We start from the raw sequence: 87201 nt of genomic DNA on the forward strand, positions 1-87201 counted from the left end.
CCGGAGTGCCCGAACGGCGCCATTTATATGGGGCCGCAGATCTATGAGATCGATCCGCACAAATGTACTGAATGCGTCGGTCATTTCGATGAACCGCAATGTCAGCAGGTATGTCCGGTCAGTTGCATTCCGTTTGATCCCGCCTGGCGCGAGACCAAGGAACAGTTGATGAGCAAATACGAACAATTGCAGGCAGAGGCCAAAAGCGCTCCTTGAAACGGGGCGTTTCAGGCGGCTTGCTGATCAAACCGGCTTTTCACCGCCGCGCCAAATGATTGCACCGGCAGTGTCAGGTTGCCCATGGCGGCGGCATGCACCAGCCACAAGCGGATGGCCGGGCGGAAATCGCCGACTTTGAGGACATCGATGGCTGCTTCATGGCGGCTGCCCTGAATCAAGGCCGCCGGCACTATCCCGATTCCCATGCCATTGGCTACCAGTTCCAGTTGCAGATCGGTGCCGAATGCATCGCAGGCGATATTGAATGGCAGTCCCTGATCGTGTAATGCCCGGTGCAACGCCGCGCGCAAACCGCAACCGTCGGGATTCAAGATCCAGCCTTGCTGATACAGATCGCGCAGTTTGTAACTGCTGCGCGTCAAACTTCCTTTTTTCGCAATCAAGACGATCTCTGCCGGTGCCAGGTCTTCGGCGTTGATCGTCGTCGGAAACTGTTTTCCCGAGGGAAACAGCACTGCGGCGGCATCGGTCTGGCCTTCGGCAATCCGTTTCACCAGATCGGCGCTCCAGCCCGTGCAGGTTTGCAATTTCATCTCAGGGAACCGTTGCGCTACCGATGCCAGTATGCCGGCCATGCCGTGGTCTCCCAGCGAGTGCGTGACGCCCAGACGCAATTCGCCTTGCGGCTTGGCGGTCGCCACCACATCTCGCAACGCTGCCGTTTCGCGCAGCACTGACACGCATTGCGCATACACCCGCATGCCGATGGCGGTCGGGCGCGACGGTTTGCTGTTGCGATCCAGCAGCATGGCGCCAAGCGTTTCTTCCAGACTCTGAATCCGGCGCGATACCAATGGCTGCGCCAGCCCCAAGGTATGGGCTGCTTGCGTCAATGAAGTGTGCTGAACCACCGCCACGAAGGCTTCTATATCTTCTAGTTTCATATAAAAAAAGAATGTTTATATATATGAATTATTTATTTTTGGAATAATCATTCGAAGCATATCATACGCCGGAGTTGTCAGCGAGAGGGTGCAGAAGTTTTGCTTATCCTCATTTCATTCCTCCTTTCGGTAATGTCCAATGTCATTCAAAAAAATTGCAGCAGGCTTTCTGATCGCCTTCGGCGTGCAGGCAGCCCAGGCCAAAGATCCGGTGACCCTGGTGGTCGGTGAACAGAACTACTACAACATTCAGGCGTCGATGGAAGCCTCCGGGGTGCTCAAGGATTTGCCCTACAAGATTGAGTGGAAACGCTTTCAGGCTGCGGCACCGATTGCCGAGAGCCTGACTAGCGGCGCGCTCGACATCGGCTTTCTCGGCGATTCAGGATTACTGACGCTGGCCGCACGCGGTGCGCCGGTGAAGGTGGTCGCGACATCGCGTCAAAATCTGGATGGCGTTGCCGTTCAGGTCGGCAAGAATTCCAACATCCGCAACGTGCAGGATTTGAAAGGCAAAACCGTGGCCGTATGGCGCGGCGCCTGGAGCCAGCAATTGATTTTGCGGGCGCTGGAACATGCCAATTTGCCAGCCGACTACGTCAAATATTCTTACCTGATGCCGATTGACGCCACCACTGCGCTGGCCAATGGTTCGGTCGATGCGGTGTCGTTGTGGGAGCCGTTCGTCAGCACGCTGGAATTGCGGCAGGGGGCACGCACCATCATTACTGCCAAAGGCTTGATGCCGGCACTCAGTTTTGTGGCTGCCTACGAAAAGTCGGCACAGGAAAAACATCCCGAAATTGAAGACTTTCTCAAGCGGCTGATTGTTGCCCGTCACTGGGTCGATACCCACACTGATGAGTATGCTGACCTGTGGGCCAAGCGCGCCAGCATTGATCGCGACGTCGCTTACCGCTGGCTCAGCACCGCGCGCCAGGCAGTCGGTCCGATTGACGACAAGGCTGCCAAGGATGCGCAGGATACCGCTGACTTCCTGTTCAAGGCCGGTGTCTTCACCCAGCGCTTCGACACACAGAAAATTCTGGACCGCTCATACGCACCGGCCTTTGCCAAATAACCCTGCCATGAAAGGAGAGCGGCCATGCCGGTCAGTATCGTAGGAATGATTACCGCCACCCCCAGCGCCGAAGTGGATGTGCCGCAGGGGAGCGATCTGGTGCAGCCGGATTATGTGCGCCGCTTCTCGCAAGTCCATGAAGCCGCCGGCTTTGACCATGTGCTGGTCGGCTATTTCACCAATGCCGCCGATGGTTTTATCGTCAGTTCGTTTGCCGCGGCTGCCACCGAACGCATCGGCATCTTGCTGGCGCACCGGCCGGGGGTGATCGCGCCGGCAGTGGCAGCGCGTCAGATCGCCACGCTGGATCAATTCAGCAACGGCCGGCTGGCGATCAATATCGTATCCGGCGGCGAAGACAGCGACTTGCAGCGTGACGGCGATTTTCTCGATCACGATAGTCGCTATCGCCGTGCCGATGAATACCTCGATATCCTCAAGCGCATCTGGACTGCGGATGGTCCGGTGGATTTCGATGGCGAATTTTACCGGTTGCGCGGCGCATCGCCGGTAGTCCGTACACGTCAGCAACCGCATGTGCCCATCTATTTCGGCGGCTCTTCATCCGCGGCACTGGAAGTCGCCGGACGGCATGCCGATGTCTACATGACCTGGGGCGAACCATTGGCGCAAGTCGATCAGCAAATCCGCCAGGTGCAGGCGGTATCGGCGCGACATGGCCGGGCGCCGGGTGTCAGCGTGTCGTTCCGTCCCATCGTCGCAGATACCGAAGCCGCAGCGTGGCAACGCGCCGAAGAGATTCGCGAGCGGGTGCGCGAGATGCGCCTCAGGAATGGTTTGGCGCTCAAGGATCACGCGCCGCAGAACGCTGGTTCGCAACGCCTGATGCAGGCCGCGCAGGGTGGTGATGTGCTGGACCAGCGCTTGTGGATGGGCGTCGCCAGTCTGACCGGTGCGCGCTGGAATTCGACTGCACTGGTCGGCACACCGGAGCAGGTCGCCGACGCGCTGGCCGAATATTATCGATTGGGCGTCAACACTTTCCTCATTCGCGGTTTCGATCCGATCAATGATGCCGTCGCGTATGGCAAAGATCTGATTCCTGCCATTCATCAAAAAATCGCCGCGCTGGATGATCAGCAAGGTCAGCAAGAGCAGAGTGCGGCCGCCTGAAACAGGCGGCTTTTCATTTCAACATTTCACGGTTCAACATATGACTCACAATACCCGGCAAGCCGCCCGCCGAAATTTCATGCGCACTCTGGCGGCGGGCGCGGTCGCCGCCAGCCTGCCACTGGCAGCGTGGGCGCAAAAGCAAGTGGTGCTGAAAGTCGGCGATCAGACGCGCACCATCCAGTCGTTGCTGGAATCGGCGGGTCTGCTCAACGATCTGCCCTACAAACTTGAGTTTGTCCAGTTCCCGGTTGCGGCACCGGTGATGGAAGCACTCAATGCCGGGGCACTGGATATCGGTTACGGCGGTGACGCGGCCACCACTTTCTCGCTGGCGGCGGGCAATCCGTCGCGCATTGTCGCCGCTTATCGTTCGGATCCATCCTGTATTGCCACCATCGTGCCGCAGAATTCACCGCTGAAGACCGTTGCCGATCTGGCCGGCAAGCGCGTGGCCGTGACCCGTGGCAGTGTCGGTCACTTGTTGTTGGTGGCGGCGCTCACCAGGCATGGCGTAGCGCTCGATAAAGTCGATTTTCATTTTCTGCAACCGGCCGATGCATACTCGGCCTTTACCTCGGGCGCGGTGGATGCCTGGTCGATCTGGACCATTTATGTCGCCCGTGCGGTGCTCAACAATGGCGCGCGCATTCTGGTCGATGGCAAAGGGCTGGTTAACAACACGGCATATCAGACTGCGCGCACCGAATCGCTGAGCAGCAAGCGCGCGGAAATTGCCGACTATGTACGACGGGTGGCGCAGGCGCGATTGTGGGCGCTGGCCAATCTGGATCAATACGCCAAAGTATGGGCGCCGATGATTGGCGCCACGCCGGAACTGGCGCGCTATGCCTACAACATGGAAAAAATGACGCCGGTGCATATCGACAAGAATATCGTCGCCGACCAGCAAAAGCTGGTGGAGTACTACGCCAGCCTGAAGGTCATTCCCAAGCCGTTCGACATCGCGCCCTATTTCGATCTGTCGTTCAATCAGTCGATTCCGGTAAAGCTGTCATGAGTTCCATGCACCTGGCTTTGTATGTCACCGAGACCGGCAGTCACCTGGGTGGATGGCGCCATCCGGATGCGCGCTATGTGCGTCCGCTGGACTGGAATTTTTACAAGGATCTGGCGCGCAAGGCCGAACGCGCCAAGATCGACATGCTGTTCATTGCCGACAAGCTGGCCATCGATGATATTTTCGAATCCAGTTTCAAGCCCACCATCAGTTGGCGTCCGGTACCGCAACACGCCGAGCCGCTGACCTTGCTGGCGGCGCTGTCCGGCGCGACTGAAAAAATCGGGCTGGCAGGTACGGTCTCGGCGACGTATACCGAGCCGTATACCGCCGCGCGCATGCTGGCCAATATCGATCATCTGAGTCAGGGCCGGGCCGGCTGGAATCTGGTGACCTCCGTCAGCGATGGCGAGGCGCGCAATTTCGGCAAGGCGCAACATTTGGCACATGACCCGCGTTATGAAAAAGCTGCCGAATTCATCGTGTTGGCCAAGGCGCTGTGGGACAGTTGGGAAAGCGACTGGGAAATTCTGGATAAGCAAAGCGGGATATACGGCAATCGCGACAAGGTGCATTACGTCGATCACGCCGGCAAGTGGTTCAATGTCAAAGGCCCGCTGAATGTGCCGCGACCGCCGCAGGGCCACCCGGTGCTGGTGCAGGCCGGCGTCTCCGGCAACTTTCAAAAGATTGCCGCCGAAAATGCCGAACTGATCTTCGGCGTGCAGCCGTCACTGGAAAAGGCCAAAGAGTTTTATCGCACTTTCAAGGCGCAGGTACTGGCGGTTGGCCGCGATCCGGCACATCTGAAAGTATTGCCCGGCGTGGTGCCGGTGATCGGCGCTACTACCAAAGAAGCGCAGGACCGGGCCCGCGAATTGAAGGATCTGGTGTTGCCGCTGGCGGGACTGACCTTCATGTCGGCCAGCATGAATCATGATCTGTCGCAATACGAACTCGATCAGCCGATGCCGGATATTTATGATCGCATCACCGGCAGCAAGGGACGTTTCGAATTTGTGATCCGCAAGGCAGTGAGCGAAGGCATGACGGTAGCGCAGGTCGGCAAATGGTATGCCGAAAGCCATTCCTTCTTTGCGCCGGTGGGTACCGCGACAGAAGTGGCAACGCAACTGGCGCAGTGGTATAAAGAACAGGCATGTGACGGCTTTGTCGTGTTGCCGCCCTACATGCCAGGCGGTGCCGATGATTTTCTGAGCGGTGTGGTTCCTGAATTACAGAATATGGGTGTGTTTCGCCGCGAATATCCGGGCACGACCTTGCGCGATACGCTTGGTTTGCCGGTGCCGCGCAATCGGCACGCCTCTCAAGTGTGAAAGGATTGATGATGTCCAATTTGCAGCGTTTGCGTCATTTTGTCACGTCCTTTGCCGAAGTGCTGGAACGGCACACCGACGAAGCCGCCGTTCTGCGCGACGGTTCTGCTTTGCTGCAGAATCTGGTGGCGGTTGATGATTGGTTGCCGGCGGCGTATGCACAACCCGATCCGGAGCGCTATCGGCAATATCTGTTGCATGCCGATTCGCGGCAGCGTTTTTCAGTGGTCAGTTTTGTCTGGGGGCCGGGCCAGCAGACGCCGGTGCATGACCATACCGTGTGGGGTTTGATCGGCATGTTGCGCGGTGCTGAATACGCGCAGCCGTATCGTTGGCAAGACGGCGCATTGCAAGCCCACGGTACGGCAATCCGGCTGGAGCCCGGTACGGTGGAAGCGGTGTCGCCCAACCTCGCCGGCCTCGATGATATCCATCGCGTGCATAATGCTTACGACGACCAGGTGTCCATCAGCATTCACGTCTATGGCGCCAATATCGGTGCCGTAAAACGTTCGGTGTATCAGTCTGACGGTACGCCCAAATTATTCATTTCCGGTTATTCCAATCAAACCTTGCCCAACATCTGGGATTTGTCTTCGGAGTCTGCAGCAGTATGAGTTCACCATCCAAGTTTGCCAGCCGTACTTTCCAACAGATCAAAGAAGATTTGCTTGCGCGTCGTGAGATTGCCTTGCTGGACGTGCGTGAAGAAGCACCGCATGCGGAAGCCCATCCGTTGTTTGCCGCCAATCTGCCATTTGCTCGTCTGGAGCTGGATGCCTGGACCCGCATTCCGCGTCGCACCACCCGCATCGTGGTGCTCGATGACGGCGAAGGCCTGGCCGAACAGGCAGCGCAGCGTCTGCAAACGTTGGGCTACACCGATGTCAGCGTATTGCAGGGTGGTGTCAGCGGCTGGCAGCGTGACGGCGGTGAATTGTTCCGCGATGTCAATGTGCCGAGCAAATCGTTTGGTGAACTGGTGGAAAGCAAACGTCATACGCCGTCGCTGTCGGCACAGGAAGTACAAGCCTTGCTGGATCAGAAGGCGGATGTGGTGGTGCTTGATGCGCGTCGCTTCGATGAATATCAAAACATGAATATTCCGGGTTCGGTCAGCGTGCCCGGTGCCGAACTGGTATTGCGGGTGCGGGCGCTGGCGCCGCGACCGGAGACACAGGTGATCGTCAACTGTGCCGGGCGTACCCGCAGCATTATCGGTACGCAGTCGTTGCTCAATGCCGGCATTCCGAACACGGTGCATGCCTTGCGCAACGGCACCATTGGCTGGACGCTGGCAGGACAGACTTTGGATAAAGGGCAGGCGCGTCGCTTCCCGCAGGAGATTGATGCCGCCACGCAAACTCAGGCCGCCGCAGATGCGCGCGCCGTGGCTGAACGCAGCGGCGTCAAGCGGCTTGACTGGCAAGGGTTGCAGGCCTTGCGCGCCGATACGGATCGCACCACGTATCAATTCGATGTGCGTACCCCGGAAGAATTTCTGACGGCACACGTACCAGGATTTTTGTCATCACCCGGCGGCCAGTTGGTTCAGGAAACGGAATCGAATGCGCCGGTACGCGGTGCGCGCATCGTGCTGTTCGATACCGACGGCGTACGCGCCAACATGACGGCATCGTGGCTGGCACAAATGGGTTGGGAAGTGTATGTGCTGGATGCGGTGGTAGCGTTGAGCGAATCGGGGTCGGTAAAACCGCCTTTGCCGCCTGCGCCGCCGGCAGAAAAAATCACACCGCAGGTACTCGCTGGCTGGCTCGCTGATACGGCGATACGCACGCTGGTTCTGGATTTCACGACCAGCGCCAATTACGTGGCCCGGCATATTCCCGGCGCCCGCTTTGCATTACGTTCGCAACTGGCGACCGTGTTGCAGCAATTGCCGCCGGCGGATCGCTACGTATTGACCTGCGGCAGCAGCTTGCTGGCCGCGTATGTGATTGGTGATGTGCGCAGCTTGTCGTCAACGCCGGTATTTTTGCTGGACGGGGGCAATGCGGCATGGGTCAATGCCGGCTTGCCCCTGGAGAGTGGCGAGACAGCGCTGGCATCGCCGCGCATCGACCGCTATCGTCGTCCCTACGAGGGCACCGACAACCCGGTGGCTGCCATGCAGGGTTACCTTGACTGGGAATTCGGTCTGGTTGAGCAATTGGGCAAGGACGGTACGCATGGATTTTTTGTTATATAGAGTATTGGTTGAGTGAAAACTTAAAAGAGGCGACCCGATTACAATGACGGTCGCTTTCTTTTTTTGAGTCTTGTTCATGCAACGTATTTCGCTGCCGGCAGTAGGTGCTTTGGTTGTCAACAGCACGCTGTGGGGTTTGTCATGGATTGCCTTCCGCTCGCTGCAAGCGCACGGCATTCACCCGTTATGGGCGACGTCCATCATTTTTGCCTGCTGCAGCGCGGTAATGATCGGGGTCAAGCGCGGTGCATTGCGCGAATTGCGTCAGCATCCGGAGTTGCTGTATGTGGCAATTGCCGCCGGCGCCACCAACAGTGCATTCAATGGCGCAGTCGCTTTCGGCGATGTGGTGCGGGTAGTGTTGCTGTTTTATCTGATGCCGATCTGGGCAGTGATTCTGGCGCGGCTGGTCTTGCACGAACCGATTACGCGGCCGGCCATGGCGCGTATCGTGGTCGGCTTGTCGGGGGCGATGATCGTGTTGTATCAGCCCGAAGTGGGCATGCCGCTGCCACACGGGCTGGCGGATTGGGTGGCGATATTCGGCGGCTTCAGTTTTGCAGTCAATAACGTGTTGCTGCGCCGTCTGCATGGCGTTTCGGACGGCACCCGCGCGATTGCCATGTTGAGCGGCGGGGCGCTGATGGCTGGCGGCATGGGCTTGCTGCTGACGCTGATCGGCAGCATTGCCTGGCCCAGCGCGCCCGCGCATGCCGTGGTGCCGACTCTGGCGCTGTGGTCAGTGCTGTTCCTGATTTCCAATTTGTGTCTGCAGTATGGCGTGGCGCGCTTGCCGGCCAACATCACGGCAGTAGTGATGCTGTTCGAAATCATTGTGGCGGCTTTGTCGTCGTGGTTGATCGGTACTGCCGAATTGCGTCCGCAGGACTTGATCGGTGGCGTCCTGATCATTTCCGCGCCATGGCTGATTCGCGACAAGCGTGCCGTGGTACCGGCGCATTGAGCGCCGGCAGATGCGTCAGGCGCTGACCAGCGGTTCGGCCAGCATCACCCGGTTACGGCCGCTTTCCTTGGCCCGGTAGAGCGCATCGTCGGCTTGTTTGAGCAAGGCTTGCTTGGCGGCGGTGGCATTGATGTTGCGCTCGGGCGGCATCAGGGAGGCGACGCCGATGGAAACGGTAATCTGCAACACCTCGTCGTTGCCGCTCAGGCGGATTTGCTGTTGTGCAACGCTGGCGCGTATCCGTTCGCCGATGCGGGCGGCATCCTGCAAGGTGGCTTGCGTCAGCAAGACCACGAATTCTTCACCGCCAAAACGTCCGAGCGAATCGCTCAGGCGCAATTCCTGTTTGATTCTGCTGGCCACCTCGCGCAATACATCGTCGCCGCATTGATGGCCGAAGCTGTCGTTGACGCGCTTGAAATGGTCGATATCGATGAACAGGCAAGACAAGGCCGAGCGGTCCCGCTGCGCGCGGCTGATTTCTTCCTGCATGCGCTGTTCCAGATAGCGGCGGTTGTTGACGCCGGTCAACTGGTCGGTCAGGCCGATATGTTTGAGACGTTCATTGTTGATGACGTTTTCGAGGCAGATGGCGACGATGGAAGCCAGTCGTTCGATAAAGTCAGTCGCCAGTTGCTGGCTGAAGCGTTCCTGATGCGCACTGCCCAAGGCAAGATAGCCAATCAGCGTGTGCTGGCGGCTCAGCGGCAGCAAGGCAACGCTGGACGGGCGATAAGTCGGGAACATGAACTGATGCTGCTGCGCCTGATATACGCCCAGCGCCGGCCGGACTGGCAGCGCCGCATTATCCGGCAGTGCATCCAGAAACAGCAGATTGGGAAACTCATCAAGACCGATTTGCAATTCATGCAAAATGCGGCGAATCGCATGATCGCTGTCGATCAGTGTCAGGGTGACAATTTCCAGATTGAAGGTATCGGCCATCGTCAGCGACACGGTTTCGATCAGTTCACGAAAACCGCTGGAGGCAATCAGGCGCAAGTCGAATGCCTGATGGCGCTGCATGATTTGCTGGTTGATGTGGGCCTGATCCAGCAGCTCATGCAACTCTGATCGCAATTGCTGGTTTTCTGCGCGTAGCGCGGCGACGCCTGTGTTCATCTTGTTCCCGGTCTTGCAGCCGATTTTGATTGACGCGGGATGGGCCGCGCCGTACCTGTAACTGAACTACCCCCGTCGTGCCGAGTTGCCACCGACCCCGCAGCTTATACCAATGTCGTTACGGGCTGTTTACAACGTTGCAAAAAAACGCGATTGCATGTCTTCCAGGCCCAGCGTCTGCAATACTTCCTGCAAACGTTCGGTCGGCCGTTTGCGCGGCAAGTCCTTGAAGCGGGCGATGATCAGCTCGTTTTTCATCGAATGTTCCCAACCCACCAGTTCCGTCACGCTGACCTGATAGCCATGCGCTTCCAGTTGCAGACAGCGCAGCACATTGGTGACCTGACTGCCGAACTCGCGGGTATGCAGCGGATGACGCCAGATTTCAGTCAGCGACGATTTGGCCAGCGATTTGCCCTTGTTGCGGTTCAGTACCGAGGCGACTTCCGCCTGACAGCAAGGCACCAGCACAATGAACTGCGCCTGCTTCCTGAGCGCGAACTGAATCGCGTCATCGGTGGCCGTGTCGCAGGCGTGCAGTGCGGTCACGACATCGATGGCGGCCGGCAGTTCGGTCGACTCGATCGATTGCACTACCGACAGATTGAGGAACGACATCCCGGGAAAATCGAGTCTGGCCGCCAGTTCACGTGACTTTTGCACCAGCTCGTCGCGGGTTTCGATGCCGTAGATTCTGGGCGCGCCATCCAGCGACTTGAAGAACAGGTCGTACAAAATGAAGCCGAGATAGGATTTGCCGGCGCCGTGATCCACCAGTTGCACGTCCGGGTGCTGTTGCCGCACCTCTTGCAGCAACGGCTCGATGAACTGATACAGGTGATAGACCTGCTTCAGCTTGCGGCGGCTATCCTGATTCAGCTTGCCGTCACGCGTCAGAATGTGCAGCTCCTTGAGCAGCTCGATCGACTGCCCGGGGCGGATCTCGGGTATCGCGGCGGGTCCGGAAGCACCGGCCGGCGGTGTTTCCTGTACAGCTTTTTTCTTGCTCATGCGCTGACTTAAACGTTGAACAGGAAATTCATCACATCGCCGTCCTTGACGATGTATTCCTTGCCTTCGGCGCGCATCTTGCCGGCATCCTTGGCACCCTGTTCACCCTTGTACTTGATGAAATCATCATAGGCGATGGTCTGGGCGCGAATGAAGCCGCGTTCAAAGTCGGTGTGAATCACGCCTGCTGCCTGTGGTGCAGTGGCGCCGACCGCGACGGTCCAGGCGCGGACTTCCTTGACGCCGGCGGTGAAGTAGGTTTGCAGGCCGAGCAGTGTGAAGCCGGCGCGGATCAGGCGATCCAGACCCGGCTCTTCCATGCCCATGTCGGCCAGGAAAGCGCCCTTGTCAGCGTCGTCGAGGTCAGCAATTTCAGCTTCCAGCGCGGCACAGATGGCGACCACCGGTGCATTTTGCGATTTCGCGTAATTGGTCAGCTGATCCAGCAGCGGATTGTCCTTGAAGCCGTCGTCAGCGACGTTGCCGACAAACATGGCCGGCTTGGCGGTAATCAGGCACATCGGCTTGATCAGGGCCAGTTCTTCTTCGTCCAGGCCACAGGCGCGCACCGGCTTGGCTTCATTCAGGAAGGGCATGATGCGTTCCAGGATGGCCAGCAACTTGATGGCATCCTTGTCGCCGGCACGGGCCTTCTTGTTTTCGCGGTGAATGGCTTTTTCTACTGCCGACAGGTCGGCCAGCGCCAGTTCGGTCTGAATCACTTCAATATCGTCCAGCGGGCTGATGCGGCCGGCAACGTGGATCACGTTCGGATCTTCAAAGCAGCGCACGACGTTGACGATGGCGTCGGTTTCGCGGATATGCGCCAGAAACTGATTGCCCAGGCCTTCGCCCTTGGAGGCGCCGGCGACCAGGCCGGCGATGTCGACGAATTCCACTGTTGCCGGAACGACACGTTCCGGATTGATGATCTCGGCCAGCGCCTGCAGGCGCGGATCCGGCACTTCAACCATGCCGACGTTGGGTTCGATCGTGCAGAATGGGTAGTTTTCGGCGGCGATACCCGCTTTGGTCAGGGCGTTGAACAGGGTCGATTTACCGACGTTCGGCAAGCCGACGATGCCGCATTTGAGGCTCATGACAGAATCTTTCTGAATCAAAAGCGCCATTGTAGCAAGTCGCTTGCGGCAGAGCTTCTATTTTGAAGGGGCGCAGCGGGGCGGCATAGACGGTTTTTTTCGGCTTGTGAATCGAAAATGGCGTCAGCTCCTCTTAAAATCGCATTTTGCTGTCTTATTGCTACACTCTATCGGTACTGCGGGGCAATTATCGTTTTTGTTCTACAATGTCGCCTTTGACAACGAACGGTACACGCTTTGCCTAACATCGTAGAAATCCGCGATTTGCATTTTGGTTATGGAGATCGTCCGATCTTGTCGGGCCTGCGCATGGATTTTCCACAGGGCAAGGTAATTGCAGTCATGGGCGGCTCCGGCTCCGGCAAGACCACCATCCTGCGCCTCATCGGCGGCCAGTTGCGGCCTCAGAGCGGCAGCGTCAGCGTCGAAGGTCAGGAAGTGCCCACGCTCGATACGGCCGGCTTGTATGCGCTGCGCCGCAAGATGGGGATGCTGTTTCAGAATGGCGCCTTGTTTACCGATATGACGGTATTCGACAATGTCGCCTTCCCGCTGCGCGAACATACAGACTTGTCCGAAGACCTGATTCGTGATCTGGTTCTGCTCAAGCTCAATGCCGTTGGTTTGCGCAATGCGGCGCAACTGAAGCCGGCCGAGATTTCCGGCGGCATGGCGCGGCGCGTAGCATTGGCGCGCGCGATTGCGCTCGATCCGGCGCTGATCATGTATGACGAGCCGTTTGCCGGACTCGACCCGATTTCCATGGGCGTGACGGCCAATCTGATTCGTCGCCTCAATGATGCGCTCGGCTCGACTTCGATTCTGGTGTCGCATGACGTCAACGAATCGTTCGGCATTGCCGACTACGTCTATTTCCTGTCGAACGGAAAAATCGTCGCTCAGGGTACGCCTGAAGAAATGCGTGCTTCTGCTGATCCGTATGTAAAACAGTTTGTGCATGCCGAGGCAGACGGCCCGGTGCCGTTCCATTATCCCGGCAAGTCGCTGGCGGATGATCTGGGACTGGGAGGTCGCTCATGATCGTCAATTTTCTGAGCAACTTCGGCCGCAGCCTGCGTGAGTTCGTCGCCGGTGTCGGTTTTGCCACCCGCATGTTCTGGACCATCATTCGTTCTTCGGGCGGCTTGCTGCGCCGGCCGCGACTGATTACCGATCAGATTCACTTCATCGGCAATTATTCGCTGGTCATCATTGCGGTATCGGGCTTGTTCGTCGGTTTCGTGCTGGGGCTGCAAGGTTATTACACGCTCAACAAATACGGTTCGGAGCAGGCGCTGGGCTTGCTGGTGGCGCTGTCGCTGACGCGTGAACTGGGCCCGGTGGTGACCGCGTTGCTGTTCGCCGGCCGTGCCGGCACCTCGCTGACGGCAGAAATCGGCCTGATGAAAGCCGGTGAGCAACTGGCGGCAATGGAGATGATGGCGGTGGATCCGCTGCAACGCGTCATCGCGCCACGGTTTTGGGCCGGTGTGGTGGCAATGCCGGTGCTGGCAGCGATTTTCAGTGCGGTCGGGGTTTTTGGTGGGTATATTGTTGGCGTGAAGCTGATCGGTGTCGATGAAGGTGCTTTCTGGTCGCAAATGCAGGGCGGGGTGGATGTCTGGAATGATATTGCCAATGGCGTCCTCAAGAGTGTCGTATTCGGGATTGCAGTGACTTTTGTTGCACTGTTTCAGGGCTATGAAGCCAAACCGACGCCGGAAGGCGTGGCACGGGCTACTACCCGGACTGTCGTTATTGCATCGTTGCTGGTGCTGGCGCTGGATTTCCTGCTGACGGCGCTGATGTTCAGCTAAGCAACTGGCGGTGGCAGTGGTAACGCGAATTTAGAATTGATTGTTAGGGTGACAGGGTATGCAACGTAAAACATTGGACGCATGGGTCGGGTTGTTTGTCTTGCTGGGAGCTGCGGCGCTGGTTTTTCTGGCGTTGAAGGCCGGCAATATGAGTTCGTTTTCACTCAGCCAGACCACATATGCAGTGCAAACCAAATTTGACAATATTGGCGGTCTCAAGCCGCGCGCCGCAGTCAAGAGCGCCGGTGTGGTGGTGGGCCGGGTCGGCACCATCACGTTTGATGACAAAACCTTTCAGGCCCGCGTCACGCTGGATCTGAACAGCCAGTATCAGTTTCCGAAAGACAGCTCGGCAAAAATTCTGACCTCCGGTTTACTGGGGGAGCAATACATCGGTCTTGAACCGGGTGGGGATACCAAAAATCTGGCGGCAGGTGACACGATCACAATGACACAATCAGCGATTGTGTTGGAAAATCTGATCAGCCAGTTTCTTTATAGCAAAGCGGCAGAGGGAAAGGATAATTCACAATGAAATACGCAGCTCGCATCGGTACGCTGGCGCTGGTCGCCACGCTTAGTGGTTGCGCAACAACAAATAATCCGAATGATCCGTTGGAAGGTTTCAACCGCGCGATGTTCAGTTTCAACGACACCGTTGATCAGGTGGCATTGAAGCCAGCCGCGCAGGCTTACGAATTCGTCTTGCCGAATTTTGTACAGACCGGTATCGGCAATTTCTTCGGCAACATCGGCGACCTGTGGTCGGCCGTCAATCAAATCATGCAGGGCCGCATTGAAACAGGTGTTTCCACGTTCATGCGGGTTGCCATCAATACCACGTTCGGTCTCGGTGGTGTGCTCGATATCGGTACCGAAGCACGGCTGCCGAAGGAGCGTTCGGATTTCGGCCAGACACTGGGCAAATGGGGCGTAGGCTCGGGTCCTTACGTTGTGCTGCCGTTACTGGGACCGTCGACCGTGCGCGATACCGCCGCTTTGCCGGCCGACTTCTACGGCGATCTGTGGAGCTACAAGCGGCCTGTGGGCTGGCGTAACGTCGGTTCCGGCATCCGCATCATCGACAAGCGTGCGCAATTGCTGGATGCCTCGAACCTGCTGGAAGACGTAGCGCTGGACAAGTATGACTTCGTGCGCGATACCTACTTGCAAAGCCGTCAGGCCAAGATCAACGCCGGTCGTCACAAGGACGATGAGGATGATGGTTCTGCTGCACCGATGAAGGAAAGTGTCGTCAAGCCATGAACATGTTTGCCGGGCGCTGCGGCGTCCGGCTCTTGAATTGTGCCGGGACGGCCCCACTTAGGTGACGGGTATCCGTCCGAAACTTGCCATATAATCCATTAATGCCGCATTCTGTGGCGTGCCGGTGCGGTTGGTCGTGGCAGCAGCTATTAATGAATGGATCAGTAGAATATGAAAATGCTTACTAAATTACTCGCCGTGGTTCTGTCGGTCTCCGCCTTGAGCTTTGCCAGTGCCGCATCGGCGCAGGAAGCACCGGATGCACTGGTCAAGCGCATCAGCCAGGAAGTACTGGATGCGGCCAAGAACGACAAGGACATTCAGAGCGGCAACATCAGCCAGATCATTGCGCTGGTGGAACAGAAAATCATTCCTTACGTTGACTTCGAACGCATGACTTCGCTGGCGGCTGGCCGTTACTGGCGTCAGGCGACTCCGGATCAGCAAAAGCAACTGATCACCCAATTCCGCAGTCTGCTGATTTACACCTATTCGGGTGCCTTGTCGCAAGTGCGCGATCAGAAGATCGAATTCAAGCCATTGCGTGCAGATCCTGCCGATACCGAAGTGGAAGTGCGCTCGCAAGTGATTCAATCGCGCGGCGAGCCGATCCAGCTCAACTATCGTCTGGAAAAATTGCCAACCGGCTGGAAAATGTTTGACGTCAATGTCATGGGTGCCTGGCTGGTCGAAGCCTACAAGGGTACTTTCGCCAGCGAAATCAGCAAGGGTGGCATCGATGGGCTGATCAAGACGCTGACAGACAAGAACAAGCAACTGGCATCACGTTCTTCGGCCAAGAAATAATTTCAGGATCGCGACCTCTTCATGTTCAAGCCCAGCGTATCGCTTACCGTGGACAATGCCAGTGCCATACTGGAAGCCGGTTTGCGTGCAATCGCAGCCGGTCAGGCAACGATTGATCTGAGCGAGGTCGCGACCGTCGATTCATCTGCGGTAGCAACCTTGCTGGCGTGGCAGCGGGCAGCCAAGGCCGCCGGCCGTACGCTCGATTTCGGTACGCTGCCGGCCAATCTGCAAAGTCTGGCCGAGCTGTACGGCGTAACGCCATTGCTCAATGCGCAAATTCTCGCCACCAGCCGACATCACTGATCCTCGCGCCGACTGATCGCAGTCAACTCGTCTTCCCCTTTCCGACCCTGAGCGCGGAAATCCCATATAATCAAACGTTTCGCCGCACGTACAGGCTGCTCCAGAGGCCCAGCGGTGCAATGAACCATTTCCCGGCTTGCGTCCAGACAACGCACCAACGAATCCATGGCTGCATTACAGATTAACAACGTCGAAAAACGCTATCAGTCCTTGCAGGCACTGGGCGGTGTCTCGCTTTCCATTGAGGAAGGCGAGTTTTTCGGCTTGCTCGGCCCTAACGGTGCCGGCAAAACCACATTGATTTCCATCATTGCCGGCCTGAACCGCGCTGACTCGGGTTCGGTCTCGATTCATGGGCATGATGTCGTCAACGATTATCGCGCTGCCCGCACCAAGCTCGGTGTGGTGCCGCAAGAACTGGTGTTCGATCCGTTCTTTACCGTCCGTGAAACCTTGCGCATGCAATCAGGCTACTTCGGCCTGAAGAACAATGACAAGTGGATCGATGAGGTGATGGACAACCTGGATCTGACCAACAAGGCCGATACCAATATGCGCGCGCTGTCGGGCGGCATGAAGCGCCGCGTGCTGGTGGCGCAGGCGCTGGTGCACAAGCCGCCGGTGATTGTCCTTGATGAGCCGACCGCCGGTGTCGATGTCGAGTTGCGGCAAACCTTGTGGAAATTCGTCGGTCGTCTCAATCGCGAAGGGCATACGATTGTCCTGACCACACACTATCTGGAAGAGGCGCAAGCCTTGTGCAACCGGATCGCCATGCTGAAGTTCGGCAAGGTGGTGGCGCTCGATTCGACGGAAGCGCTGATCCGCCGCATCTCCGGTTCGCAACTGGTACTGCGGCTGAAGCAGGGCAGTCTGCCGGACAGTCTGCGGCCGCTGGTGACGCATCCGGAAGAATTGTTGTCCGGTCTGAAATATACCTTGCGTGTCACTGACTATAACGACGTCGAACCGATCCTGTCGCAATTGCGGCAAGCGGGCGCGGTGATTGAAGACATGCAGTTGCAGCAAGCCGATCTGGAAGATGTTTTCATCCAGATCATGGAAGGTGCCAAATGACCGGTTTTCAGACTTTGTTTTATAAGGAAGTGTTGCGTTTCTGGAAGGTCGCAACACAGACCGTGACAGCGCCGATCATGACGGCCATGTTGTATTTGCTGATCTTCGGCCATGTGCTGGAAAACCACGTACAGGTTTATCCGGGCGTGCAATACACCGGCTTTCTGGTGCCTGGGCTGGTGATGATGAGCGTGTTGCAAAATGCATTCGCCAACAGCTCATCGTCGCTGATTCAATCCAAAATTACCGGCAATCTGGTGTTCGTGTTGCTGACGCCGCTGTCGCACTGGGAACTGTTCGGCGGCTATGTGCTGGCGGCCGTGGTGCGTGGTTTGCTGGTCGGCGCCGGGGTGTTTGTCGTGACGGCATGGTTCGGCCACCTGAGTTTTGTCGCGCCATGGTGGATTGTGATCTTCGCGCTGCTGGGCGCAGCGATTCTCGGCACGATGGGCCTGATCGCCGGTATCTGGGCAGAAAAATTCGACCAGCTGGCCGCGTTCCAGAATTTCCTGATCGTGCCGCTGACCTTCCTGGCCGGTGTCTTTTATTCGATCCACTCGCTGCCGCCGTTCTGGCAGGCGGTGTCGCATTTCAACCCGTTTTTTTATATGATCGATGGTTTCCGCTACGGCTTTTTCGGCCAGTCCGATATTGATCCGTTGCTGAGTTTCTCGATTGTTGCCATCTTCTTCATCGTGTTGTCGACCCTTGCGGTGCGCATGCTGAAGAGTGGCTATAAGTTGCGCTCCGGCGCGCATTGATTCACCCTTGTGAAGAGCCGCATGATGCTACCCACACCCGAACTCGTAAAAAATTATATTGCTGCCGGTCTTGAATGTTCGCATGTCGAAGTTGAAGGCGATGGCCAGCATTTCACTGCCGTGATCGTCTCTTCCGCGTTTGCGGGCAAGCGTCCGATCCAGCGTCATCAACTGGTGTATGCCGCGCTTGGCGACCGCATGCGTGAAGAAATTCATGCGCTGTCGATGAAGACGCTGACCCCAGAAGAATTTCAGAAATAAGGCAGATACTTTCAATGGACAAGCTTTTAATTCGCGGCGGCAAGCGCCTCTCCGGTGAAATCACCATTTCCGGCGCCAAGAATGCGGCATTGCCGATTCTGTGCGCAGGTCTGCTGACGGCCGATGATCTGCAACTGTCGAACATTCCGCATTTGCAGGATGTGTCGACCATCCTGAAGCTGATGCGGCAGATGGGTTTGCGCGTCACTGAAGACGGCGACCGCGTCACCCTCAACGGCGGCGACATCACCAAACTGGAAGCACCGTACGAGCTGGTCAAGACCATGCGCGCATCGATTCTGGTACTCGGTCCATTGCTGGCGCGTTTCGGTGAAGCCAAGGTATCGCTGCCGGGCGGCTGCGCCATCGGTTCGCGGCCGGTTGATCAGCACATCAAGGGTTTGCAGGCGATGGGCGCCGAGATCACGATCGAAGCCGGTTACATTCATGCCAAGGCCAAGCGCCTCAAGGGTGCCCGCATCGTGACTGACATGATCACCGTCACCGGTACCGAAAACCTGCTGATGGCAGCAGTATTGGCCGATGGCGAAACGGTGCTGGAAAATGCGGCGCGCGAACCGGAAGTGGCCGACCTGGCCAATCTGCTGGTCGCCATGGGCGCCAGGATCGAAGGCATCGGCAGTGATCATCTGGTGGTGCAAGGCGTGGACAAACTGCACGGCGCCAGCCATGCCGTAGTTGCCGACCGTATTGAAACCGGTACGTTCCTGTGCGCCGTGGCAGCGGTCGGCGGCGATGTGACACTGAAGAATACGCGCAGCAACTTCCTTGATGCGGCGCTCGACAAGTTGCGCGAAGCCGGCGTGATCCTGACTTCCGGCGATGACTGGATCCGCGTGCAGATGGCGGCGCGGCCGAAAGCGGTCAATTTCCGTACTACCGAATATCCGGGTTTCCCGACCGACATGCAGGCGCAATTCATGGCGCTCAACTGTATCGCTGACGGCACCAGCCGCGTGACCGAAACGATTTTTGAAAATCGCTTCATGCACGTGCAGGAATTGAATCGTCTCGGCGCTGCCATCGATATCGAAGGCAATACCGCGATCATTACCGGCGTCGACAAGTTCATCGGCGCGCCGGTGATGGCAACCGACTTGCGCGCGTCGGCTTCACTGGTGATTGCCGGTCTGGCCGCCCAAGGCGAAACGCTGATCGAGCGTATCTACCATCTGGACCGCGGTTACGACCGGATGGAAGTCAAGTTGTCGTCGGTCGGTGCTGATATTGAACGCGTTAAATAATCTGTTGTACTGAAAACCATGACCCAGCAACTCACCCTCGCGCTCTCCAAGGGCCGCATTTTTGAAGAAACGCTGCCGCTGCTCAAAGCTGCCGGCATCGTCGTGACCGAAGATCCGGAAACCTCGCGCAAACTGATTTTGCAAACCAACGATCCGGCCGTGCGCGTGATCATCGTGCGGGCGTCGGACGTGCCGACCTACGTGCAATATGGCGCGGCCGATTTCGGTGTGGCGGGCAAGGACGTGTTGCTGGAACATGGCGGCGAAGGACTGTATCAGCCGATCGATCTGCATATCGCCAAGTGCCGTTTGTCGGTGGCGGTGCAGGATGGTTTCGACTACGCCAGCGCGGTGCGCCAGGGTGCGCGCCTGCGGGTGGTGACCAAGTATGTCAACACCGCGCGTGAGCATTTCGCGGCCAAGGGTGTGCACGTCGACTTGATCAAGCTGTATGGCTCGATGGAACTGGGCCCGCTGGTTGGCCTGTCCGACGCCATTGTCGATCTGGTCAGCACCGGCGGCACCTTGCGCGCCAACAAGCTGGTGGAAGTCGAGCACATCATGGAAATTTCATCGCGTCTGGTGGTCAATCAGGCCGCGCTGAAACTCAAGCGCGAACGTCTGCAACCGATATTGGAAGCCTTCGAAAGAGCCTCGCAGGCGGCATAGGTGACAACATGAGCATAAGCATCAGAAAACTTGATTCCTCGACCGCCGGTTTTGACCGGCAGTTGTCGGCCGTGCTGGCTTTTGAAGCCAGTGAAGACGAAGCCATCGATCGCGCTGCGGCGGCGATTCTGGCCGCTGTCAAAACCCGTGGCGACGATGCCGTGCTGGAGTACACCAAGCGCTTTGACCGGCTCGATGTTGCTGCGGTGACGGCGCTGGAAATCGGACGCGATGCCTTGCTGGCCGCACTGGCGCAATTGTCGCCGGTACGTCGTCAGGCATTGCAGACGGCAGCCGACCGGGTGCGCGCTTATCACGAGCGGCAAAAGAAGGAATGCGGCTCTGATGGTTTTCTCTACACCGAAGCCGATGGCACGGTGCTGGGTCAAAAAGTCACACCGCTGGATCGCGTCGGCATTTATGTGCCGGGCGGCAAAGCCGCCTATCCGTCGTCGGTATTGATGAATGCGATTCCCGCCAAAGTGGCCGGGGTGCAGGAAGTCATCATGGTGGTGCCGACGCCGGACGGCGTGCAAAACGAATTGGTGTTGGCGGCGGCAGCGATTGCCGGCGTTGACCGGGTATTTACCATTGGCGGTGCGCAAGCGGTTGGTGCGCTGGCCTATGGCACTGCCAGCATTCCTCAGGTAGACAAGATCGTCGGTCCCGGGAACGCATACGTGGCGGCCGCCAAGCGCCGCGTCTTCGGCACGGTTGGCATCGACATGATTGCCGGACCGTCCGAGATTCTGGTGATCTGCGACGGCACCACCGATCCTGACTGGATCGCGATGGATCTGTTTTCGCAAGCCGAACACGATGAGCTGGCACAATCGATATTGCTGTGCCCGGATGCTGGTTACATTGCCCGGGTTGAAGCCAGCATCAATCAGTTGCTGGATGGCATGCCGCGCAAGGATGTGATTCGCACGTCGCTGACGAATCGCGGTGCACTGATCAAGGTGCGCGATATGGAAGAGGCGTGCGACATCGCCAATTCAATCGCGGCCGAGCATCTGGAAATTTCCACCGAAAATCCGCAACAGTGGGCCGACCGCATTCGTCATGCCGGCGCCATGTTCCTGGGCCGCTTTTCATCCGAAGCGTTGGGCGATTATTGTGCCGGACCGAATCACGTGTTGCCGACTTCGCGCACTGCGCGCTTTTCGTCGCCACTCGGTGTCTACGATTTCCAAAAGCGTTCCAGCATGATTCAGGTCAGTGAAGCCGGCGCCCAGACACTCGGCAAGATCGCCGCCGAGCTGGCCTACGGCGAGGGCTTGCAAGCGCACGCGCGCTCGGCAGAGTTGCGGCTGAAATGAACGACATCGCGTTACCGTCGCGGCCATGAGCTGGCGCAATCAAGTCTATTGCGAAGATGCGCTGCAGGGACTGGCGCGTATTCCCGATGGCGCGATTGACTTGCTGATCGCCGATCCGCCATACGGATTGGGCAAGGATTACGGTAACGACTCCGACAAGCTCGACATGCAGGATTATCTGCGCTGGACCGAGCAATGGATTGACGCCGCGCTGCCCAAGCTGAAACCGAACGGCAGTCTGTACATTTTCCTGACCTGGCGTTACTCGCCCGAGATTTTCGTGATGCTCAAGCAGCGCATGACCATGCTCAACGAAATCATCTGGGATCGCCGGGTGCCGTCAATGGGTGGCACCACGCGCAAATACTCATCGGTCCACGATACGGTGGGTTTTTTTGCCAAGGCCAAGGATTACTATTTCGATCTCGATGCAATTCGCATTCCCTATGACGCCGTGACCAAGAAGGCCCGCTCGCGCTCGATTTTCGTCGGTGCCAAATGGCTGGAGATGGGATACAACCCGAAAGATGTATGGAGCGTCTCGCGTTTGCATCGCGAACACAAAGAGCGCGCTGATCACCCGACCCAGAAGCCGCTGGAGATTGTTGAGCGCATGATCAAGGCATCCTGTCCGCCGGGCGGGGTGGTGCTGGATCCGTTCATGGGCAGCGGCACTACCGCAGTAGCAGCGCGCCGCTGCGACCGGCAGTTCGTCGGTTTTGAACTGAATTCGGCGTATTGCGCGCTGATTGAACAACGACTAGCAGAGCTGGAAGCCACGCCAAATGAATCAGTCACTGGTTGAACGTATTATCCGTGCCGATATCCGGGCACTGTCCGCTTATCCGGTGCCGGATGCACGCGGCATGGTCAAGCTGGATGCAATGGAAAACCCGTATCTCTTGCCACCGGCCTTGCGCCAGGCGCTGGGGCAGCATCTGGCAGCGGCTGAGCTGAATCGCTATCCGGTGCCGTCCTATACGCTGCTGAAAAACAAGCTGTGCGTGCAATTTGGCGTGCCGCCGGGTTTTGATGTGCTGCTGGGCAATGGTTCGGATGAATTGATTTCCATCATCTCGACCGCCTGTGCACAGCCGGGCGCCAAGGTGCTGGCGCCGTTGCCGGGATTCGTGATGTATGCGGTATCGGCCGGGTTTGCCGGACTGGAGTTCGTCGGCGTGCCATTGCGCCCCGATTTCAGTCTGGATCGTGACGCCATGCTGGCCGCCATTGCCGAGCATCAACCCGCCGTCACCTATCTGGCTTATCCGAATAATCCGACCGGCACGCTGTTCGATGCTGCCGCCATGGAAGACATCATCCGCGCCGTTGGCAACAGCGGTATCGTGGTGGTGGATGAGGCGTATCAGCCATTCGCCTCCGACAGTTTCATGGGCCGTCTGCCGGAATTCGATAATCTGGTAGTCATGCGCACGGTATCCAAACTCGGACTGGCCGGCATCAGGCTTGGTTACATGGCGGCCAATGCGGCCTTGTTGCAGGAATTCGACAAAGTCCGCCCGCCTTACAATATCAATGTATTGACACAGGCCGCGGCAGAATTCCTGCTCGACCACCGCGCCGAACTGGATGTGCAGGCCAGTGCCTTGTGCCGCGCCAGAGAACAGCTGAGGCAGGCTGTGAGCGGGGTAGCAGGTGTCGAGGTTTTCCCCTCCGAGGCAAATTTCCTGCTGTTGCGCATGCCAAATGTCGATAAAGTGTTCGCCGGCCTGCTACAACGTAAGGTATTGGTCAAAAATGTCGGTAAAATGCATCCATTGCTGCAAAACTGCTTGCGGGTTACAGTCAGTACACCGCAAGAAAACGCCTTGTTTCTGGCGGCTTTGAAAGAAGCCGTTCCGGAATCATTTTTGTAATGTCTGTTTCACCCTGAACATGTCTACTCCACGAACTGCAGAAGTCGTCCGCAATACCAACGAGACGCAAATTCGCGTTGCGATCAATCTGGACGGTACCGGCCAGCAAAAGCTGGACACCGGCGTCCCTTTTCTCGATCACATGCTGGATCAGATCGCCCGTCACGGCCTGATCGATCTGGACATCGAGGCCAAGGGCGATTTGCATATCGACGCTCACCACACGGTGGAAGATGTCGGCATTACGCTGGGCCAGGCATTCGCCAAGGCCATCGGCGACAAAAAGGGTATCCGTCGCTACGGTCACGCCTACGTGCCGCTGGACGAAGCCCTGTCGCGCGTGGTCATCGATTTCTCCGGCCGCCCGGGTCTGGAATACCATATTCCGTTTACCCGCTCGATGATCGGCAGCTTCGACGTTGACCTCACCAGCGAATTCTTCCACGGTTTTGTCAATCATGCGCTGGTCACCCTGCATGTCGACAATCTGCGCGGCATCAACGCGCATCATCAATGCGAAACCGTATTCAAAGCATTCGGTCGTGCCTTGCGCATGGCGACAGAACTTGACCCCCGTGCAGCAGGAACGATTCCTTCCACCAAAGGCAGCCTGTAATCACGTGGATGGTGTAGATTGATACTCCGCTTTGCGTTTTCAATATGAATAAAATAGTTGTAGTGGATTACGGAATGGGCAATCTGCGTTCGGTCGCACAGGCATTACGCCATGTTGCACCGGAAGCGGATGTGCGCATTTCCGGTGAAGTGGCCGAGATTCGCGCCGCTGATCGCATTGTGCTGCCGGGACAAGGCGCGATGCCTGATTGCATGCGCAGCCTGCGGGAATCGGGCGTGCAGGAAGCGGTACTGGAAGCTGCACGCAGCAAGCCGCTGTTCGGTGTCTGCGTAGGTGAACAGATGCTGTTCGACAGCAGCGAGGAAGGCAATACGCCCGGCCTCGGGCTGTTGCCCGGCAAGGTGGTGAAGTTTCAGCTGGACGGGATGCTGCAAGAGGATGGTTCGCGTTTCAAAGTGCCGCAAATGGGCTGGAACCGCGTCCGTCAATGCATTGCGCACCCGCTGTGGAACGGTATCGCCGACCAGGCTTACTTTTATTTCGTACACAGCTATTACGCGCAACCGGCCGAGGCCGGTCTGACTGTCGGCGCTACCATGTATGGCCAGGATTTCACCTGTGCAGTGGCCCGCGATAACATTTTTGCAACGCAATTCCATCCTGAGAAGAGTGCATCAGCGGGTTTGCAGTTGTATCGAAATTTCGTACACTGGAAGCCTTGATTGTTGTCTAACTGGTAAGTTGTCGCCGACTTGCTTTTTTCTTTTTACTGATAAGTCACTAACGTAGCCATGCTGCTCATACCTGCCATCGACCTGAAAGACGGTCATTGCGTTCGCCTCAAACAAGGCGATATGGAACAAGCCACCGTATTTTCCCAAGACCCGGCCGAGATGGCGCGGCATTGGCTGTTGCAAGGCGCGCGTCGCCTGCATCTGGTCGATCTCAATGGCGCATTTGCCGGCAAGCCCAAGAATGAGTCTGCCGTCAAGGCCATCCTCAAGGCAGTCCGTGAGTTCGCTCTGGAAAACGATGTCGAGGAAATTCCGGTGCAACTGGGTGGCGGCATTCGCGACCTCGATACCATCGAGCGTTATCTCGACGACGGCTTGTCCTACATCATCATCGGTACTGCGGCGGTCAAGAATCCCGGCTTCCTGCATGACGCATGCAGCGCCTTTCCCGGTCAGATCATCGTCGGCCTCGATGCCAGGGACGGCAAGGTAGCCACCGATGGCTGGAGCAAGTTGTCCGGTCACGAAGTGATCGATCTGGCGCGCAAGTTTGAAGGCTACGGCTGCGAATCGATTGTCTATACTGACATCGGCCGCGACGGCATGATGGGTGGCGTCAATATCGAAGCGACAGTACGTCTGGCGCAAGCGGTATCGATTCCGGTGATCGCCTCCGGCGGCGTGCACAGCATCAAGGATGTGGAAGAACTCTGCGCCGTGCAGGATGAAGGCATCGAAGCCGTCATTTGCGGCCGTTCGATCTACGAAGGAACGCTTGATCTCAGCTCCGCGCAGGAACGCGCCGACGAGCTGAGCGAACTCCCTGAAGAAGCGGAAGGCGCTGGCAGCGAACAACCATGACCCTGGCAAAACGCATCATTCCCTGTCTTGACGTGACTGCCGGACGGGTGGTCAAAGGCGTCAATTTCGTCGAGCTGCGCGACGCCGGTGATCCGGTTGAAATCGCGCGTCGTTACGACGAGCAGGGAGCCGATGAAATCACGTTTCTCGACATCACCGCCTCTTCCGACGGTCGCGGCTTGCTGCTCGACATCATTGAAGCCGTGGCATCGCAGGTATTCATTCCGCTGACGGTCGGCGGTGGCGTGCGTGAAGTGGAAGACGTGCGTCGTCTGCTCAATGCCGGAGCGGACAAGGTCGGCATCAACACCTCGGCCGTGACCAATCCGCAACTGGTGGCGGATGCCGCCGGCAAATACGGATCGCAATGCATCGTGGTGGCGATTGATGCCAAGCGTACCGGTGAAGGCAAGTGGGAAGTGTTTACCCACGGCGGCCGCAAGGCAACCGGGCTGGACGCGGTGGAGTGGGCGCGCCATATGGCACATCTGGGCGCCGGCGAAATCTTGCTGACCAGCATGGATCGCGACGGCACCCGCAGCGGCTTTGATCTGGCGCTGACACGCGCGGTTTCGGAAGCCGTATCGATTCCGGTAATTGCGTCAGGCGGGGTTGGCGGTTTGCAGGATCTGGCAGATGGCATCAAGCAGGGCAAGGCTGATGCGGTGTTGGCGGCCAGTATTTTTCATTACGGGCAACATACCGTGCAGGAAGCAAAGCGTTTTATGGCCGAACAAAACATACCGATGAGGCTGGCATGAGTATCAGTGCAAAATGGCTGAACAAAGTGAAGTGGGACGAAGTTGGTCTGGTGCCTGTGATCGCACAGGAAGTCGGCTCGAACGACGTGCTGATGTTTGCCTGGATGAATCGCGACGCGCTCGCCAGGACAGTGCAGTCGGGTGAAGCGGTTTACTGGAGTCGCTCGCGCAAGAAATTGTGGCACAAGGGTGAAGAGTCCGGACACTTCCAGAAGGTGCATGAAATTCGTCTCGACTGCGACGAAGACGTGGTCTTGCTCAAGGTCGAGCAGGTCGCCGGCATTGCTTGCCATACCGGTCGGCATTCCTGTTTTTTCCAGAAATTCGAAGGCAGTGCGGAAAACGGCGAGTGGACTACCGTAGAGCCGGTGCTCAAAGATCTGGAAGAGGCGGCCAAGGAAGAAAAGCCGAAGAAAACCCGTAAAACGGCTGCCAAGGTATCGCCATGAGTGATACTCTGCGCCGTCTGGCCGAGGTGATTGAATCGCGCAAGCTGGTCAACGGCGGTGATCCGGAAAAATCGTATGTGGCGCGCCTGTTTTCCAAGGGCGACGATGCGATCTTGAAGAAAATCGGCGAAGAAGCGACGGAAACCGTCATGGCGGCCAAGGATGCTCGCATTGATGGCGACAAGTCCAAAGTGCTCTACGAATGCGCGGACCTGTGGTTTCATTCCATGGTGTTGTTGGCGCAGTTCGATTTGAAGCCACAGGATGTGCTGGATGAGCTGGCCAGACGGGAAGGGCTTTCCGGCCTGGATGAAAAAGCAAACCGGACGCAATAACAAGACCGCGCCGGCAGAAAAAAGAGAGGAGACAGGGTTTTGGATAACTGTATTTTTTGCAAGATCGCAGCAAAGCAGATACCGTCGAAAGCGCTCTACGAAGACGACGACGTCATCGCATTTCACGATATCAATCCGGCCGCGCCGGTGCACTTCCTGATCGTGCCGAAAGAGCACGTCGCCACCTTGTCCGATTGCACGGAAAAGCACGCCGCTTTATTGGGTAAAATGTCGCTGCTCGCGGCGCGTCTGGCCAAAGAACAAGGGTGTGATTTCCAACAGGATGCCGAGGGCAACAAGAGCGGCGGTTTCAAGACCCTGTTCAATACCGGCCCGGATGGCGGTCAAGAGGTGTACCATCTGCATATGCACGTGATCGGCGGCCCGCATCCATGGCGGGTAAGGTTCGTGCAACAGTAATCGCTCGCGTTGAGCAACATGAATTCGGGACATGCGTGTCCGCTTAGGAGAGAAAAATGGGTTCGTTCAGTGTTTGGCATTGGTTGATCGTATTGGTAATTGTGGCGCTGGTTTTCGGTACCAAAAAAATCGGTAACATGGGTTCTGATCTGGGCAAGGCCGTCAAGGGCTTCAAGGATGGCGTCAAGGGCGAAGAAGAAAAAAAGGATGCCGTTGCCAAAGAATCCTCCACCATCGACGTGCAGTCCAAAGAAAAGTCCGGCAACTGATGGTGCTGATCGGGGCGATGCCTGTGCATCGCCGTTCTTTGTCACGTTCTTTGGCAATAAGCCAGTCTTGTCATGATTGATATCGGTCTTACCAAGCTTGCATTGATCGGCGTCGTGGCGCTGGTCGTGATCGGTCCTGAGCGTCTGCCGAAAGTGGCGCGCATGGCCGGGTCATTGTTTGGCCGCGCACAGCGCTACATCAATGACGTCAAAACGGAAGTCAGTCGCGAGATGGAACTGGACGAATTGCGCAAGATGCAAAAAGACGTCCAGGATGCCGCCAGTGATGTCGAGCACAGTATTTCCAAAGGCATGGCCGATACCGAGCAAGCCTTCAACGATACGTGGAGCGATAACAATACGCCCACCACCAGTTGGAGTACGACGCCGAGTACCGCTTCGCTGAGCATCAAGGCCAAGAATTTCCGGCGCAAGAAGCTGGCACGCACTTCGGCGCTGCCTTCCTGGTACAAGAATCAGAACGGCCGCAAAACGCGGGTCATGTCGGCCGCTGCGCGCGTCGCCAAATACCGTCCTGCCGGTACCGGCAAGCCGGCTGGCTTTTTTCAATCATGATGGGCATGCTTGCCGTCATTCTCTCGCAGTAACTCCATGGCTGAAGAACAGAAAACGGGCAGTGGCGAAGATACCTTCATTTCGCATCTGGTCGAGTTACGCAGTCGCGTGGTCAAGTCGGCCGCCGCGATCATCATCATCTTCCTGTGCCTGATGCCATGGGCCGCGCACCTGTTCGACGTGCTGGCCAGTCCGATGATGCATGCACTGCCTGCCGGCAGCAAAATGATTGCCACTGGTGTGATCACGCCATTCCTGATTCCGGTCAAGGTCACCATGCTGGTGGCGTTCATCATTTCCTTGCCGTGGGTGTTGTATCAGCTGTGGGCGTTTGTCGCTCCCGGTCTGTACATGCATGAAAAGAAGCTGGTTGCGCCGCTGGTGATTTCCTCGTCGCTGCTGTTCATTGCCGGCGTCGCGTTCTGTTATTTCTTCGTGTTCGGCGTGGTGTTCCCGTTCATCAACAACTTTGCGCCGAAGTCGGTGTCGGTCGCGCCGGATATCGACAGCTACGTGGATTTTGTGCTGACCATGTTCCTCGCGTTCGGCATGACGTTCGAAGTGCCGATCATCGTGATCGTGCTGGTGCGCATGGGCCTGGTGCCGCTTGAAAAGCTCAAGCAGATCCGTCCGTATGTCGTGGTCGGTGCGTTTGTGGTTGCGGCGGTAGTGACGCCGCCGGACATCATGAGCCAACTGCTGCTGGCTGTGCCTTTGTGTCTGCTGTATGAAGTCGGCCTGTTTGTGGCACCGATCTTTGCGCGTGCCACCAAGGCGCCGGAAGATGTGAAAAGCACGGTGGAATAAGGCCGCCGGCCTTATTCCTGTTATTCCTGCCGTACTGCTGCTGCCTGTTCTTATTCGTCCAGATTGAGTGGTACTTGTCGCAGCCACTTGATCAGCGGATAACTGTCCTTGAAACCTGCCAGCAAGTCTTTTGACAGGTCAGTCGGAATCTTCTTTTTCAGACTGCTTTCTTTCCAGACGATAAAGCTCTTGAGCTTGATGTATTCCAGATGCGGACTATCGGCGTCGAAGCCTTTCGGCGGCCGCGACAGTTTGCCTTCTTCCTGCAAACCGCCGTAGCCATCTTTGATGGTCTTGTTCTTCAGCACCTTGCTGAAGCCGGCAGCATCGGCAATGATCTGGCGCCGTACCGCGCGCAGGCGATCCGGTGGCGGCAAATACTCGCCGCCGGCAACCAGCAGCGTGCCTGTCGCATCAATATGAAAATAGTAAGCGGGACCGCCACCCTGACTCGGTTTTTTCAAACCGCTGGCAGTGATGGCCGCCGAGAAGTGCGTCTTGTAAGGGCTCTTGTCGTGCGAGAAGCGCATATCCCGGTTGATGCGGAACAGTGCCTTCTTCGGATTGCAGCCGGCTACGGCCGGATCGAATTTGCTGATGTCGGCGATCAGCTTGATCACCAGCTCCAGAAATTCCGCACGCAAGATATCGTAACGCGGCTTGTTCATGACAAACCAGGCGCGATTATTGTTTTCCGACAGCTCTGCCAGATATTGGGTCAGATCACGAATGTGCATGTTTACTCCCGGTCATCGCGTTTGAGTGGCGGGCGTTTGCCGACAGTAATTTCCAGTACGGTTTCCTGTGATTTGCGCAATACCGTCATCTTGGCTTTTTGGCCCGGTGTCAGTTGCGCAATCAGGTTCAGCATTTCGGTGGTATCGGTCACCGGCTTGCCTTCAACGCTGATCAGGATGTCGCCGGGTTTCAGGCCAGCCTTGTCAGCCGGGCCGCCCTTCAATACGCCGGCGATGATGGCGCCGGTTTTCTTGGTCAAGCCAAAGCTTTCGGCCAGTTCAGGCGTGATGTCCTGTGGTTCGACACCGATCCAGCCGCGCACTACCTGGCCATGATTGATGATGGCTTCCATCACGTTCTTGGCGGTCGATACCGGAATCGCAAAACCGATACCGATATTGCCGCCGGTGCGCGAGTAGATGGCCGTGTTGACGCCGAGCAGATTGCCGTTGGTGTCCACCAGTGCGCCACCGGAATTGCCCGGATTGATGGCGGCATCGGTCTGGATGAAGTTCTCGAAGGTGTTGATGCCGAGATGATTGCGGCCCAGCGCCGAGATGATGCCCATGGTCACGGTCTGGCCGACGCCGAACGGATTGCCGATTGCCAGCACCACATCACCGACCGTTGCCTGATCAACTTGCGCCAGCGTGATGGCCGGCAGATTCGGCAGGTTGATCTTGATCACGGCGAGATCGGTTTCCGGATCGGTGCCCACCACTTTGGCCGAGGCCTTGCGACCATCAGCCAACGCCACTTCGATTTCATCGGCGGCTTCCACCACGTGGTTGTTGGTCAGAATGTAGCCTTGCGGACTGACGATCACACCGGAGCCGAGGCTCGATTGCTTGTCATCCTGCTGGTCTTCAAACTGATCACCGAAGAATTTCTTGAAGAACGGATCATCCATGAATGGATTTTTTTGCGGGCGTGCTTCGGTGGTCGTGAAAATATTGACCACCGACGGCATTGCCTGTTTGGCCGCGCCGCGATAAGAGCCGGGGGCCTGCGTGCCGGGCGCCGCTTCTTGCATCTGGACCGAAGAGGTGGCCGGGCGCACACGGGAGCTCAGTGCGCCAGATGTCCAATCGGGCTTCAAGGTGGCTACAATGAACCAGACTGCCAGGCCGACAGTTACGGTTTGTGCAAATAACAGCCAAAAACGTCGCATAGTGAAATAAGAATGAGGAAGAAAGATGACCCTGAAAATTGCCAAGAGGGATGAGGTTGTTGCATATCTCGCGCAAGTGCTCAATATCGCACAGTATCGCGATTATTGCCCAAATGGGCTGCAGGTGGAAGGGCGGCCCGCAATCGGTCTGGTGGTCAGCGGCGTTACCGCCAGTCTGGCGCTGATCGAAGCGGCACTGGATTTAAAGGCCGATGCGATTCTGGTGCATCACGGTTATTTCTGGCGTGGTGAAGATCCGCGCGTGGTCGGGATCAAGCATAAACGCCTCAAATTGCTGCTGGCTGGCGATGTCAATCTGCTGGCGTATCACTTGCCGCTGGATGGTCACCCGGAAATGGGCAACAACGCCCAACTCGCCGGTCAGCTGGGATTCGAAGCCAGCGGGCGCTTCGGGGATGATCAACTGGGCTGGCTCGGTACGGCGGCGGTTGCCAGTAATATCAAGACCGCTGGTGAGCTGGCGCGTCTGATTGAGCGTCGGTTGGGCCGGGAGCCATTACTGATCGGGAACCCTGAGCAACCGGTTGATCTGATCGGCTGGTGTACCGGCGCCGCCCAGGGCATGCTCGGTGAGGCAATTGCGGCCGGGGCGACTGCTTATATCAGTGGCGAAATATCCGAACCGACCGTACATTTGGCGCGCGAAACCGGCGTGGCCTATATCGCGGCCGGCCATCACGCGACCGAACGCTACGGTGTACAGGCGCTGGGACGGCATCTTGCGGATCATTTCGGTATCCGCCATCAATTCATTGATGTCGACAATCCGGTCTGACTCTGTCGCCGCGATCTCATCGCCCTGAAATGTGCCGGCGGCCTTGCGGGCCGCCGGTGCGCTGTTACTTCCTGAGGGAGTCGCGGATTTCGCGCAGCAGTTGAATGTCTTCCGGATCAGCGGCCGGCGCTGCCGGCGCCGGCGGCGGGGTCGCCAGATCGCGGGCCTTGTTGATCAGTCGCACCATCTGAAAAATGATGAAGGCGAGGATCAGAAAGTTGATCAAAATAGTCAGGAAATTGCCATAGGCCAGAACCGCGCCGGCCTTCTTCGCTTCGACCAATGTCAGTTGCGTGCTCTGCCCATTGAGCGGCCAATAATAATTGGCAAAATCGAGCCCGCCGAAAATCTTGCCCACTACCGGCATGATGATGTCTTGCACCAGCGACTCGACGATTTTGCCGAACGCGGCACCGATGATGACACCGACGGCGAGGTCGACGACGTTGCCCTTGACGGCGAAAGCTTTGAATTCCTGCATCATGCCCATGTGCTTCTCCTTGATCTGTGTACTGTGTTGCAAAACTGACGTATCGATTTATATCTTGGTTTGATAAAAAAGTAAATTACTGGCAATTTAGCGAGAAATGCGGCACTGTCCGTGCGAGTGGGGGTTGAATAATCGAAAAAGTTCCATAAATTGCGTTCCTCCAAGACTTATTCGCTTTAAATCACTCCTGAGGTTCGATATAATCTAAGGTTGCTAGAAGTTTCGTGCAATTTCCGTATTTTGACTGATTGGGGTTGGTATGAGTAACGAAAAACAGGTCGATTCCGGTCGACGTGGTTTGCTCGTCGCTACTTGCGCGGCGGGCGGTGTGGCTGGATTAGCCACTGCGGGGGCCTTTGTCTCTACGTTCCAGCCGTCCGAGCGCGCGAAAGCCGCAGGCGCGCCTGTCGAAGTGGATATTTCCACTTTGGCGCCAGGCGAAATGAAAACCGTGGAGTGGCGCGGTAAACCGGTCTGGATCTTGAAGCGTACGCCAGAGATGCTGGAATCCCTCAAAAAGGTAGACGCCGAGTGCGCCGACCCGGATTCCAAACGGACCGAATTTTCGACCACGCCGGAATATGCAATGAACGAATGGCGTTCGATCAAGAAGGACTTGCTGGTCGTCGTCGGTATCTGTCCGCATCTGGGCTGCTCGCCAACGTCCAAATTTCAGACCGGTGCGCAACCATCGTTGCCGGACGACTGGCATGGCGGTTTCCTGTGCCCGTGCCACGGATCGACATTCGACCTTGCTGGTCGTGTCTTCAAGAACAAACCGTCCCCAGACAACCTCCAGGTTCCTCGGTACATGTTCGAAGGCGACACCAAGCTGGTCATCGGTAAAGACGAGAAAGGTGAGGCGTAATCATGGCCGCATTTCAAGAAAAAAAATTGCCCAAGGACGCTCCCGTCTCGGCCAAGGCGCTGAACTGGGTTGATGCCCGTTTCCCGCTGACCTCCACCTGGAAAGCACATCTTTCCGAGTACTACGCTCCAAAAAATTTCAATTTCTGGTACGCATTCGGTTCGCTGGCCCTGTTGGTGCTGGTGATTCAGATCGTCACAGGGATTTTCCTGGTCATGCACTACAAGCCGGATGCCACGCTGGCGTTCGCTTCGGTTGAATACATCATGCGTGATGTACCTTGGGGCTGGCTGGTGCGCTACATGCACTCCACCGGGGCATCGGCATTCTTCATCGTGGTCTACCTGCACATGGTGCGTGGTCTGCTCTACGGTTCCTACCGCAAGCCGCGCGAACTGGTGTGGCTGTTCGGTGTTGCAATCTTCCTGTGCCTGATGGGCGAAGCCTTCATGGGCTATCTGCTGCCATGGGGCCAGATGTCTTACTGGGGCGCACAGGTTATCGTTAACCTGTTCGGCGCGATTCCTTTCATCGGTCCTGATCTGTCGCTGTGGATCCGCGGCGATTACGTGGTTTCCGATGCAACGCTGAACCGCTTCTTCTCGTTCCACGTGATCGCCATTCCGCTGGTGCTGATTGGTCTGGTTGTCGCGCACATCATCGCGTTGCACGAAGTCGGTTCGAACAATCCGGACGGCGTGGAAATCAAGGAAAAGCTGGATGCCAACGGCGTTCCGCTGGACGGCGTGCCATTCCACCCATACTACTCGGTGCATGACATCATGGCCGTTGCAGTATTCCTGATCGTGTTCACTGCAGTCGTGTTCTTTGCGCCTGAAATGGGTGGCTACTTCCTGGAGTACAACAACTTCGTGCCGGCCGATTCGCTCAAGACGCCGCCGCACATTGCTCCTGTCTGGTATTTCACACCGTTCTACTCGATTCTGCGTGCCACCACTTCCGACTTCATGGTCTGGCTGATGGCAGGCGTGGCAGCGTATGTGGCGCTGATCCTGATCAAGTCCCAGCGCAGCGGCAAGTTCAAGCTGGCGGCAATCGTCGTCGGCGTGGCAGTGATCGCCGGCATGTTGCTGTTCGATGCGAAGTTCTGGGGTGTGGTGCTGATGGGCGTGTCGGTCATGATTCTTGGTGGCCTGCCATGGCTGGATCAGTCGCAAGTCAAGTCGATCCGCTATCGTCCGAGCTGGCACAAGTATGTCTACATCGTGTTCGCGATTGCATTCGTCGTACTCGGCTACCTTGGTGTGCAACCACCGACCGCGATCGGTACTGCCATTGCGCAGGTCGGCACGTTCATCTACTTCGGCTTCTTCCTGTTGATGCCTTGGTGGAGCGGCATGGGCAAGTTCAAGCCTGTACCGGACCGCGTTACTTATCAGCCGCACTAAGCCGCAAAGAGGAAAAACATGAAATTGCTGAAAAGACTGATCGCGACTCTCGTGCTGCTGCCGGCGCTGGCTTATGCCAGTGAAGGCGGGTTCCCGCTGGATCATGCGCCGGATCGCACCAAAGATGTTTCTGCATTGCAAAATGGCGCCAAGCTGTTTGTCAATTACTGTCTGAACTGTCACTCCGCTTCCGCCATGCGTTACAACCGCCTGCGCGACATCGGCCTGACCGAAGACCAGATCAAGAGCAACCTGCTGTTCACCGGCGAAAAAGTCGGTGACCTGATGAAAACCACCATGCTGCCGCAAGATGCCAAGGCGTGGTTCGGTGCGGTTCCGCCTGATCTGTCCGTGATTGCCCGCGCCAAGGCGTCCGGCGATGGCTCCGGTCCTGACTGGCTCTATACTTACCTGCGTACTTACTACAAGGACGATACCCGTCCTACCGGCTGGAACAACCTGGTTTTCCCGAACGTCGGCATGCCGCACGTGTTGTGGGAATTGCAAGGTATCCGTGCTGCCAGGTTCGTGGATGAGAAGGATCCGCATGACGAAGGCAAGACCGTCCACAAGTTTGCAGGCTTCGAGCAATTGAAACCTGGCAAGCTCAATGCTGTCGAATACGATGTTGCAGTTGCGGACCTCGTCGGCTACTTGCAATGGATGGGCGAACCTGCACAAAATACGCGTAAGCGTCTGGGAGTCTGGGTGTTGCTGTTCCTGGGTGTATTCCTGCTTCTGGCTTGGCGTCTGAACGCTTCCTACTGGAAAGACGTTAAGTAATTTTCGTGTCCGCGCGGTTCGCGGACGTGCGTATCGGGGTGAGCCGTAAAGCGTCTCGCCCCCTTTGTTTCTAAGGCACTACAAAATGATGGTTCTCTACTCGGGCACAACCTGCCCATTTTCGCAACGTTGCCGCCTCGTTCTGTTCGAGAAGGGCATGGATTTCGAAATTCGTGACGTCGACCTGTTCAACAAGCCTGAAGATATTTCGGTGATGAACCCGTACGGTCAAGTACCTATCCTGGTAGAACGCGATCTGGTCCTGTACGAGTCCAACATCATCAATGAATATATCGACGAACGCTTCCCGCATCCGCAACTGATGCCGGCTGATCCGCTGATGCGTGCCCGTGCACGACTGATGCTGTTCAATTTCGAAAAGGAATTGTTCATCCACGTTCATACTCTCGAAAACGAGAAGAGCAAGACGGCTGACAAGACGCACGAAAAGGCGCGTTCCGAAATCCGTGATCGTCTGACGACGCTGGCGCCTTTGTTCCTCAAGAACAAGTACATGCTCGGCGACGAGTTCTCGATGCTCGACGTGGCACTGGCGCCATTGCTGTGGCGTCTGGATCACTACGGTATCGAATTGTCGAAGACTGCAGCGCCGCTGATGAAGTATGCAGAACGCATTTTCTCGCGTCCGGCCTACATCGAAGCGCTGACGCCTTCCGAAAAAGTCATGCGTCGTTAATTGCAGTTCCTGGTCTTGCCGCGTGCGTGTTGAATCTCCGACCCGCACCAGCGCAAGACCACAGCCGGATGCGCAAGCATCCGGTCATTATCAGAACGGTTTTTCATGCCTGAAGTCTCAACCAAACCTTATCTTTTGCGCGCCATTTATGAATGGTGCACGGACAATGGCTATACCCCGCACATTGCGGTAGTGGTCGATGCCAGCACGCGGGTGCCGATGCAGTTCGTGAAGAATGGCGAGATCGTACTCAACATCAGTTTCGAAGCGACCAGCGGTTTGAAGATGGACAACGAACTGATCCGTTTCAGCGCCCGCTTCGGTGGCGTGTCGCGCGATATTTCCGTGCCGGTTGAAAATGTCATCGCCATTTACGCGCGCGAAAACGGGCAGGGCATGGCATTCGAAGCGCCGGCCGAATACGCCGTTGAAGATGCTGCCGATGTTGTTGAGCCGGAAACCACCGCGCCGACGCTGACTTCGGTACCGGTATCTGTGGAAAAAACCGAACAAACAGAAGAGCCGCCAACGGATGATCAACCAGATCCACCAAAAAAAGGCGGAAGACCTGTACTAACCAGAATTAAATAGGTTATAATTTCGGTCTCAGTTTTGCTGGCTTAGCTCATCTGGTAGAGCACCTGACTTGTAATCAGGGGGTGGCGGGTTCAAGTCCTGCAGCCAGCACCAAGTATTTGAAAGGCCCACCGTTTGGTGGGCCTTTTCTACTCAAGAGTCCCTCGCAGCGCGGAAAGTGGCACAACTCCTTTTGAACAAAAGGGAGTTTATGTGACTACTACATTTGCCATAGTAAGCACCAAGGGTGGCGTCGGTAAAACGACCGAAGCTGCCAATCTCGGCGGTATATGTGCCGAGTTCGGAATGCGCACCTTGTTGCTCGATGGTGACGTCCAACCCTCCCTCTCCAAGTATTACCCTCTTTTTTATCGTGCGGCGTTCGGCCTTACTGCGGTCATCACCCGTGGCGGTTCTATTTCGGCCGACTGCGTCAGTAAAACTTCCATTCCCAACCTCGATATTATTGTTTCCGATGCACCGGATGGTGCTTTGCAAACATGGCTGAAGGATCGCGAGGACCGCCTTGTGATACTGAAACGGGCGATTCGGTCAGCATTTGTTCGCGACAACTATGATGTCGTCATCATCGATACACAGGGCGCAGTGGGGGAGTTGCAGAAGACTGCAGCCATGGCCGCAGATTTGATGATTTCTCCGGTGAATCCATCGATTCTTACAGCACGTGAGTTCGCTTCAGGCACCCTCGCAATGCTGGAAAGTCTGAACCGGATGGCGGACATGTCGTCGGAGTTCAAATCCGGCGACTTGATGGCGCTGATCTATGGCCAAGACCACACGAGCGACGCCCGCAATATTGCTACGCTTATTCGCAATGAATTCAGCACTTCGGGCAGTGTCCGCGTTCTCGACACCGTCGTTCCGTCTTCTACGGCTTACAAGGCAGCTGCTACCGCACAGATGCCGGTACACCGATTCGATCGCAAGAGCAGAAATCTCACCAGCGGCTGGCAGGTGATGCACGAACTTGTCTGGGAATTGTTCCCGGAGTTGAAGGGCAGGCATGCGCAAGATGTGCGTGTCGGTGCAACGCCAACGCATGTCGGAGGCTGATGCATGAATGTCAAGAAGCTAAGACTGTCGACGGACCAGTTCCGGGCCAGCCTGCATATTCCGAACCCTGTATCACACAGTCACCTGACCACAGACACCAGCGCACCTGTGGCAGCGGTGACACAACTCGCAAGCAATGAAAGTCTGATTCGGTTGCACATTGATATGGTGACCACTTACCGGCGGAATCCTCGGACGGTGATCAACGAACGCTTTCTTGAGATCAAGGAATCAATTCGTGCCTGTGGTCTCGACAACCTGATCAAGGTCACCAAGCGCACCGGTGATGCAATGTACTTTCCTGTGGCAGGCGGAAACACGCGGATTCTGGCATTGAAAGCCTTGTTTCAGGAAACGAAAGATGACCGCTACGGCTATCACGACTTCCTTTTCACCCCCTACATCAGTGAATCGGATGTGTTGGCGCGCCACTTTATCGAGAACGATACCCGCTCGGATCTGGTGTTCTGGGACAAGGCCAACGCCATAGCTGAACTCAAACGGGAAATTCAATCTGAATTGGGACAACAGGTATCGGGGCGCCAGTTGGTCGGCCTGTTGGGAGAGAAAGGTATCCAGGTCGGGCGTGAAATGGTCCGCGTGTTCAGTTTTGCATCAGACAAGTTGTGCGAATTGGGACCTGCCGCCGTCACGTTGTCAGGCAAGACCGTGCGCGGAGACCTGATGCCTGCGTACTTCGACATTGCACGACTGGCCGCGAAGTTTGATCTCACCGAAGAAGTGCTCGACGAGCGCGTCGTCAATCCGGTCCTTAGAAGGTGCCGGGAGTGGTATGAGGAGCGTAATGAGTTTGAACCCCTGAATCTTTGTTCCGCATGGGAAGGCGCCATCGCACATGAAATCCGGCATGAGCCTGCCGAGATCAGCCACATGCTGGCCGTACTCGAAAAAAATCCCGCCGCATCCAGAGCACAGCTGTTGCCGCCTCTGGTAACGCATGTTGCGGAGTCAAATGGCCGGAGATTGGCTGACGGTAGTAACGATGCCGGTTGCGAAAGCTTGAGACCCGCACCAGATCCTGTCATCCAGGTTCAGCCACAGCTGCACTCGCCGCGGATGTCCGGAGGCGGCACAGCGGCATCCGACATGCTGTACGCCACAGATCTGACGCCGGGAGATCATACGCAGCGTCGGCAGGCGTCCTCGTCCGTAATCATGTCCGGTACCGCATCGCCTCAGACAGAGGTAAGGGCGGCGATCCTTGCCTTTGCGCAGGTGACCGATCTGCAGGAATACCTGCGTTTTGATGATGGAATGCCACTCGGATTCTATGTGGAATTGCCACGCCCCATGACCGCCGGCGTACCGCTCGATATCGAATCTGCGACGGCAGGGTGCAATGCATACCGCTATATGGCGTGGTGGTACCTGACCCATCTCAGTGGGGTGCAGACCGAGGGCACATACCAGAAATTGCAGGCAGATTCGCCGCTGGCATGTGCGCTGGCCAGTGATGAAATCTGGGAGCAGCAGATTCGCTGTGTGATTGGTGAGCCGCAGTACCCGGAGACGTTCGGTGCATTGTTGGACTGGGTGCTTGATGCCGCCAATCCGGCCGGGCAGGCGTTGTTGGCATTGCTCGCGGCGTTGCGCGACATGGACGGGAAACGGAGAGATCAGGATGAAGATCAGGGATGAACGTTTCAGATGTCTCGCTGCACTGCAGGTACTGGAGTGGCTGGCAAGGGGCGATATGCGGCAACTGCAGGACGCGGGCTTGAGTCGCGACACGATTGCCCGACTGCGTGAATCAGCAATTGGGGAAATCCAGTGTCTGCTGGCGGCGATGCAGTTGTCGATCCAGTTTGATTTTCAGCAGGCCGATGCCGATCTCGCATGTCGCCTGGAGGACAGCGCCTGTCTTGAGTACTACGTCAAACATCAAGCCACCTCGGCCATGCTGCGCAAGTATTTTCACCTGCGCAGCAGGCGGGCTATCGATGCCATTTATGCGCACCGCAATTGCCGGCGACGCATTGGTCGAACACCGGTCGTGGACGACAAGACGGTCATTCATGTGTTTGAGGAGTGGTCCCGGTTATGTCGCCAGGTGCCGGATGAACGCCGGCGCTACATATTGCTGCACAAGGCGTTTCCGCAGTGGCCGATCAGTTCGCTGTACAGCGCAATCAATGATGAGGCGTGGGAGGCTCGGCCGGTCATCCAAAAATCAAAGTGAGCAATACAGTCGGGCTGGCTGCTGCCGACGGATTGCATCTGTGGATTTGAATGCCGCCGTGTGGCGGCGAATCGTCAGGAGGGAAATGCATGTATCAACAACAAGCGCATCCGCTGGTGGAGAGTATTTGTTCCAACGTCCATCTGTTACTGGATCTGTTGGACCGGCCGATAGCGTTTCACAGAATTTATCGGCAGCTGACCGGCTCGATACCGGCAGCCTTGATGTTGAGTTATGTGGTGGCGTTATCGGATGAATTGGCGCCGTCTTCCAATGGCTGGTTTGCTGTGGATGAATCGGCCACTTGCACCATCGAGGATGAAACCGGGTTGACTGCGGGCGAGCAACGCAAAGCCCGCAGTTGCTTGCGACAACAGGGAATTCTGGCGCAACGTCATGCGGGCAAGATGACCGAGTGCCGGGTGAATTTTGATGTGTTGGCGAGCGCGTTGCAGGCGGTCGCGCAGCAACATCAGGAAGCGCTGGTTGTGCCGCTGGGGCGGTTGGCATGAGGTATCGCCGTGACGCTGTTTTGCTACCGTGTGATGGTGAGGACTGATCATGGTCAGCGCGGCCATGTTCAGTCGTCTCTGGCTGTTGCTGCAGCGCGAATCGCCGGTCAGCTACAGTAGCAATCTGGCGCATATCGTGAAATCGGCCAAGGCAGCAATACTGCTGTCGCAGATGCTTTATTGGACCCGGCGCGGGGTGGAGGTCAAAGCCAATCATGGCTGGTTTTACAAACGTGTCGATCAGTGGACACGTGAAACCGGCTTGACGCGTCATGAACAGGCGACTGCGCGTGAGTTGCTGGTGGCGTTGAAGTTTTTGGAGGTGCGGCGTCCGGACGGGGTGAGCGGGCATGGACGGGGGAATACGTTCTTTCGGCTCCGGCTGGATGTGATCGGTGTTGCCCTGGCCAAGCTGGTTGGTGAGCAAGTCACTGCGATGAGTGCATTGCGGCTGGACGACATTCAGTTGGACTCTGCCATGGTCCGTCAATTACTTGGCAAACATGTCTGTTACCACCGGTCACTGGTCGGAATCGCCGGGAGCGCGACGGCCGCGTTGCTGTTGTCGCACATGGTCTATTTGCAGCGCAAGGCGATGGCAGCGAGCAACAAAGACTGGTTCAGTGTCACCGCAGAGTTTTACCACCGGGAACTCGGGATGAACCGGCGTCAGCTGGAGTCGGCCAGAAAGAGTCTGTTGGCGCGGCGTCTGATTGAAGAGGCGTTGGTCACGGATGGTATCCGGCGTACCAGACGCTTGTATCAGCGCATCGACGTCGCAGCGTTGACGGTCGCCTTGGAGAGTGCCATGGCGGCCTCGGGAGCTGTGCCGCATCCGGCCTTGGGGCTGCGCGCTTTCAGCGGTACCGCACCGGCCCCCTCAAGCAAACCTGGTGTGGAGCAGGGGCGCGGCAGTGCTGATGGTGGTGTCGGTGCACCTCAATACGCCAATGACGCCGGTGCAGAGTTGGATATTCCGGCTGGATTGTCAGGACAGGAATTGCAGGATTTCCGGCGCTGGGTTCTCGATGCCGCCGAACACCGCCGGCAGTTGCTGATCGACGAATTCGCCTACCAGCGCAAACGACGTGTCATTGCCAATCCGGTGGGCTATATCCGGGTACTGGTGCAGCGCGATATCGCTGCCAATCATGCGTTGCGGCTGGAGGGGGCGTACGCAGTTGCCAGAAGCCGTGCGGCGTCGCAGGTTCAGGCGCAGATGCTGAAGCAGGAAATTGGCAGGACGGAACAAGGTAAAGCGCTGTCGCGGCAGGCAGTCGGGCAGGCGCGTGCCATGTTGCAGGGGGTGAAGCGCTCATGACTCAAGTTCGATCATGTGTGAGTGGGGATCGACGGCTGTCAAAGGCGATGTTCTTGAGTGACCACCCGGTGGTCATTCTTACCGGGACCCATGTACAAAATCGGCAACCAGCAGTGGGTGACCAAGGGCGGATGATGGAAATATCCATGGCGCGTGTTGGAAACGTACATGGCTTGTGCCGAAAACATCCGTGGGTTTCTGCCGAAAATGGACATGTAAACAAAAGCTGTTTACTACAAGTTGTTTACTACAACCACCACAACCAACAGCGGTATCGGAAAAAGTGGTGGTGTCGATCAATGTGAAGTGACCACCGGGTGGTCAGTCGTGATCGACGCAGATGTCGCATTGAAAGGGTACTTGTGTGACCACCCGGTGGTCAGCAAAGAAATGGCTGTGGTGGACGCGGCTGCGAGTTTGGAGCAGGTGTGTTCAATGCGGCGGAGATCCACCAGTTTGGACGGAGCAGGCATATGGCAGGGACGACGTTACTGACGGCATTTCACCGGCACCGTGATTCGCCGTTTGCGGATGGCTACGATATTGATGCGGAGGCAGAGGCGCTCCGACATTTGATTGATGCCGCAGAACTGGATCCGAATGATCCGTTGTATGCCAGGTTTGTACTGTTCGAAGAGCGCAGCCAGGTGCTGCGGCAGTGGCAGGCGGAGCATGCGTTGCGCCAGCGGGCCAATCGAGAGGTGTCGGTGGTCGAGGCATCCCGTATGGAAGAGATCGGCAGATTGGAAGAGGATGGAGAGGATGAAATGGTGATTCATACGCATGACGCGATGCGCTTATTTCTGGGACGCGATGCTGATCCCGCCACTACGGAGCGGGGCATGGCCGGCGGCAAGCGGGTTGCCGCTGCATTGCGCCAGCTATGGCATTGGACGGCGCAGGACAATCCGTACGTTGACTGGGCGCTGGTGCAAACGGTGGAGCGGGTCGAGGCAGTGCGCCAGCAACTGGCGCAAGAAGCTGCTGGCATTGTTGCTGCGATGGAGGGTCTGAAGCAGCGGGGTTTGTCGTATTCGATTGTGAGGTCTGCTGCGCCAGTGCGTGCCCGGCTGGGATTTCGCAGTCCTTACGGTTACGGCATTGCGGCGTTGATGGTGGATTTTGATTACTGCGTCAGATGCCTGAAGAGCGCGCAGCGCCGGGATTTGCTCAGCAGCGCTGAATGCCACAAGCGGTTGTTCACGCTGAAGCACCACATCCGGTCAATCTTCGAGCAGGTACTGTATCTCCAGAAGAATCTGGGTCAAGAGGATTTGCGCGGACTGTGCCGTGCGGATTTTTCTCCGGCGGCGGATGTGCATGGGATGCAGCGGGCACAGCGTGCGGGGACATTGTTTCAGGCTTGTCCCAGCGATGTTTTTAATGGCGACCGGAAGCCACGACATTCGTTACGTCGCATCCCGTCAGGTACAAGTGAGTATCAGTCGGTGGACGTGGCGGCAGGGGGCGAATCTGAACCAGCGAATGATTTGATCTGAAGGAGGGATGATGAAGAACGATGCATGTCACTGTTTCAGTGACGCTAAAGCCTTTAAAGGTAAGGGTGAGTTTCGGCAAGCGCTGTCAGTGGCAGAAGCATTTCTGTTTCAAATCCATGAGGAAATGGCATTGCTATCTGCGCAAAGCCGGCAGATCCGAAATCGGCCTTTTTATCTGGAGTTGCATAAACCGGTTACCACCACCGCCTATCGTGTATGGAAGCTGCGCTGGCGCCTGGGTGGTGCGCGCAATGGCCACACCAACTGGGAGCATCTGGCACCGCAACTCGACCGTATGGCGATCGGCGAGCGCGATTGGTACGTGCAGTTCAACGTACGGATGTTGGAGTTGAATGTGATTGAACTCGTGACGCGGACCCGCTGTCGATGGTTCAGAAGTCATCTGTTGCAACTCGGTGAGATGGTCAGCGATAGCACGCCTGCGTCGCGGGAATTGAACAAAGTGCAGCGCAGATAAGTCGGGATCGGACTGTATTTGTGGATACTGCGGCAGGGCTGGTGTCGCAGATGAATTCTGTTCCAGCCGGATGTCTGTTTTTACGAGGAGACTGAAATGCCTGCTTATGTCGAAGTGATTGGAAATTTATTGCAAAATCCGGAGCAACGTCCCGTGTCGGTCAAGGGAGAAGATCGGTTGATTACCGAGCTGCGCGTGTATTCTGATGTGTACAAACGAGATCCCGACGACGAGTCCAAGATGATCCAGGATGATGCCAAGTGCGACCCGTACAACGTCACCATATGGAACGAACGTCTGGGTACGGAAATCATGAAGTTGTTGCGCAAGGGCGCACGCGTTCGTATTGCCGGTGAGCAGACCCTCCAGAAGTGGGAGGACAAGGAAACAGACATGCCGCGCGTTGCACTGCATATTGATGCCGATACCTGTGAGCTACGGCTGAACCGGATCGAGGAAATCCGGTTTCGCGCCAAGCGTGTGGAATCGTAGCCTGCGACCATGTATGTCTTAGTTGGCATATGCCGGCTGCATAATTTCTGCGGCAGATTGTATTGACAGTGGATTTTATTGGATTTAAATTTGACACGTTGTTGACTGACAGCCGCGCTGTTCGTTTGATCGCCGTAAGCGATTGCCTTTTGTCGTTAGGCTCCGCCATGTCACATGGGACGACTCCACATCAGTGGATCGGAGTATTTTGCATTTGCGCCCAACGGGGATATTCCATCCCCGGCAGGGCATGGTGTATCCCCTTTTTTGATTCTTGTCAGAAGGAGAAACATCATGTCCGACACTCAGACTCAGCAACCCGGCAATTTCATCAATCTGCTTACTCAGGGGATTGGTTATTTGTCGCGTATCCGAACCGTCACGCCGAAACGTTCGAAAGACGCGTTTCTGGCTTGTACGATCAATGCCATGCATGGCAACAAGGATGTAAAGAACGGCATTCAGTACGTCAAATTCGACGTGCGTGTGTGCGGACTCGAAGCGATTGAGGCGATCAATACGCTGGCCGACGTCGTGAATGATCCGGCCCAGCCAATGGGACCGATCCTGGTCGGTTTCCGGATCGGCGATTGCTACATCGATACCTTCGAGTATACCAAGGGTGAGAGGGCCGGGCAGACCGGGGCGGTGCTAAAAGGCCGCCTGCTTAAACTGCACTGGGCCATCGCTGGTGGTGAAAAGATCTTTGGCGGCACTGCGCCAGCCGACGCTGACGCTGATGCTGATGCTGATGCTGATGCTGATGCTGATGCTGATGCTGATGCTGATGCTGATGCTGATGCTGATGCTGTGGACATGGCCCATTGATCAAGGTTTCGGTTCCGTCACGCACAGAGTGATTCGCAGTGGGCCTGTTCCAGCATTGGAACGTGACTTCTGAATCAGCAATTCATCTCTGCGTGTGGACAGCGGCCCGGTTTGATTGTTCTTGAGGATGCGGGTTCGGCGGTTTTGGTGTTAACGAATCTGACGTTCTTTCACTGCAGCCCGCGAGAGCGGGCTGTCCCAAGTCATCAGGATTTGGGACAGCCTCGCTCGGGCTACGACAGGGTGTGCGGCCACCTCAATGCCGTGCCGTTGTAAGTACTGACAGCGAGTCGTGATGCGCGCATATGCATGTTGCTTCATGGCCGGGACAACGCTGGCCATGATCGTATGGTCGCTTGGATCGGCCGTTACTTTGTTATTGTTGCTGCCGATGCTATGGGCCGCGATGGCAGATCGCTCATCGGTGTGGTTCGGCATGTTTGGCTACTATCTGGCCGGGGCACACGATGTCCCGGTTGTCGTCGTCGCGTTCTTTCCCGATGTCGGCATGATTGTGGGACTGTTGATCTGGCTCCTGCACGCGGCGCTACTGGCGCTGTGTTGGTCTTGTCTCTGGATCGGGAGGGAACGCAGTCCGCGAGCAGTTCTGGTGCGGTTCGGCTTGATCTGTGGGCTGATGCTGTTACCTCCTCCCGGATCGGTACATTGGCTGTCGCCCCTGCTGGTGGCAGGTGAACTGTATCCAGGTTGTGGCTGTGTGGGGCTGGCGGCGACATTTCTGCTGATGGCGTTGCTGATTCTGTATGTCAGGAATTGCAGTGTAATCCATCTGAAGGTGGTAACCGTATTGCTTCTCGCATCAATCATTCTCAATGCACGCTATGTTCAACCCCCTCCGCCGGAGGACTGGGTAGCGGTCAATACGGAACATGGTGGATTTCCTGCTGACTTGGCTGGCCGGTATCAACGACATCAGCAATTGATTGCTGCTGCAAGGGTGCGGATTGATGCCGGCGACAAAGTGATTGTGTTTCCTGAAGAGGTCGCCGGATTGTGGACTGCTGCCGGGCAATACTGGTGGCGCGACCTTGATGAATATGCGCGGCGACGTGGGGCGAGCATCTTGCTGGGCGTTGACGTGTTAATAGAAAATAAGAAATTTCGAGACGCTTTGCTGCTTCTTGGCGCGCAAAAGGGGCAGATATTCAGTCGGCAACCGATTCCTCTGGGTCTCTGGCGTCCGTGGTCGGAAGAGGGAGCTGTGGCTGATCTATGGCAGTGGGGGACATCCGAGGTACATGGGAAGAAGGTTGCGTTCTCGTTTTGTTATGAAGATCTGTTGCTGTGGCCGCTGGCGATTTCGATGTCGGATAAACCAGATGTCGTTGTCAGTGTCGCTAATCATTGGTTCGCCTCGGAACAAATGGTGCACCCAGACATACAACGCCGATCGGTCACCCTGATGGCCAGACTGTTTGGTTTGCCATTGATCCGTGCGACAAATCGATAATCGCGCAGATGGTTTTTGCAAAAACTGGAAATAATTTCCAAATTGAAATATTATGTTTTTGGCAATATCAATCTGTGAAGAGAATTTATTTGTCGTATTTTTTCGAGGATATGGATATGAAAAACACGAATCAGACTGGCAAGAAAGCAGCGCGTCTTGCAGGCAAGACTTTGCGCAACAATTCAGCCACGGCAAAACAGAGGAGCCTGGCGGGAAGTGCGTTGGCGCAGACAAGAACCAATAAGACGACCAGCAAACGAATGGAAACGAAAGCATCGGATGCATTGCGAAACTCAACTGATGAAACTACGCGTAGCCTCGCCGGATCTCTGGTTTCTCAATCGAATAAAAAGCCATGATGTTTGCGGTACCTGAGTAATGGCAATAAAAGAACGAGTTATCCGTACTTGAATGGCCACTATGCGGTAGCACGCGAAACGGCTCCAAATTTATACACGTCCACTTCTGGCGGATTGCGGACGTCCGCTATCCACGACCAGTCCCGCCAAAATCCTATCCCGCGTTTTTCAACTCACTGCCGTTAGAAGAAACCTTGTGTCGGTAGCGGCACGCCATTGATACTCAGGTTGCCCAACGCATAGGCTTTGTGGCTGGCGTGATTATGAGTTGAGATGGTGCGGATGTTGCGCCAGTGGCGGTCCAGGTTGAGGTTTGACAGCGTAGCAGAGGCGCCGGCGATGTCGAACAACGCAGTGGCGGCGTGGTGAGCGATACGGTCCACGGTGAGTTTGGCTTTGGCCGCTGCCGCTGCGGCGGCCTGCAGATAGGTGTTCACGTCAGGGTCTTGGCGCTGCAATGCGGCGTAGGTCTCGTCCGCCACGCGGGCGGCGGCCTGAACGATAGCGCGTGAGGCGAATGCGTCGGCTTCGCGCTCGCCCAAGGCGGCTAGCAACAAGGGGTCTTGCGCGCCCACCTGTGTCGGGGCGTAGTAGTAATTGCGCTTGCGTTTACCTAGCAGCTCGGCGCCATCGCGGGCGACTGCAGCGACCACACCAGCGATCACTGCGGTGAGAAAAAGTTGAGCGATAGTGGAGCCAAATACGGCCTGCTTGGCTGGAATGTCAGTGGGCAGCAAGACTTCATGGGAGGCCACTTTGACATTGTCGAGCACCGTAGTGCCGCTGCCCGTCAGACGCTGCCCCATACCGTACCAGTCGTCCACGGTGTCCAGGCCGGGGCGGCTCTTGGGAGCGACAACGATGATGCGGGTATCATCTTCCATAGAGGCGGGGATGTAGATCCAATCCGAAAACAGCGAGCCGGTCGAGTAAAACTTCTTGCCGTTGAGGACGTAACCGTCGCCGTCGCGAATCAGGCGGCTGAAAAACGGATCGGCTCCACCTATACGCGGATGGTTGAGTTCAGTATTGGCCGCCCCGATCAGGTCGCCCGCCACCACGCGCTCCCGTAGCGCGGCAATCAGTGGATGCCCTGACGAGACATTCAGGATGCGCTCAATGGCGACGTGGTGATTGCGCCAGATGTGCGCGATGTTGGGGTCGGCTTCACCCAGAGTGATGGCGGCATCGAAGGTGTCGACCAACGTGGCGCCGCCGCCGCCGTGTTCCTGCGCCAGGCGGCGCGCGCCGAAACCGGTGGCTTTAATCTCTTCGATCAGTGCGTGAGGCAACTCGCGCGTGGCATCGCGCTGGGCAGCACCGTCGGCGATGCGTTGCAGCAGTTCTGCAGAAAACGGTGGCGTGTTGATGGTATGAGTCATGCTGTTCCTGTCGTCAATGAGTTATGCCGCACGCAGTCGATACCCGGCTTCGTCCGCGTCGCCTACCAGCGCGGGCAGGTCGGCTTCCCACTGCAGATAGGCGGCACTGGCTTGCAGGTTGCCGGCATGTCGGTCGTGCAGCCAGAACAGGTAATCGATGCGCAGAGCGTCCGCCAGCGGTGCGGACTCGCTTACCAATGGCAGATCGGCGGCTTGCCAGGCATCAAGCCCGCCCGGCAGGACGCATATTTCCACATGCTGATGTTGCGGCGCCAGGCGTTGCTCCAGATCGTAGGCCAGCAAGCACGCCACGCCGTCATCGTCGCCCAGCACTATGGCCTTGCCGGCGGTGATGATGCGAGTGAGCAGGAGATCATCGATGGCGGAGCGGTTGACCCAGAGCGAGCCTTGCGGGTGCATGCGGTCATGGCGCTCGCTGCTGCCGGTGTCGAGCACGATGGCACCGGTTGCGACCAGAGCGCGGGCTGCTGCTGCGTCCAGGGGCGGAATGTCTTCCCACGGTCTGGAGTGCGGCGGTGTGGCGACTCCGGCGTCCAGGCTGTCTTCTGCCTGCGGTGCATACAGTGCGACTTGTACGCCCAGCCGTTGCAACCAGTTGGCCACGATAATGGCGCGGCTGCCGTCGGTATCGATCAGGACCACGTGAGCGTTGCGTACCGCTACCCATTCATCGAGGCACTGGATCAGTTGCACGCCCTGCACCCAGGTCGCGCCCGGCAGGTGGCCTGCATCGAATTCGGCACGGGTCCGGATATCGAAAATGAAGGTGGTCCGGTTCGAGGTGCCCAGCCATTGGCGCAGTGTGTCTGCGGCGATGCGCGGCAGGGCTTCGCGTTGTTCCAGTCCGGCCGCTCGCGTGCGTGCCAATGCTTGTGCGGTGGCGGAAGCGGAGCTGCTTTCCTGGCCGGGTTGGCGTTGCAGGTCGAAGCCGGCCAGGCGCCAGCCCTGGGTGCCACCGGACAGCGCCACCACGGGGTTGGGAACGCCAGCGTCGATCAGGCTCTGGGCGCCGATGATGCCGCGCGTGCGGCCGGCGCAGGTGACTACCACCAGCGTTTCTGGCGAAGGAACCAGATCGGAAAACCGGGTGACGATTTCGCTGCCAGGGCAACTGATTGCGCCCGGCACATGGAAGCGCCGATGCTCCTCCAGCGTGCGCGAATCGAGCAATACCAGATCATCGCCGGCAGCCTGGCGTCGCGCCAGCTCCACCGGTTCGATATCACCGGTGTGATAGACATGCTCGACGAACTCAGAAAACGCCTTGCTGGGCACATTGACCCCCTGGAAGGTTTTGTAGCCGGCTGCTTGCCACGCCAGCGTGCCACCTTGCAGCGCGTGCACGTCGGTGTAGCCCAGCGCCCGTGCAGCATTGGCGGCGACCTGTGCCTGCGCACCGTCAACCGACACCAGCACCAGCCGGGTAGTCATGCGCGGCACACGACGCACCAGGTCCAGCTCGAAACGGCTCAGGGGAAGGTTGATCGCCAGTAGCAGATGGCCGGCGCCGAACTGGCCGGCTTCGCCGACGTCGATCAGGGCGATTTCGTGGCCGTCATGCAGCCAGTTGGAGAGAGTCGTGGGCGACAGAGTATGGGTAGTCTGCGTCATGATTTCAGGCTGTGAAGGTGTTGCTGGAAGATGATAGTGGCGCAACTGGATGGCGCAGGCCTGCTTGTTCCAGCAGCGGGATCACACGCTCACCGAAATAGGCCAGCTCCGATACGTAGTCAAAGAAGCAGAGCTGAATACCATCACAACCAGCGGCCTTGAGCTGCAACAGTTGGTCGACGATTTGTTCGGGCGTGCCGATCAACTGGATGTTGCCACCGACGATCCTTTCGTCGCGCTCGTGGCCGCGCCAAGACTGGCTGTCGCCGGTAGCATGGGTATGGAAGAAACCCTCGATGGCGCCGTGGTCGGCCTTGTCCAGGATGGCTTGGTAGACTTGGCGCGCTTCGCGTTCGGTGTCGCGGCAGATGATCATCGGATTGATCAGTGTGCGCACGTCGCGGCCCACGGCGGCGGCCTGTTGCTTGACTCGGGCGTTGAGTTCCGGCAACGCCGTGATGGCTTTGTCGAAGCGTGCACCTACCGGGCTGGTGATGAAAATCAGATCCGAATGGCGCACTGCGCTGGCAATGCCGGCCGCCGAACTGGTGGCACTGACCAGGATGGGACGACCGTGAAGTGGTTTTGGGGTGACGAAGGCTTGCTTGAGCTGCCAATGTTTGCCGTCGTAGTCGAGGTTGTCTGGACTGGACCAGAGCGCGTTGAGCACCTCGATGAATTCATTGGCAACCAGGTAGCGTTCGTCGTGGCCGATCTGTTGTTGGCCGAACATGGCCCATTCGTCCTTGCGGAAACCCGTCACGATATTCAAGCCCCAACGGCCCTTGGCGATATGGTCCAGCGTGGCGCCGAACTTGGCAAGGTGCAGCGGATGCCAGGGGCCGTAGAGGATGTGAATGGTCGATATCAGCAGGATGCGGCTGGTGACGGCGGCCAGCGCGCTGGTGGCAATGAAGGCATCCAGAGATTGTTCGCGATAGCGGGTCTCGCCACCGAAGCCGCCCTTGCTAAGCCAATGCGCCGGGCCGAACGCCAGGTCAAAGCCCAGTTGTTCGGCTTGACGCGTCAGGGCTGCGTTGTAATCGAAGCTCCAGTCGGTGTCGCGCGGCAGGGTGGACATGGTCCAGCCACCGTTGTGGATGGGCAGGAACAGACCCAGCAGCAGGGGCTGCGTCAGGGCCTGGCCGAGTGGACTATCGGCGGGCAGGGACGAAAGCGGACGGGTGGTGTCGGTCATGGTAAGCAATCAGATTTTGGTCGTGATGGGCGGCAGCGCGCCGTTGAGGTAGTAATCCCCGACGGCTTTGGCTTTGTAGGCCACCGGGTCGTGCGTGGTGTGAGTGCGGGCATTGCGCCAGTGGCGGTCTAAATTCCAGCCGCGCACGGTGGCGCCGGCGCCACCGACGCGATAGAGCATTTCACTCACACGTAGCGCAGCTTCGTTGGCCGCCATTTTGGCTTCGGCCACGGCAATCGATGCGTGGCCGAGTTCGGCGTCGCTGGCCTGGCCATCCAAGGCGCGCGGCAGGACCTTGTCGAGCGCGCGGGCGGCGCGGTCCAGCAGCGCCTCAGCGCCGTGCGCCAACATTGCCATTTCACCTACGGCGTGCAACACATAAGGATCGTCTCCGGCACGCGCGACCTTGGCCTCGGGTACCGGCCGCGCCCGTTCACGGCCATAGCGCGCGGCGTCTTCGAGAGCAGCCAATGCAATGCCGGTATCGATCGCTGCGTGCAGGATCTGGGCGAACGCGCCTTCATGCGTGCGCAGCGTGCCGGCTGGTGGTAACGGCAGATGCTCGTCATCGGCGACGTCGGCCTGTGTGAAGCGCACCGTGCCGCTGGCCGTGGTGCGCTGACCCATGCCATCCCAGTCGTCGATGATGGCGACACCAACACGCTCACGCGGCAGCAAAGCGATACTGCGTCCGCCGTCGTCACGTAGCACCAGTGCATAGAAATGGCTGGCGAACAAGCTGCCGGTGCAATAGTGTTTGTCGCCGTTGAGTTGCCAGCCCTTGCCATCAGCAGTGCGCGAGAGCGTCACGCGGATCTCACCCACTGTACCGCCACCTTTTTCTGCGGAAGCATTGGTGATCATCGCGCCTTCCCGCAGCAACGCGAAATAGCGGCGTTGCTGTGCGGGGGTACCGTACAGACGGATCTTTTCGACGCCGCACGCGTGCGGCTGGATGGCCTGAGCGATGTTGGGATCTGCCTTGGCCAGGGCGACATAGATCGCTACCAGATCGACGATGTTCAGATCCATTCCGCCGAATTCACGCGGCACGCGCGCGGCCAGCACGCCGTTTTTTGCAAGGGCCCGGATCTGCGCATGCGGCAGTTCGCGCGCGACATCGCGGTGCGCGGCGCCTTGGGCGAACTCGTGGGCGAGTTGCAGGGTAGTTGCCAACAGCGTCTGCGCGCCGGTGAGAGTGGAGTCGAGGGCGCTCATGAAGTGTAGTCCGGTTCACGCTTGTCGAGCAGTCGGCGCAGGGCGTCGAAATGCAGCTGAAAAGCAGGTTTGTTGGGGTGATTGCGGCCGTCGTGCATGGCCGTGTTACGGATCTGGTCTTGCACCTTGGCGACCTGTTGCGGGCTCAGAGACCTGGTGGGGCGACCTGTCCACAGCGCGTGCAGGTGCACGCGCGCGTAGCGTTCCAGCGAATACAGGCGGTCATAGGCTTCGGCCACCGTGCGCCCGGTGACCAGCACGCCGTGGTTGGCCATGAACAGGATGGTCTTGTCGCCCAGCACCTGGACCAGGCGCTCGCCTTCGGCCGGGTCGCGCGCCAGGCCGTCGTAGTGCTCGTCGTAGGCGATCTGGTCGATGAGCAAGGCTTCGGTTTGCCCCAGCGGTTGCAGACGCTGGTCTTCCAGGCGCACCAGCGCGCTGGCGTAAGCCATGTGGGTGTGCAAGGCCACTGCATGTTTGGGGTTGGCGGCATGGATCGGAGCGTGGATGCAGTAGGCCGAACGCTGCAGGATGCCCTCCCCGGCGATGATGCGGCCGCCAAAATCAACCGTCAGCAATTCGCTGGCGCGCACTTCGCTCCAGTGCAGGCCAAACGGCGGCACGTAGAACTGGTCGATTGTTCCTGGCACCATGGCGGTAAGGTGATTGTAGATGCCTTCGGTGAGGTCGTGCCAGACCGCCAGCCGGTGGGCGGCGGCCAAGTCTTCGCGCACGCTGCGGCGGCGCTCGGCGAGGTCCGTTGGTTCAGTTGTCATGGTGTTGCTCATCGTGCCGATTGCTTTTTCAGACGCGGATTGAAGTAATCGTTCAGGCCATTCCCGAGCAGCATGAAACTGATGACGGTGATGAAGATCGCTGCGCCCGGCAACGCCGTCATGTACCAGCTTGTACGCAGAGTCGAGCGGCCCATACCGATCATGCTGCCCCATGAAATCACGGTGGGGTCACCCAGCCCGAGGAAAGATAACGAGGCCTCGGTCAGGATGGCTTGCGCCATCAACACCGAGGTCGCCACCACCACCGGCGAGAGGCTGTTGGGCAGCACGTGCGACCAGATGACGCTGCGGCTGGGCAGACCGATGGTGCGCGCCGCCGTGACGTATTCTGCATTGCGTACTCGAAGTGCCTCCGCGCGCACCAGGCGGGCGATCTGCGGCCAGGTGGTGATGCCGATGGCGAAGGTGATGCTGGCGATGGAAGGCGTCAGGATAACCACCAGCACAATGGCGAACAAGAAGCTGGGCAAGGTCTGAAACATTTCAGTCACGCGCATCAGTACCTCATCAAGCCAGCCACGGAAATAACCTGCCGTCACACCGATGGCGATGCCTATGGTCACCGACAGCAGCGCCGCGAAAAATCCCACCGACAACGACACTCCGGCTGAGTGCATGAGGCCGGCGGCGATGTCGCGGCCCATCATGTCAGTGCCCAGAAAGTGTCCCGGAGCGCCCGGCCAGAGATTGGCCGCAGCCACGATATCGAGCGGATCGCCGGGATAGAAATGGCCGGCCAACGCGGCGCAGGCCAGGATGAACGCCAGGATGATGGAGCCCAGCAACAGAGGACGCGCACCGCCGAGGATGCGCAACCAGCGTTGGGTCACGGTTTGTATCATGAGCGGCCTCCGACGACGCGTGGATCGAGGAAGGCGTAGAGGATGTCTACCAGTAGATTCATCACCACCACCAGCAAGGAGCTGAACAGGAATACGCCCAGTAGCAGGTTGATGTCGCGGTAAAACACCGCGTCGAAGGTCAGGCGGCCGAGGCCGGGCCACGCGAAAATGGTTTCAATCACGATCGAGCCACCCATGAGCGAGGCCAGTTGCAGTCCCGTGAGTGTGACCACTGGTAGCAAAGCGTTGCGCAGCACATGCTTGAGCGACACGCGCAATTCGGAGAGACCCTTGGCGCGCGCGGTGCGCACGAAGTCCATGCCGTATACTTCCAGCATCGCCGAGCGCGTGATGCGCACGTAAATAGCGAGGTAAAAGAACGATAATGTCAGCGCCGGCAGCAGGAGGTAGCGGATGTGCTCCAGCAACCCTGCCATGGTCGTTACGGGTGGGCCGCCAATACTGCTCATGCCAGCGGAGGGCAGCCACTTCAGGTGAACAGAAAACACCACGATCAACACCAGTCCAGCCCAGAACACCGGGGTGGCGAATCCGATGGTAGAAAGCGCGGAGATCACTTCGTCCAGCCACGTGCCGCGATAGCGTGCCGAAACGACGCCCAGCGCCACACCCAAGGTGGCGGCAATACCAAGACTGGTGAGCATCAGAACCAGCGTTGGTCCGACGCGTTGCAGGATCAGGTCGGCCACTGGCATGCTGTTGTGGAACGAGAAGCCGAGGTCGAAGTGCAGCAGGTTGCGCAGGTAGTTCAGGAACACGGTGCCGGCGGGTAAATCCAGGCTGAACTGGCTGCGCAGTTGTGCCATGTATTCCGGCGTGGCGGCGCCGGATTCACCAGCGATGACATCGGCCATGTCGCCAGGTGCCAGGCGCATCAGGATGTAGGTGGTCAACACGATCAGCAGTGCAATCGGCAGCAATTGCAATAGCCGCCGGCCGATGTATCCAGGTAGGGAGGACGACATGATCAGATCACCGGGCCGGCGCCGCCATGCACGGGAATCAATGCACCCACCACATAGCTGGCGCGCGGGCTGGCCAGGAACAGGGCTACTTCGGCGACTTCTTCGGGGCGTCCGTAACGGCGCAGCGGAATGGCAGCCTGGCCTTCTGCCAGCGCCTGTTCGCGGCTGATACCACGGCGTTCGGATTCCAGTCGGAGCGCCTGCTCAATGCGTCCAGTCAGCGTGGCTCCGGGGTTGACGCCGTTGATGCGGATGCCCAGTGGAGCGTAGTGCGCGGCCAGCCCCACGGTGGCCAGCATCAGCGCGGCATTGGCGGCACCACCGGCGAGATGGGTGCTGGTGGGGTGCTTGCCACCGGTGCCAATGATGTTGACGATGGCCCCGATCTGCTCCTCGGAAGATTGACGTTGCCCGGCCCGTGCGGCCAGTCGTTCCAGCACGACGTGTTGCATATGGATGCTGGGATAGAACTTGGCGTCGAAGGTTTGCTGCCACAGGGCCGGCGTCAGTTTTTCGGGCTCGTGGCGTTTGGCGGCGCCGGCGCTGTTGACCAGCAGGTCGATCGGCCCCAACTCAGCTTCCACGGTGTCCACCGCTACTTCGCTTTGGGCGGCGTCGAGCAGGTCGGCGGCCACGCCGAACACCTCCAGTCCCTCATCGGCCAGTTCGCGCACGGCGGCGTCGATGTTTTCTTGCGAGCGCGAGACGATGGCCACGCGCGCACCTTCCTGCGCGAACCGACGCGCCACTGCTAGGCCGATGCCTTTGCTACCGCCGGTGATCAGGGCCACGCGGCCTTTGAGTTCCTGTGTCATTGTCGAGCTCCTTTCAGTGAGTGCTTATTGGTCCAGCCAGACGTTCCTGAGCGACGACAGCGCCGCATCGGGAGCCTTGCCTAGTCCGTGCACGGCCTTGTTGTAGACGGTGAAGTTGGCTTGCTCGATCAGTGGTATCACCGGCAGGTCGGTTTCGGCCAGCCGCTGGAACTGATGGAAAAGTTCAGTGCGCCTTTTTGCATTGGGCTCAACCTGAATCGCCTCGATCAATTTGTCGAATTTGGCGTTGGAGTAACCGGAGGCATTAGTCCATGGCACACCGGTGGCGATCGCCTTGGACCAGTAGTGGCGGAAACTGCCGACCTCGGGATCCAGCGTCGGTACCCAGCGCCCGGTGTTGATGTCGAAGTCATGGTCGGAATAGACCGCTTTCAGATGGCCGGCGATATCGCGGTTGCGGATCACCACTTCGATACCGACGCGTTTTAGGGACTGGCGAATGAACTCAGCATTGTTCTTGAAGGTTTCGTGGAAGTTCTGGTATTCCTGGTTGAGCGTGAAGCGCACGCCGCCGGCCTTGCGCGGATAACCTGCCTCGTCGAGAAGCTTCTCCGCCTTGGCCGGATCGAAGTTGTATTGCGGCACGCCGTCGGCAGTGTAGAAAGTCTTGAGGGCGGAAGGGATCGGTCCGGTGGCAGGCTTGCCAAGGCCGTACCAGACGGTGTTGATCAAGGCCTGTTTGTCGATGGCATGGGCGATCGCCTGGCGTACCTTGAGCTGTTGCAGGATAGGGTTGCGCAGGTTGAATTCCAAGAAAACATAAGCGGATTGCCATGTGTAGCCATCCAGACTGATGGCGAGATTGGGCAGGGCGGCGATACGTTTGACGTCCGACAGCGGCACCTGATCGAACGGTGCGTACTGGACGTCGCCGCTTTCCAGCGCTGCGGCGCGCGAGCTGGCGTCAGGGATCACGCGAAAGATCAGACGGTCGAGGTAGGGCTTGTTCGGCTCCCAGTAGTTGGGGTTGCGCTCGAGGATGATGTACTGGCCTCGTTGCCACTCCTTGAAACGGAAGGGACCGGTGCCGATAGGTTTGATGTTGTAGGGATTCTTCAGGATATCCGTGCCTTCATAGAGATGGCGCGGCAGGATCTGACCTTCATTTGCATTGAGCGAGCTGAAAATGACCAGCGAAGGATGCGACAGCCGAAACACAGCGGTGTATTTATCGGGCGTGTCGACCGCGGTGATGGCGGCAAAGGTGTTGCGTCCGCGCGGGTGGATCTTCTTCCAGATCTCCATGGCGCTGAATTGCACGTCGGCGGAAGTGAAGTCCTTGCCGTCATGCCATTTCACGCCCTGGCGCAGCTTGAAGGTGACGGTCTTGCCGTCTTCGGACACGATCCAGCTGGTTGCAAGGCTGGGTTGCGGACGTTGTTGGTCGTCAAAGGCAATCAGGCCGTCGAATACATTGGTTGCGACCACGCCGATCGGAAAGCTGGTGTTGAAGGCATTGGTCAACACCGTCGGCTCCGGCTGCACGATGGCTTGCAGCGTACCACCGCGCTTGGGTTGGATCTGCGCCTGCACCTGCATGCTCAGCGACAGGCCTGCCGCGAGTGCCAGACTGCCAATGCCGAGCAGGAACGGGCGGCGTGTGATGCGAATCGTCATTTCTTTTGCTCCGTGATAGGTCACCAGGGCGAAGGTGATTTCGCTGCATGATAACGATTCATCAAGAAGCCAAAAACTAATGTTTACGTATTTGCTTATGCGGACGATCGACTTACAAAGAAAGGTTGTTGTGCATTCAAGATGTTGCCGCATGCTCCATGCCAGTGGCGCACCAGCCGCGCAAAGGGAATGAATAATAAAGTAATTAGGAAATGAGAAATGCTTCGTGTGCCGTGTTTCGAGCACGTGGCAAGATATGAAACGATTCATACATTGAGTCACGGACAAAGCGTTTCGCGCATTGCTTATTCACACAATAAAACTCCGGGACATGCTTATCTCTGACAACCAGGTCGCCGCCGCGACGTCTTCTTCGACGCGAACGCCAAGGGAGCGCCCCACCGTGCGCGATGTGGCCTTGTTGGCGGGCGTTTCCGTTGGCACCGTGTCACGGGTGGTTAACGAGGTGCCTAACGTGAGCCCTGCGGTACGGGCCAAGGTCCGGCACGCTATCGACAAGCTGGGCTGGAAGCCAAGCATGGTGGCGCAGAACATGCGGGGCCAGGCTTCGCGCATGATTGGCTTCATTTTTTCGGATCTGGAAAACCCGTTGTATGCCTCCATGATCAAGGGCGCTGAAGATGTGCTCACCCAAGCTGGTTATCTGTTGATCGTCGGCAGCAGCAATCATCGCCCCGAGCAGGAATGCAGCCTGATTGATTTGTTCGACCAGCGCCAGGCAGATGGCCTGATCTTCACGATCACCGATGAGGACAATCCAGCCGTGCTGGAAAGCCTTGCCGGCGCGCGCTTTCCGGTGGTGATGCTGGAACGTGATGTGAGCGTGGAAACCGCCGGTGCTGTGATTGCCGACCACTATGAAGGTACCTTGCACGCCACCCGTCACTTGTTGAATCTGGGTCATCGGCGCATTGCCCTGCTGGCGGGTGGCCGCAACAATCGTGTCGGTCGCGATCGCTTGCGCGGCTTCACGGAGGCGCACCGGGAACAAGGCGTGGAGATTGATCCTTGCTTGCTGCGGGTGAACGAGGGTATCGCCGAAGATGCTTTTGGATTTCGTCACACCCAATTACTGCTCTCGATGTCGGAACCGGCGACTGCCATTTTGGCGCTGGGTCGCCATTTACTGCGGGGGGTGCTATCGGCCTGCCGCGCCAAAGGTGTACGCATTCCGCAAGACCTTTCACTGATCACCACCAACGACAGCGAATTGGCGGAGTTGGCGCAACCGGCAGTGACGGTGATTCGTTACTCTGCCTACGAACTCGGGCGTGAGGCCGCGCATTTGTTGTTGCAACGTCTGGCCGACCGCGACAACTGGAATTTCAGCCGTATCCACGTGCCCACCGAACTGGTGTTGCGTGACTCCTGCACCCGGATCTGATCGGCGTCGGGCTCCTCATCACACACAACTTGTTTGAAAGTTTCCCATGTCCGAACCGTTACTGACGATCAACGCTCTCGATATTCACTTTGGCCCTAGGCAGGTGGTGCACGGTGTTTCCTTCGACGTCAAGTCGGGCGAGAAGGTCGCTTTGGTCGGCGAATCTGGTTCAGGAAAAAGTGTGATCGCACTCAGCATCCTGAAGCTGGTGCCGGGCGCCGACGTGGCGGGACAGGTCCAGTTCGATGGTGTCGACCTGACGCTGTTGCCTCAACGCGACTTGCTGGCAGTGCGCGGGCGCGATATTGCAGTCATCTTTCAGGAACCGATGACTGCGTTGAATCCACTCTATACGGTGGGGGAGCAAATCGCCGAGGTTTACCGCGTCAAACATGGACTCAATGCACGTAGCGCTTGGGCTAAGGCCGTGGAGCGCCTTGCCGAGACTGAAATTCCCGAGCCGCAACGCCGTGCTCGCGCTTACCCCCATCAACTCTCTGGCGGCCAACGTCAACGCGCCATGATTGCGATGGCCTTGGCTAGCGAGCCGCGCCTACTGCTGGCCGATGAACCGACCACCGCGCTGGACGTGACCTTGCGCCTGCAGATTCTGGAACTGCTCGATCGCCTGCAGCGTTCACGCAACATGGCTGTGCTGATCATCACCCACGACTTGAGCCTGGTGCGACGTTTTGCCGATCGCGTCGTCGTGCTCCAGCATGGCCGCGTGGTGGAGCAGGGCGCCGTCAGCACTGTCATGCAGCATCCTCATCACCCTTATACCCGCAAGCTGCTCGAAAGCAAGCCGGTGCGGGATGTAATCGAAGCGAATGGGCAGCCAGGTGAAAGCGTGATACGGGCGCGCGAGGTCTGCGTCGACTACCGTATGCCCGCCAACTCGCTGCGTGAATTGTTTGGAAGGCAGCATTTCAGTGCCGTGCGGGATGTATCGTTCGACTTGGGGGCTGGCCGTACGTTGGGCATCATTGGTGAGTCCGGCTCCGGTAAATCCACCTTGGCGCAAGCAGTGCTGGGATTGTTGGACGCCAGAGGAGACATCGTGATCGGTGGCGCCTCCTGGGGTGAAACCAAGGCCGCAGGCTTCGCTGCACAAAAGGCATTGCGCCGGCGCATCCAGGTGGTATTCCAGGATCCCTACGCATCGTTGAGTCCGCGCATGAACGTAGGCCGCATCGTGGGCGAAGCACTGGCGTTTCATGAGCCGCAGCTCGACGCTGAGGCACGCCGTGATCGTGTGCTGTCGATGTTAGCGGCGGTCGGCCTGGGTGAAGCACAATTCCCGGGATTGTTGACGCGTCATCCGCATGAATTTTCGGGTGGCCAGCGCCAGCGCATCGCCATCGCACGGGCCTTGATCACCCATCCCGATGTACTGGTGCTGGACGAGCCCACCAGCGCCTTGGATGTGACCATCCAGAAACAGGTCTTGTCGTTGCTGCAGTCGTTGCAAAAACGATATGGCCTGAGTTATTTTCTGATTACGCATGACATGGACGTCATCCATGCCATGGCACATGACGTCATCGTTATGAAGGACGGCGCGATCATTGAGGCCGGCAGCGTGGGCGAAGTGCTGGGTGCGCCACAGCATTCTTATACGCGCTCACTTATCGAGGCAAGCAATATTCCGTCTGAAATATTGACGCAAGCGTATGCCGCTTAGGTGGCGACCAGAAAAACGGTAAAAATACTTGTCTCATCATTCATATATGCGTCGTTTCGTTCTCCGCGTGGCTGAGTACATGTGAGCTAGTTGGTATAGATGTCATCTGGAGGTCTTCGGCGAAAATTTTAGCCGCAGCTAATTTGTGGCTTATCCTTTTTTTCCGGTGATTGTATATTCGCACTTTGTCACCGGCCTTTTCCCGGTGTCCATCAATACGGTATCGAAGTTATCCGGATTGTCTGAGTACTTTATTGAAGCAATGAATTGCCATTGAGAGTACTGACTGCAATTCGCCAGACGAAATGGAATCGTGCCGAAACCGGGTACCGGGCGCACGCCGTCCATCACCTTTTGTCCTTGCTTGGTCCAGCCAATCAGAACTACTCCTTTGTGCTCCTCACCGGTCTGGTTGACAAACTTCACCACCAGATCTTCAGCTTGGACGCCAGCCGAGAATACAACTGCACACGTGGCAATGCACTGGATTATTTTTCGCATAGGGGACTTCCATTCCTGAGAAAAAATTCATTCGTGGTCCGTTGTTCTTCTTTTTGGAGATCAACGTAACGATAGTTTTCTCTCAAATGTGAACTTTGTCCTCATTCAAACGCATGATATCGACGAATTTTTGCCGCGAATCTGCTTAACGGGCCGCAGCCCATGCCTTCATGCGAGCCGCAGGAAATGGCAATAGCATGGACCGGGCGAGCTCAGGATTATTGCAAGATAGCCAATCCGCATATTCACTACGCGGCACGATGACAAGGCTGCGCTTTTCATCGCCGGGTTTGTGAAACCGCCGCATCAATGGATGCTCGTCAGCGTTGATGGTGATCTGTGTAAATGCAAACGAAACGCCACGTTCAGGTTCCTCCCAAGAGCGCCATAGTCCGGCTACGCAAAATGGTTGGCCATCGTCCATGCCTATCGCCCAGCGCTCCGCTTTTCCCGACTCGTAATTCTGCTCGTAGAAGTGATGCGCCGGCAGCAGGCAGGTTTGCCCCAGGCGCCATGCTTTGGCAAAGGCAGGTTTTTGGCCGATGGTTTCGGCGCGGGCGTTCATTGTCGTTATGCTTTTCTTGCCGGGTGGCAGGAAGCGTTTCGGAATCATGCCAAAGGTACCGACAACGAGTTCTGGCTCGGCATCTGGTGTTTCACCTGATCGAATAATCGGCGCGGCATAGTCTTGCCAAGTCTCAATGGGCCATTCTGCCGGATCATCCATTCTTGAACGAATGAAGTTGGCTATCTCCAGACGCGTAGGTGGTTTGTAGTTGACGCACATGGCAGCGCTCCCCGATGACCGGAGCTTCATTCTACGCCGTAGTGTTGCGCGTTTGCGCAACAAAATCACCTGCTGTCAGACTTGGCCAACCGCGGTCCGTGAGCAACGCGGAAGCGTTCCTCTTCGTATTGATCTTGCTCGCTCTTCAACCGTCGTCCGGCACCCACCAGGCAGAGCCACGATTGTGCATAGTCGATGATCTGGCCAGCTTCCGTATGTGCCTCAAAGCCGGTGAGCACCAATCTTTCCTCGTTGACCCATTCTAAATTGACATCCAATAGTTCGAGCAGGCGCTCGTTTTCCCCACGCGTGAGCCGTGCAGTTTTGGTGAGGCGGTTGAGTCGATTGTCACGTGTCACGGAGATGGCTAGGTCGCCATCGTAAGTAGACTCGCGCGCCCATGCCCGCTTCGGAACAAGCACGCCACGGATACGGGTTCGGATGACGGAAACTTTCATTTTGACAATAAATACTGTATATATAAACAGTATATCAGCGTTCCAGAGTGCTGATGTGTAGCTGCGCTCAGTAGGGTGAGCCTAAGGGGCACAGCATTTTCAATGTACTACATCACTGCTGTTTCATGACCCTCGAATCTGACTGATATTCCACAATCCCTGATTACCGGTAGCGACACGGGGCTGGACAACGTATCAATGATTACCCGTCCCGGATGCCTGGCCTTGGCATGCACCGAAAAAATCTTTACCGCCTCGACTTCTGATGCTGCAATCTGAATACCCTGCATTAAATTGACCGTTGTGGTGCCAGGAACCTGCAGCAGTGCAGAGACCATATAGACTGATTTTTGTGCAGGAGATGCAGCGGCACTGCCGCAGATCAAGAACATCGAAATCAACGCTGTAATGAATTTCATCATTAATCCTTTCGGTCTGTACATTTTTGATCCGCATAAGACTCCGGCCGGCGCATCAAATTCCCGATTCAAAGCATGGCATCCGGCGCAGCAAAAAAGGGGCCGAAGCCCCTTTCTTCAAAGCAGCCCGCGTTCGGCAAATGACGTCGTCTCATTACCTGCCACGATGATGTGATCCAGTATCCTGACATCGACAAGATCCAGTACTGCCTTGAGACGCTGCGTCAGGGCCTCGTCGGCCGCTGATGGTTCTGTGCTGCCCGTAGGATGGTTGTGACTGATGATGACATGGGTTGCGTTGTATTTCATCGTCAGCCGGACGACTTCACGCGGATACACCGGGGTTTGGGTGACGGTGCCCTGAAACAGCTCGACATAGTCGATCATACAAAGCTTCGCATCCATCAGAATGACCGCAAACACTTCGCGATCGTAGCCAGCCAGTTTGGCCTTGAGATATTCCTTGACCATGTTGGCTGAGATCAGTGGTACACCGCGACGAACCTTGTAATCAATGACATGACGGGCCGCATCAAGAATCTGATCGGCTGTGGCCATGACGTACTGTCCGTGATCATCACGAACCAGAAGGCTGGTATCAAAAGAAATTGGATGTGTTGCCATGTTGTGCTCCGGTAGCTGGGCGGAATTGCCCGGAGCCGCGCACAGCACGGTGCAGCGCAAGCAGTCAGGGGGCAATGCCGGCCGCAAGGACGCCAGCGTGCCTGCACGCGCAGCCCTTGACTGCGAGAACACCGTGATACGGTGCAGGGAATAGCAAGACCACCCCACAACAGGTTGACCCAACTTGGCAATAAGGCTGCGAAGCTATCTTTTTATCCCGATTTCCACATGGATAAAATGATGTCTTCAATAATCTATTATTATTAATTGATATCTGTAATTATCATTGGTGGCAACCGATCTGTTAATCTTGCAATATAAAATTGCTGTATGGAAATTAACTGAATTGGTTGTTTTAATAATCAATGCGGGCTTGTCCCACAATCCTATAAATGCTAATCTCAATTATCATTTATAGAGAAAAGCTAACTAAAATGAGCAAATTTATTCAAGAGCTCACTGGCGCACGAAAAGCCGCAGGCCTGAGCCAGGACGCTGAGGCCAGCAAGGCCGGGCTCAACCGCATGACGATCCAGAAACTGGAAGCAGAGACCATCGACCCGAAGCTTTCGACGCTGGAGGTGCTGGCGAAAGTACTCGGGATGGAGATCATGCTGGTGCCGCGTGCATTGCGGCCGGATCTGGAGGACTTTGTTCGCTCTGGAGGGCGGTATCTGGGCCAGCCGGCTGGCGTGGATGCCCCGACCTCTGTCGTGGATGATCTGCTTCGTCAGCCACCTGAATCGCTCGGAACACACAAACGACCAAAAGGGCGTTGATGACCACCGAAATCCGTTACTTGCGGTTGTACTTGCATACCCCTGCCGGGAAACAGCCGATTGGCTACCTCTCCCAGTACGGTGACATCCTGCGGGTCTCGTTCGAGCAGTCGTATATCAGCAACCCGGGCCGGCCGACGCTCTCTTTGAGTTATCAAGCCCGCACCAACGCGGCTACGGTGGAGCTCCTGAGTGCTGCGCGTGACGTGCGTCTGGTGCGAAACGACGGCAAATGGCCGTCCTATTTCCAGAACCTGCTGCCTGAGGGGCACAACCGCGAACGTTTGGCTTCGCAGCGGGGATGCCGTTCGGATGACGAGTTCGAACTGCTGGCTGCCGCCGGGCATGATTTGATGGGCGGCATCGAGGTTGAACCCATGCCTCCTGATGAGGACATTCCGGACGCTGTGCGCAACTGGCACACGACGATGGGGCTGGATGTCCTGGAGCCGGGATTCGTCGAATTCCCAGTGGAAGACGCCGCCGCATTGCCGGGCGTCGTCACCAAGTTCTCGGCTATCCACGATGGCCGGCGCTATGTCGTCAAACGTCACGGTGCAGCCGGTTCCTACATCCTGAAGCTCCCCAGCACGCGCCATCCTGATCTGGTGGCCAACGAATACATGGGTTATCAGTTGTGCCAGGCGTTGGGTTTGCATTGTGCGCAGGCGACCGTGATTTCGCGTGATGAGGCGGAGCTGCCCGAAGTGGTGCAGTTCGATAACATTCTGGCTGTAAAGCGCTTTGATCGCCGCGAGGATGGTACACGTATTCACATGGAAGAATTTACGCAGGTTCTCGGCTATGAACCTCGCCACAAATACGGTAAAGGCTTGCACAAGGACTATTCGGATGTACTGCGCGTGCTGAACGAGTTTTCGGGTAATTCAGCGCTCGACGTCCAGGAATTTGTGCGCCGGTTCGTCACGTTCATCCTTATGGGTAATACGGATGCGCACTTGAAGAACTGGGCACTGACGTATCCCGACGGTGTAACGCCACAACTGTCGCCACTCTACGATCCTGTTTGTGTGACGTCCTTTTTTGCCGGCGTACCTGAAGCTGACTATGCCATCAATCGCAAAATCGACGCTACGGTGCGCGCGCTTACCTGGAGCGATCTTGATGCATTGTTGATAGAGTCGGCGGTGCCGCGCGCCAGCAGATTGCTGCAGTTGGCCAGGCAAACTGTGAAGCAGGCACAGGCGGAGTGGCCGGCACTTTTGGAAGCGGCCCCAGAGTCAGTCAGGCTTGCCATTACCGAGCGCCTCAAGGGGGGAGTAGTTATTGCGAATGAGTGATGTGGCAATGGCCAGAGAGAAGGTGATGCAAAAAAGAAGTTCTTTTGTTCTGTTCTTGATCTCAATGGAATCAAAGATATCGCGCCCTCTTCTCTGATTCCACTTCCCCTCCATAATTGGCAACTTATACGTTATTTTTCAATTTCAGTATGGGGCGCTTCGGTGAAGATAGTGTTGAGTTTCGAATTGTAGCTGCCAAGCTTTTTTCCGAGTTATCTAACTTAGTGAATAAGTTTTGGAGCTCGTTCCAAACGCCTTCGCTAATTCCATTGTAGTTCCGTATTGTGGGCATTCTTCGGATTCCATCATAAAAAAAGGAAAACGTTTTCCACTCTGTTTGCCGTCCATTTTGGAATCGAGTTGTTCCTGTCACGGTTTGTAAAAGCTTTTCTTGCGCTGCGGTTGTAAGGCCAACAGCTTCAGGTAAATACAATATGGCGTGAGCGGTCATATTGAGTAATTCTTTATCTGAATCATCAATAAATCGTGATTTGGCGAACACAAACTTTGGCATTGGGGCTTTTGATGCATACGTATCCCAAGCACCTTGTGTAAACTTGGTTGAAATTTCCATAATGAAGGATGACGCGTTTACTGAATATGAAACGATTAATTCTGTTTTTGCGCGAGTCATCGCAACATACAGTTTGCAGATTTCTCGGTAAGATTCTTCGACAGGTAATGCGGGGGAGGGAATCACGCTGTTTGAACAATTCAAGATAATCATTGAATCAAATTCGAAGCCCTTTGTTTGTTCTAAATCGGAAACGAAAATCTGACCAGCTACGACGTCAGTGTCGCCGGTAAGAACATTTAACGATAGATTTTTTGCAATGAGCTCGATTTCACGCTGATTGTATCCACATATGGCTATACAAAATTTTCGTGACGCACCATTTTCATCTCTTAGTAGCGAGTGTAAATAATCAATTGCGTATGACAATTCGCTTGTAAAATCCTCTGCCATTAAAAGAAGAGGTGGCGAGGACGAAAAATTTGCATATTCTGGATTCAGGATCTCGATAGCGCTAGCCGACGAGAATAGCTTTTTATTTTGAATAAATAATTCAAATGCCGCAGCTAAAATTTCGCGGCTGTTCCTATAATTTTTTCTAATCGAGTGGGATCTTCCTACGATATCAATCCCGCTCTCTGAAAGCTTATGATATTTGGTTAAGACACTCTGTGCTAAATCTCCGCAAAGAAAAATATCGTTTTTCCCAGTTGCAACTAGCGCTCGAATGATTTTTAGTTCAACGCAACCAAAATCCTGCATTTCGTCGACTAAAACGCAGCGAAAAATAGGTTTTATCTTTGTGATATGTTTGTACAGCGCAGTTGCTAGCCCGAGATAGTCAATTGCGCCGACATTCGTCATCTTGCTCTCCCAAGAAGCGAGTCCATCAATGACGTTACTCCGATATCGCTCTTCCAAGGGGACCGATCGCCCTTCGCGTTCCAAACGGATATAGTTTTTTCGCTCTAAGGGACCCAAAGCACTTCTCAAATAGTCAAATTCTTGGCGAATATAATCAGATGGGAAAATGTTTCGATTAATTAGTGTCCTATGCAAAGGCTCCAATACCTTCGCTGTTATATTGTTGTTTTTACACTCGTAATATTCCGACCATATTTCATCAATATGTTCTTCGATAGCAAATTTATTTGTTTTTATTGTCTTGTCCCAATAAATCTGACCATTTTCCGGCTCAAATTCCAGAAGTTTTTCTTGACATAGTTCCCAAAATGATTGTACGACTAGATTTTTAGGGGCATCGTCCCCCATGGATGTTTCCGTTAAATCTTTGATCATTTTGGCGAGTGCCCGATTTAGCGTCAGAACTAAAATACGTTCTTGTGGAAACTCGCGAGCAAGTCGAACTGCTCTATGAATCAGTACAGACGTTTTCCCGGAGCCGCTTACTCCTGTTAATCTCGCTGGCCCATTGAAATCACGCTTAACGAATTCACGTTGACTAGGATGAAGATAGAGCATCCATTTTTGAAATGAAGCGGTCTTTAGAAAGTGGTCGAACAAAACAGCGTCGACGTCGTCATTCATGACAACTTCATCACCTGAACTAACTTTATCGATGGTGTCTTTCTGAATTACATCAAGCGGAGTGACATCGCCGTTGTGTAAATCTATACGCGCCTTTGCTTCTTGTACTGATCCGCCACGCAATAAATTAAAGGTGTCGTAAAGATGGTCAATATCACCGCTGCCATCGGCCTCTATTGCGAGTTCAAGAAGCACGTCATCTTCGACAATTGAAGTTAGCATTTTGAGCTTTACTACAAGTTCTTCCGAAAGTCCTACGCAAAGTTTGTCGAAGTATCGTGCAGGCAATTTTTCCCACAACTTTCCGGCTGAGAAATCAGGAATAGTGGTGAGTCTCTTTGACGCATCGCTTACATCGTCGCTTACTCGTGTAGCCTCAAAGACTCCGCGGCCATCGATTGTGTTCAGGTGAAAACGGATGCCTTTGTTTCGCTCAAGCCAATCGGTGCAGTCGTCATGGGTTCCCGCAAACATCAAAAAACACACGTCGTTGTGTTGGACGGTAATAAGTCTGCACGCTCCTTGCAGATCATATTTAATGCAATGCTGAATGCGACTTTCGCCGTGATTAGTAGTAGGGATACCGAAAAATACTTCCGAGACCGTATTTTTCCGTTGGGCTAATTTAAGTATGCCGCTTACCTGAGCCGCAGCCTTTCCGAATTTCCCCCCCTTTTGCATTAGATCCTGAAGGGATCCAAACAAGTCCTTCCAATGCGCAAATTTCATAGCTGTTTTTATAGATATAGTTATGGTTTTGGATATAGGCAATCACAAAAACACTCTTTTGCAATTTAACTAGAAATGTTTTTTGAAAAAATATTGTGTATCCATAATATTTATTCGACAGTGTAGCCGCAAAACTTTTCAAGTTGCAAATTGGGCAGAATACATAGAATTCATTATCTGCAGGGGAGCGTGTTAATTTAAGTTTATTTTTGGAAATTTGTATCGATTACACCACTTGAGATCGGGGTGTCGAAACAATAAATGACTCTTTCAGCTATTTTTCAGCACCTCTTCAGTCATGCCCACATACCGCAAAAAAGCCCTCCGCTGCCGCACCACAAATATCAATTCTGATTCAAGCCGCCGTATCACCACAAACGGTACTTCGATGTCGTAGTCGATACCCAGGCGCAGCAATACCTGGCCGGCCGGTGTATCAGCAAAGATCGCCGGCAGCTGCTTCACATCCCTGAACTGGATATATATCTTTTCGCCATCATCGAACGCCTGCACCGGTGCAATGCCGACGTCGCCGGCAATCTTGTAGGTAAAATTGTAGGCTGCGGCCCACACCCGAGGATGAATGGTCAACATGGACATACTCAAAGCGACACAGAACAGCAAGCGGTAAATGGACATCAGGACTCCAGGCTAGTGAGGACGTGTTCGGGTGATATGGGTTGGCAGCACCAGATCCTTGTTGACGTAGACCAGAATCTGCTCGCCACCGGTCGCAGACAACGTCGGCTTGATCCCGTCATTGCGCTCCAGCACCTTCCTGACCGTATCGATAAGCACCTGCCCCCCGGCACCGGCCAGTCCGTCCGCACCCGAAGCATTGATCGTGATATTGGTAGCGCCGGAAGACTGTTTATGGGACAGGGCAGTAGCCAGTCCGGCTACCAGGAAGGAAGAGCCGAACATCTTGAAAAAATGCGTATCGACATCTGTGTTCAAGCCTGAGCGGCCAGTGCTGTCGGCGCCAGTCATCGCACCAAGATCGACCGTGGCACCACTCGGATAGCGCAACCGACGGAATGCGATCAGCAGCCGTTCCTGACCTTCGGCAATGCTGCTGCTATAAGGCCCGGACAATACCGAGTACCGGGGAATCAACCGGATCTTGCCCGTGACAGTGTCGTAAACATCACGACTGACCTGACAACCCATCTCACCCGGCAGATCACTGTTGATGCTGCCCAACAATACGCAGGGAATCCACTCATCCCGATACAACGTGTAAGGCGCCAGCGGCGGCCGAGCGACCGCGTAAGAGTCATCCTTCCGTTCACCGGCGGTGTGCAGCCATTCTTCATTGGCATTGGCCGGCAAGCGAATGTTCGCAGCCGGATGTCTGGACAGCGCATGCTGGACCAGCAGCTTTTGCATGTCCGCCACCGTATCGGCGCCTGCCGGCGGCGCAGGGCTTGTTACCGCAGCCTGTCGCTCCAATTGTGTCAGCAAGCCATCGAGCTCGGCATTGCCCGTCGTAGCACGCACCGTGTCCGGCACATCCGCGCGCGACGCATCGATTTCAAATGCCGCGATCTTCCGGTCAGCAGTAAATTGCTGAGCAATGGCAGCAGCGTCATGGTGTTTTCTTTTTTCTGATTCGTAATCCGCCACGGGATCTTCGTCAGGTCTGCCGACAGGTACCTGAGCCCAGTCGGGCAGCGGTGACCCTGAACTGACGGGGGCATACAGGATCTCCTCATCAGCCGGAGCTGCATCGCTGAGGCCAGAGGCCTTCTGGTCCTGCCGCGCCCGTTCTGCCGACTTTTGCAGCAAGGCAGACATCTTGGCAGCATCACCTGGCTTTTCTTGTTCGATCCGCGCTTGCTCCTTTTTCTCCTTGGCCAACAAGCGTTCACCTTGCGGGTTTTGTGCATAACGAATGACGATCATGACAATCGCCGCGACCGCGATAGCGGCGATGCCCCAGGACAGTAGCTTGCGTGGCAACTTGCGAGTGCGTGCAGTGGCCATCACGGTTAGTCCGATGTACGGATATTGCTGGCGCCGTTTTTCTTCCAGCAATCGCGACTGAAGAAGCCGCAATTGCGTTCCCTGTTCTTGATACGTACCTCATCCTTGTTGATCTTGAGCAGCAAGCCATGCGGCAACGGACGCTGCACCACCATATAGCCATCACGCGGATAGGGCTTCACTGGCTCAGCCTCTCCAGACCGGGACAAGGCAAAGAACACCGGGGCATCCGCATCCTCAGGCAGTTTCACCCACGTGGTGCGACCATCATCGAACACCATGGACGGCTTGAACGGCGCATCACCTTCTATGCTGTAGTTGAAATTGAGTTGTTTGACATCCAGCAGGGTAAGGGCCTCAGATACCCGCTGCGCATCCACAGAATCTTTGCTGGCGGCAGGAAGGTGATCCGGAGCCCCATCCGACGCCGCAGACAACACGCCCGCGGGCTCTATTTCTTCTTCGAAAGCAGACTGCGGTATATGCCATGACACCCGCTGATACCAATTGTGCGATGCCGGTACCGATTTCAACGACAGATCGTAGGTGCGCAGTGTCGTCACCAGCGTGGCAGTATTAGTCAAACCGTCCTGTAACGGCATCACGAACACGCTCTCGCGTGACTTGGCCACATGCGATATCCAGCGGATCTGATCGGACAAGTAGAAGCCGACCACCTTTTCTGAGGGAGAGAGGGCAATGCGGGTGAACAGTTGCGATCGCCCCAGAACCGGATAGACATAATTGGGATCGTACGGAAACACGACCAGCTTGTTGTCGAGCGGCATGGCATAAGGGCTGATGCCCTTGCCATCGATGCTACTGGCGATTATTGCCGGACTGCCAACTCTAACTGCGGTTGCCGTGCTTCCTGCAGCCATGGTATGTTGCGCGCATGCGTTGCCCAGCAGGATGCCGGCAAAGATCATGGCGCAGGGCAGAATTCGTGTGAGTCGCATCATGGTTTCTCCAGATCGTCGTTCACCGCAAAGCCGGTAATGGTCAGGCCAATGGGATTGTCATATTCCTGTTGCTCATGCTGTAGCGGCACCAGGGTGTGATCCAGAATCACGACCTTGCGCAGACGCCCACGCTCAACGCCATCGATGCGTTCGACCAGGGTGACATGGGCAATCGCAGTGTGGCGATCCGGAAAGCCGATGCTGACGGAATCGACTTCGCGTGACAGATCCGGCTGCAATTCCAGCCGCTGGCTGATTTTTTCTTTAAGGTCGACCCAGTCGGTCAACTGGGGAACAGCCTTGCCCCGGGCCCAGGTAACGGCATTCGGAATCCAGATTTTTGTAGAAAATTTCGGATTGATGCTCATCACCCAGACCAACCATTGCTTGATGAAATAACGCTTGTTCGCTTCAGTAGCCTCAAATGCACTGGCCACCCGCACTGATCGCTCAACACGTCCGGTCGGCTGGCCCACGGCATCGCGTTCGACATCAACAAAGTAGGGAATGCGCTCGGCCGGCCCCGCCATACGCAGGATGCCGGCGCCGAGTACTACGACAATGACGGTCAGCGCCATGACCACCAGCAACAGTACCGACTTGTCCAGATTGGGTTTGATGAATGCCGAGAAGTACTGTTTGACCGCACCGGCACGGTCAACGAACGGCGCAGGATTCTCCGGGCGGCTGTTCACAACTGCACGCTCCTGCGAGTAGCGCAAGCCGGTCCCATTCGCACCGCTGTCACCGGCATCATCGTTGAGATTCACCTTCGTCATGTCATCAAGGAGACTGTCATGTGGTTATCGCTGGTTGCAGTTGGTGCATTGGTCCTGATTGCCGGCATTGCGTGGTTGATTGATTTTGCGATTTTCAGGGAAGAGACTGGCGAGAAACGTCGCAAGCGAAATGCTGAGCACGACAGGAAGCCGCGAGAGCAATGGGAGAATGACTTGTATTGATGCCTTTTGCTGCGCTCGCGGGTTCGAACGCACGTGGTTAGCAGGAAAATCGGAGCGGTTCCGACAGGACGGATGCCACCCATGCCATCGTTGAATTTCAGGTGGAGCATCATTGAGAGGAGAGTGTAATGTGGTCATTGCTGACTGTGATTGCGGTTGTCGTAATCTTCTTTTGGTTGAAGGGACGGCATACTGATGCGGACGACGAAGCTCGTCGCATCATTGATGATATCGATGACGATGAAAGCGATAAGCTGAGACGTGAGTAATGATGACTCGTGGACATTTGACGTCCTCCCTAGCGAACAATTTTGTTTAGTGAGCGATTGATAATTCCTCGGCCAAAACCTCGCGGACTTGTGCGTGCTGCACCACCAACAAGTCCCTCAGCAATCTGGGGAACCTGCCACATCATGAAAGCCCCAATAGCTGTCATGACGGAGATAAAAATCATCGCCATCCAGTCGGTGACGCCGGCGTTGGATGAGGAGGCGATGGCTTCACTGGCCAGCGCCGATGCAGACAGCAGGGCAGCATTGGTCATGACCATCATCAGGGCGCCTACGGCTTTCATCAGACCCGCGGCAATCATGAATTTGAGCCAGCCGTCGAACAGGAAGGCGCCGGCTTCCAACAACAGCCACGGCACCAGAATCGGACCAAAGGTCAGGCCGATACCGGTCAGAATTGCCCCGATATTTATGATCAACACGTAGACCGCGAGCATGATGCCGAGCAGCACCAGCGTCACGAACTTGAGCAGCATGGCAACCAATTCCATGACGGGCGACGGTATCGCATTCCAGAAGCGCTCCCACCAGTTGCCACCCGTCGGGCATTTGGTGCTGTCCTCGTTCTTGCTGCAATCAATGGCGGTATCGCCCTGATTGTTCAGGGTATGCATGATCTTGACGATGTTGCGGGCACCGGCCGCGGCCGAAGCATCGTTGCCAGCGACGGTTTTGGCGATCTGGTTCATGGTGTTGGTGAAGAAACCGCTCACAAAGCCGCCATTCCATGATCCAAGTAAAAACAGAACGAAGGCGGTCTTGACGGCGGCATTCATGATCGCTGCCAAACCTTCCGCGAAAGAGTCAGACAGGATGATTTGCAACAATTGCCAGGCAATCACGATGCCGAACAGCTTCCAGGTCAGTTCATTACCTTCTTCCACCAGTGATCCCGCGCGCGACAACAATGCCGCCAGCATGTTGTCGATCATGCTGTCGAGCGAATGCGAATTCATGTCCGTCCTCCGGTCACGAATTGCAGCACGGGATACAGCAGGTTCTGGCAGAGCAGACCACCCACGCCGATGATGCCGAACGCCACGCTCAAGGGCCGGTCCAGTTGCAGACTGATGACGGCCCACAGCAGGGACAGCCGCACCGAACGCAGAATCCGCTTGTCGCTGAGTACGTGGCAGCTGCGTTGCTCGGCAGCCAGACATTGATACTGCCGGGTCACACGCAAGATGCGCCGCAATTCCTGCGGCGACCGGCACAGCCAGAGCATGAGTTGCCTGAGCAGCATCACGGCCCCCAGCTTTCATCAAGATGGAAGTCGCGGCCGAGTTCCTTGTTGCGCGCGTCCTTTTGTCCGAGCAGAACGGCATTGCGACGCGCCTGTTCGCTGGTAATGGCGCGATCGTAGGCACGGTCGGCGCGCTCGCGATTGGCAATGATTCCTTGCTGCAGGATCGCCGCCTTCAGCTCCATCATTTCACCGGTCAACATATTCGCCTGTTGATTCAACAGCTGCAGTCCTTGCAGATTGCCGCTCAGATGCCGGTTCTGCTCAGACAGCCGGCGCAACTGCCCGGCACGTTGCTGCAAGCCGTCGATTGCCGCCAGATCCGACCGCATCTGGCGTTCATAGGCACCACCCTTGCGTGCCGCCAGCGCCGACTCCATTGCCAGATAGTCCTTCGGCGATAACGCCAGCGCCTGCATTTCATTGAGCCGTCGCGAGAACATCCGGCTGGCATCATTGGCCGACTGATACAGACCATCGACCGCCGTATAAGCCGCCTTCAGCTCTTGCAGCTGCGACTGATAAGGGCCGATTGCCGCCCCCAGCAAATCCTGTGGCAAATTCTTCAGATTGGTCGCCATCGTGGCGTATTGCTGCAGGGTAGTGATGTTGGACTTGATCTGTTCGCTCACCATGGCCGCCTGTTTGGCGGCAGACGCGATCAACTGCACGTTGTTCATCAACTGCGTGATCTCGGTCGAACCACCGAATCCGGCCACGGTCCCTGCATGGGCGCCGGACCAACTGAGCGCCAGCAGCAGCGGCAAATTCTTCATGGCTGACCTCCCGCTGGCTGCGGGTTGCACATGGCATGCAGATAGGCCTGTTTCCAGTCGGTGTCAGCCGGCGCCCCATGCTGATAAAAACGGTCAAAGACGATTTGCGCCTTGCGATCAGAAGCCAGTATGGCGAGGGTATGACGGTCGAACTGCGGTTGAATCATGCGCGACAGATCATCCTGGCGGATGAAGTAATCGCGCTGGGCCTGGGCGCCGGCGATTCGCTCCAGCTGCGCATCGGTCAGCGCAAACTCGGACAGGTAGATGTGCCTGAGCGACGCCGATCTGGCCTTGCGATTCGGCGTGAAGATCACCGTCTTGACGTTGTCGCGCAAGGCGCCGAAGATGCCTGACTGCACCAGCTCATCAGGCGACTGGGTATCCATCCACAGGGAAGAAGCATAACGGGCGATGGTCTTGAGGTAATTCTCCATCTGCTGTGCGAACTGAGGATTCTTAAGGAAAAACCAGACTTCAGGGATGTAAATCACGGTCGGGACGATCCTGCCTTGCAGCCGTTCATCTGCCATGCGCGACTGAATACGGTAGAAGGCCAGATCCATGAACGGCACTGCCGTCATTTCGTCGCGCAACAAGGTGCGCACCTCAATTCCCACCAGACTGCCCAGATCAAAATCATCACCGGCATTGTCAAAGTAGCGCCCATACGGCCGATCTCCCACCCACAACGCCAGTTCCTGTCTGAGCTCCTCGTCGGTGATCTGGGTATACACCGACAGCAGCCGGTGCCGGGCCGGGTCGGACAATGCACGTGTCGCACGCAATGCCTGCTCGATCTGCATCTCCTGATGCGCCTTGACCCGGTAGCCGCGCATCTGGCACAGCAGCCGTACAAAGCGCACCAGATAAGCCAGATGGTGCTCTTCCTTCAGCAAGACCAGCGGATTCATGCGCGGTCGTTCCAGGCTGTCGCTGCTCATGTCCACATACTTCCCACCTTGCAGCAGAATCGGAATACGGGCGGAATAGTCGACGTCAAACACCAAGACCCGGGCATCGGGATACTTGCGGAAACTGGTCCACAGAAAATTGGCCTTGGTGGTTTTACCGGTGCGCGAAGGGCCGATAAAGAGCTTGTGGCCGATGTGCATGACGTAATGCACGTAATAGAAGGGCGTGCCATAGTCCGTTGCCATCGCGGCCAACGCTGGGCAACTGACACCGAGCTGGTCGCTCAGATAGTCGTTGCGGATCTGGCCGCGGCTGATGGTCCGCAACGGGGCCAGGTTGGCGAGATTGGCGTGATCCAGAAACTGCATGCGAACAATTTCACCCCATTGCCCGGGAATGGTGCCGGCCCATGCCGACAGTGCGCCCTCGGTCTCATGGACCGGCATGAAGCGGGCGCTGCGCAGGCAGGCCTCCGCCTGTTCGGCCAGATCCCCGGCTTGTTGCAGCGTATCGCCATAGCAGACCACGGTGCAGTTATACCAACCCGCTACGGTCTGACCGATACCGGCCTTGGCGATGGCTTCTTCGGTTTGAGCGCTTTCAGCCTCGCGCGCGCTGTCGACCCGTACGCCGTCGGTGGAACCCTTGAGGGCACCGCTGAGGATGCCGCGCCAGCCCAGCCTGGCAATGTCGTTGTAACGTCGCACGGCACGCATGAAATGCAGCGCCTTCTTTCTGCCAGCATAGCGAAATACCTGACTCAGACTGATATCACCGGCCAGCGTCAGCAACGGATCGAGCTGGCCGGGTTGGGTATGGCCCAGCTTGTCCTGCCGGGCCGGCTGCGGAAAACCTTTGACCGAAAGCAGCTTGGCGTACAACGCGCGTCCACCCGAGAACACCAGATAATCCTTTTCTGGTTCGACGGCAACGCCAGGCAGCAGGGCATCCAGAAACCAGCCATCGTCCAGCGTGACGTCCTGCTGTTCATGCAGTTGTCCGAAACAGCGGCTCAGATAACCACCCAGCGCCGCAGCAGAAAAGCGCTGGAAACGGATCTGAGTGCCGAACGCACCGGTAAACGAGCTCAGCAACTCCTCAAAACGTCCGCCGGCGGCATCCAGCTCATCGCGGCTATAGGCAAATGCCTGTTGATCCGCGCAATACGTTTTGATGGTTTCCCATACGGCACGCATCACAGAACTGTCTTGCGCCATCTGCATCGCACGTTGCACGCGCGCCATGAAACGGCGGCGGCCGACATCCGGCAGCATTGCCACGCACAGCGTGTGGGTATTGATGCGGTTGTTGCCGCGTTCAAAGCTGAGCCGGCGCGCATCATCGATGGCCTGACTGCAGGGATCCGGGAAGCGGCCACCGGGATAGAGCGTCGTCTTGCGGCGGTCGACTTTCCACCACAAGGTAATCGGATGATTGGCAAAAATCAGATGCGCCGCTTCCGCCACCGCAGCGAGGGCATTGAGCTGGCTATTGGTCGCGCCATCTGGATCGATGCCTTCAAACTGAAAGCATGCCAGCAAGGCCGAGTCCTTGAGCACGATCACCTGATCAGACAGGGCAAACAGCCACGGTGCCAGCTCACTGCAGGAACGTCGTCCTGCAGCGTACGCCGCACTCTTGCGGTCGAAGCGAGCCGCGCGGTCGTTCAGCATAATTCACCCGTACCGAAACCGGCCGGCCGCAAGCCACAACGTTGGCCGGCATGTGGCCATGGTTCATAGCGGTCGCCTTGTTTGCTGTAGTGACGCAAAATGCGCAGTGCATCCGGATCGTCAGCCGCATACAGATAGACCAGCAGCCAGATGGTGAAGCTGATCACCGGAAAGTAATAAAAGCGAATCGGAGAAAACACAAAGAAGATTGTCACGATACCCAGCGACTCGACAATATCGGTGTCCACGCCCCACGTCAGGCGCGGACGCATCAAGGCCCCGTATACCGGCGTCTTGCGCAGTGGCTCATCGTTGTTCAGCAGGCTCATCACGTCTCGTTTCAGCAGGGCTGGGCGCCGAACCAGCCAATCACGGTCGGCAGCGACAGCAGGGCCGAGGTGGCGATGCCGGTCTTGGTCATGCCTGACATCGCTTCCTCACTCTTGTCCATGAATTTCCATTTCAAAAGAATCAGCGTCAGGGCACCCATGGCGGAGACCCCGATGAACTCGTTGTCGATCACATTGTTGTAGGCTTTGCACATCGGCTTGGTGATGATATTGGCGTGCGCACACGGTGCCAGCAGCAGCGCGCACAGACAGCCAGTCAAACAACGGTAGATGAAGGCGCGAGACGTTCCCCACACAGTAGATAGCTCAGACATAAAACTGATCCTCCCGCATTACCTTGGAAAACAGCAGCCGGGTCTGATAAACGCCGCCACGCGCACCGAGCAAGGCACGCACTTCCATCGGTGCACGCACGCCATGTTCATGCGCGGCATGGATGATGAAATCGAAGGTATTGGCAATTTGCACACGAATATCGTCCAGCGGCCAGCTCTTGCCTTCTTCCGATTGGCGCAGCATGCCTTCCAGACGTGGCAGGGCTTCGTGCGCCGCGTTGGCATGAAACGTCACAAAGCCACCCTGATGGCCGGTATTGAGCGCGGCCATCAGATCGTAGGATTCGGCACCACGGATCTCGCCGACGACGATGCGCTTGGGCGCATAACGCAGCGCCAGCCGGACCAGATCGCGGATGAACACGTCGCGGTTGTCTGCTTCAAAGCCGACATGATTGGGCACGCTCACCATCAACTCGGCAGTGTCTTCAATTGTGATCAGCCGCTGGTCGATCGGAATTTCTGCCAGCATGGCGTTGAGCAGGGTGGTCTTGCCGCTGGAGGTGGAACCGGTGACGATGACATTCTTTTTACTGACCACCAGCCATACCAGAAAGCGCAGCAGCGCCTGGCCGCCAGCCTTGAGTTCGGCGTCAGAGGGCGGTTCCGGTAGTGCGTGACCGCCGGCTACGGTGTCGGCCGCCAGTACATCAAACAGACCGCGCTGCAAATAGTCTTCCAGGCGGATGGCGGTACAGGCGTGCTTGCGGATACACATGGATGAACCACGAATGGCAACGGGATGGCGGGCTGCCGCCACGCGCAGGCCGGGCAGGCGGCAGTCGAGAATGCGGGTGGCGGGTTTGCCGTTGATGTTCGCCAGCGTATCGATGGCACCGCAGATGGCGACTTCTTCCAGGCAGATGGTGGGATCGTGCAAGGTCGTGCCTTGCCGCTCCACCCAGATTTCTGCGCCGGTATTGATCTCGATTTCCTGCACCGTCGGATCTTCCAGATGGACGCGCAACGGCGCCAGATGATCCAGCAACAGTCCGCCGGCATAGTGGAGAGCGGCGCGATCCATCAGTGCGGCCTCGTCATGAACGCTGGCGACTGGCGGCGCAGCGCTGTTGATCGGTAACGGGAACTGCCGGGTGGATAGCGAAAGCGCATGGGCACCGTTCATTTGTCTGTAAAAAAAACTCCGCGGCGACAGTAACTCTGCTTTGCACAGAATGCCGCCGCGGAGGCCGGAAGAACTGCCACGACACAAGGATATGGGAGGGGAAAGTCGCAGCAGTCAGGTAGCAATGTATCGATGCGGCAAGGTCGACACCACATACAAGGTGCACGGTTGTGAACGGAAAACGGGCACCTTGTCTGGCGTCATGTCACCGCACCAACAAAGGAACCACGGCAAGGCCGGCAAGGGTAAGGGGACGATCCAAAGGCCGCCCGCCACGCTGAACATCGCGTGGCGGGCTAAAGGCCAAACGGATTAAAGGAAATGCACAAACGCCCGGCAAGCCTGATGGGACCAGCAGTCCGGTGACCGATGAGATTCCAGATAAAGCGGTACAGAGATAGCGATGACGGGCAGCTTGATTGCAGCGCCGGCAGCGCTACGTCTCTACAGTGCATCTCATGCCGGAAAGGCTTTGCGCGCAGAGCCTGACCGGGTGTGACTCGAACCGATAAGCCCGTTGTCCCTATGGCGCATGAAAGCATCCCCTGCGACACCGCTGTCGCACCACCCCATCACTGTGCCAGGTACGCTCGCATGATCGTCATGCCATTCGAGGCCTGGATCTGGATCGCCAGCATCGTGGCTGCGGCAGGTACAGCCATCGTCATGCTGCACCATCGTCTGGCACCGCGCCCTATGTCGTCTATAAAAGACGCTCCCGCACCGGCCTCTGCTGCTTCTTTACCGGCAGGTCAGTTTGCCGTATCGGACTATGCTGCCTTGCTGAAACAGACCGGCACGCTCAGCCTGGTGGGGGAAATACAGCAAAAGTGCGGCTTTGCCGATGCCAATTTCGACCGCGATGTGTTGCCGCTGCTGCAGCGCCTGGCGGAATTCGTCCAACTCCTGCCGGCATCGGAATCCCATCATCATGCCCAGCCCGGCGGGCTGCTGATCCATTTGCTGGAAGCGGGGCGCAATGCACTGCATTTCCGCGATGCCTTGCGCTTGCCGCCGGGCGCCACCCCTGAACAACAGGCGTATCTGGGACCGCGCTGGACCTATGGCGTATTGCTGGCGGCGTTGTTGCATGACGTCGGCAAGCCGGTCGCTGATGTCTGCGTGACGTTGTTCACCAAAGAAGGTATTGCGGGCCGGCGCTGGAACGGTCTGGCCGGTACCATGCCCGAGGCAGGCGGCGTTTCGTATACGGTGGAATTCCCCGAGCACCGGGAATACGGCTTGCATCCCAAGTTGCCACTGCTGTTGTTCAACAACATGGTGCCGGCCGCAACACTGCGATGGCTGGCCGAAGACGCCGAGTTGCTGCAGCTGTTGCTGAGCTGTCTGTCAGGTGACGGAAAAGACCATGTGCTGGCAGCGCTAGTGTTGCGCGCAGACAGAGAATCGGTGCGCAGAAATCTGTTGCACGGTCCGCGCACCCGCTTTGCCTCGGCTCGAACCATCCCACTGATCGAACGCCTGATGCAGGCGCTGCGGCGCATGCTGGCCGAAGGCGGGCAGTTGCCCTTGAACCGGCCCGGCGCTGCCGGCTTTATCGTCGCCGGGGAAGCGTGGTTTGTGGCAGGCACACTGGCGGACCGCGTACGTGCCTGGATGGACCAGAGCGAAGTGCGCCACGCCGGAGCGGCCGCGCTGCCGCAAGACAATGCCCGTCTGTTCGATATCTGGCAAGACTACGGTGCCGTGATTGCCCATCCGGATGGCGGCTGCATCTGGAGGATCGCTATCGAGATTGGCGCCTGGCGGGAAATACTGACCATGCTGCGGTTTCCGCTCGCCAAGCTGTACTGCAACCCCGCCGATTATCCGCGTCACTGTGACGGTACGCTGCGCGTGGTCGAGGTCCATCAGGCGGTGGCCGCGTCTGAAAATGCACTACCCGTCGCATCAACCGAAGCCGTAGTCACCCGAGAAGGCGCGCAACAGGAACCGGATACCTCACGTACCGCAGGCGTATCCGATCTGACGTGGCTGGATCCGGACGAAGCCGCAGAGGCTGCGTTGACGCCTGTTGGCACAAGCATGTCGCCGCCATCGCGGTTGCAGGCGCCGATGGCAATCGTCGGCAAATCGTTGCCATCGGTCGCACCTGACTTGGCGGAGCGTTTCATGGCCTGGATTCAGGGTGGACTTGCCGATGGATCGATCCGGTTCAACGAAAGCAGCGCCATGGTGCATTTTGTGGAAGAGGGGATGCTGCTGGTATCGCCCAAGATAGTGCAGGTATTCGTTGACCGATTCGGTGCGGACGGTGATGGACGCTCGGCCGCAGCAGATCAGCCACGTCCCTGGGCCCGGCTGCAGCGCGAATTCCAGCGCTCGGGTTTGCCACTGCGCAATCCCGAAGCCAAGGGCTCTTATCTGTTTGCTTACGCCACCACCAACAGCAAATCCGATCGGCCGGTGAATTGTTATCTGATTCCGCACCCGGAACGCTTTATCAATCCCTTGCCGGCGCCGAATCCGCATTTTGTGTCGAAGGCGGCGCGGCTCAAACAGCGCGCATGAGTTATCCGGTCGAGAATTTGTTTCGTCGGCCGGTCGAATTGATTCCGGCCGCTGCATCGTTGGCGAGTTGCGCCGCCTTGTGGCTGCATGCTGACTTGTTCATGGTGACGCCGACCAGTGCAGCGCTGGCGACGACTGGGTTGATATCACATGCAGCCTGGCGGGCGCAGCAGGGAATCAACATCGTCAGGTTTCAACGCAATTTGAAGCGTTTGCCGCTGTATGTGCTGCGCTCGGAGCACATTCCGTGGTCGCCGCGTGAGCTGTTCCTCGGCATGGGTTTCGCCTGGGATCAGCGCCATACCCAACGTTTGTATCTGGCGCGACATCCCGAGCATCGGCATTTGCGCGCCCGCAATGGCCTCTACGAAAGGGCGCGTGCTTACGAACGCAGCCATCCCGATGCGCTGCTGAGCCGATGGCTGAGTTGTCCGTCCCGTTTCAATCCGGTGGCGCCGTTGCCGCCACTTGGAGGGGATCCCGCCATCCATGGTGTTGAGTTGCAGGAACGCCCGGTGTGGATGGATATCAGTGAGCGTGTCGGTCATATGCTGGTGTTGGGCACCACCCGGGTCGGCAAGACCCGTTTCGCCGAGCTGGTGATTACGCAAGACATCCGTCGCGGCGATGTAGTGATCGTGTTCGATCCCAAGGGCGATGTCGCCCTGTTGCGACGCATGTATGCCGAAGCCAGACGCGCCGGGCGCGGCGACCAATTCTATCTGTTCCATCTGGGGTATCCGGAGATCTCGGCGCGCTATAACCCGGTCGCCAGCTTTTCCAAAATCACCGAAGTGGCGACCCGCACCGCCAATCAGTTGCCGGGCGAAGGGCAATCGGCAGCGTTCAAGGAATTCGTGTGGCGCTTTGTCAATGTAATGGCCAGAGCCATGGCTGCGCTCGGCCTGAAACCATCCTATGAAGCGATCTACGCCAATGCAGTCGACATCGATGAACTGTGTATCAAGTACTTCCGGTTCTGGCTGGAACGCGCTCATCCCGGGTGGGAAGCACAACTGCCGGCAATGATCGACGACGAACAGAAAAAGCAAATCGCATCGCAAGCCAGAAAGTCCGGACGCAGCGCCTATGCGCTGGAGTTGCTGACACTGATCCGGGAACAGGGCTGGCACGATCCTATTGCGGACGGTCTGGGCTCGGTGCTGGCCAATGACCGCAGTTACTTCGAAAAACTGGTGTCCTCTTTGTACCCCTTACTGGAAAAACTGACCACCGGCAAGGTTTCCGAATTGCTGTCGCCGGACTATGACGATCCCTGTGATGCGCGCCCGATCTTCGACTGGAACCGCATCATCGATCAGGGCGGCATTGTTTATGTCGGTCTTGATTCATTGTCGGATTTTGAGGTGGCAGGTGCGGTTGGCAACGCCATGTTCGGCGACCTGACGTCGACTGCCGGACGCCGCTATAAGCACGGCGCCGCCTATGGCCAGTCGGGCTCGGCACCCAAGCGCAAAATATCGATTCACGCGGATGAATTCAATGAATTGATCGGCGATGAATTTGTGCCCCTGCTCAACAAGAGCGGCGGTGCCGATTATCAGGTGACGGTGTACACCCAGACCTGGTCTGACGTCGAAGCACGGACCGGCTCCGCCGCCAAGGCCGCGCAGATCGCCGGCAACCTGAACAATCTCGTGATGCTGCGGGTCAAGAATGTCGAAACCGCTGAAATCCTGACAGACCAATTGCCGCGCATCGAAATCGCATCGGTAACACCAGAGTCCGGGGCGATTGACGGCGGCGAACCGGACCAGTTCCGGGAATTCAGCAGCAATTCAAACGACCGTATCACGCTACGCGAGGTACCGATGCTGCAACCATCGGACCTCATGCAATTACCCAAAGGCCAGGCATTTGCCTTGATCGAGGGCGGTCGCTTGCTGAAAATCCGCATGCCGCTGGCCAGTGACGAGCACGACGAGGTCATGCCAGAGAATTTGCAGGCGATGTGTGCCGACATGCAGCGCCGTTACCAACACTATGTCACACAGATCGAACAGACCTCGGATGGCAACATGCGCGCGGATCAATTGACGGAGGGCAGTGGCAGTGACTTCGGGCCATAAGACAGATTACGAAAACAGTATTGCCGGCACCGGCCTGTGGTGGCTGCGCGCGTTGTTGCGGCTGGTGATGACGTTGGTGATGTTTTGTGTCATAGCGATAGCATTGGCGATCATCCACGGCAAATATGCGCTGGCGCCCGGCACCGGTATCGAACACATGCAGGGACTGATCGGATATGCGCTGGATCGCACCACGCATCAGGAATTTGCCCGGACACTGGCAGCAGGACTGTACTGGCTCTGTTTCAAATGGAATGGCATTCATGACGCAGCAATAGAATATGCACGCGGCAGGCCAGCATGGACACTGATGTCGGATCTCATCCGCAGAACGCTGATCATCCCGTTCAATGAGTCATTGATGATCGCCATGCTCAGTGTGAAACTGTTCGGCATCCGCATGGCCGGATTGCTACAGGCATTGCCGCTGTTCGGGCTGGCCTGTGTATTGGCTGCAATCGATGGCCTCAGTGAACGTCATATCCGACGCTGCGGTTTGGGGCGAGAATCGGCAGCCATCTATCATCGCGCAAAGTACTATGCATTTCGATTGTTGCCGCCGCTGGCCGGGTTTGTGTATTTGGTGCTGCCGTATCCGATGGAGCCGGCCATAGTTTTTACGCCAGTGGCGCTGGTGACGGGAGTGCTATTGCGTACGCAGATGAAGTATTACAAGAAATATATGTAGGAGTAATTTTGAACATTGACCTCACACATAACATCTGGTGGTGACAAAGTAGGAGCTGCCATAGGTTTTATATGTATCCGTATCGAGGTGTAATTGACAATAGTGACCATCGGACTAATTTCAATTGCCGGCACAAACTAATCCTTCATTCGTGAAGGAGATTGAAATGAAAACGCTATGCATGCCGGTGGTTCCGTGGAATAAGGGAAAGTTGGTCGGTCAAAAATCCCCATTGAAACAGAGTGAGATTTGGTCGATACGGATCAGGCTTCAGCTCTTTCGAAAGAGTCGGGAACTGGCTTTATTCAATTCGGCAATCGATAGCAAGCTGCGCGCGTGTGATTTAGTCAAAATACGCATTCAAGATGTGTGCCATGGCGAGCACGTCGCGAACCGGGCTGCGGTCATGCAACAAAAAACGAAGCGGCCCGTACAGTTTGAGTTAACTGCAGCGACGCGAGAAAGCATTGCAAACTGGATGGTCGTAGCGGCGCTAAAAAGTGATGATTTTCTGTTCCCTAGTCGGCGACATAACTCTCCGCATATATCGACCCGGCAGTACGCTCGTATTGTTAAGAAATGGATTGCGGGTATCGATCTCGATCCGACTGCCTATGGAACGCATAGCCTGCGTCGTACGAAGCCAACTCTCATTTACAGGCGAACCAAGAATTTACGGGCAGTTCAGCTGCTACTAGGACATACTAAACTGGAAAGCACCGTTCGATATTTAGGAATAGAGGTGGAGGACGCACTTGAGCTTGCAGAGCAGACCGACGTCTAAGAATTTTTTTGCTTCAACTGGCCATCGATTCGATGGCCGCTCTTGGCCGATTGCGGACTAGCTCTCGCGGGATGAAGCAGCGCCAAGCTGCTCAATATATACACGCGGTGCCGCAGAGAAACGCGCTGCCTCTGAGTGTTGAACAGCGCTGCTTAAGGCCATTACATCTGCCATGATTATCGAGCGAGCTGCCAGTAGGAAAAAACAACAGTCCAGCGCACGCGCGAGTTCAACAATTTTTGAGCACATCCACAACGTATCGTGTCGCGTGTCGATGCGAGCCATGACCGACTCGACATTATTACCTTCATAGCCAACCTGAATATCGCTCTTGGCTTGGTCACCCCAGATTTTTATTGCGTCACTCCACGACTCCGTCGGAGGCAATACTTGCGAAATCAAGGCGGCTAGATTTGCATTGGGCTGATTTGGCCCCCATGCCGTCGACATGTCACTGTAACCTTCGTCGTCATAGAGCATTTCAGGACTATTCCCTTCTAACTCCGCCCATGCCCGTGGTATTAACCCGACTGCAAACTGCCAAATAGCCATTGAGCACCTGTAAAAAAATTAATGACCGTTCCTGGCCGATTGCTGCCAACCAAAATTCGGTAATGCAAACGATCGCAAAAAATATGAACAGATACATCGTTTGATGTAAACACTCGATTATTTGTAGCTCTGCAAATACTTGAGACGGTCTTCCGTCATGGACGCGTGGCAGTCTGAAATCAGTACCCCTTCCAGAGATCCTCCGCTGACCTCTTTACCAGCCTCTGAACATTCTTTTTCTTTCTTTTTAATCCAGACTATTTGCTCTGACTTCAATTCCGCTTTGCGTTCGGTATTGAGTGACGCCATCAATTGCTTGTAGGTTGAATTGAGTTCTTTGTCAGCAGCCTCGTAACGTAATCCGGTGCATGTCAACTGGTCGGATGTTACCGCCATGTCCAAGCCTGTGCAGAGCCCGGTTTTCTCTTTCGAGTCTTCTTTTGGGGGTAGCGCAATTTCGATGTCATCCGGCGCTACTTGTGCAGCCATGGCTACTGGTACGGCGTGCTCTGCTGCGGGCGTTTTTGCTGCCACGTATTGCTTCGCGTAGAGCAGGATATTGATGAGGTCAGCACGCGCGATTCCATGCAATTGAACTACGTGCTGGTCTTTGTCATCCAGTTGGGATGCATACTTGATTGGGAGTGTGTAAGTCATGTTGTTAGCACCGGGGGCAACGATATTGGCGCTGCAAGAATACCGTTTGACTTTCTCGTCATGCGCTTCGGCCAGCGGCAAGGTGATATCCACAGGCTTCAATGTGGCGACCAGTTCGGCGCGTTCGATGTCATTGGAAGGACTGTAGAAGTCGACCAGTATTTGTTTGACCAAGCTTAGTGTGGCCAGATCACTGCATTTAGGAACTTCGGCGGAGCAGCCGTATAACGCGGTACAAATTATTGCGAGACCCAAGTGCTTTTTCATATTTTCCCGTTTTTTATTCTGATTGGTACGCTGACTATTGAATTTTTCTTAATTTAAAGCTAAGCCGCATACCTAATGATATTGCATTTTTGTTGAAGTGCTGACACCCCCGTACGTTGGCTCAATAGTTCAATGTTCTGCAAGGGAAGAGATACGCGCATTTCAATGGGCCATCAGGAAGAGATGGAACACATTTAAAAGCGATATTTCGGTTGGCGGAGGCTGACTGAGGAGATTTGATACGGAATTGCAGCTCAAAATGACAATACTTTCTGTTTTAAATAAAAATATTTATTAAAACTGCTAAACCAAACGCTAAATCCTTGGATGTATTGAATAACTGGTGAAGTCCATGGAGAGATGGACCACTGCACATACATACAAGAGTGGGGAAAGCGATGGCAGCGATCGTAAGCGGCAATAGTCTGGGATTGAATCTGAGCTCATTGAGCACCTTGGGTTTGCGAGGTGTCTTCGGAGATGCCGGATTGGGCCGGGGTGGAGAACAGGCTTACGTCAACATTGCTACGGGTAACCTGGTGCTGCAGGACCGGGATGGATTGTTGCTCAGTCGAGGTGCCGATATTGCAGCCTTGCGCACCTATAACAGTCAGGGTCAATTCACTGACGACAATGGCGACAACTGGTCCAATGGCGTCTATCGCCAGCAACCC

The 87201-nt window shown here is 56.6% G+C and carries 95 protein-coding genes and 1 tRNA gene; 61 read left to right on the top strand and 35 right to left on the bottom strand.

The genetic code is table 11. From position 1 onward, the window contains the following. Window positions 1–216, top strand: a 216-nt coding sequence (locus AKL27_RS17790; RefSeq protein WP_050464200.1) for a YfhL family 4Fe-4S dicluster ferredoxin, incomplete at its 5' end; no start/stop codon positions are given. Between the two features lie 11 nt (window positions 217–227). Here the strand turns inward: AKL27_RS17790 and AKL27_RS17795 are convergent. After that, window positions 228–1124, bottom strand: a complete 897-nt coding sequence (locus tag AKL27_RS17795) for a LysR family transcriptional regulator (protein ID WP_083439131.1) — start codon at window positions 1122–1124, stop codon at window positions 228–230. A gap of 139 nt (window positions 1125–1263) precedes the next feature. Here AKL27_RS17795 and AKL27_RS17800 point away from each other — a divergent pair, with 139 nt between their 5' ends. The 7 genes from AKL27_RS17800 (at window position 1264) to AKL27_RS17830 (ending at window position 8870) form a co-directional block, all read left to right on the top strand. Next, on the top strand, window positions 1264–2205 hold the full coding sequence (locus AKL27_RS17800; protein WP_050464202.1) for an ABC transporter substrate-binding protein: 942 nt from the start codon (window positions 1264–1266) through the stop codon (window positions 2203–2205). A gap of 24 nt (window positions 2206–2229) precedes the next feature. Continuing rightward, window positions 2230–3339 (top strand): LLM class flavin-dependent oxidoreductase, encoded by a 1110-nt coding sequence (locus tag AKL27_RS17805; protein ID WP_050464203.1) that lies wholly within the window; start codon window positions 2230–2232, stop codon window positions 3337–3339. Between the two features lie 79 nt (window positions 3340–3418). Continuing rightward, window positions 3419–4360, top strand: coding sequence for an ABC transporter substrate-binding protein (locus AKL27_RS17810; protein ID WP_198156007.1), 942 nt, complete (start codon window positions 3419–3421; stop codon window positions 4358–4360). Next, complete coding sequence (locus AKL27_RS17815; RefSeq protein ID WP_198156008.1) at window positions 4357–5697, top strand: LLM class flavin-dependent oxidoreductase; 1341 nt, start codon at window positions 4357–4359, stop codon at window positions 5695–5697. The genes AKL27_RS17810 and AKL27_RS17815 overlap by 4 nt, the downstream gene beginning before the upstream one ends. Window positions 5698–5708: 11 nt before the next feature. Beyond that, window positions 5709–6314, top strand: a complete 606-nt coding sequence (locus AKL27_RS17820) for a cysteine dioxygenase family protein (RefSeq protein ID WP_050464287.1) — start codon at window positions 5709–5711, stop codon at window positions 6312–6314. After that, on the top strand, window positions 6311–7906 hold the full coding sequence (locus AKL27_RS17825; RefSeq protein WP_050464205.1) for a rhodanese-related sulfurtransferase: 1596 nt from the start codon (window positions 6311–6313) through the stop codon (window positions 7904–7906). The genes AKL27_RS17820 and AKL27_RS17825 overlap by 4 nt, the downstream gene beginning before the upstream one ends. 76 nt (window positions 7907–7982) lie before the next feature. After that, complete coding sequence (locus tag AKL27_RS17830) at window positions 7983–8870, top strand: DMT family transporter (protein ID WP_050464206.1); 888 nt, start codon at window positions 7983–7985, stop codon at window positions 8868–8870. A 15-nt stretch (window positions 8871–8885) separates the two neighbouring features. Here AKL27_RS17830 and AKL27_RS17835 read toward each other — a convergent pair whose 3' ends face one another. The 3 genes from AKL27_RS17835 to ychF form a co-directional block, all read right to left on the bottom strand. Then, the gene (locus AKL27_RS17835; RefSeq protein WP_050464207.1) at window positions 8886–9992 is read right to left on the bottom strand and encodes a GGDEF domain-containing protein; all 1107 of its coding nucleotides are present in this window, start codon (window positions 9990–9992) and stop codon (window positions 8886–8888) included. A gap of 129 nt (window positions 9993–10121) precedes the next feature. Next, the gene (locus AKL27_RS17840; protein WP_050464208.1) at window positions 10122–11003 is read right to left on the bottom strand and encodes a class I SAM-dependent methyltransferase; all 882 of its coding nucleotides are present in this window, start codon (window positions 11001–11003) and stop codon (window positions 10122–10124) included. An 8-nt stretch (window positions 11004–11011) separates the two neighbouring features. Next, entirely contained in the window at window positions 11012–12103 is a 1092-nt protein-coding gene (gene ychF / locus AKL27_RS17845) for a redox-regulated ATPase YchF (protein ID WP_050464288.1), read from the bottom strand. Between the two features lie 237 nt (window positions 12104–12340). On the opposite strand from ychF, the gene AKL27_RS17850 reads away from it, so the two are divergent. The 24 genes from AKL27_RS17850 (at window position 12341) to tatC (ending at window position 29320) form a co-directional block, all read left to right on the top strand. After that, complete coding sequence (locus AKL27_RS17850) at window positions 12341–13144, top strand: ABC transporter ATP-binding protein (protein ID WP_083439132.1); 804 nt, start codon at window positions 12341–12343, stop codon at window positions 13142–13144. Beyond that, entirely contained in the window at window positions 13141–13920 is a 780-nt protein-coding gene (gene mlaE / locus AKL27_RS17855) for a lipid asymmetry maintenance ABC transporter permease subunit MlaE (protein ID WP_050464210.1), read from the top strand. The genes AKL27_RS17850 and mlaE overlap by 4 nt, the downstream gene beginning before the upstream one ends. Before the next feature lie 58 nt (window positions 13921–13978). Continuing rightward, window positions 13979–14455, top strand: a complete 477-nt coding sequence (mlaD, locus tag AKL27_RS17860) for an outer membrane lipid asymmetry maintenance protein MlaD (protein ID WP_050464211.1) — start codon at window positions 13979–13981, stop codon at window positions 14453–14455. Next, a complete protein-coding gene (locus AKL27_RS17865) occupies window positions 14452–15186 on the top strand; it encodes an MlaA family lipoprotein (protein WP_050464212.1) in 735 nt (244 codons plus the stop codon). Before mlaD ends, AKL27_RS17865 begins: the two co-directional genes overlap by 4 nt. Before the next feature lie 171 nt (window positions 15187–15357). Then, window positions 15358–15993 carry an MlaC/ttg2D family ABC transporter substrate-binding protein gene (locus AKL27_RS17870; RefSeq protein ID WP_050464213.1) on the top strand — a complete coding sequence of 212 codons (636 nt, stop codon included), beginning with the start codon at window positions 15358–15360 and terminating at the stop codon, window positions 15991–15993. A gap of 21 nt (window positions 15994–16014) precedes the next feature. After that, window positions 16015–16299, top strand: a complete 285-nt coding sequence (locus AKL27_RS17875) for an STAS domain-containing protein (RefSeq protein WP_050464214.1) — start codon at window positions 16015–16017, stop codon at window positions 16297–16299. A 165-nt stretch (window positions 16300–16464) separates the two neighbouring features. Continuing rightward, on the top strand, window positions 16465–17376 hold the full coding sequence (locus AKL27_RS17880; RefSeq protein ID WP_050464215.1) for an ABC transporter ATP-binding protein: 912 nt from the start codon (window positions 16465–16467) through the stop codon (window positions 17374–17376). Further along, window positions 17373–18137 carry an ABC transporter permease gene (locus AKL27_RS17885; RefSeq protein WP_050464216.1) on the top strand — a complete coding sequence of 255 codons (765 nt, stop codon included), beginning with the start codon at window positions 17373–17375 and terminating at the stop codon, window positions 18135–18137. Before AKL27_RS17880 ends, AKL27_RS17885 begins: the two co-directional genes overlap by 4 nt. A gap of 24 nt (window positions 18138–18161) precedes the next feature. Next, complete coding sequence (locus AKL27_RS17890; RefSeq protein ID WP_050464289.1) at window positions 18162–18398, top strand: BolA family protein; 237 nt, start codon at window positions 18162–18164, stop codon at window positions 18396–18398. Between the two features lie 14 nt (window positions 18399–18412). Next, window positions 18413–19663, top strand: a complete 1251-nt coding sequence (murA, locus tag AKL27_RS17895) for a UDP-N-acetylglucosamine 1-carboxyvinyltransferase (RefSeq protein WP_050464217.1) — start codon at window positions 18413–18415, stop codon at window positions 19661–19663. A gap of 18 nt (window positions 19664–19681) precedes the next feature. Further along, the gene (gene hisG / locus AKL27_RS17900) at window positions 19682–20332 is read left to right on the top strand and encodes an ATP phosphoribosyltransferase (RefSeq protein WP_050464218.1); all 651 of its coding nucleotides are present in this window, start codon (window positions 19682–19684) and stop codon (window positions 20330–20332) included. An 8-nt stretch (window positions 20333–20340) separates the two neighbouring features. After that, window positions 20341–21654, top strand: a complete 1314-nt coding sequence (gene hisD / locus AKL27_RS17905; protein ID WP_050464219.1) for a histidinol dehydrogenase — start codon at window positions 20341–20343, stop codon at window positions 21652–21654. 25 nt (window positions 21655–21679) lie between these two features. Then, the gene (locus AKL27_RS17910) at window positions 21680–22459 is read left to right on the top strand and encodes a DNA-methyltransferase (RefSeq protein ID WP_050464220.1); all 780 of its coding nucleotides are present in this window, start codon (window positions 21680–21682) and stop codon (window positions 22457–22459) included. Then, window positions 22440–23531: a histidinol-phosphate transaminase gene (gene hisC, locus AKL27_RS17915; protein ID WP_050464221.1), complete on the top strand. Its 1092-nt coding sequence runs from the start codon at window positions 22440–22442 to the stop codon at window positions 23529–23531. The genes AKL27_RS17910 and hisC overlap by 20 nt, the downstream gene beginning before the upstream one ends. A gap of 19 nt (window positions 23532–23550) precedes the next feature. Further along, window positions 23551–24147 carry an imidazoleglycerol-phosphate dehydratase HisB gene (gene hisB, locus AKL27_RS17920; protein WP_050464222.1) on the top strand — a complete coding sequence of 199 codons (597 nt, stop codon included), beginning with the start codon at window positions 23551–23553 and terminating at the stop codon, window positions 24145–24147. A gap of 44 nt (window positions 24148–24191) precedes the next feature. Then, a complete protein-coding gene (hisH, locus tag AKL27_RS17925) occupies window positions 24192–24830 on the top strand; it encodes an imidazole glycerol phosphate synthase subunit HisH (protein ID WP_083439133.1) in 639 nt (212 codons plus the stop codon). A 69-nt stretch (window positions 24831–24899) separates the two neighbouring features. Beyond that, window positions 24900–25703: a 1-(5-phosphoribosyl)-5-[(5-phosphoribosylamino)methylideneamino]imidazole-4-carboxamide isomerase gene (gene hisA, locus AKL27_RS17930; RefSeq protein ID WP_050464224.1), complete on the top strand. Its 804-nt coding sequence runs from the start codon at window positions 24900–24902 to the stop codon at window positions 25701–25703. Further along, a complete protein-coding gene (hisF, locus tag AKL27_RS17935; RefSeq protein WP_050464225.1) occupies window positions 25700–26464 on the top strand; it encodes an imidazole glycerol phosphate synthase subunit HisF in 765 nt (254 codons plus the stop codon). The genes hisA and hisF overlap by 4 nt, the downstream gene beginning before the upstream one ends. Next, on the top strand, window positions 26461–26913 hold the full coding sequence (gene hisI / locus AKL27_RS17940; RefSeq protein WP_050464226.1) for a phosphoribosyl-AMP cyclohydrolase: 453 nt from the start codon (window positions 26461–26463) through the stop codon (window positions 26911–26913). The genes hisF and hisI overlap by 4 nt, the downstream gene beginning before the upstream one ends. Beyond that, the gene (locus AKL27_RS17945; protein WP_050464227.1) at window positions 26910–27248 is read left to right on the top strand and encodes a phosphoribosyl-ATP diphosphatase; all 339 of its coding nucleotides are present in this window, start codon (window positions 26910–26912) and stop codon (window positions 27246–27248) included. The genes hisI and AKL27_RS17945 overlap by 4 nt, the downstream gene beginning before the upstream one ends. 39 nt (window positions 27249–27287) lie before the next feature. After that, the gene (locus AKL27_RS17950; RefSeq protein WP_050464228.1) at window positions 27288–27668 is read left to right on the top strand and encodes a histidine triad nucleotide-binding protein; all 381 of its coding nucleotides are present in this window, start codon (window positions 27288–27290) and stop codon (window positions 27666–27668) included. Window positions 27669–27724: 56 nt separating this feature from the next. Further along, window positions 27725–27937, top strand: coding sequence for a Sec-independent protein translocase subunit TatA (tatA, locus tag AKL27_RS17955; protein WP_050464229.1), 213 nt, complete (start codon window positions 27725–27727; stop codon window positions 27935–27937). Between the two features lie 72 nt (window positions 27938–28009). After that, a complete protein-coding gene (gene tatB / locus AKL27_RS17960; RefSeq protein WP_050464230.1) occupies window positions 28010–28513 on the top strand; it encodes a Sec-independent protein translocase protein TatB in 504 nt (167 codons plus the stop codon). A 36-nt stretch (window positions 28514–28549) separates the two neighbouring features. Continuing rightward, window positions 28550–29320, top strand: coding sequence for a twin-arginine translocase subunit TatC (tatC, locus tag AKL27_RS17965; RefSeq protein ID WP_050464231.1), 771 nt, complete (start codon window positions 28550–28552; stop codon window positions 29318–29320). A 50-nt stretch (window positions 29321–29370) separates the two neighbouring features. Here the strand turns inward: tatC and AKL27_RS17970 are convergent, their stop codons facing one another. Together AKL27_RS17970 and AKL27_RS17975 are read right to left on the bottom strand one after the other, a co-directional pair. Continuing rightward, entirely contained in the window at window positions 29371–30057 is a 687-nt protein-coding gene (locus tag AKL27_RS17970) for a DUF2461 domain-containing protein (RefSeq protein ID WP_050464232.1), read from the bottom strand. Between the two features lie 2 nt (window positions 30058–30059). Further along, window positions 30060–31229: a Do family serine endopeptidase gene (locus AKL27_RS17975; RefSeq protein WP_050464233.1), complete on the bottom strand. Its 1170-nt coding sequence runs from the start codon at window positions 31227–31229 to the stop codon at window positions 30060–30062. Between the two features lie 25 nt (window positions 31230–31254). Here AKL27_RS17975 and AKL27_RS17980 point away from each other — a divergent pair, with 25 nt between their 5' ends. After that, on the top strand, window positions 31255–32025 hold the full coding sequence (locus AKL27_RS17980) for a Nif3-like dinuclear metal center hexameric protein (protein ID WP_050464234.1): 771 nt from the start codon (window positions 31255–31257) through the stop codon (window positions 32023–32025). 64 nt (window positions 32026–32089) lie between these two features. Here the strand turns inward: AKL27_RS17980 and mscL are convergent, their stop codons facing one another. Further along, window positions 32090–32515, bottom strand: a complete 426-nt coding sequence (mscL, locus tag AKL27_RS17985; protein WP_050464235.1) for a large conductance mechanosensitive channel protein MscL — start codon at window positions 32513–32515, stop codon at window positions 32090–32092. A gap of 259 nt (window positions 32516–32774) precedes the next feature. On the opposite strand from mscL, the gene petA reads away from it, so the two are divergent. The 17 genes from petA to AKL27_RS27255 all read left to right on the top strand — a co-directional run bounded on the left by petA (window position 32775) and on the right by AKL27_RS27255 (window position 47082). Continuing rightward, complete coding sequence (gene petA, locus AKL27_RS17990; protein WP_050464236.1) at window positions 32775–33383, top strand: ubiquinol-cytochrome c reductase iron-sulfur subunit; 609 nt, start codon at window positions 32775–32777, stop codon at window positions 33381–33383. Window positions 33384–33385: 2 nt separating this feature from the next. Continuing rightward, entirely contained in the window at window positions 33386–34792 is a 1407-nt protein-coding gene (locus tag AKL27_RS17995) for a cytochrome b (protein WP_050464237.1), read from the top strand. Window positions 34793–34810: 18 nt separating this feature from the next. Beyond that, window positions 34811–35575 carry a cytochrome c1 gene (locus AKL27_RS18000; RefSeq protein WP_050464238.1) on the top strand — a complete coding sequence of 255 codons (765 nt, stop codon included), beginning with the start codon at window positions 34811–34813 and terminating at the stop codon, window positions 35573–35575. An 85-nt stretch (window positions 35576–35660) separates the two neighbouring features. After that, entirely contained in the window at window positions 35661–36272 is a 612-nt protein-coding gene (locus AKL27_RS18005) for a glutathione S-transferase N-terminal domain-containing protein (RefSeq protein WP_050464239.1), read from the top strand. A gap of 105 nt (window positions 36273–36377) precedes the next feature. Then, complete coding sequence (locus AKL27_RS18010) at window positions 36378–36863, top strand: ClpXP protease specificity-enhancing factor (RefSeq protein ID WP_050464240.1); 486 nt, start codon at window positions 36378–36380, stop codon at window positions 36861–36863. A 23-nt stretch (window positions 36864–36886) separates the two neighbouring features. Next, a tRNA-Thr gene (locus AKL27_RS18015) sits at window positions 36887–36962 on the top strand. Window positions 36963–37061: 99 nt separating this feature from the next. Further along, window positions 37062–37922 (top strand): ParA family protein, encoded by an 861-nt coding sequence (locus AKL27_RS18020; RefSeq protein ID WP_050464241.1) that lies wholly within the window; start codon window positions 37062–37064, stop codon window positions 37920–37922. A gap of 3 nt (window positions 37923–37925) precedes the next feature. Continuing rightward, a complete protein-coding gene (locus AKL27_RS18025) occupies window positions 37926–39581 on the top strand; it encodes a hypothetical protein (protein WP_050464242.1) in 1656 nt (551 codons plus the stop codon). Then, window positions 39565–40122: an STY4526/YPO1902 family pathogenicity island replication protein gene (locus AKL27_RS18030; protein ID WP_050464243.1), complete on the top strand. Its 558-nt coding sequence runs from the start codon at window positions 39565–39567 to the stop codon at window positions 40120–40122. The genes AKL27_RS18025 and AKL27_RS18030 overlap by 17 nt, the downstream gene beginning before the upstream one ends. Window positions 40123–40211: 89 nt before the next feature. Then, complete coding sequence (locus AKL27_RS18035; RefSeq protein ID WP_050464244.1) at window positions 40212–40634, top strand: hypothetical protein; 423 nt, start codon at window positions 40212–40214, stop codon at window positions 40632–40634. A gap of 49 nt (window positions 40635–40683) precedes the next feature. Continuing rightward, complete coding sequence (locus tag AKL27_RS18040; protein WP_050464245.1) at window positions 40684–41955, top strand: hypothetical protein; 1272 nt, start codon at window positions 40684–40686, stop codon at window positions 41953–41955. A 428-nt stretch (window positions 41956–42383) separates the two neighbouring features. After that, window positions 42384–43454, top strand: a complete 1071-nt coding sequence (locus tag AKL27_RS18045) for a PFL_4669 family integrating conjugative element protein (protein WP_157056984.1) — start codon at window positions 42384–42386, stop codon at window positions 43452–43454. A 10-nt stretch (window positions 43455–43464) separates the two neighbouring features. Continuing rightward, window positions 43465–43932, top strand: coding sequence for a hypothetical protein (locus tag AKL27_RS18050; RefSeq protein WP_157056985.1), 468 nt, complete (start codon window positions 43465–43467; stop codon window positions 43930–43932). A 96-nt stretch (window positions 43933–44028) separates the two neighbouring features. Further along, window positions 44029–44424, top strand: a complete 396-nt coding sequence (locus AKL27_RS18055; RefSeq protein WP_050464248.1) for a single-stranded DNA-binding protein — start codon at window positions 44029–44031, stop codon at window positions 44422–44424. A 294-nt stretch (window positions 44425–44718) separates the two neighbouring features. Then, complete coding sequence (locus AKL27_RS18060; protein WP_050464249.1) at window positions 44719–45252, top strand: DUF3577 domain-containing protein; 534 nt, start codon at window positions 44719–44721, stop codon at window positions 45250–45252. A 295-nt stretch (window positions 45253–45547) separates the two neighbouring features. After that, window positions 45548–46723: a carbon-nitrogen hydrolase family protein gene (locus AKL27_RS18070; protein ID WP_157056986.1), complete on the top strand. Its 1176-nt coding sequence runs from the start codon at window positions 45548–45550 to the stop codon at window positions 46721–46723. A gap of 116 nt (window positions 46724–46839) precedes the next feature. Continuing rightward, window positions 46840–47082: a hypothetical protein gene (locus tag AKL27_RS27255; protein WP_083439138.1), complete on the top strand. Its 243-nt coding sequence runs from the start codon at window positions 46840–46842 to the stop codon at window positions 47080–47082. Window positions 47083–47264: 182 nt separating this feature from the next. On the opposite strand, the gene AKL27_RS18075 is transcribed toward AKL27_RS27255, so the two are convergent. Genes AKL27_RS18075 through AKL27_RS18115 form a run of 9 tightly spaced genes read right to left on the bottom strand, consistent with a single transcriptional unit; the run spans window position 47265 to window position 57590 of the window. Then, window positions 47265–48464 carry an acyl-CoA dehydrogenase family protein gene (locus AKL27_RS18075; RefSeq protein WP_050464252.1) on the bottom strand — a complete coding sequence of 400 codons (1200 nt, stop codon included), beginning with the start codon at window positions 48462–48464 and terminating at the stop codon, window positions 47265–47267. A gap of 21 nt (window positions 48465–48485) precedes the next feature. Further along, a complete protein-coding gene (locus tag AKL27_RS18080) occupies window positions 48486–50096 on the bottom strand; it encodes a rhodanese-like domain-containing protein (RefSeq protein WP_050464253.1) in 1611 nt (536 codons plus the stop codon). A 4-nt stretch (window positions 50097–50100) separates the two neighbouring features. After that, window positions 50101–51294 carry an LLM class flavin-dependent oxidoreductase gene (locus tag AKL27_RS18085; RefSeq protein WP_050464254.1) on the bottom strand — a complete coding sequence of 398 codons (1194 nt, stop codon included), beginning with the start codon at window positions 51292–51294 and terminating at the stop codon, window positions 50101–50103. Between the two features lie 9 nt (window positions 51295–51303). Continuing rightward, on the bottom strand, window positions 51304–52512 hold the full coding sequence (locus AKL27_RS18090; RefSeq protein WP_050464255.1) for an acyl-CoA dehydrogenase family protein: 1209 nt from the start codon (window positions 52510–52512) through the stop codon (window positions 51304–51306). Beyond that, window positions 52509–53300: a class II aldolase/adducin family protein gene (locus AKL27_RS18095; protein ID WP_232311022.1), complete on the bottom strand. Its 792-nt coding sequence runs from the start codon at window positions 53298–53300 to the stop codon at window positions 52509–52511. The genes AKL27_RS18090 and AKL27_RS18095 overlap by 4 nt, the downstream gene beginning before the upstream one ends. Further along, window positions 53297–54151, bottom strand: coding sequence for an ABC transporter permease (locus AKL27_RS18100; RefSeq protein WP_050464256.1), 855 nt, complete (start codon window positions 54149–54151; stop codon window positions 53297–53299). The genes AKL27_RS18095 and AKL27_RS18100 overlap by 4 nt, the downstream gene beginning before the upstream one ends. Next, on the bottom strand, window positions 54148–55137 hold the full coding sequence (locus AKL27_RS18105) for an ABC transporter permease (RefSeq protein WP_050464257.1): 990 nt from the start codon (window positions 55135–55137) through the stop codon (window positions 54148–54150). Before AKL27_RS18105 ends, AKL27_RS18100 begins: the two co-directional genes overlap by 4 nt. Window positions 55138–55139: 2 nt before the next feature. Continuing rightward, the gene (locus AKL27_RS18110; RefSeq protein WP_050464258.1) at window positions 55140–55952 is read right to left on the bottom strand and encodes an SDR family NAD(P)-dependent oxidoreductase; all 813 of its coding nucleotides are present in this window, start codon (window positions 55950–55952) and stop codon (window positions 55140–55142) included. Window positions 55953–55976: 24 nt separating this feature from the next. After that, window positions 55977–57590, bottom strand: coding sequence for an ABC transporter substrate-binding protein (locus tag AKL27_RS18115; protein ID WP_050464259.1), 1614 nt, complete (start codon window positions 57588–57590; stop codon window positions 55977–55979). A gap of 331 nt (window positions 57591–57921) precedes the next feature. Between AKL27_RS18115 and AKL27_RS18120 the strand changes: the two genes are divergently transcribed. Beyond that, window positions 57922–58995, top strand: a complete 1074-nt coding sequence (locus tag AKL27_RS18120) for a LacI family DNA-binding transcriptional regulator (protein WP_050464260.1) — start codon at window positions 57922–57924, stop codon at window positions 58993–58995. Window positions 58996–59041: 46 nt separating this feature from the next. After that, window positions 59042–60679, top strand: coding sequence for an ABC transporter ATP-binding protein (locus AKL27_RS18125; protein ID WP_050464261.1), 1638 nt, complete (start codon window positions 59042–59044; stop codon window positions 60677–60679). 150 nt (window positions 60680–60829) lie between these two features. Here AKL27_RS18125 and AKL27_RS18130 read toward each other — a convergent pair whose 3' ends face one another. The 5 genes from AKL27_RS18130 to AKL27_RS18150 form a co-directional block, all read right to left on the bottom strand. Continuing rightward, window positions 60830–61180 carry a hypothetical protein gene (locus AKL27_RS18130; RefSeq protein ID WP_050464262.1) on the bottom strand — a complete coding sequence of 117 codons (351 nt, stop codon included), beginning with the start codon at window positions 61178–61180 and terminating at the stop codon, window positions 60830–60832. Between the two features lie 145 nt (window positions 61181–61325). Continuing rightward, the gene (locus tag AKL27_RS18135) at window positions 61326–61967 is read right to left on the bottom strand and encodes an SOS response-associated peptidase family protein (protein ID WP_050464291.1); all 642 of its coding nucleotides are present in this window, start codon (window positions 61965–61967) and stop codon (window positions 61326–61328) included. 65 nt (window positions 61968–62032) lie between these two features. Continuing rightward, the gene (locus AKL27_RS18140; protein ID WP_050464263.1) at window positions 62033–62425 is read right to left on the bottom strand and encodes a hypothetical protein; all 393 of its coding nucleotides are present in this window, start codon (window positions 62423–62425) and stop codon (window positions 62033–62035) included. 107 nt (window positions 62426–62532) lie between these two features. Then, complete coding sequence (locus AKL27_RS18145) at window positions 62533–62844, bottom strand: hypothetical protein (protein ID WP_157056987.1); 312 nt, start codon at window positions 62842–62844, stop codon at window positions 62533–62535. A 117-nt stretch (window positions 62845–62961) separates the two neighbouring features. Then, window positions 62962–63468, bottom strand: a complete 507-nt coding sequence (locus AKL27_RS18150; RefSeq protein ID WP_050464265.1) for a JAB domain-containing protein — start codon at window positions 63466–63468, stop codon at window positions 62962–62964. Window positions 63469–63902: 434 nt separating this feature from the next. Between AKL27_RS18150 and AKL27_RS18155 the strand changes: the two genes are divergently transcribed. Continuing rightward, on the top strand, window positions 63903–64247 hold the full coding sequence (locus tag AKL27_RS18155; RefSeq protein WP_050464292.1) for a helix-turn-helix domain-containing protein: 345 nt from the start codon (window positions 63903–63905) through the stop codon (window positions 64245–64247). After that, a complete protein-coding gene (locus AKL27_RS18160; RefSeq protein ID WP_050464266.1) occupies window positions 64247–65548 on the top strand; it encodes a type II toxin-antitoxin system HipA family toxin in 1302 nt (433 codons plus the stop codon). Before AKL27_RS18155 ends, AKL27_RS18160 begins: the two co-directional genes overlap by 1 nt. Before the next feature lie 124 nt (window positions 65549–65672). Here AKL27_RS18160 and AKL27_RS18165 read toward each other — a convergent pair whose 3' ends face one another. The 5 genes from AKL27_RS18165 to AKL27_RS18185 form a co-directional block, all read right to left on the bottom strand. Continuing rightward, a complete protein-coding gene (locus tag AKL27_RS18165) occupies window positions 65673–68339 on the bottom strand; it encodes a UvrD-helicase domain-containing protein (protein ID WP_050464267.1) in 2667 nt (888 codons plus the stop codon). Between the two features lie 270 nt (window positions 68340–68609). Further along, on the bottom strand, window positions 68610–68978 hold the full coding sequence (locus tag AKL27_RS18170) for a TrbG/VirB9 family P-type conjugative transfer protein (protein ID WP_050464268.1): 369 nt from the start codon (window positions 68976–68978) through the stop codon (window positions 68610–68612). Between the two features lie 12 nt (window positions 68979–68990). Continuing rightward, complete coding sequence (locus AKL27_RS18175) at window positions 68991–70325, bottom strand: TrbI/VirB10 family protein (RefSeq protein ID WP_050464269.1); 1335 nt, start codon at window positions 70323–70325, stop codon at window positions 68991–68993. A gap of 5 nt (window positions 70326–70330) precedes the next feature. Beyond that, window positions 70331–71254: a TrbG/VirB9 family P-type conjugative transfer protein gene (locus AKL27_RS18180; RefSeq protein ID WP_198156011.1), complete on the bottom strand. Its 924-nt coding sequence runs from the start codon at window positions 71252–71254 to the stop codon at window positions 70331–70333. A gap of 29 nt (window positions 71255–71283) precedes the next feature. Further along, the gene (locus AKL27_RS18185; RefSeq protein ID WP_050464271.1) at window positions 71284–72066 is read right to left on the bottom strand and encodes a VirB8/TrbF family protein; all 783 of its coding nucleotides are present in this window, start codon (window positions 72064–72066) and stop codon (window positions 71284–71286) included. 18 nt (window positions 72067–72084) lie between these two features. Between AKL27_RS18185 and AKL27_RS27820 the strand changes: the two genes are divergently transcribed. Then, a complete protein-coding gene (locus tag AKL27_RS27820; protein WP_157056988.1) occupies window positions 72085–72249 on the top strand; it encodes a hypothetical protein in 165 nt (54 codons plus the stop codon). Between the two features lie 128 nt (window positions 72250–72377). Further along, window positions 72378–72518 carry a hypothetical protein gene (locus AKL27_RS27825; RefSeq protein WP_157056989.1) on the top strand — a complete coding sequence of 47 codons (141 nt, stop codon included), beginning with the start codon at window positions 72378–72380 and terminating at the stop codon, window positions 72516–72518. 29 nt (window positions 72519–72547) lie between these two features. Here the strand turns inward: AKL27_RS27825 and AKL27_RS18190 are convergent, their stop codons facing one another. The 7 genes from AKL27_RS18190 to AKL27_RS18220 are packed head-to-tail and all read right to left on the bottom strand — an operon-like array spanning window position 72548 to window position 78957. After that, window positions 72548–73471, bottom strand: a complete 924-nt coding sequence (locus AKL27_RS18190) for a type IV secretion system protein (RefSeq protein WP_198156012.1) — start codon at window positions 73469–73471, stop codon at window positions 72548–72550. Between the two features lie 20 nt (window positions 73472–73491). Beyond that, on the bottom strand, window positions 73492–73764 hold the full coding sequence (locus AKL27_RS28175; RefSeq protein ID WP_198156013.1) for a hypothetical protein: 273 nt from the start codon (window positions 73762–73764) through the stop codon (window positions 73492–73494). 17 nt (window positions 73765–73781) lie between these two features. Further along, a complete protein-coding gene (locus AKL27_RS18200) occupies window positions 73782–74558 on the bottom strand; it encodes a hypothetical protein (protein ID WP_050464274.1) in 777 nt (258 codons plus the stop codon). Then, on the bottom strand, window positions 74555–77146 hold the full coding sequence (locus AKL27_RS18205; RefSeq protein ID WP_050464275.1) for a VirB4 family type IV secretion system protein: 2592 nt from the start codon (window positions 77144–77146) through the stop codon (window positions 74555–74557). The genes AKL27_RS18200 and AKL27_RS18205 overlap by 4 nt, the downstream gene beginning before the upstream one ends. Continuing rightward, window positions 77140–77475, bottom strand: coding sequence for a VirB3 family type IV secretion system protein (locus tag AKL27_RS18210; RefSeq protein ID WP_050464276.1), 336 nt, complete (start codon window positions 77473–77475; stop codon window positions 77140–77142). Before AKL27_RS18210 ends, AKL27_RS18205 begins: the two co-directional genes overlap by 7 nt. Before the next feature lie 11 nt (window positions 77476–77486). Further along, window positions 77487–77810: a hypothetical protein gene (locus AKL27_RS18215; RefSeq protein ID WP_157056990.1), complete on the bottom strand. Its 324-nt coding sequence runs from the start codon at window positions 77808–77810 to the stop codon at window positions 77487–77489. Next, window positions 77803–78957: a CpaF family protein gene (locus tag AKL27_RS18220; protein ID WP_232311023.1), complete on the bottom strand. Its 1155-nt coding sequence runs from the start codon at window positions 78955–78957 to the stop codon at window positions 77803–77805. Before AKL27_RS18220 ends, AKL27_RS18215 begins: the two co-directional genes overlap by 8 nt. Window positions 78958–79551: 594 nt before the next feature. On the opposite strand from AKL27_RS18220, the gene mobH reads away from it, so the two are divergent. The 4 genes from mobH (at window position 79552) to AKL27_RS18245 (ending at window position 85051) form a co-directional block, all read left to right on the top strand. After that, window positions 79552–81489: a MobH family relaxase gene (mobH, locus tag AKL27_RS18230; protein WP_050464279.1), complete on the top strand. Its 1938-nt coding sequence runs from the start codon at window positions 79552–79554 to the stop codon at window positions 81487–81489. Further along, window positions 81486–83579 (top strand): type IV conjugative transfer system coupling protein TraD, encoded by a 2094-nt coding sequence (gene traD, locus AKL27_RS18235; protein WP_050464280.1) that lies wholly within the window; start codon window positions 81486–81488, stop codon window positions 83577–83579. The genes mobH and traD overlap by 4 nt, the downstream gene beginning before the upstream one ends. Next, a complete protein-coding gene (locus tag AKL27_RS18240) occupies window positions 83563–84267 on the top strand; it encodes a DUF4400 domain-containing protein (RefSeq protein WP_050464281.1) in 705 nt (234 codons plus the stop codon). Before traD ends, AKL27_RS18240 begins: the two co-directional genes overlap by 17 nt. A 166-nt stretch (window positions 84268–84433) precedes the next feature. Then, a complete protein-coding gene (locus AKL27_RS18245; protein ID WP_050464282.1) occupies window positions 84434–85051 on the top strand; it encodes a tyrosine-type recombinase/integrase in 618 nt (205 codons plus the stop codon). 57 nt (window positions 85052–85108) lie between these two features. On the opposite strand, the gene AKL27_RS18250 is transcribed toward AKL27_RS18245, so the two are convergent. Next, entirely contained in the window at window positions 85109–85603 is a 495-nt protein-coding gene (locus AKL27_RS18250) for a hypothetical protein (RefSeq protein WP_157056991.1), read from the bottom strand. 117 nt (window positions 85604–85720) lie between these two features. Next, window positions 85721–86527: a lysozyme inhibitor LprI family protein gene (locus AKL27_RS18255; RefSeq protein ID WP_050464284.1), complete on the bottom strand. Its 807-nt coding sequence runs from the start codon at window positions 86525–86527 to the stop codon at window positions 85721–85723. A gap of 398 nt (window positions 86528–86925) precedes the next feature. Between AKL27_RS18255 and AKL27_RS18260 the strand changes: the two genes are divergently transcribed. Beyond that, window positions 86926–87201: hypothetical protein (locus AKL27_RS18260; RefSeq protein ID WP_050464285.1), on the top strand; the 276-nt coding region annotated here is incomplete at its 3' end.

Source organism: Herbaspirillum autotrophicum, from assembly GCF_001189915.1.
In the GTDB taxonomy this organism is placed as follows: Bacteria; Pseudomonadota; Gammaproteobacteria; order Burkholderiales; family Burkholderiaceae_D; genus Herbaspirillum; species Herbaspirillum autotrophicum.

Excerpts from the sequence above, each read along its gene's own strand:
- AKL27_RS17795 (WP_083439131.1), bottom strand. The coding sequence starts at position 1,124 with ATGAAACTAGAAGATATAGAAGCCTTCGTGGCGGTGGTTCAGCACACT.
- AKL27_RS17800 (WP_050464202.1), top strand. The coding sequence starts at position 1,264 with ATGTCATTCAAAAAAATTGCAGCAGGCTTTCTGATCGCCTTCGGCGTG.
- AKL27_RS17805 (WP_050464203.1), top strand. The coding sequence starts at position 2,230 with ATGCCGGTCAGTATCGTAGGAATGATTACCGCCACCCCCAGCGCCGAA.
- AKL27_RS17810 (WP_198156007.1), top strand. The coding sequence starts at position 3,419 with ATGCGCACTCTGGCGGCGGGCGCGGTCGCCGCCAGCCTGCCACTGGCA.
- AKL27_RS17815 (WP_198156008.1), top strand. The coding sequence starts at position 4,357 with ATGAGTTCCATGCACCTGGCTTTGTATGTCACCGAGACCGGCAGTCAC.
- AKL27_RS17820 (WP_050464287.1), top strand. The coding sequence starts at position 5,709 with ATGTCCAATTTGCAGCGTTTGCGTCATTTTGTCACGTCCTTTGCCGAA.
- AKL27_RS17825 (WP_050464205.1), top strand. The coding sequence starts at position 6,311 with ATGAGTTCACCATCCAAGTTTGCCAGCCGTACTTTCCAACAGATCAAA.
- AKL27_RS17830 (WP_050464206.1), top strand. The coding sequence starts at position 7,983 with ATGCAACGTATTTCGCTGCCGGCAGTAGGTGCTTTGGTTGTCAACAGC.
- AKL27_RS17835 (WP_050464207.1), bottom strand. The coding sequence starts at position 9,992 with ATGAACACAGGCGTCGCCGCGCTACGCGCAGAAAACCAGCAATTGCGA.
- AKL27_RS17840 (WP_050464208.1), bottom strand. The coding sequence starts at position 11,003 with ATGAGCAAGAAAAAAGCTGTACAGGAAACACCGCCGGCCGGTGCTTCC.
- ychF (WP_050464288.1), bottom strand. The coding sequence starts at position 12,103 with ATGAGCCTCAAATGCGGCATCGTCGGCTTGCCGAACGTCGGTAAATCG.
- mlaE (WP_050464210.1), top strand. The coding sequence starts at position 13,141 with ATGATCGTCAATTTTCTGAGCAACTTCGGCCGCAGCCTGCGTGAGTTC.
- mlaD (WP_050464211.1), top strand. The coding sequence starts at position 13,979 with ATGCAACGTAAAACATTGGACGCATGGGTCGGGTTGTTTGTCTTGCTG.
- AKL27_RS17865 (WP_050464212.1), top strand. The coding sequence starts at position 14,452 with ATGAAATACGCAGCTCGCATCGGTACGCTGGCGCTGGTCGCCACGCTT.
- AKL27_RS17870 (WP_050464213.1), top strand. The coding sequence starts at position 15,358 with ATGAAAATGCTTACTAAATTACTCGCCGTGGTTCTGTCGGTCTCCGCC.
- AKL27_RS17875 (WP_050464214.1), top strand. The coding sequence starts at position 16,015 with ATGTTCAAGCCCAGCGTATCGCTTACCGTGGACAATGCCAGTGCCATA.
- AKL27_RS17880 (WP_050464215.1), top strand. The coding sequence starts at position 16,465 with ATGGCTGCATTACAGATTAACAACGTCGAAAAACGCTATCAGTCCTTG.
- AKL27_RS17885 (WP_050464216.1), top strand. The coding sequence starts at position 17,373 with ATGACCGGTTTTCAGACTTTGTTTTATAAGGAAGTGTTGCGTTTCTGG.
- AKL27_RS17890 (WP_050464289.1), top strand. The coding sequence starts at position 18,162 with ATGCTACCCACACCCGAACTCGTAAAAAATTATATTGCTGCCGGTCTT.
- murA (WP_050464217.1), top strand. The coding sequence starts at position 18,413 with ATGGACAAGCTTTTAATTCGCGGCGGCAAGCGCCTCTCCGGTGAAATC.
- hisG (WP_050464218.1), top strand. The coding sequence starts at position 19,682 with ATGACCCAGCAACTCACCCTCGCGCTCTCCAAGGGCCGCATTTTTGAA.
- hisD (WP_050464219.1), top strand. The coding sequence starts at position 20,341 with ATGAGCATAAGCATCAGAAAACTTGATTCCTCGACCGCCGGTTTTGAC.
- AKL27_RS17910 (WP_050464220.1), top strand. The coding sequence starts at position 21,680 with ATGAGCTGGCGCAATCAAGTCTATTGCGAAGATGCGCTGCAGGGACTG.
- hisC (WP_050464221.1), top strand. The coding sequence starts at position 22,440 with ATGAATCAGTCACTGGTTGAACGTATTATCCGTGCCGATATCCGGGCA.
- hisB (WP_050464222.1), top strand. The coding sequence starts at position 23,551 with ATGTCTACTCCACGAACTGCAGAAGTCGTCCGCAATACCAACGAGACG.
- hisH (WP_083439133.1), top strand. The coding sequence starts at position 24,192 with ATGAATAAAATAGTTGTAGTGGATTACGGAATGGGCAATCTGCGTTCG.
- hisA (WP_050464224.1), top strand. The coding sequence starts at position 24,900 with ATGCTGCTCATACCTGCCATCGACCTGAAAGACGGTCATTGCGTTCGC.
- hisF (WP_050464225.1), top strand. The coding sequence starts at position 25,700 with ATGACCCTGGCAAAACGCATCATTCCCTGTCTTGACGTGACTGCCGGA.
- hisI (WP_050464226.1), top strand. The coding sequence starts at position 26,461 with ATGAGTATCAGTGCAAAATGGCTGAACAAAGTGAAGTGGGACGAAGTT.
- AKL27_RS17945 (WP_050464227.1), top strand. The coding sequence starts at position 26,910 with ATGAGTGATACTCTGCGCCGTCTGGCCGAGGTGATTGAATCGCGCAAG.
- tatA (WP_050464229.1), top strand. The coding sequence starts at position 27,725 with ATGGGTTCGTTCAGTGTTTGGCATTGGTTGATCGTATTGGTAATTGTG.
- tatB (WP_050464230.1), top strand. The coding sequence starts at position 28,010 with ATGATTGATATCGGTCTTACCAAGCTTGCATTGATCGGCGTCGTGGCG.
- tatC (WP_050464231.1), top strand. The coding sequence starts at position 28,550 with ATGGCTGAAGAACAGAAAACGGGCAGTGGCGAAGATACCTTCATTTCG.
- AKL27_RS17970 (WP_050464232.1), bottom strand. The coding sequence starts at position 30,057 with ATGCACATTCGTGATCTGACCCAATATCTGGCAGAGCTGTCGGAAAAC.
- AKL27_RS17975 (WP_050464233.1), bottom strand. The coding sequence starts at position 31,229 with ATGCGACGTTTTTGGCTGTTATTTGCACAAACCGTAACTGTCGGCCTG.
- AKL27_RS17980 (WP_050464234.1), top strand. The coding sequence starts at position 31,255 with ATGACCCTGAAAATTGCCAAGAGGGATGAGGTTGTTGCATATCTCGCG.
- mscL (WP_050464235.1), bottom strand. The coding sequence starts at position 32,515 with ATGGGCATGATGCAGGAATTCAAAGCTTTCGCCGTCAAGGGCAACGTC.
- petA (WP_050464236.1), top strand. The coding sequence starts at position 32,775 with ATGAGTAACGAAAAACAGGTCGATTCCGGTCGACGTGGTTTGCTCGTC.
- AKL27_RS17995 (WP_050464237.1), top strand. The coding sequence starts at position 33,386 with ATGGCCGCATTTCAAGAAAAAAAATTGCCCAAGGACGCTCCCGTCTCG.
- AKL27_RS18000 (WP_050464238.1), top strand. The coding sequence starts at position 34,811 with ATGAAATTGCTGAAAAGACTGATCGCGACTCTCGTGCTGCTGCCGGCG.
- AKL27_RS18005 (WP_050464239.1), top strand. The coding sequence starts at position 35,661 with ATGATGGTTCTCTACTCGGGCACAACCTGCCCATTTTCGCAACGTTGC.
- AKL27_RS18010 (WP_050464240.1), top strand. The coding sequence starts at position 36,378 with ATGCCTGAAGTCTCAACCAAACCTTATCTTTTGCGCGCCATTTATGAA.
- AKL27_RS18025 (WP_050464242.1), top strand. The coding sequence starts at position 37,926 with ATGAATGTCAAGAAGCTAAGACTGTCGACGGACCAGTTCCGGGCCAGC.
- AKL27_RS18030 (WP_050464243.1), top strand. The coding sequence starts at position 39,565 with ATGAAGATCAGGGATGAACGTTTCAGATGTCTCGCTGCACTGCAGGTA.
- AKL27_RS18035 (WP_050464244.1), top strand. The coding sequence starts at position 40,212 with ATGTATCAACAACAAGCGCATCCGCTGGTGGAGAGTATTTGTTCCAAC.
- AKL27_RS18040 (WP_050464245.1), top strand. The coding sequence starts at position 40,684 with ATGGTCAGCGCGGCCATGTTCAGTCGTCTCTGGCTGTTGCTGCAGCGC.
- AKL27_RS18050 (WP_157056985.1), top strand. The coding sequence starts at position 43,465 with ATGAAGAACGATGCATGTCACTGTTTCAGTGACGCTAAAGCCTTTAAA.
- AKL27_RS18055 (WP_050464248.1), top strand. The coding sequence starts at position 44,029 with ATGCCTGCTTATGTCGAAGTGATTGGAAATTTATTGCAAAATCCGGAG.
- AKL27_RS18060 (WP_050464249.1), top strand. The coding sequence starts at position 44,719 with ATGTCCGACACTCAGACTCAGCAACCCGGCAATTTCATCAATCTGCTT.
- AKL27_RS18070 (WP_157056986.1), top strand. The coding sequence starts at position 45,548 with ATGCGCGCATATGCATGTTGCTTCATGGCCGGGACAACGCTGGCCATG.
- AKL27_RS27255 (WP_083439138.1), top strand. The coding sequence starts at position 46,840 with ATGAAAAACACGAATCAGACTGGCAAGAAAGCAGCGCGTCTTGCAGGC.
- AKL27_RS18075 (WP_050464252.1), bottom strand. The coding sequence starts at position 48,464 with ATGACTCATACCATCAACACGCCACCGTTTTCTGCAGAACTGCTGCAA.
- AKL27_RS18080 (WP_050464253.1), bottom strand. The coding sequence starts at position 50,096 with ATGACGCAGACTACCCATACTCTGTCGCCCACGACTCTCTCCAACTGG.
- AKL27_RS18085 (WP_050464254.1), bottom strand. The coding sequence starts at position 51,294 with ATGACCGACACCACCCGTCCGCTTTCGTCCCTGCCCGCCGATAGTCCA.
- AKL27_RS18090 (WP_050464255.1), bottom strand. The coding sequence starts at position 52,512 with ATGAGCGCCCTCGACTCCACTCTCACCGGCGCGCAGACGCTGTTGGCA.
- AKL27_RS18095 (WP_232311022.1), bottom strand. The coding sequence starts at position 53,300 with ATGAGCAACACCATGACAACTGAACCAACGGACCTCGCCGAGCGCCGC.
- AKL27_RS18100 (WP_050464256.1), bottom strand. The coding sequence starts at position 54,151 with ATGATACAAACCGTGACCCAACGCTGGTTGCGCATCCTCGGCGGTGCG.
- AKL27_RS18105 (WP_050464257.1), bottom strand. The coding sequence starts at position 55,137 with ATGTCGTCCTCCCTACCTGGATACATCGGCCGGCGGCTATTGCAATTG.
- AKL27_RS18110 (WP_050464258.1), bottom strand. The coding sequence starts at position 55,952 with ATGACACAGGAACTCAAAGGCCGCGTGGCCCTGATCACCGGCGGTAGC.
- AKL27_RS18115 (WP_050464259.1), bottom strand. The coding sequence starts at position 57,590 with ATGACGATTCGCATCACACGCCGCCCGTTCCTGCTCGGCATTGGCAGT.
- AKL27_RS18120 (WP_050464260.1), top strand. The coding sequence starts at position 57,922 with ATGCTTATCTCTGACAACCAGGTCGCCGCCGCGACGTCTTCTTCGACG.
- AKL27_RS18125 (WP_050464261.1), top strand. The coding sequence starts at position 59,042 with ATGTCCGAACCGTTACTGACGATCAACGCTCTCGATATTCACTTTGGC.
- AKL27_RS18130 (WP_050464262.1), bottom strand. The coding sequence starts at position 61,180 with ATGCGAAAAATAATCCAGTGCATTGCCACGTGTGCAGTTGTATTCTCG.
- AKL27_RS18135 (WP_050464291.1), bottom strand. The coding sequence starts at position 61,967 with ATGTGCGTCAACTACAAACCACCTACGCGTCTGGAGATAGCCAACTTC.
- AKL27_RS18140 (WP_050464263.1), bottom strand. The coding sequence starts at position 62,425 with ATGAAAGTTTCCGTCATCCGAACCCGTATCCGTGGCGTGCTTGTTCCG.
- AKL27_RS18145 (WP_157056987.1), bottom strand. The coding sequence starts at position 62,844 with ATGAAATTCATTACAGCGTTGATTTCGATGTTCTTGATCTGCGGCAGT.
- AKL27_RS18150 (WP_050464265.1), bottom strand. The coding sequence starts at position 63,468 with ATGGCAACACATCCAATTTCTTTTGATACCAGCCTTCTGGTTCGTGAT.
- AKL27_RS18155 (WP_050464292.1), top strand. The coding sequence starts at position 63,903 with ATGAGCAAATTTATTCAAGAGCTCACTGGCGCACGAAAAGCCGCAGGC.
- AKL27_RS18160 (WP_050464266.1), top strand. The coding sequence starts at position 64,247 with ATGACCACCGAAATCCGTTACTTGCGGTTGTACTTGCATACCCCTGCC.
- AKL27_RS18165 (WP_050464267.1), bottom strand. The coding sequence starts at position 68,339 with ATGAAATTTGCGCATTGGAAGGACTTGTTTGGATCCCTTCAGGATCTA.
- AKL27_RS18170 (WP_050464268.1), bottom strand. The coding sequence starts at position 68,978 with ATGTCCATTTACCGCTTGCTGTTCTGTGTCGCTTTGAGTATGTCCATG.
- AKL27_RS18175 (WP_050464269.1), bottom strand. The coding sequence starts at position 70,325 with ATGGCCACTGCACGCACTCGCAAGTTGCCACGCAAGCTACTGTCCTGG.
- AKL27_RS18180 (WP_198156011.1), bottom strand. The coding sequence starts at position 71,254 with ATGATCTTTGCCGGCATCCTGCTGGGCAACGCATGCGCGCAACATACC.
- AKL27_RS18185 (WP_050464271.1), bottom strand. The coding sequence starts at position 72,066 with ATGACGAAGGTGAATCTCAACGATGATGCCGGTGACAGCGGTGCGAAT.
- AKL27_RS27820 (WP_157056988.1), top strand. The coding sequence starts at position 72,085 with ATGTGGTTATCGCTGGTTGCAGTTGGTGCATTGGTCCTGATTGCCGGC.
- AKL27_RS27825 (WP_157056989.1), top strand. The coding sequence starts at position 72,378 with ATGTGGTCATTGCTGACTGTGATTGCGGTTGTCGTAATCTTCTTTTGG.
- AKL27_RS18190 (WP_198156012.1), bottom strand. The coding sequence starts at position 73,471 with ATGATCGACAACATGCTGGCGGCATTGTTGTCGCGCGCGGGATCACTG.
- AKL27_RS28175 (WP_198156013.1), bottom strand. The coding sequence starts at position 73,764 with ATGCTCTGGCTGTGCCGGTCGCCGCAGGAATTGCGGCGCATCTTGCGT.
- AKL27_RS18200 (WP_050464274.1), bottom strand. The coding sequence starts at position 74,558 with ATGAAGAATTTGCCGCTGCTGCTGGCGCTCAGTTGGTCCGGCGCCCAT.
- AKL27_RS18205 (WP_050464275.1), bottom strand. The coding sequence starts at position 77,146 with ATGCTGAACGACCGCGCGGCTCGCTTCGACCGCAAGAGTGCGGCGTAC.
- AKL27_RS18210 (WP_050464276.1), bottom strand. The coding sequence starts at position 77,475 with ATGAGCCTGCTGAACAACGATGAGCCACTGCGCAAGACGCCGGTATAC.
- AKL27_RS18215 (WP_157056990.1), bottom strand. The coding sequence starts at position 77,810 with ATGTCTGAGCTATCTACTGTGTGGGGAACGTCTCGCGCCTTCATCTAC.
- AKL27_RS18220 (WP_232311023.1), bottom strand. The coding sequence starts at position 78,957 with ATGAACGGTGCCCATGCGCTTTCGCTATCCACCCGGCAGTTCCCGTTA.
- mobH (WP_050464279.1), top strand. The coding sequence starts at position 79,552 with ATGATCGTCATGCCATTCGAGGCCTGGATCTGGATCGCCAGCATCGTG.
- traD (WP_050464280.1), top strand. The coding sequence starts at position 81,486 with ATGAGTTATCCGGTCGAGAATTTGTTTCGTCGGCCGGTCGAATTGATT.
- AKL27_RS18245 (WP_050464282.1), top strand. The coding sequence starts at position 84,434 with ATGAAAACGCTATGCATGCCGGTGGTTCCGTGGAATAAGGGAAAGTTG.
- AKL27_RS18250 (WP_157056991.1), bottom strand. The coding sequence starts at position 85,603 with ATGGCTATTTGGCAGTTTGCAGTCGGGTTAATACCACGGGCATGGGCG.
- AKL27_RS18255 (WP_050464284.1), bottom strand. The coding sequence starts at position 86,527 with ATGAAAAAGCACTTGGGTCTCGCAATAATTTGTACCGCGTTATACGGC.